This is a genomic window from Microbacterium sp. VKM Ac-2923 (assembly GCF_022815605.1).
Lineage (GTDB): Bacteria > Actinomycetota > Actinomycetes > Actinomycetales > Microbacteriaceae > Microbacterium.
In genome coordinates this window covers 57672-173014 of sequence record NZ_JALGRP010000003.1, presented here as the reverse complement: position 1 = coordinate 173014, position 115343 = coordinate 57672, and the positions used below count along the sequence as shown (strand labels likewise).

General features: G+C 70.3%; 103 protein-coding genes and 2 tRNA genes (2 of these 105 cut by a window edge). 67 read left to right on the top strand and 38 right to left on the bottom strand.

Annotated features, from left to right (window positions below; genetic code table 11):
* The 8 genes from MT347_RS06675 to MT347_RS06640 form a co-directional block, all read left to right on the top strand.
* On the top strand, positions 1-1625 hold the 3' portion of the coding sequence (locus MT347_RS06675; RefSeq protein WP_243499365.1) for a sugar phosphate isomerase/epimerase and 4-hydroxyphenylpyruvate domain-containing protein. It extends 187 nt beyond the left edge of the window; only the last 1625 of its 1812 coding nucleotides appear in the window; the start codon falls outside the window, past its left edge; it ends in the stop codon at positions 1623-1625.
* Positions 1626-1638: 13 nt separating this feature from the next.
* Complete coding sequence (locus MT347_RS06670; RefSeq protein WP_243499363.1) at positions 1639-2097, top strand: type II 3-dehydroquinate dehydratase; 459 nt, start codon at positions 1639-1641, stop codon at positions 2095-2097.
* 104 nt (positions 2098-2201) lie between these two features.
* On the top strand, positions 2202-2762 hold the full coding sequence (efp, locus tag MT347_RS06665; protein ID WP_183419607.1) for an elongation factor P: 561 nt from the start codon (positions 2202-2204) through the stop codon (positions 2760-2762).
* A 2-nt stretch (positions 2763-2764) separates the two neighbouring features.
* On the top strand, positions 2765-3175 hold the full coding sequence (gene nusB, locus MT347_RS06660; RefSeq protein ID WP_243499361.1) for a transcription antitermination factor NusB: 411 nt from the start codon (positions 2765-2767) through the stop codon (positions 3173-3175).
* Positions 3176-3329: 154 nt separating this feature from the next.
* On the top strand, positions 3330-6281 hold the full coding sequence (locus MT347_RS18360; protein ID WP_243499359.1) for a DEAD/DEAH box helicase: 2952 nt from the start codon (positions 3330-3332) through the stop codon (positions 6279-6281).
* Between the two features lie 104 nt (positions 6282-6385).
* Positions 6386-6823: a VOC family protein gene (locus MT347_RS06650; protein ID WP_243499357.1), complete on the top strand. Its 438-nt coding sequence runs from the start codon at positions 6386-6388 to the stop codon at positions 6821-6823.
* 86 nt (positions 6824-6909) lie between these two features.
* Complete coding sequence (locus MT347_RS06645) at positions 6910-8472, top strand: Rieske 2Fe-2S domain-containing protein (RefSeq protein WP_243499355.1); 1563 nt, start codon at positions 6910-6912, stop codon at positions 8470-8472.
* Between the two features lie 3 nt (positions 8473-8475).
* On the top strand, positions 8476-8871 hold the full coding sequence (locus tag MT347_RS06640) for a VOC family protein (protein ID WP_243499353.1): 396 nt from the start codon (positions 8476-8478) through the stop codon (positions 8869-8871).
* A gap of 244 nt (positions 8872-9115) precedes the next feature.
* Here the strand turns inward: MT347_RS06640 and MT347_RS06635 are convergent, their stop codons facing one another.
* Positions 9116-10756, bottom strand: coding sequence for an HNH endonuclease signature motif containing protein (locus MT347_RS06635; protein WP_243499351.1), 1641 nt, complete (start codon positions 10754-10756; stop codon positions 9116-9118).
* A gap of 155 nt (positions 10757-10911) precedes the next feature.
* On the opposite strand from MT347_RS06635, the gene pyrR reads away from it, so the two are divergent.
* From pyrR to MT347_RS06540, 19 genes are all read left to right on the top strand, one after another.
* A complete protein-coding gene (pyrR, locus tag MT347_RS06630) occupies positions 10912-11442 on the top strand; it encodes a bifunctional pyr operon transcriptional regulator/uracil phosphoribosyltransferase PyrR (RefSeq protein ID WP_243499349.1) in 531 nt (176 codons plus the stop codon).
* Positions 11439-12407, top strand: coding sequence for an aspartate carbamoyltransferase catalytic subunit (locus MT347_RS06625; protein ID WP_243499347.1), 969 nt, complete (start codon positions 11439-11441; stop codon positions 12405-12407). The genes pyrR and MT347_RS06625 overlap by 4 nt, the downstream gene beginning before the upstream one ends.
* A complete protein-coding gene (locus tag MT347_RS06620) occupies positions 12404-13726 on the top strand; it encodes a dihydroorotase (protein WP_243499345.1) in 1323 nt (440 codons plus the stop codon). Before MT347_RS06625 ends, MT347_RS06620 begins: the two co-directional genes overlap by 4 nt.
* Positions 13723-14226 (top strand): hypothetical protein, encoded by a 504-nt coding sequence (locus MT347_RS06615; protein ID WP_243499343.1) that lies wholly within the window; start codon positions 13723-13725, stop codon positions 14224-14226. The genes MT347_RS06620 and MT347_RS06615 overlap by 4 nt, the downstream gene beginning before the upstream one ends.
* Entirely contained in the window at positions 14223-15461 is a 1239-nt protein-coding gene (gene carA / locus MT347_RS06610) for a glutamine-hydrolyzing carbamoyl-phosphate synthase small subunit (RefSeq protein WP_243499341.1), read from the top strand. The genes MT347_RS06615 and carA overlap by 4 nt, the downstream gene beginning before the upstream one ends.
* Positions 15454-18741, top strand: coding sequence for a carbamoyl-phosphate synthase large subunit (carB, locus tag MT347_RS06605; protein WP_243499339.1), 3288 nt, complete (start codon positions 15454-15456; stop codon positions 18739-18741). The genes carA and carB overlap by 8 nt, the downstream gene beginning before the upstream one ends.
* Entirely contained in the window at positions 18738-19598 is an 861-nt protein-coding gene (pyrF, locus tag MT347_RS06600; protein ID WP_243499337.1) for an orotidine-5'-phosphate decarboxylase, read from the top strand. The genes carB and pyrF overlap by 4 nt, the downstream gene beginning before the upstream one ends.
* Complete coding sequence (gene gmk, locus MT347_RS06595; protein ID WP_243499335.1) at positions 19591-20496, top strand: guanylate kinase; 906 nt, start codon at positions 19591-19593, stop codon at positions 20494-20496. Before pyrF ends, gmk begins: the two co-directional genes overlap by 8 nt.
* 345 nt (positions 20497-20841) lie before the next feature.
* Positions 20842-21096, top strand: a complete 255-nt coding sequence (gene rpoZ, locus MT347_RS06590) for a DNA-directed RNA polymerase subunit omega (protein WP_055837405.1) — start codon at positions 20842-20844, stop codon at positions 21094-21096.
* Between the two features lie 115 nt (positions 21097-21211).
* Complete coding sequence (gene metK, locus MT347_RS06585; protein ID WP_243499333.1) at positions 21212-22405, top strand: methionine adenosyltransferase; 1194 nt, start codon at positions 21212-21214, stop codon at positions 22403-22405.
* A 481-nt stretch (positions 22406-22886) separates the two neighbouring features.
* Positions 22887-24869, top strand: coding sequence for a primosomal protein N' (locus MT347_RS06580; RefSeq protein WP_243499331.1), 1983 nt, complete (start codon positions 22887-22889; stop codon positions 24867-24869).
* Between the two features lie 91 nt (positions 24870-24960).
* Complete coding sequence (gene fmt / locus MT347_RS06575) at positions 24961-25878, top strand: methionyl-tRNA formyltransferase (protein ID WP_243499329.1); 918 nt, start codon at positions 24961-24963, stop codon at positions 25876-25878.
* Entirely contained in the window at positions 25875-27245 is a 1371-nt protein-coding gene (locus MT347_RS06570; RefSeq protein ID WP_243499328.1) for an RsmB/NOP family class I SAM-dependent RNA methyltransferase, read from the top strand. The genes fmt and MT347_RS06570 overlap by 4 nt, the downstream gene beginning before the upstream one ends.
* A 96-nt stretch (positions 27246-27341) precedes the next feature.
* Positions 27342-28013 (top strand): ribulose-phosphate 3-epimerase, encoded by a 672-nt coding sequence (rpe, locus tag MT347_RS06565; RefSeq protein WP_308194214.1) that lies wholly within the window; start codon positions 27342-27344, stop codon positions 28011-28013.
* Between the two features lie 347 nt (positions 28014-28360).
* Entirely contained in the window at positions 28361-28624 is a 264-nt protein-coding gene (locus tag MT347_RS06560) for a phosphoribosyl-ATP diphosphatase (protein WP_055837422.1), read from the top strand.
* Positions 28625-28670: 46 nt separating this feature from the next.
* Positions 28671-29513, top strand: coding sequence for an ATP phosphoribosyltransferase (hisG, locus tag MT347_RS06555; protein WP_243499326.1), 843 nt, complete (start codon positions 28671-28673; stop codon positions 29511-29513).
* Entirely contained in the window at positions 29513-30277 is a 765-nt protein-coding gene (gene hisF, locus MT347_RS06550; protein ID WP_243499324.1) for an imidazole glycerol phosphate synthase subunit HisF, read from the top strand. The genes hisG and hisF overlap by 1 nt, the downstream gene beginning before the upstream one ends.
* Complete coding sequence (gene hisI, locus MT347_RS06545) at positions 30274-30612, top strand: phosphoribosyl-AMP cyclohydrolase (protein ID WP_243499322.1); 339 nt, start codon at positions 30274-30276, stop codon at positions 30610-30612. Before hisF ends, hisI begins: the two co-directional genes overlap by 4 nt.
* Positions 30612-31202: a Trp biosynthesis-associated membrane protein gene (locus MT347_RS06540; protein ID WP_243499320.1), complete on the top strand. Its 591-nt coding sequence runs from the start codon at positions 30612-30614 to the stop codon at positions 31200-31202. The genes hisI and MT347_RS06540 overlap by 1 nt, the downstream gene beginning before the upstream one ends.
* A 112-nt stretch (positions 31203-31314) precedes the next feature.
* On the opposite strand, the gene MT347_RS06535 is transcribed toward MT347_RS06540, so the two are convergent.
* Positions 31315-31713 (bottom strand): VOC family protein, encoded by a 399-nt coding sequence (locus MT347_RS06535; protein WP_243499318.1) that lies wholly within the window; start codon positions 31711-31713, stop codon positions 31315-31317.
* Between the two features lie 69 nt (positions 31714-31782).
* Here MT347_RS06535 and MT347_RS06530 point away from each other — a divergent pair, with 69 nt between their 5' ends.
* The 11 genes from MT347_RS06530 (at position 31783) to MT347_RS06480 (ending at position 45202) form a co-directional block, all read left to right on the top strand.
* Positions 31783-32352 (top strand): TetR/AcrR family transcriptional regulator, encoded by a 570-nt coding sequence (locus MT347_RS06530; RefSeq protein WP_243499316.1) that lies wholly within the window; start codon positions 31783-31785, stop codon positions 32350-32352.
* Positions 32353-32615: 263 nt separating this feature from the next.
* Complete coding sequence (locus MT347_RS06525; RefSeq protein WP_055954875.1) at positions 32616-32846, top strand: DUF6704 family protein; 231 nt, start codon at positions 32616-32618, stop codon at positions 32844-32846.
* A 2-nt stretch (positions 32847-32848) separates the two neighbouring features.
* The gene (gene trpC, locus MT347_RS06520; RefSeq protein ID WP_243499314.1) at positions 32849-33625 is read left to right on the top strand and encodes an indole-3-glycerol phosphate synthase TrpC; all 777 of its coding nucleotides are present in this window, start codon (positions 32849-32851) and stop codon (positions 33623-33625) included.
* Entirely contained in the window at positions 33622-34971 is a 1350-nt protein-coding gene (gene trpB / locus MT347_RS06515; RefSeq protein ID WP_243499312.1) for a tryptophan synthase subunit beta, read from the top strand. Before trpC ends, trpB begins: the two co-directional genes overlap by 4 nt.
* Positions 34968-35774, top strand: a complete 807-nt coding sequence (gene trpA, locus MT347_RS06510; protein WP_243499310.1) for a tryptophan synthase subunit alpha — start codon at positions 34968-34970, stop codon at positions 35772-35774. The genes trpB and trpA overlap by 4 nt, the downstream gene beginning before the upstream one ends.
* Positions 35771-36775 carry a prolipoprotein diacylglyceryl transferase gene (gene lgt, locus MT347_RS06505; RefSeq protein WP_243499308.1) on the top strand — a complete coding sequence of 335 codons (1005 nt, stop codon included), beginning with the start codon at positions 35771-35773 and terminating at the stop codon, positions 36773-36775. Before trpA ends, lgt begins: the two co-directional genes overlap by 4 nt.
* Positions 36776-36827: 52 nt before the next feature.
* A complete protein-coding gene (gene gltB / locus MT347_RS06500; protein ID WP_243499306.1) occupies positions 36828-41405 on the top strand; it encodes a glutamate synthase large subunit in 4578 nt (1525 codons plus the stop codon).
* Positions 41398-42864 carry a glutamate synthase subunit beta gene (locus MT347_RS06495; RefSeq protein ID WP_243499304.1) on the top strand — a complete coding sequence of 489 codons (1467 nt, stop codon included), beginning with the start codon at positions 41398-41400 and terminating at the stop codon, positions 42862-42864. The genes gltB and MT347_RS06495 overlap by 8 nt, the downstream gene beginning before the upstream one ends.
* A gap of 55 nt (positions 42865-42919) precedes the next feature.
* Entirely contained in the window at positions 42920-44365 is a 1446-nt protein-coding gene (pyk, locus tag MT347_RS06490; protein WP_243499302.1) for a pyruvate kinase, read from the top strand.
* Positions 44366-44441: 76 nt separating this feature from the next.
* A tRNA-Leu gene (locus tag MT347_RS06485) sits at positions 44442-44522 on the top strand.
* 59 nt (positions 44523-44581) lie between these two features.
* A complete protein-coding gene (locus MT347_RS06480) occupies positions 44582-45202 on the top strand; it encodes an ANTAR domain-containing response regulator (RefSeq protein WP_243499300.1) in 621 nt (206 codons plus the stop codon).
* A gap of 194 nt (positions 45203-45396) precedes the next feature.
* Here MT347_RS06480 and MT347_RS06475 read toward each other — a convergent pair whose 3' ends face one another.
* Positions 45397-45828 (bottom strand): hotdog fold thioesterase, encoded by a 432-nt coding sequence (locus tag MT347_RS06475; RefSeq protein WP_243499298.1) that lies wholly within the window; start codon positions 45826-45828, stop codon positions 45397-45399.
* Positions 45829-45887: 59 nt separating this feature from the next.
* Here MT347_RS06475 and polA point away from each other — a divergent pair, with 59 nt between their 5' ends.
* From polA to MT347_RS06440, 7 genes are all read left to right on the top strand, one after another.
* Positions 45888-48524 carry a DNA polymerase I gene (gene polA / locus MT347_RS06470; protein WP_243499296.1) on the top strand — a complete coding sequence of 879 codons (2637 nt, stop codon included), beginning with the start codon at positions 45888-45890 and terminating at the stop codon, positions 48522-48524.
* 61 nt (positions 48525-48585) lie between these two features.
* The gene (locus MT347_RS06465) at positions 48586-50262 is read left to right on the top strand and encodes a DUF885 domain-containing protein (RefSeq protein WP_243499294.1); all 1677 of its coding nucleotides are present in this window, start codon (positions 48586-48588) and stop codon (positions 50260-50262) included.
* A 135-nt stretch (positions 50263-50397) separates the two neighbouring features.
* Entirely contained in the window at positions 50398-51474 is a 1077-nt protein-coding gene (locus MT347_RS06460) for an LLM class flavin-dependent oxidoreductase (protein WP_243499292.1), read from the top strand.
* Positions 51475-51482: 8 nt separating this feature from the next.
* A complete protein-coding gene (locus tag MT347_RS06455) occupies positions 51483-52817 on the top strand; it encodes an MFS transporter (RefSeq protein WP_243499290.1) in 1335 nt (444 codons plus the stop codon).
* Between the two features lie 256 nt (positions 52818-53073).
* The gene (locus tag MT347_RS06450; protein WP_243499288.1) at positions 53074-53838 is read left to right on the top strand and encodes an SGNH/GDSL hydrolase family protein; all 765 of its coding nucleotides are present in this window, start codon (positions 53074-53076) and stop codon (positions 53836-53838) included.
* 59 nt (positions 53839-53897) lie between these two features.
* Positions 53898-54395, top strand: a complete 498-nt coding sequence (locus MT347_RS06445; protein ID WP_243499285.1) for a hypothetical protein — start codon at positions 53898-53900, stop codon at positions 54393-54395.
* Between the two features lie 46 nt (positions 54396-54441).
* On the top strand, positions 54442-55254 hold the full coding sequence (locus MT347_RS06440; RefSeq protein ID WP_243499283.1) for an SDR family NAD(P)-dependent oxidoreductase: 813 nt from the start codon (positions 54442-54444) through the stop codon (positions 55252-55254).
* Positions 55255-55272: 18 nt separating this feature from the next.
* Here MT347_RS06440 and MT347_RS06435 read toward each other — a convergent pair whose 3' ends face one another.
* Complete coding sequence (locus MT347_RS06435) at positions 55273-55443, bottom strand: hypothetical protein (protein WP_243499281.1); 171 nt, start codon at positions 55441-55443, stop codon at positions 55273-55275.
* A gap of 67 nt (positions 55444-55510) precedes the next feature.
* On the opposite strand from MT347_RS06435, the gene MT347_RS06430 reads away from it, so the two are divergent.
* A complete protein-coding gene (locus MT347_RS06430) occupies positions 55511-55993 on the top strand; it encodes a hypothetical protein (RefSeq protein WP_243499279.1) in 483 nt (160 codons plus the stop codon).
* Between the two features lie 79 nt (positions 55994-56072).
* On the opposite strand, the gene MT347_RS06425 is transcribed toward MT347_RS06430, so the two are convergent.
* Positions 56073-56381 (bottom strand): hypothetical protein, encoded by a 309-nt coding sequence (locus MT347_RS06425; RefSeq protein ID WP_243499277.1) that lies wholly within the window; start codon positions 56379-56381, stop codon positions 56073-56075.
* A 252-nt stretch (positions 56382-56633) separates the two neighbouring features.
* Here MT347_RS06425 and MT347_RS06420 point away from each other — a divergent pair, with 252 nt between their 5' ends.
* The 3 genes from MT347_RS06420 to MT347_RS06410 all read left to right on the top strand — a co-directional run bounded on the left by MT347_RS06420 (position 56634) and on the right by MT347_RS06410 (position 58773).
* Positions 56634-57002 carry a hypothetical protein gene (locus MT347_RS06420; RefSeq protein ID WP_243499275.1) on the top strand — a complete coding sequence of 123 codons (369 nt, stop codon included), beginning with the start codon at positions 56634-56636 and terminating at the stop codon, positions 57000-57002.
* 219 nt (positions 57003-57221) lie between these two features.
* Positions 57222-58151, top strand: a complete 930-nt coding sequence (locus MT347_RS06415) for an AEC family transporter (RefSeq protein ID WP_243499273.1) — start codon at positions 57222-57224, stop codon at positions 58149-58151.
* Between the two features lie 70 nt (positions 58152-58221).
* Positions 58222-58773 (top strand): HdeD family acid-resistance protein, encoded by a 552-nt coding sequence (locus tag MT347_RS06410; protein ID WP_243499271.1) that lies wholly within the window; start codon positions 58222-58224, stop codon positions 58771-58773.
* Positions 58774-58819: 46 nt separating this feature from the next.
* On the opposite strand, the gene MT347_RS06405 is transcribed toward MT347_RS06410, so the two are convergent.
* Both MT347_RS06405 and MT347_RS06400 read right to left on the bottom strand, forming a co-directional pair.
* Entirely contained in the window at positions 58820-60787 is a 1968-nt protein-coding gene (locus MT347_RS06405) for a S9 family peptidase (protein WP_243499269.1), read from the bottom strand.
* A 2-nt stretch (positions 60788-60789) separates the two neighbouring features.
* Complete coding sequence (locus MT347_RS06400) at positions 60790-61554, bottom strand: SDR family oxidoreductase (protein WP_243499267.1); 765 nt, start codon at positions 61552-61554, stop codon at positions 60790-60792.
* A gap of 259 nt (positions 61555-61813) precedes the next feature.
* Between MT347_RS06400 and MT347_RS06395 the strand changes: the two genes are divergently transcribed.
* Both MT347_RS06395 and MT347_RS06390 read left to right on the top strand, forming a co-directional pair.
* Positions 61814-62611 carry a glycerophosphodiester phosphodiesterase family protein gene (locus MT347_RS06395; protein WP_243499265.1) on the top strand — a complete coding sequence of 266 codons (798 nt, stop codon included), beginning with the start codon at positions 61814-61816 and terminating at the stop codon, positions 62609-62611.
* 93 nt (positions 62612-62704) lie between these two features.
* Positions 62705-63076 (top strand): RNA polymerase-binding protein RbpA, encoded by a 372-nt coding sequence (locus tag MT347_RS06390; RefSeq protein WP_243499263.1) that lies wholly within the window; start codon positions 62705-62707, stop codon positions 63074-63076.
* Between the two features lie 12 nt (positions 63077-63088).
* On the opposite strand, the gene lnt is transcribed toward MT347_RS06390, so the two are convergent.
* From lnt to MT347_RS06345, 9 genes are all read right to left on the bottom strand, one after another.
* Positions 63089-64678, bottom strand: coding sequence for an apolipoprotein N-acyltransferase (lnt, locus tag MT347_RS06385; RefSeq protein WP_243499261.1), 1590 nt, complete (start codon positions 64676-64678; stop codon positions 63089-63091).
* A complete protein-coding gene (locus MT347_RS06380; protein ID WP_243499259.1) occupies positions 64675-67158 on the bottom strand; it encodes an RNA helicase in 2484 nt (827 codons plus the stop codon). The genes lnt and MT347_RS06380 overlap by 4 nt, the downstream gene beginning before the upstream one ends.
* Complete coding sequence (tatC, locus tag MT347_RS06375) at positions 67155-67916, bottom strand: twin-arginine translocase subunit TatC (RefSeq protein WP_243499257.1); 762 nt, start codon at positions 67914-67916, stop codon at positions 67155-67157. Before tatC ends, MT347_RS06380 begins: the two co-directional genes overlap by 4 nt.
* 63 nt (positions 67917-67979) lie before the next feature.
* Entirely contained in the window at positions 67980-68234 is a 255-nt protein-coding gene (gene tatA / locus MT347_RS06370; protein WP_243499255.1) for a Sec-independent protein translocase subunit TatA, read from the bottom strand.
* Positions 68235-68388: 154 nt separating this feature from the next.
* The gene (locus MT347_RS06365; RefSeq protein WP_243499253.1) at positions 68389-69366 is read right to left on the bottom strand and encodes a YafY family protein; all 978 of its coding nucleotides are present in this window, start codon (positions 69364-69366) and stop codon (positions 68389-68391) included.
* Positions 69363-70355: a YafY family protein gene (locus tag MT347_RS06360; protein ID WP_243499251.1), complete on the bottom strand. Its 993-nt coding sequence runs from the start codon at positions 70353-70355 to the stop codon at positions 69363-69365. Before MT347_RS06360 ends, MT347_RS06365 begins: the two co-directional genes overlap by 4 nt.
* A 66-nt stretch (positions 70356-70421) precedes the next feature.
* Positions 70422-71369, bottom strand: a complete 948-nt coding sequence (locus tag MT347_RS06355; RefSeq protein ID WP_243499249.1) for an FKBP-type peptidyl-prolyl cis-trans isomerase — start codon at positions 71367-71369, stop codon at positions 70422-70424.
* Positions 71370-71378: 9 nt separating this feature from the next.
* Positions 71379-72398 (bottom strand): tRNA (adenine-N1)-methyltransferase, encoded by a 1020-nt coding sequence (locus MT347_RS06350; RefSeq protein WP_243499247.1) that lies wholly within the window; start codon positions 72396-72398, stop codon positions 71379-71381.
* Complete coding sequence (locus tag MT347_RS06345; RefSeq protein WP_243499245.1) at positions 72395-73096, bottom strand: HAD family phosphatase; 702 nt, start codon at positions 73094-73096, stop codon at positions 72395-72397. The genes MT347_RS06350 and MT347_RS06345 overlap by 4 nt, the downstream gene beginning before the upstream one ends.
* A gap of 99 nt (positions 73097-73195) precedes the next feature.
* On the opposite strand from MT347_RS06345, the gene MT347_RS06340 reads away from it, so the two are divergent.
* The gene (locus MT347_RS06340; RefSeq protein ID WP_243499243.1) at positions 73196-74068 is read left to right on the top strand and encodes a PAC2 family protein; all 873 of its coding nucleotides are present in this window, start codon (positions 73196-73198) and stop codon (positions 74066-74068) included.
* Between the two features lie 411 nt (positions 74069-74479).
* On the opposite strand, the gene MT347_RS06335 is transcribed toward MT347_RS06340, so the two are convergent.
* Positions 74480-75328, bottom strand: a complete 849-nt coding sequence (locus MT347_RS06335; protein WP_243499241.1) for an undecaprenyl-diphosphate phosphatase — start codon at positions 75326-75328, stop codon at positions 74480-74482.
* Positions 75329-75336: 8 nt separating this feature from the next.
* Positions 75337-76638 carry a M20/M25/M40 family metallo-hydrolase gene (locus tag MT347_RS06330; RefSeq protein WP_243499239.1) on the bottom strand — a complete coding sequence of 434 codons (1302 nt, stop codon included), beginning with the start codon at positions 76636-76638 and terminating at the stop codon, positions 75337-75339.
* A gap of 203 nt (positions 76639-76841) precedes the next feature.
* Here MT347_RS06330 and MT347_RS06325 point away from each other — a divergent pair.
* A tRNA-Leu gene (locus MT347_RS06325) sits at positions 76842-76927 on the top strand.
* A gap of 277 nt (positions 76928-77204) precedes the next feature.
* Positions 77205-78248 (top strand): isopenicillin N synthase family oxygenase, encoded by a 1044-nt coding sequence (locus MT347_RS06320; RefSeq protein WP_243499237.1) that lies wholly within the window; start codon positions 77205-77207, stop codon positions 78246-78248.
* A gap of 101 nt (positions 78249-78349) precedes the next feature.
* On the opposite strand, the gene MT347_RS06315 is transcribed toward MT347_RS06320, so the two are convergent.
* Positions 78350-79429 (bottom strand): VIT1/CCC1 family protein, encoded by a 1080-nt coding sequence (locus tag MT347_RS06315; RefSeq protein ID WP_243499235.1) that lies wholly within the window; start codon positions 79427-79429, stop codon positions 78350-78352.
* Positions 79430-79767: 338 nt separating this feature from the next.
* A complete protein-coding gene (locus tag MT347_RS06310; protein WP_243499769.1) occupies positions 79768-81510 on the bottom strand; it encodes a DEAD/DEAH box helicase in 1743 nt (580 codons plus the stop codon).
* 748 nt (positions 81511-82258) lie between these two features.
* Between MT347_RS06310 and MT347_RS06305 the strand changes: the two genes are divergently transcribed.
* Positions 82259-83119, top strand: a complete 861-nt coding sequence (locus MT347_RS06305) for an SGNH/GDSL hydrolase family protein (RefSeq protein WP_243499232.1) — start codon at positions 82259-82261, stop codon at positions 83117-83119.
* Between the two features lie 88 nt (positions 83120-83207).
* Here MT347_RS06305 and MT347_RS06300 read toward each other — a convergent pair whose 3' ends face one another.
* A complete protein-coding gene (locus tag MT347_RS06300) occupies positions 83208-84014 on the bottom strand; it encodes an RNA methyltransferase (RefSeq protein ID WP_243499230.1) in 807 nt (268 codons plus the stop codon).
* A gap of 110 nt (positions 84015-84124) precedes the next feature.
* Between MT347_RS06300 and MT347_RS06295 the strand changes: the two genes are divergently transcribed.
* Both MT347_RS06295 and MT347_RS06290 read left to right on the top strand, forming a co-directional pair.
* The gene (locus tag MT347_RS06295; protein WP_243499228.1) at positions 84125-84973 is read left to right on the top strand and encodes a Sir2 family NAD-dependent protein deacetylase; all 849 of its coding nucleotides are present in this window, start codon (positions 84125-84127) and stop codon (positions 84971-84973) included.
* A 251-nt stretch (positions 84974-85224) separates the two neighbouring features.
* On the top strand, positions 85225-85812 hold the full coding sequence (locus MT347_RS06290) for a histidine phosphatase family protein (protein WP_243499226.1): 588 nt from the start codon (positions 85225-85227) through the stop codon (positions 85810-85812).
* Between the two features lie 151 nt (positions 85813-85963).
* Here MT347_RS06290 and MT347_RS06285 read toward each other — a convergent pair whose 3' ends face one another.
* Genes MT347_RS06285 through MT347_RS06265 form a run of 5 tightly spaced genes read right to left on the bottom strand, consistent with a single transcriptional unit; the run spans position 85964 to position 92283 of the window.
* Positions 85964-86770 carry a CoA ester lyase gene (locus MT347_RS06285; RefSeq protein ID WP_243499767.1) on the bottom strand — a complete coding sequence of 269 codons (807 nt, stop codon included), beginning with the start codon at positions 86768-86770 and terminating at the stop codon, positions 85964-85966.
* Complete coding sequence (locus tag MT347_RS06280) at positions 86767-87234, bottom strand: MaoC family dehydratase (RefSeq protein ID WP_243499224.1); 468 nt, start codon at positions 87232-87234, stop codon at positions 86767-86769. Before MT347_RS06280 ends, MT347_RS06285 begins: the two co-directional genes overlap by 4 nt.
* The gene (locus MT347_RS06275; RefSeq protein WP_308194213.1) at positions 87231-88406 is read right to left on the bottom strand and encodes an acyl-CoA dehydrogenase family protein; all 1176 of its coding nucleotides are present in this window, start codon (positions 88404-88406) and stop codon (positions 87231-87233) included. Before MT347_RS06275 ends, MT347_RS06280 begins: the two co-directional genes overlap by 4 nt.
* Positions 88403-90661: a biotin carboxylase N-terminal domain-containing protein gene (locus MT347_RS06270; RefSeq protein ID WP_243499222.1), complete on the bottom strand. Its 2259-nt coding sequence runs from the start codon at positions 90659-90661 to the stop codon at positions 88403-88405. Before MT347_RS06270 ends, MT347_RS06275 begins: the two co-directional genes overlap by 4 nt.
* 14 nt (positions 90662-90675) lie before the next feature.
* A complete protein-coding gene (locus MT347_RS06265; RefSeq protein WP_243499220.1) occupies positions 90676-92283 on the bottom strand; it encodes a carboxyl transferase domain-containing protein in 1608 nt (535 codons plus the stop codon).
* Positions 92284-92377: 94 nt separating this feature from the next.
* Here MT347_RS06265 and MT347_RS06260 point away from each other — a divergent pair, with 94 nt between their 5' ends.
* Positions 92378-93202, top strand: a complete 825-nt coding sequence (locus MT347_RS06260; protein WP_243499218.1) for a TetR/AcrR family transcriptional regulator — start codon at positions 92378-92380, stop codon at positions 93200-93202.
* 372 nt (positions 93203-93574) lie between these two features.
* Here the strand turns inward: MT347_RS06260 and MT347_RS06255 are convergent, their stop codons facing one another.
* The 3 genes from MT347_RS06255 to pdhA are packed head-to-tail and all read right to left on the bottom strand — an operon-like array spanning position 93575 to position 97202.
* Positions 93575-95032 carry a dihydrolipoamide acetyltransferase family protein gene (locus tag MT347_RS06255; protein WP_243499216.1) on the bottom strand — a complete coding sequence of 486 codons (1458 nt, stop codon included), beginning with the start codon at positions 95030-95032 and terminating at the stop codon, positions 93575-93577.
* Positions 95029-96057, bottom strand: a complete 1029-nt coding sequence (locus MT347_RS06250; protein ID WP_243499214.1) for an alpha-ketoacid dehydrogenase subunit beta — start codon at positions 96055-96057, stop codon at positions 95029-95031. Before MT347_RS06250 ends, MT347_RS06255 begins: the two co-directional genes overlap by 4 nt.
* Complete coding sequence (pdhA, locus tag MT347_RS06245) at positions 96054-97202, bottom strand: pyruvate dehydrogenase (acetyl-transferring) E1 component subunit alpha (protein ID WP_243499212.1); 1149 nt, start codon at positions 97200-97202, stop codon at positions 96054-96056. The genes MT347_RS06250 and pdhA overlap by 4 nt, the downstream gene beginning before the upstream one ends.
* Before the next feature lie 176 nt (positions 97203-97378).
* Here pdhA and MT347_RS06240 point away from each other — a divergent pair, with 176 nt between their 5' ends.
* The gene (locus MT347_RS06240; protein ID WP_243499210.1) at positions 97379-97852 is read left to right on the top strand and encodes an Lrp/AsnC family transcriptional regulator; all 474 of its coding nucleotides are present in this window, start codon (positions 97379-97381) and stop codon (positions 97850-97852) included.
* A 271-nt stretch (positions 97853-98123) separates the two neighbouring features.
* Here MT347_RS06240 and MT347_RS06235 read toward each other — a convergent pair whose 3' ends face one another.
* Positions 98124-99116 carry a DMT family transporter gene (locus tag MT347_RS06235; RefSeq protein ID WP_243499208.1) on the bottom strand — a complete coding sequence of 331 codons (993 nt, stop codon included), beginning with the start codon at positions 99114-99116 and terminating at the stop codon, positions 98124-98126.
* Positions 99117-99188: 72 nt separating this feature from the next.
* Between MT347_RS06235 and MT347_RS06230 the strand changes: the two genes are divergently transcribed.
* Positions 99189-99764, top strand: a complete 576-nt coding sequence (locus MT347_RS06230) for a CGNR zinc finger domain-containing protein (protein WP_243499206.1) — start codon at positions 99189-99191, stop codon at positions 99762-99764.
* Between the two features lie 135 nt (positions 99765-99899).
* Here MT347_RS06230 and MT347_RS06225 read toward each other — a convergent pair whose 3' ends face one another.
* The gene (locus MT347_RS06225) at positions 99900-100772 is read right to left on the bottom strand and encodes an alpha/beta fold hydrolase (protein ID WP_243499204.1); all 873 of its coding nucleotides are present in this window, start codon (positions 100770-100772) and stop codon (positions 99900-99902) included.
* 258 nt (positions 100773-101030) lie between these two features.
* On the opposite strand from MT347_RS06225, the gene MT347_RS06220 reads away from it, so the two are divergent.
* The 3 genes from MT347_RS06220 to MT347_RS06210 all read left to right on the top strand — a co-directional run bounded on the left by MT347_RS06220 (position 101031) and on the right by MT347_RS06210 (position 106027).
* Positions 101031-101765 carry an exonuclease domain-containing protein gene (locus tag MT347_RS06220; protein ID WP_243499202.1) on the top strand — a complete coding sequence of 245 codons (735 nt, stop codon included), beginning with the start codon at positions 101031-101033 and terminating at the stop codon, positions 101763-101765.
* 165 nt (positions 101766-101930) lie between these two features.
* Complete coding sequence (locus tag MT347_RS06215; RefSeq protein ID WP_243499200.1) at positions 101931-104330, top strand: M1 family metallopeptidase; 2400 nt, start codon at positions 101931-101933, stop codon at positions 104328-104330.
* A 119-nt stretch (positions 104331-104449) separates the two neighbouring features.
* Positions 104450-106027: an HNH endonuclease signature motif containing protein gene (locus tag MT347_RS06210; RefSeq protein ID WP_243499198.1), complete on the top strand. Its 1578-nt coding sequence runs from the start codon at positions 104450-104452 to the stop codon at positions 106025-106027.
* 181 nt (positions 106028-106208) lie between these two features.
* Here MT347_RS06210 and MT347_RS06205 read toward each other — a convergent pair whose 3' ends face one another.
* Positions 106209-106583, bottom strand: a complete 375-nt coding sequence (locus tag MT347_RS06205; RefSeq protein ID WP_243499196.1) for an MmcQ/YjbR family DNA-binding protein — start codon at positions 106581-106583, stop codon at positions 106209-106211.
* A 343-nt stretch (positions 106584-106926) separates the two neighbouring features.
* Complete coding sequence (locus MT347_RS06200) at positions 106927-107385, bottom strand: GNAT family N-acetyltransferase (protein WP_243499194.1); 459 nt, start codon at positions 107383-107385, stop codon at positions 106927-106929.
* 251 nt (positions 107386-107636) lie between these two features.
* On the opposite strand from MT347_RS06200, the gene MT347_RS06195 reads away from it, so the two are divergent.
* Positions 107637-108461, top strand: coding sequence for a carbon-nitrogen hydrolase family protein (locus tag MT347_RS06195; RefSeq protein ID WP_243499192.1), 825 nt, complete (start codon positions 107637-107639; stop codon positions 108459-108461).
* A gap of 253 nt (positions 108462-108714) precedes the next feature.
* Here MT347_RS06195 and MT347_RS06190 read toward each other — a convergent pair whose 3' ends face one another.
* The 3 genes from MT347_RS06190 to glgA form a co-directional block, all read right to left on the bottom strand.
* On the bottom strand, positions 108715-108966 hold the full coding sequence (locus MT347_RS06190; RefSeq protein WP_055955082.1) for a type B 50S ribosomal protein L31: 252 nt from the start codon (positions 108964-108966) through the stop codon (positions 108715-108717).
* A gap of 219 nt (positions 108967-109185) precedes the next feature.
* Positions 109186-109968, bottom strand: a complete 783-nt coding sequence (locus tag MT347_RS06185) for an ABC transporter ATP-binding protein (protein WP_243499190.1) — start codon at positions 109966-109968, stop codon at positions 109186-109188.
* 216 nt (positions 109969-110184) lie between these two features.
* Positions 110185-111375: a glycogen synthase gene (gene glgA, locus MT347_RS06180; protein ID WP_243499188.1), complete on the bottom strand. Its 1191-nt coding sequence runs from the start codon at positions 111373-111375 to the stop codon at positions 110185-110187.
* Positions 111376-111451: 76 nt separating this feature from the next.
* Here glgA and glgC point away from each other — a divergent pair, with 76 nt between their 5' ends.
* Entirely contained in the window at positions 111452-112696 is a 1245-nt protein-coding gene (gene glgC / locus MT347_RS06175) for a glucose-1-phosphate adenylyltransferase (protein WP_243499186.1), read from the top strand.
* A 338-nt stretch (positions 112697-113034) separates the two neighbouring features.
* On the opposite strand, the gene MT347_RS06170 is transcribed toward glgC, so the two are convergent.
* Complete coding sequence (locus MT347_RS06170; RefSeq protein ID WP_243499184.1) at positions 113035-113508, bottom strand: S-ribosylhomocysteine lyase; 474 nt, start codon at positions 113506-113508, stop codon at positions 113035-113037.
* Positions 113509-113648: 140 nt separating this feature from the next.
* On the opposite strand from MT347_RS06170, the gene serB reads away from it, so the two are divergent.
* Both serB and MT347_RS06160 read left to right on the top strand, forming a co-directional pair.
* On the top strand, positions 113649-114290 hold the full coding sequence (serB, locus tag MT347_RS06165; RefSeq protein WP_243499182.1) for a phosphoserine phosphatase SerB: 642 nt from the start codon (positions 113649-113651) through the stop codon (positions 114288-114290).
* A gap of 88 nt (positions 114291-114378) precedes the next feature.
* On the top strand, positions 114379-115056 hold the full coding sequence (locus MT347_RS06160) for an alpha/beta fold hydrolase (protein ID WP_243499180.1): 678 nt from the start codon (positions 114379-114381) through the stop codon (positions 115054-115056).
* Positions 115057-115285: 229 nt separating this feature from the next.
* Here MT347_RS06160 and fabG read toward each other — a convergent pair whose 3' ends face one another.
* Positions 115286-115343, bottom strand: the end of a protein-coding gene (fabG, locus tag MT347_RS06155) for a 3-oxoacyl-ACP reductase FabG (RefSeq protein ID WP_243499178.1). 653 nt of this gene lie beyond the right edge of the window; the window shows 58 of its 711 coding nt (coding positions 654-711); the start codon falls outside the window, past its right edge; it ends in the stop codon at positions 115286-115288.

Here is a 115343-nt window from a genome sequence, read left to right as displayed (position 1 = left end):
TGCGCGACGTCGAGGGCGTCGACGACGAGGCCCTCGCGGCGGTCCTGCACCGCGCCGAAGCGAAGTTCCGCCTCATGCGGCGCCTCGGCATGGATCTCGTGCTCTGCTGCAGCAACGTCGGCACCGCGACGATCGACGACGACGCTGTGTCCGCCGACCAGCTCCGACGCCTCGGCGACCTCGCGGCGGGGTACGGCATCCGCATCGCCTTCGAAGCCCTCGCGTGGGGGCGCTTCATCGACGACTACCGTCGGGCGTGGCGCATCGTGGAGCGAGCCGACCACCCGGCGGTCGGGGTCTGCCTCGACTCGTTCCACATCCTCTCGCGCGGGCACGACCTCTCCGCGATCAGCGACATCCCGGGGGAGAAGATCTTCTTCGTGCAGCTCGCCGACGCGCCCCGCCTGAGCATGGACGTGCTGTCGTGGAGCCGACACCACCGCCTGTTCCCCGGGGAGGGCGAGTTCGACCTCGCCGACTTCACCGCACGGATCGTGGATGCCGGATACACCGGGCCCTGGTCCCTGGAGGTGTTCAATGACACCTTCCGGCAGACCGACGCCCGGCGCACGGCCCGCCACGCCCGCCGGTCGTTGCGCTGGCTCGAGGACGCCGTCTCGCGTGTGCTGCCCGACGCCCCGACCGACCTGCAGATGCTCCCCGACTCGGCCGCGCCCTCGAGCGTCGATTTCGTCGAGGTGAAGGCCGAGGACACCTCCGCGATCGAGGAACTGCTCGCGCAACTGGGCTTCACCTCCCGTGGACGGCATCGCACCAAGCCGGTCACGCTCTGGACGGCGGGCGAGGCCCGCGTGGTGCTCAACGAGCAGCACGCGCGAGGCTGGGAGCCGCGCCTGGCGGCGATCGGGCTCGAGGTCGACGACGCCGAGGCCGTCGACCTGCGCATGGGCGAACTGCGTGTGCCACGCGCCTATCGCCGCACGTACGCGACCGAGGAGCGACTGGATGGCGCAGTGGCTCCCGATGGAACCGAGGTGTACTGGGCGCAGGCCGCCGACGAGGGCGATCCCGTCTGGGTGAGGGAGTTCGATCACGGCGAGCCGGAGCGCGCGACCGCGATCACGGGCGTGGACCACGTCAGTCTCAGCCAGCCCTGGGACGCCGTCGAAGAAGCCACCCTGTTCTACACGGCGGGCTTCGCCCTGCGCGTCGACAGCGCCACCGAGGTGCCGGGACCCCGCGGCCTCGTGACCAGCCGGGTGCTGGTCGCTCCGGGTGGAGACGTACGCCTCCCGCTCAACGTCGCCCCGCCGATCCTCGCCGCCGAGCGGGCCGGCGTCGCGCTCCCGCAGCACGTCGCCTTCGCCAGCGATGACGTTCGCGCCGTTGCACGGAGCGCTCGCGATCGCGGATTCGCGCCGCTGGAGATGCCCGGCAACTACTACGACGACATCGCCGCCCGCTTCCCTCTCACCGAGGCCCAGGTCGAGGAGTTGCGCGACCTCCACCTCGGATACGACCGGGATGCCGCGGGCGCCTACCTCCACTTCTATACGCGCACGATCGGCGAGGTGTTCTTCGAGTTCGTCGAGCGGGTCGGCGGATACGCCGGCTATGGCGCGGGCACGGCGCCCGTGCGCCTCACCGCGCAGGGTCGTCGCTGATAGCGTGCCCGACATGACGACGCCCCCCCGCCTGCTGCTCGTGAACGGGCCGAACCTGAACCTGCTCGGCACCCGCCAACCCGAGATCTACGGGCGGGACACGCTCGTCGACGTCGAGCGCGTCACCGCCGAGGCCGCCGGGCGCCACGGTCTCGAGGTGCGGGCTCTGCAGAGCAACCACGAGGGCGTCCTCATCGACGCGATCCACGCCGCGCGCCTCGACTGCGCGGGCATCGTCATCAACGCCGGGGGGCTCACGCATACCTCGGTGGCACTGCGCGACGCCTTGGCATCCGTCGCCCTTCCGGTCGCCGAGGTGCACATCTCGAACATCAAGGAACGAGAGGCGTTCCGGCACTTCTCGTACATCGAGGACGTCGCGGTCGTGCACGTCGTCGGCGAAGGCGTGCCCGGCTACGCGCGCGCGGTCGACCTGCTCGTCGACGTGATCTCGGGTCGCGCCGACGGCTGACCCGCCCGACCGAACCCATCCGCCACAAGGCATCGCGTAGACTCGGTCGCTGGGTGTGCGCCGGAGCGCCGCCTCTCCTCACACGAAACGGAACACTGGCACTCATGGCATCCACTGCGGACATCAAGAACGGCGTCGTCCTGAACATCGACGGTCAGCTCTGGAGCGTCGTGGAGTTCCAGCACGTCAAGCCCGGCAAGGGCGGGGCCTTCGTGCGCACCAAGCTCAAGAACGTCATGAGCGGCAAGGTCGTCGACAAGACGTTCAACGCGGGCGCGAAGATCGAGACCGAGAACGTCGACCGCCGCGACTTCACCTACCTCTACAACGACGGCGACGGCTTCGTCTTCATGGACGTCGCCGACTACGACCAGATCACCGTCGGTTCCGCCACCGTCGGCGACGCGGCCAACTTCCTGCTCGAGAACCAGCAGGTGCAGATCGCGCTCAACAACGGCAATCCGCTCTACGTCGAGATGCCCCCGTCGGTCGTGCTCGAGGTCACCTACACCGAGCCGGGCCTGCAGGGCGACCGCTCGTCGGCCGGCACCAAGCCCGCCACCGTCGAGACCGGCTACGAGATGCAGGTTCCGCTGTTCCTCGAGACCGGCACGAAGATCAAGGTCGACACTCGCACCGGCGAGTACCTCGGCCGCATCAGCTGACCTTGAGCGCTCGTACCAAGGCGCGCAAGCGCGCCCTCGACATTCTTTTCCAAGCCGACGTGCGCGGCGAAGAGCTCGCGATCATGCTGGCCACCGAAGCCAAGCGCGCCTCATCCGAGCCCGACCGTCAGGTGTCGTGGCTGTATGCCCGTGACATCGTCGACGGCATCATCGACAACCGCGACGAGATCGACGAGCAGATCACGACGTTCGCCAAGGACTGGTCGCTGCAGCGCATGCCCGCGGTCGACCGCGCGCTGCTGCGCATCGGCGCGTGGGAGATCCTCTACAACGACGAGGTCCCCACGGCCGTCGCCATCGACGAAGCCGTGGAGCTCGCAAAGGAGTTCTCCACCGACGACTCCGGCTCGTTCGTTCACGGCGTGCTCGCGCGCATCGCGCGTTCGTCCTGATCGCCCGCACCCTGCTTCCTCGCGAAGTACTCCGACGCGGCCCCGACACCCCGTCGGCGGTCGCGTCGCGGCGTTTCCGGGCGGATGCGGGATGCCACCGGGCGGGCCGAAGGGCGCGACAGCTGATGTCGGAGGCCTCCGGCAGGATGCTCGCGTGACCACCTGGCGCGCCCTCCTCCCCGGCAGCGAGCCGACCGCGTTCGACCCGCTCGCCCTCGGCATCGAGTTGCGCCAGCGCGAGGCGTACGACCCCGCCCGATGGGACGCTCGCGCGGTCCTCTCGGTCACCCCGCGGATGCTCTCGCAGCGGCAGGACGATCTGCAGCTCGTCGCGCGGCCCCTCGTGCGCGGAGCGCGCGACACGTGGATCCGAGCGGATGCCACATGGGATGCCGTGCGCCGTTCCTCCGGCCGCTTCGACCCGGCGCAGGTGCGGTGGTTCGCCGAACTCCACGCCCTCGCCCAGGCGCTGCGCACGACGGGTCCGTTCGCTCCGTCCGGCGACACCGTCGCCCTCGACGCGGTCGAGTCGCCCCTGCTCTGGCCGCACCTGCGCGCGGCCGACGCTCTCGGCATCCCGATCGTGTCCCTGCACGCGCAGCAGAGCGTGCGCCTCGCGGTGGTGGCGACAGCGCGGGTGGCACTCGACGCCGTGGGCGGGGGAGCGCTGCGGGTATCGGCCGAGCTCGAGATCGACGGGCGACCCGTCGACGCCGCGCACTCGCGAGCAATCGGCACCTCGGGTGTGTTCGCGTACGAACTCGACCGGGACCCCGTGCCGCTCGTCCTCGCGGCCGTGGAGCTACCGGCGCCGCTTCCGACATTGCTCGGCGGCGCGCCGGTCGAGGTGCCGGCGGCGGACGCGGAGGAGTTCGTCGCCGAGGTCTACCCGCGGCTGGCGCGCCGCGCCCCGCTCTCGGTGGGCGCGGGCGTGCCGGCGCCGCCCCCGGCGCGACCGACGCTCACGGTCGAGGTGTCCTATCTCGACGACGACGCGCTCGAGTACCGGCTCGACTGGGCGTACCCCGGCGGGTTCCGCGTCGCGTGGGACGACGACGACGACCACGCCGACCGCGATGTCCGCGCCGAGGCGCAGATCGGGGAGCGGTTCGAGACGGCGTGGATGACGGCATCCGACCTGCCCCTCGCAGCGCGCACCATCCTGCGCGACGCGGACGCTGCGGCCTTCAGCGCGCACGTTCTGCCCGCGATCGACGTGGTCGACGAGGTGCGGGTGCGCACACGAGGGACGCGGCCGATGTTCCGCGAGTTGCGGGGAGACCCGTCGCTGCGGATCACGACGGTGGAGTCCCTCGACCGAGACTGGCTCGACCTCGGGATCGCCGTGACGATCGACGGCCGGCTGATCCCGTTCGGCGTGCTGTTCACCGCTCTGTCGCGCGGGCGGACGCGCATCAAGCTGTCCGACGGGGCATGGTTCTCGCTCGCACACCCGGCCCTGCAACGACTGCGGGAGCTGCTCGAGGAAGCCGCCTCGCTCGACGAATGGGAGACCGGGCCTCGCGTCCCGCGCACGCACCTGGCCCTGTGGGCGGAGTTCGAAGACCTGGCCGACCAGTCCGAGGCGGCGGGGGAGTGGCGACAGCTCGCCCGGGCCCTGCGCGACGTCGCCGAGGTGCCGCGGGTGGCGACCCCGCCCGGGTTCCTCGCCGACCTGCGTCCCTACCAGCGCGAGGGTCTGTCGTGGCTCGCCCTCCTGCATCGGCACCGGCTCGGCGGCATCCTGGCCGACGACATGGGGCTCGGAAAGACCCTGCAGTTGCTCGCGCTGATCGCCCACACCCGGTCGCAGGGCGACACCCGGCCCTGGCTCGTCGTCGCCCCGACCTCGGTGCTGCCGACCTGGCACGCCGAGGCCGCCCGTTTCGCTCCTGACCTGCGGGTCGCCCTCGTCGAGGCCACGTCCGTGCGGCGGGACCGGAGCGTCTCCGAGATCTCCGCCGAAGCGGATGTCGTCGTCGCGTCCTACGGCGTCGTGCGAGCGGATGCCGAGGAGTTCGCCGTGCCGCACTTCTCCGGCGTGGTGCTCGACGAGGCGCAGTTCGTGAAGAACCCCGCGACCCGCGTCCACCGCGCCATCGCGGCGTTGCAGACCGACGCGGTGTTCGCCGCCACGGGTACGCCGATCGAGAACGGGCTCGACGACCTCTGGGCGCTCCTGGCGCTGACGGCCCCGGGCCTTTTCCCGTCCCTCCGGCAGTTCCGCGAGGACTACACGCGGGCGATCGAGCAGCTGCCTTCGGATGCCCCCACCGAGCTTTCCGCCGCGGCGGCCGGTGCCCACCGCGAGAAGACGCTCGACAAGCTGCGCCGGCGCGTGCGGCCGTTCCTGCTCCGCCGAACGAAGGACGTCGTGGCATCCGATCTCCCCCCGAAGCAGGAGCAAGAGATCGCCGTGCCCCTCGGCCCCGCGCACCAGGCCGTGTACGACCGGGTGCTGCAGCGCGAGCGGCAGAAAGTGCTGGGCCTGCTCGACGACCTCGATCGGCAGCGCTTCATCGTCTTCCGATCGCTGACCCTGCTGCGCATGCTCGCTCTGGCGCCGGGGCTCGTCGACGACCGCGAGGCGCACCTCGGCTCCGCCAAGCTCGATGTCCTGCTCGACCGCCTCGTCGAGATCGCCGCCGAGGGCCACCGTGCCCTCGTGTTCAGTCAGTTCACCTCGTTCCTCGACCTGGCCGCGCAGAGACTGGATGCCGCGGGCCTCCCCTTCGCGCACCTCGACGGCAGCACCACCCGACGCGGTGACGTCGTCGCCGGCTTCCGCGAGGGGGACGCGCCCGTGTTCCTCATCAGTCTCAAGGCCGGGGGCTTCGGGCTGACCCTCACCGAGGCGGATTACGTCTTCGTGCTCGACCCGTGGTGGAACCCGGCCGCCGAGGCCCAGGCGATCGATCGCGCCCATCGCATCGGTCAGGACAAGAGCGTGTTCGTCTATCGCTTGATCGCCGCGGGCACGATCGAGGAGAAGGTGCTCGCGCTCCAGCGACGCAAGGCCGCCCTGTTCGACGCGGTGATCGACGACGACGAAGCGTTCGCGGCCGCACTGGATGCCGACGACATCCGGGGGCTGCTCGGGCCGTGAGGCGCGGTGCATTCGCCCCTCGGCGGCGCATCCCGGGCGGGCGAGCGGGGCTCTCTCCGACGAGCCCCTACAGGGCGCGGCATCCCGCGGCTAGCATGCGTCGCATGGCCATCACCCTGGAGAACGTCGGCATCGCGGTCCGTGACATCGACGCGGCGATCGCGTTCTTCGTCGACCTCGGACTGGCCGTCATCGGCCGCGACACGATCAGCGGCACGTGGGCCGACACCGCCGTGGGTCTGGATGGGAACCACGCGAAGATCGCGATGCTGCAGACGCCGGACGGGAACGGCCGGCTGGAACTCTTCGAGTACCTGCATCCCGACGCCATCGAGACGGAACCGACTCGCCCCCACGAGATCGGCATGCACCGCGTCGCCTTCTCCGTCGACGACGTTGACGCCGCGCTCGAGATCGCCGCACGCCACGGATGCCATCCCCTCCGCGGCGTCGCGAACTACCAGGACGTCTACAAGCTCACCTACGTGCGCGGCCCGAGCGGCATCATTGTGATGCTCGCCGAAGACCTTAGGAATGCCTGACCGCATGATCTCGCGGCGCTGCTCACCGACCGCTCAGGAGACCCCCGCGTAGACTCGTCAGGTTCCGTCCACGACACAGGAGCGACATGAGAGTCACCGGCCTCGGCCACGCAGGCATGTTCATCGAGACGGCGGGCGGCAGCATCCTCTGCGACCCCGTCATCGGTCCGAGCTTCTTCGGCTCGTGGTTCCCATTCCCCGACAACCGCGCTCTCGACTGGGAGCGGTTCGGCAAGGCGGACTTCCTGTACATCTCGCACCGTCACCGCGATCATTTCGATCCGGCGATGCTCGAGCGCTATGTGTCGAAAGACATCAAAGTGCTTCTGCCCGAGTACCCCACGGACGACCTCGAACAGGATCTCCTCGCGCTCGGCTACACGAACCTCGTGCGCACCGAGGCCGGCGTGCCCCTGCAGTTCGGTGACCTGAAGCTCATGGTGACGCCGCTTCGCGCACCGTCCGACGGACCCATCGGAGACTCGTCGCTCTCGGTCGACGACGGCACGGCATCCGTCCTGAACCAGAACGACTCGCACCCCCTCGATCTGGAGACGCTGTTCGACTTCGGCAAGCCCGATGCGTACTTCACCCAGGTCTCGGGCGCGATCTGGTGGCCGATGGTCTACGACCTGCCCCAGGATGCCAAGCAGAACTTCGCCAAGCTCAAGCGCGACGCGCAGAACAAGCGGGCGATGTACTACATCGAGAAGGTCGACGCCGAGCACGTCTTCCCGATGGCGGGCCCCCCGATGTTCCTGCGCGAGGAACTGTTCCGTTACAACGGCACGGGCCTCGACAATGACTCGATCTTCACCGACCAGCGCGAGTTCCTCGCGCACATGAAGGAGCAGCGCCCCGACCAGAAGGGCTACCTGTTCCTTCCGGGCACCGAGGTCGAGGTACAGGGCTCGGACGTCACTGTCACTCAGACGCTGTACACGGATGCCGAGATCGAGCGGGTCTTCGGCGACAAGTGGAACTACCTCGCCGAGCAGCGCGACGCGCGCCAGAGTGAGGTCGCCGCCGAAGTGGCATCCCGAGCCGAGATCCTGCCGCCGGCCGAGATGATCTCGGCGATCAAGGAGTGGTGGGAGCCGCTGCTGCGTCGTGCCCGCACCATTCGCAACGGCGTCGGGGGAGCGGTGCGGTTCCGCATCGGCGAGCTCGACATGGTCGTCGACTTCCCCAAGGCGAAGGTGCGCGAGTACGCCGGGGAGGACTGCATCTACTGGTACACGATCCCCGCCGACCTCGTGTCGACGAACATCCGCGACCACGAGATCGACTGGTCGAACTCGATCTTCCTGTCCATGCAGTTCGAGGTGGGCCGTTCGGGCAAGTTCAACGAGTTCCTCACGACGTTCCTGAAGTGCCTGTCACGCGACCGGATCGAGTACGTCGAGAACTGGTACGCCGAGCAGTCGGATCAGACCGAGGATGCCGAGATCGACGGCTGGACCGTTCAGCGTCGCTGCCCGCACCTGCGAGCGGACCTGACGAAGACCGGCAAGATCGAGGACGGCGTGCTCACCTGTTCGCTGCACGACTGGAAGTGGGATCTGGCCTCGGGTCGGTGCCTGACGACGACCGGTCACCCGATCCGCTCGACGCGCGCCGCCAAGCCGGCCGAGGTCGCCGCGAGCTGACCTGTGCCGGGCGTTCACCATATTGAGGTCTGGGTCGCCGACCTGTCCGTTGCGCAAGCCGAGTGGGGATGGCTGCTCAGAGCCGTCGGTTTCGAGCAGACCAGCCAGTGGGCTGACGGCGAGACATGGCGCGCGGATGACGGCCCGTACCTGACCTTGACGACGTCGCCGAACCTGTCACGGCGCGATCACGACCGTCGCGCGCCCGGGGTGAACCATCTCGCCTTCCTCGGTGGTTCGCGTGATGATGTGGATGCCGTGATGGCTGCGGCACCCGAGCAACGGTGGCGGCCGCTGTATCAGGAGAGGTATCCGTTCGCCGGTGGGCCCTCGCACTATGCCGGCTGGCTCGAGAATTCCGCGGGGTTCAAGGCGGAGATCGTCGCGGACGAGGAGTGACCCGACCGCCCGTGTTCGCCTGACGGCACGTGTGAGAGCGGTGGATGCCGCGAGGCTCGGCGGACGGCACATCGGCGAGCGCGGCGGGCGCCGCCGTAGCGGCGAGAGCGCCGGACACCGCCGTAGCGGCGGAGACTGTGGGCGCGGCAAACACGGCGAGCGCATCAGACTGCGCCACACTCCGCCCCACCTACCCAGCCCCACACCGAGCTGTTTTCATCGAACGACCCTCAGCGAGCGGTCCTCAGCAAACCATCCTCTGCCAGCGATCCTCAGCCATCCATCCTGAGCGATCGATCCTCAGCAAGCGATCCTCTGCCAGCGACCCTCTGCTAGCACCCCTCGGGGAGCCACGCTCAGCCAGCGATCCTCCCTGACGTGCGTCCGACCACACCGCGTCGAAGCGACGCGGGGATCTCGACCGCAGGAGTGCCGGCGGTCGCACCTCTCCCGTGCGCGGATCGGGCGGGGCGTGCAGCCAATACGTATCCCGCCCAGTCACGGGATCTCGTTCTCGCACGATCCTCTCGCCCCGATTGTGGAGTCCCAGGTGGTGGTTCCGGCAGAGCGGAACGCCGTCGTCGACATCCGTCCTACCGTGATCGGCGGACCACTGATCGATGTGATGCATCTCGCACTGCGAGATGGGGGCGCGGCATCCGATACCGATGCAGCCACCGTCTCGCACCGCGATCGCGATCCGCTGGGCACGGGTGAACAGACGCTGGTGTCGACCCACGTCGAGCGGCCGACCCGCGTCACCCACAGAGACTGGCACTCCGCCCGTATCGCATAAATATGTTCCGATGACCCCGCCGGGGAGTGTCTCCCCACCGTCTTCGAGGTGTCCCACTCCGCGCACGGCAACGCCGACGTCCGGCGCCTCGGCGCCATCCGTTGCGGGCTTTGCCAGCGCCGACGCCTCGAGCACGATCCGTACCCCGGGTTGTCGATCGCCAAACGCCTGCGCGGGATCAGCCGCGGCCCCGGTGCGCATAACGGCAACCAGAGTGTCGTAGGCGATCTGCTCACCCGACCGCTCGTCTGTGGCTTCGGGCACCGTCGCGTCCGAGTCCACGAACCGCGGACCCCGCCGCGGACGAAGAGCGGCCTGAAGGATCGCATCGACCCACGCTGCCGCGTCGTCGTCGAAGACGAACCGCCCGTGCCGCTGCCCGTGCTCGTCGACCCACGAGCGGAACGACCGCGCCGCGAAGCGTTCCTCGAACCGCAACGTCACCCCGACGGGGTCGAGGCGATCCCGTGCGATCCGTGCCGCCGCGCGGAGCTCCTCGACCGGAAAGTGTGGCGCCTCGTCGATCAGCTTCTCGACGGCCGTCACCCAGGCGCGGGGGAGGAAGTCCGGGTCGAGCTCGGGGTACCTCTTGACGGGCGGCTTGCCCAGCCCCACGCGGATTGCCTGGAACTGCGCGTGGCTGAGCGACCCGTCACGCAGCGCACCGCCCGCGCGGTCGAGCCATGCCTCCCCTATACCACCCCCTGCCGGCCGCGCATCTGACGTCGGACCGCCAGACCTGTCATCCTGCACGACAGGTGCCACATCAAGAAGATCGCTCCCGGTCTTCACCGACCGCGTGACTTCTCTCCGACTTCGCCCCGTCAGCGACTGCAACAACTCGGTCGCGTTGCGGTGCCCCTGCCTCTGCGCCAAGCCCGCACCGCCCAGTTCCCGCGCCGACCTCGCGTCGATGACACGCGCAGCGCACGCCGCCAGCACGTCGAGGGCGTTCCGCGCCGCGGTGATCTCTGCCATGACACCCACGACCTCGCGATCGCTGAGGACCTCGATATCGCTCCCCGCAATCAGCGTGACGACGCGCTCGCTCGCCACCCGAAGGCGGTCGATCGGCGCGTGCACATCCATAGAACAAATGTACGAATGAGCCGCGCCTCCCACCAGCAACAAAGCTTGACACCACCCGACCTCGCTCAGATTTCACCCCACCCCACCCGCTACACTGGACGAAGAACCACAGCAACCTTTAACCCCGTCCCGTGAGGCGGAGAAGGGAGCGGCGGATGAATACCCGCACCGTCATGCACGATGCCGATATCGCCCGCGCTTTGACGCGCATCTCGCACGAGATCCTGGAGTCCAACAAAGGACCGGAAGGGCTCGTCCTCCTCGGCATCCCGACCCGCGGCGTCACGCTCGCGAACCGGATCGGCCCGCTCGTCAGCGACTTCGGGGGAGCACCGGTCCCGGTCGGCTCGCTCGACGTGACGATGTACCGCGACGATCTGCACCGCAACCCCACGCGGGCCCCGCGGAAGACCGAGATCCCCGCCGGCGGCGTCGACGGCAAGACCGTCGTGCTGGTCGACGACGTACTGTTCTCGGGCCGCAGCATCCGAGCTGCTCTCGACGCTCTGCAGGACATCGGGCGCCCCGCGGCCGTGCGCCTGGCGACCCTCATCGACCGCGGCCACCGCGAGCTGCCGATCCGCCCCGACTTCGTGGGCAAGAACCTGCCCAGCGCCCGCGACGAGCGGGTCAACGTGCGCCTCGCCGAAGTCGACGGCGTCGAGGAGGTGACGATCGAGTCATGAGGCACCTCCTCGACACCCAGCACCTCTCGCGCGCCGATGCCCTCGAGATCCTCGACGTCGCCGAAGACATGGCCGACACCCAGCGCCGCGAGGTCAAGAAGCTGCCGACGCTGCGCGGCAAGACCGTGGTCAACCTCTTCTTCGAAGACTCCACGCGCACCCGCATCTCGTTCGAGGCCGCCGCCAAGCGCCTCAGCGCCGACGTGATCAACTTCTCGGCGAAGGGCTCGAGCGTCAGCAAGGGCGAATCGTTGCAGGACACCGCGCAGACCCTTCAGGCGATGGGAGCGGATGCCGTGGTCATCCGCCACGGCGCGTCCGGTGCTCCGCGCACCCTCGCCACCAGCGGATGGATCAGCGCGGGGGTGGTCAACGCCGGAGACGGCACGCACGAGCACCCCACGCAGGCACTGCTCGACGCGTTCACAATCCGTAAGCGCCTCTTCGGTGACGACAGCCGCGGGCGCGACCTCGACGGCATCCGGGTCACGATCGTGGGCGACGTGCTGCACTCGCGCGTCGCGCGCTCGAACGTCTGGCTGCTGTACACCCTCGGTGCGCGCGTCACGCTGGTCGCCCCGCCGACCCTGGTGCCGCAGGATGTCAGCGGGTGGCCGGTCGAGATCGACTACGACCTCGACCACGCCATCGCCGCGGGTCCCGATGCGCTGATGATGCTGCGCATCCAACTCGAGCGGATGTCGGCCGCATATTTCCCGACTGAACGGGAGTATTCGCGACGCTACGGCCTCGACGCACGGCGTTTGGACGCCCTGCCGACCGATAGCATTGTCCTGCACCCCGGACCCATGAACCGGGGTCTGGAGATTTCCGCCGAAGCCGCCGATTCGCCTCGTTCGACGGTGCTCGAACAGGTCACGAACGGCGTCTCCGTGCGGATGGCCGTGCTGTACCTGCTGCTGGCGGGCGAGCGGGCCGACACCGAGAAAGAGGACCTCCGATGAGCCACGCCACCCCCCAGACGCTTCTGGTCCGCGGCGCACGCGTCGAGGGACAGGATGCCACCGACCTCCTCGTCCGCGACGGCGTCATCGCCGAGACCGGCTCCGGTCTCTCCCACGTCGGTGCGACGATCGTCGACGCCGACGGGCTGATCGCCCTGCCCGGCCTAGTCGACTTGCACGTGCACCTGCGCGAGCCCGGCTTCGAGGCATCCGAGACCGTCCTCACCGGGTCGCGCGCCGCGGCGGCGGGCGGGTTCACGACCGTCTTCGCGATGCCGAACACCTCGCCCACCGCCGACACCGCCGGCGTCGTCGAGCAGGAGCTCGCGCTCGGCGAAGCCGCCGGCTACGTGCACGTCCAGCCGATCGGCGCCGTGACCGTCGGACAGAAGGGCGAGCGCCTCGCCGAGCTCGGCGCCATGGCCGACTCCCGCGCGCGCGTTCGGGTGTTCAGCGACGACGGATTCTGCGTCTTCGACCCGCTCATCATGCGTCGCGCGCTCGAGTACGTGAAGGCCTTCGACGGTGTCGTCGCCCAACACGCGCAGGATCCGCGTCTCACCGAGGGCGCGCAGATGAACGAGGGCGCCGTCTCGGCCGAACTGGGCCTGACCGGCTGGCCCGCCGTCGCCGAGGAGTCGATCATCGCTCGCGACGTGCTGCTCGCCGAGCACGTCGGTTCGCGCCTGCACGTCTGCCACCTCTCCACCGCCGGCTCCGTCGACATCATCCGCTGGGCCAAGAAGCGCGGCGTGAACGTCACCGCCGAGGTGACCCCGCACCACCTGCTGCTGACCGACGAGCTCGTCCGCGACTACGACGCGCGCTTCAAGGTCAACCCGCCGCTGCGCCGAGAAGAAGACGTGATGGCCGTGCGCGAAGGTCTCGCCGACGGCACGATCGACATCGTCGCCACCGACCACGCCCCGCACCCCGCCGAGGCGAAGGCCTGCGAGTGGGCCGCCGCCGCGAACGGCATGGTCGGGCTCGAGAGCGCGCTGCGCGTCGTGCACCAGGCCATGGTCGACACCGGCCTGCTCGATTGGGCCGACGTCGCCCGGGTGCTGTCGAAGACCCCGGCGCGCATCGGCCGCCTCGACGGTCACGGCACTCCGATCGCCGCGGGACAGCCGGCGAGCTTCACGCTGTACGACCCGCGTCCCTCGCGCACCTTCGAGGTGGCCGATCTGCGCGGACGCAGCAAGAACTCTCCGTACCTGGGTCGGCAGTTGCCCGGCGAGGTGCGCTGGACCGTACGCAACGGCATCCCCACCGTCGCCGAAGGCGCACTGCTCGACGCGCCGGGAGCGCTCGCGTGACGCGTGAGGGCGCCCTGCTCGTCATGGTCGCGGTGGCCGTGACCGTGCTCGCCCTCCTCGCCTGGGCCTGGGTGCGACGAACGCGGCGCGATGCGCGCTACTCCGTCCCGGTGGGGGAGCTGCCCGACGGCGCCGTCGAGACCGCGGTGTTCGCGGGTCTCTACGTCGCCACGACCCGCCACGACGAGCCCCTCGAGCGCCTCGCCATCAAGGGCCTCGGCTTCCGCTCGCGCGTCGACGTCACCGTCACCACGGCCGGCGTCGCCCTCGACCTCCCGGGCCAGCCGCGCATCGCGCTGACCCGTGACCGCCTCGTGGATGCCGCGCAGGCGACCGTCGCCATCGACCGGGTGGTCGAGCGCGACGGTCTGACGCGGATCAGCTGGCGCATCGACGGCGACACCGTCGTCGACACCTATCTCCGACCCCAGGATGCCTCGGCGAAAGCCCTCGCCGACGCCATCCGTCCCCTCATCACCCCGACAGGAAGCGACGCATGACCGCCCTGATCCCTTCCTCGCTCACCACGCGAGACCCCGCCGTCCTCGTGCTCGAAGACGGCACCCGCTACACCGGCCGCGCCTACGGCGCACGGGGCGAGACCCTCGGCGAGGTCGTCTTCGCCACCGGCATGACCGGTTACCAGGAGACGATCACCGACCCCTCGTACGCGGGCCAGATCGTGCTGCAGACGGCCCCCCACATCGGCAACACCGGTGTGAACGACGAAGACCCCGAATCGCGCCGGATCTGGGTCGCCGGATACGTCGTGCGCGACCCCTCGCGCACGGTGTCCAACTGGCGCGCGAACCGGTCGCTCGACGACGCCCTCGTCGACGACGGAATCGTCGGCATCGCGGGGATCGACACCCGCGCCGTCACCCGTCGCATCCGCTCCTCCGGCAGCATGCGCGGCGGTGTCTTCTCGGGCGAGGCAGCCCACCTGGATGCCGACGAGCAGCTGCGCCGCGTCCTCGAGGCTCCGGGCATGGCAGGCCGCAACCTCTCCGCTGAGGTCTCCGTGACCTCGGTCGAAATCGCTCCCGCGACCGCCGAGCGCATCGGCAACCTCGCCGTGCTCGACCTGGGCGTGAAGAAGTCCACGATCGACAACCTCGCCGCGCGGGGCTTCGACGTGCACGTCTTCCCGCAGTCGGCCACGATCGACGAGATCCGCGCGATCGAGCCGGTCGCGGCGTTCTACTCCAACGGCCCGGGCGACCCCGCCGCCTCCGACCAGCACGTCGAGCTTCTGCGCGCGGTTCTGGGCGACGGCCTGCCCTTCTTCGGCATCTGCTTCGGCAATCAGCTGCTGGGCCGCGCCCTCGGCTTCGGCACCTACAAGCTGCCGTTCGGCCACCGCGGCATCAACCAGCCGGTGCTCGACAAGACCACCGGACGCGTCGAGATCACCTCGCAGAACCACGGCTTCGCGGTCGACGCGCCGCTCGACGCCGTCATCGACAGCCCGGCAGGCTTCGGCCGCGTCGAGGTCAGCCACATCGGTCTGAACGACAACGTCGTCGAGGGTCTTCGCGCCCTCGACATCCCCGCGTTCAGCGTGCAGTACCACCCCGAAGCCGCCTCCGGACCCCACGACGCCAACTACCTGTTCGACCGCTTCCGCGAGATGGTGCTCGCGACGACGGCCCTTCGACAGGCTCAGGGACCGGCCTCCGCGGCTCAGGCCCCGAAAGACGCTCAGGATTCGACCCAGGAAGACAACAATGCCTAAGCGCGACGACATCCACTCCGTCCTCGTCATCGGCTCCGGCCCGATCGTCATCGGTCAGGCGTGCGAGTTCGATTACTCCGGCACCCAGGCGTGCCGCGTCCTCCGCGAAGAGGGGGTGCGCGTCATCCTCGTCAACTCCAACCCGGCGACGATCATGACCGACCCCGACTTCGCCGACGCGACCTATATCGAGCCGATCACCCCCGAGGTGATCGAGACGATCATCGCCAAAGAGAAGCCGGATGCCATCCTCCCGACCCTCGGCGGGCAGACGGCCCTGAACGCGGCGATCGCGCTGCACAAGCGCGGCATCCTCGAGAAGTACGACGTCGAGCTCATCGGCGCCGACTTCGAGGCGATCAACAAGGGCGAGGACCGTCAGATCTTCAAGGAGCTCGTCCTCGAGGCGGGCGCCGACGTTGCGGCATCCGTCATCTGCCACTCGATGGACGAGCTCCTCGCCGGCGCCGAGAAGCTCGGGTACCCGCTCGTGGTGCGTCCGAGCTTCACCATGGGCGGCCTCGGCTCGGGCTTCGCGTACGACGAGAACGACCTCCGCCGCATCGGCGGTGCGGGTCTGCACGACTCGCCCACCACCGAGGTGCTGCTCGAGGAATCGATCCTCGGGTGGAAGGAGTACGAGCTCGAGCTCATGCGCGACACCGCCGACAACACGGTCGTCGTCTGCTCGATCGAGAACGTCGACCCCGTGGGCGTGCACACCGGCGACTCGATCACCGTCGCCCCGGCGTTGACCCTCACCGACCGTGAGTACCAGAAGCTCCGCGACATCGGCATCGACATCATCCGCGCGGTGGGCGTCGACACCGGTGGTTGCAACATCCAGTTCGCCGTCGACCCCGCCACCGGACGCATCATCGTCATCGAGATGAACCCGCGCGTGTCTCGGTCGTCGGCGCTGGCATCGAAGGCCACCGGCTTCCCCATCGCGAAGATCGCCGCGAAGCTCGCGATCGGCTACCGCCTCGACGAGATCCCGAACGACATCACCAAGGTGACCCCGGCGAGCTTCGAGCCCACGCTCGACTACGTCGTGGTCAAGGTGCCGCGGTTCAACTTCGAGAAGTTCCCCGCCGCCGACGCCACCCTCACCACCACCATGAAGTCGGTCGGCGAGGCCATGGCCATCGGCCGCAACTACACGACGGCCCTGCAGAAGGCCCTGCGCTCGCTCGAGAAGCGCGGCTCGAGCTTCCACTGGGGCGAGGAGACCCGCTCGGCCGAGGAGCTGCTCGAGATCGCCAAGACCCCCACCGACGGTCGCATCGTCGTGCTGCAGCAGGCTCTGCGCTTCGGCGCGACGGCGGAGCAGGCGTTCGAGGCGACCAAGATCGACCCGTGGTTCATCGACCAGATGGTGCTCATCAACGAGGTCGCGGCCTTCATCGGGGAGGCGGAGAGCCTGGATGCCGACACCCTTCGCACGGCGAAGGAGCATGGCTTCAGCGACGCTCAGATCGCCCAGCTCCGCGGCCTCGACGAGGCCGAGGTGCGCGAGCTCCGTTATGCGCTCGACGTGCGCCCGGTCTACAAGACCGTCGACACGTGCGCGGGGGAGTTCCCGGCGCTCACGCCCTACCACTACTCCAGCTACGACGCCGAGACGGAGGTCACCCCCTCCGACCGCACGAAGGTCGTCATCATCGGCTCGGGCCCCAACCGCATCGGCCAGGGCGTCGAGTTCGACTACTCGTGCGTGCACGCCTCGTTCGCCCTCTCGGATGCCGGGTACGAGACCGTCATGGTCAACTGCAACCCCGAGACCGTCTCCACCGACTACGACACCAGCGACCGGCTGTATTTCGAGCCGCTGACGCTCGAGGACGTGCTCGAGGTGCTGCACGCCGAGGCGCAGTCGGGGACGATCCTCGGCGTCGTCTGCCAGCTCGGCGGTCAGACGCCCCTGGGCCTGGCGAAGGGCATCGAGGCCGCCGGGTACACGATCCTGGGTACGAGCCCCGAGGCGATCGATCTCGCCGAGGAGCGGGAGCTGTTCTCGCGTCTGCTCGACGAGGCCGGACTCGTGGCTCCCCGTAGCGGCACCGCGATCGACGTCGACGGCGCCGTCGCTATCGCCGAGGAGATCGGCTACCCCGTGCTCGTGCGCCCGAGCTTCGTGCTCGGCGGCCGCGGCATGGAGATCATCTACTCCACCGAGGCGGTCCGCGACTACTTCGTGCGCATCGCCGACCAGGCCATCATCGGCCCCGGCCTGCCGCTGCTGGTCGACCGCTTCCTCGACGACGCGATCGAGCTCGACGTCGACGCGCTGTACGACGGCACCGACCTCTACATCGGCGGCGTCATGGAGCACCTCGAGGAGGCCGGCATCCACTCCGGCGACTCCTCCTGCACTCTGCCCCCGGTCTCGCTCGGACGTACCGAAGTCGACCGTGTGCGCGAAGCGACTCTGGCGATCGCGAAGGGCGTCGGCGTCCGTGGCTTGCTGAACGTGCAGTTCGCGATCTCGGCCGGGGTCCTCTACGTCATCGAGGCGAACCCCCGCGCGAGCCGCACGGTGCCCTTCGTCTCGAAGGCGCTGGGCATTCCGCTCGCCAAGGCCGCCAGCCGCATCATGGCCGGCAACTCGATCGCCGAGCTCATCGCCGAGGGACTGCTGCCCGAGCAGGACGGCTCGCGCGTCCCGCTCGACGCACCCGTCGCCGTGAAGGAGGCCGTGCTGCCGTTCAAGCGCTTCCGCACCGCCGACGGCCACACCGTCGACTCCGTGCTCGGACCCGAGATGCGTTCCACCGGAGAGGTCATGGGCATCGACCGCGACTTCCCGACCGCGTTCGCGAAGTCGCAGGAAGCCGCGTACGGCGGGATGCCGACCTCGGGCACCGTGTTCATCTCGGTCGCCGATGCCGACAAGCGCGCCGTCATCCTGCCGGCCCATCGCCTGCAGGAGCTGGGCTTCGAACTCATGGCCACCGAGGGCACGGCGGAGATCCTGGCGCGCAACGGCATCCGGGTGCAGGTCGTGGAGAAGTACTCCGAGACGCAGGGCTCCGGCCAGCGAAACGTCGTCGACCTCATCAACGCGGGGGAGATCGACATGATCGTCAACACCCCTTCGGGTGGGACCGCGCGTGCCGACGGCTACGAGATCCGCGCCGCGGCCGTGGCCGCCGACAAGGCGCTGTTCACCACGATGGCCGTGCTCGGTGCCGCCGTGAGCGCCCTCGGCGCCATGAAGGACGGCTTCGAGGTGCGCAGCCTCCAGGAATACGCCGTGGATCGCGCGGGTCGTCTGTGAACGAGTCTTTCGGTCAGCGGCTGAGCGCCGCCCTCGACGCCCACGGCGCGCTGTGCGTCGGCATCGACCCCCACACAGCGCTGCTGTCGGCGTGGGGCCTGGATGCCACCGCCGACGGCGCGCGCGACTTCGGTCTCCGCGTGGTCGAGGCGGCGGTCGGCCGCGTCGGCGTCGTGAAACCGCAGGTGGCGTTCTACGAGCGTTACGGGTCGAAGGGCTTCGCTGCTCTCGAAGACGTGATGGCCGCGGCCCGCGCCGCGGGACTCCTGGTCATCGCCGACGCGAAGCGCGGCGACATCGGCACGACGATGGAGGGTTACGCACAAGCGTGGCTCGCGCCCGGTTCCCCCCTCGAGGCGGATGCCGTGACCCTGACGCCCTACCTCGGCGCCGACTCTCTGCGCGACACGCTCTCGCTCGCCGTGCGGCATCGCAAGGGCGCCTTCGTGCTGACCGCGACGAGCAACCCCGAGGCCCGGGCCCTGCAGAGCGCAATCGTCGACGATGCCCTCGCCGTGGGCGACCGCGAGCACGTGGCATCCCGCGTCGCCCACGACGTGAACGAGGCCAATATCGGTGCGCCCGGCGCGCTCGGTTCGATCGGCGTCGTCGTCGGCGCCACCGTCGACCGCGCGGCGTTCGGTCTCGGTGACGTCGCTCTGGCGGGGATGCCGATCCTCGCCCCCGGCTTCGGGGCCCAGGGCGCCGAACCCGGCGACCTCGGCCGCCTGTTCGGGTACGTCGCGTCGGCGGTCATCGCCAACGAGAGCCGCAGCATCCTCGCCGTCGGACCTGATCGTCTCGCGGCGCGCATCAAGGAACGAGCGGCTCTGTACCGGGAGACCCTGAATGGTTGACACCCGTCGCCCGCCCGAGGTCGACCGCGCCGCCGCCTCGCGCCGAGCGGTCGAGGCGCGGCGGGAGCGCGCCGCGCTGAAGCGCGACGTATCGAGCCGCGTGATCTCGCCGCAAGAGCTGCTGCGCCGGGGACTTCGCGACCCGCTGTCGCCCGCGGGGGCCATGCGTGTGACCGAGTTCCTCACGGCGATCCCCGCCATCGGCGAGAGCAAGCGCGACCGCATCCTGACAGCCCTCGGCATCTCCCCGGTCAAGCGACTGGGTGGTCTCGGTACGCGCCAGCGCGATGCATTGCGCGCCTTCCTCGACACGCGGTGGCCCGAACCGGGTCCGCGCGACGGCCGCAGCCGGCTCATCGTGCTGGCCGGCCCCACGGCGGTCGGCAAGGGCACCGTGGCCGCCCACATCAAGCAGAACTACCCGCAGATCCACCTGTCGGTCTCGGCGACCACCCGCAGTCCCCGACCGGGCGAGGTCGAGGGCCAGCACTACTACTTCGTCGACGACGCCGAGTTCGACCGGATGGTCGCTGCGGGGGAGCTCCTGGAGTGGGCTGTCGTGCACAACCAGAACCGCTACGGCACGCCGCGCGCTCCCATCGAGCGCGTCCTCGCCGAGGGGGGCACCGCTCTGCTCGAGATCGACCTGCAGGGGGCGCGTCAGGTGCGCGCCGCAGACCCCTCGGCGACGCTGGTCTTCCTGCTGCCGCCGAGCTGGGACGAACTCGTCCAGCGCCTGGTCGGACGGGGGACCGAGGATGCCGAGGAACGGGCCCGCCGCCTGCGCACGGCCCGGGTAGAGCTCGCCGCGCAGAACGAGTTCGACTACCGCGTGGTCAACGAGGACGTCGCCTCGGCAGCCGCCGACGTGGTCGCGTTGGCCGCCGCTCAGCGCTGACGCGCCCGCCCGGGTCGGCGGGGCGCCGCCCAGCCGGGACAGCACCCGTTCGGGGCGCGAAATGTGCACCGCGGCGGCAGGGCGGCACCCCGGCCGGGCCGGCACCCGTTCGGGGCGCGGAATGTGCACCGGGGCGGACGTCGCACGCCCCCGTGCACAAGCGACGCCCCGATGTCGCACGGACCGACGCCCCATCCTTCGCCACGTCACTCACGCCCCGTCACCGCCCACACGACCCGCCCGGCGCCCTCGGCACAGCTCGTGTCGGCGTCGGCTAGAATAGGAGGATGCTTCGGCGCTTCCGGCGCCGCATCCACCCCATCCCGCCGAACCAGGAGGTTCCCCATGGCCGGACGTGACAAGGGCATCATCGACCCGCCCATCGACGCTCTGCTCGACAAGGTCGACTCGAAGTACCAGCTCGTCATCTACGCGTCCAAGCGCGCGCGTCAGATCAACGACTACTACTCCGACCTGCACGAGGGAAACCTCTTCGACAACGTCGGCCCGCTGGTCGACTCCACCGTCGAGGACAAGCCCCTCACCATCGCGCTGCACGAGATCCACGAAGACAAGCTACGCCTGCGCGCTGCGGAGTAATCCACAGCCCTCCGTTCACGTCTTCTGTGCACAGATGTGACGATGCCCCGGGCGGCTCTCCGCCGTCCGGGGCATACTTGTGCCCGTTCCCGTTCGCTAGCCTCCCGGAGTCGTCTTGACCGACCTGCGCCTGTTCACGTCCGAGTCCGTCACCGAAGGACACCCCGACAAGATCTGCGACCAGATCTCCGACAGCATCCTGGATGCCATCCTCACCGAAGACCCGACGGGGCGCGTCGCCGTCGAGACCCTCGTCACCACCGGCCTCGTGCACGTGGCCGGCGAGGTGTCCACCCGCGCCTACGTCGAGATCCCCGCGATCGTGCGCGACGTGGTGAACCGCATCGGGTACACCTCCAGCGACACCGGCTTCGACGGCGAGTCGTGCGGCGTGTCCGTCTCGATCGGCGCCCAGTCCTCCGACATCGCCGCGGGTGTCAACAAGGCATTCGAGCAGCGCGAGCGCGGCTCCGTCGATCCGCGTGACCTGCAGGGTGCCGGCGATCAGGGCATCATGTTCGGCTTCGCCACGAACGAGACCCCGCAGCTCATGCCGATGGCCATCTGGACGGCGCACCGCATCGCCGAGCGCCTGGCATCCGTCCGCAAGAGCGGCGCGCTGCCGTTCCTGCGCCCCGACGGCAAGACCCAGGTGACCCTGGGCTACGACGGCCTCGTCCCGCGCACCGTCGATTCCGTCGTCCTGTCGACGCAGCACCACCCCGACATCTCGCAAGAGGACCTGCGCGCGCAGGTGCAGGCCGAGGTCATCGATCCGGTCCTCGCCGAGACGGGGCTCGAGCTGCCCGACGTGAAGTACTACATCAACCCGGCCGGACCCTTCGTCATCGGCGGTCCCAAGGGCGACGCCGGGCTCACCGGTCGCAAGATCATCATCGACACCTACGGCGGCGCCTCCCGTCACGGCGGCGGCGCGTTCAGCGGCAAAGACCCGTCCAAGGTCGACCGCTCCGCCGCCTACGCGATGCGCTGGGTGGCCAAGAACGCCGTCGCGGCGGGTCTCGCCGACCGCCTCGAGGTGCAGATCGCCTACGCGATCGGCAAGGCGAACCCCGTGGGCCTGTATGTGGAATCGTTCGGCACGGCGCACGTGGACGACGACGCGATCGTGCGGGCCATCCGCGACGTCTTCGACCTGCGCCCGGCGGCGATCGTCGAGCAGCTCGACCTGCTGCGCCCGATCTACGCGCAGACGGCGACCTACGGTCACTTCGGCCGCGAGCTGCCCGATTTCACGTGGGAGCGCACCGACCGCGTCGACGAGCTGCGCGCCGCCGCCGGACTCTGACGGTGGGGGCGGGCCTCGCACGGCGCGGCCGGGCGCTCGCCCACGTCGCGATGGGCGTCACCGGCGGGCGCGTCCGGGGGCGCACCATCACCGCCACGGGCGCGACCGGCGGGCGCGGACGGGGGCGCTCCGTCACCCAGACGGGCGCAAGCTGCGGGCGCGGACGGGGGCGCTCCGTCACCCAGACGGGCGCAAGCTGCGGGCGCGGCCGGGGGCGCTCCGTCACCCAGACGGGCGCAAGCTGCGGGCGCGGCAGGGGGCGCACCATCACCCAGACGGGCGCAAGCTGCGGGCGCGGCCGGGGGCGCACCATCACCCAGACGGGCGCAAGCTGCGGGCGCGGCCGGGGGCGCTCCGTTACCCAGACGGGCGCGACCGGCGGGGTAGCTGCAGAGCACATCCGCGACGCCGGCGCGCGCGCCCGGCCAGCGCGGGCGCGCGTGCCGATCGTGCGGGGGGCATCCCTCGACGGAGGACTCCCGTGAGCGGGCGTCGCGTCGCGCGCGTTCAGCTCGAGTCGCCCGTGCCGCAGCTGGACCGTCTCTTCGACTACGCCATCCCGCATCCGCTCGTCGCCGACATCGCACCCGGCGTCCGGGTCAAGGTCCCGCTGCGCTCAGCGGGACGCATGATGGATGCCTTCGTGGTCGACGTCGTCGCCGACGACGGAACGGAGCGACCGCTGTCGTCGGTCGAGGCCGTCGTGTCGCCGATGCCCGTGCTGCCCGAGCGCCTGTACACGCTCGCCCGACGCGTCGCCGACCGCGCCGCCGGCTCGGTCAGCGACGTGCTGCGGCTGGCCGTTCCCAAGCGCATGGTCCGTGCCGAGAAGGCGTGGGCAGCGGCTCCGTCGCCCGAGACGCCAGACGTGGTACCCGCCGCCCGCGAACGGTCCGACGCCCTGCTGGCCTCGTACCCGGGTCTGAGCGAGGCGCTCGACGCCGGCGAACGCCTCGCGCTCGACGCCCCTCCGTACCCGCACGCCGAGCTGCCTCGCGGCGCCTGGGCGGACCTTCTCGCCGCCGCCGCCGTGCACACGCTGGCGCGGGGGAGGAGCGCCGTCCTCGTCGTGCCCGACTACCGCGACCAAGCGCAGGTCCTAGCGGCGCTCGGCGAGCTCGTCGGCCCGGATGCCATCGTCCGCGACGACGCGGACCAGTCCGGGCCCGCCCGCTACGCGCAGTACCTGCGCGCCCTGGCATCCGTGCCGTGCATCGTGGTCGGTCGCCGCTCGGGGGTGTACGCGCCCTCGCACGACACCGGTCTCGTGGCGATCTGGGACGACGGCGACTCCCTGTTGTCGGAGCCGCTGGCGCCGGGCGTCCACGCGCGCGATGCCGCCCTCGTGCGCCAGGAGCTCGAGGGCTCGGCTCTGGTGTTCGCCGGCCACACGCGCACGAGCGACGTGCAGCGTCTCGTCGACGTCGGGTACGTGCGGGAGATCATGCAGGCCCGGCGCCCGAGCCCGCGGGTCGTGCTGAGCGCCACGCGCGAGGGGGAGCAGCGGCAGTCGCGCGTCCCGTCCTCGGCTTTCGCCGCGGCCCGTGAGGCCCTGCAGCGCGGACCCGTGCTCGTGCAGGTAGCCCGACCGGGGTACGCCCCTTCGCTCATCTGCGCCGACTGCCGCCGGCCCGCCCGCTGCCCGCATTGCGCGGGGCCGTTGCGCGCGGCTCGACCCGGCGCGACCCCGGTGTGCGCCTGGTGCGGTCGCAGTGCCCATGCGTGGACGTGCGGGCACTGCGGCTCCGCGAAACTGCGCATGGCGTCGTCGGGCAGTGAGCGCACGGCGGACGAGCTCGGACGCGCCTTCCCGAACACCCGCGTGATCCTCGCCGACGGGGCGCACCCCGTGGCCGAGGTCGACGGCCACCCCGCCCTCGTCATCGCCACGCGCGGCGCGGAGCCGATCGCCCGCGGCGGCTACCGGGCCGTGATCCTGCTCGACGGCGACCGGATGCTGCAGAGCGAAGCGCTCCGGATCGGGGAGAGCTGCCTGCGCTGGTGGTCGAACGCCGCGGCCCTGGCAGCCCCCGGTGCGCCGGTGCATCTGGTGGGTGTCGCCGGTCCCGTCGCGCGTGCGCTCGCGACGTGGACACAGCCGGCCTACGCGCGCTCCGAACTGTTCGATCGTGCCCCCCTGCGGATGCCGCCCGCCGTGCGCGTCGCCAGCGTCGACGGGCAGGCACGCAGCGTCGACACGCTGCTCACCTCGCTTCGAGAAACGGTGACCGACCTCGACTCCCTCGCGATCCTCGGGCCGGTCGACACCTCCGAAACTCCCGATGCGTCGACCTCCCGCGCCCTCGTCCGCTTCGATTACGCGCACGGCAAGGCTGTCGCCGAGGCCCTGCGCGCCGGGGTCGTCGCCGACGCGCTGCGCGCCCGGAAGTCGCGGAAAGATCGCGGGCCGAAACAGCGCACTACGCTCAGAGTTCGTCTCGACATCCCCGAACCCGATCTGTGAGCGTCGCCCGCATCCGGACGACTACGACCGCCGAGGTCGCCACACGGGCACCCACCCGGACCATCCCGCCCCGAATCGCCTGAGGAGAACCGTGCGCCTCGTTTTCGCCGGCACCCCCGCCGTCGCCGTCCCCTCCCTGCGTGCTCTGGCGGCCGGCCCGCACGACATCGTCGCGGTCGTCACGCGCGGTGACGCGCCGCTCGGGCGCAAGCGCGTGCTCACCCCGTCGCCGGTCGCGCAGGCGGCCGATGAGCTCGGCATCCCGATCATCAAGGCGGACCGCCTCGATGACGACGCCACCGCGCAGATCGCGGCTCTGCGGCCCGAACTGGGCGTGATCGTCGCCTATGGCGGCCTCGTGCGCGAGCCTCTGCTGTCGACTCCCGCCCACGGGTGGATCAACCTGCACTTCTCGCTCCTGCCGCGGTGGCGCGGCGCCGCCCCCGTGCAGCGCGCGCTGATCGCGGGCGACGCCGTCACCGGGGCGAGCGTCTTCCAGCTCGTGGCCGCGCTCGATGCGGGCGACGTCTTCGCCGAGGAGCGCTACGACGTGCCCACCAACGCGACATCCGCCGAGGTCCTCGACGACCTCGCCGCGATCGGTGCTCCGCTGCTCGCTCGCGTCGTCGACGGCATCGCCGACGGCACCGCGGTCTCCGCGGCGCAAGAGGGCGAGCCCACGCTCGCCCCGAAACTCACCCTCGAGGACGGCGCCCTCGACTTCTCCCAGGATGCCGAGACCCTCCTGCACCGCATCGCCGGGGTGACCCCCGAGCCGGGTGCCCACACCACCCTCGACGGCGCGCGCTTCAAGCTCCTGCGCGCCATGCCCGCCGACGCGCCGCCTCTCCCGCCCGGACGGGTCGCCGTTTCCGGCAGGGACGTCGTCGTCGGAACCGGCACCACGCCGCTGCGGCTCGAGACCGTCCAGCCGGCGGGTAAGGGGGCGATGGCCGCGGGCGACTGGTTCCGCGGCCTGCGCACGAGCGAACCGGTCCTCGGCGCATGAGCGTGCAGGGAGCGCGCGCCGTCGCGTACGACGTCCTCCGCGCCGTGTCGGACGATGAGGCCTACGCCAACCTGCTGCTGCCGCACGCGATCGTGCGGGCGAAGTTGGATGCCAAGGACGCCGGGTTGGCCACAGAGCTGACCTACGGCACTCTGCGCCGCCGTGGAACGTACGACGCGATCATCGCCGCCGCCGCCGACCGCACGGTCGACCGCATCGATCCGGCCGTGCTCGACGCGCTGCGCCTGGGCGTGCACCAGCTGCTGTCGACGCGCGTCGCCTCGCACGCGGCGGTCAACGAGTCCGTCGAACTCGCTCGCCGCAACGGCGGCGGCAAAGGGGCCGCCGGCTTCGCCAACGCCGTCCTCCGGCGTGTGTCGCGCGACACTCCGGGTCAGTGGATCGAGCGCATCGCCGCCGCGGCCCGCAGCGACGATGAGCGCATCGGCCTCACCACCTCGCACCCCGTGTGGATCGTTCGGGCCCTGCGCCGCGCGCTCACCGCGGAGGGCCGGGCCGACGAGCTCGACGCCCTGCTCGAGGCCGACAACATCGCCCCGCGTGTGGCGATGATCGCTCTGCCGGGCCTGGCCGAGGTGCCCGACGACGCCACGACGGCGGGCTACGCCCCCACCGCGTTCACCACGCGGGGCGGCGACCCGGAGGAGCTCATCCGCGCCTCGAACGGTCGCATCCGGGTTCAGGACGAGGGGTCGCAGCTCGCCGCCCTCGCCCTGACCCGCGCACTGCCGATCCGCGCGGGCGAACGATGGCTCGACCTGTGCGCCGGTCCCGGCGGAAAGACCGCCCTGCTCGCCGCCGAAGCGCTCACCCACGGCGCGATCCTGGATGCCAACGAGATCGCGCCGGCGCGCGCGGGACTCGTGCGCCAGGCGGTGGCATCCGTCCCCCTCGAGGTGGAGGTCAGCGAAGAGGACGGGCGCGAGCGCGCCGCTCGGATGCCACGGGAGTACGACCGCATCCTCGTCGATGCACCGTGCACCGGCATCGGGGCGCTGCGTCGCCGGCCCGAAGCGCGGTGGCGCAAGAGCCCGTCGGACGTGCCCGGCCTCACTGACCTTCAGCAGGACCTGGTGCTCGCCGCGTTCGAGGCGCTGAAGCCCGGCGGGGTGGTGGCGTACGTGACCTGCTCGCCGCATCTCGCCGAAACCTCGGGGGTGCTGGCCGAGGTCATGCGCGAGCTCGGCGACGCGGTCGAGGAGCTCGACGCCCGCGCGGTCGTGCGCTCCGTGGCGGTGAGCGAGATCGACCTGCCCGACCAGGCCGACGGCTCCCTCCGCGCGCAACTCTGGCCGCACCGCCACGGCACCGACGCGATGTCCATCGTGCTGCTGCGCAAGCGCTGACCCGCCCGTACTCGCGCGCGGGTCGCCGGATCGGCTCGCTTCGTCGCCGCCAGCCTCGGCAGGTCAGGCGGGGACGGAACCGCCCATAATGGTCGGGTGCCTACCGACGCCCCCCGCATCAACCCGAGCATCCTCGCCGCCGACTTCGTGAACATGGAGGCGGAGCTCGCCCGTATCGCGGGCGCCGACTTCGTGCACGTCGACGTGATGGACAACCACTTCGTCCCGAATCTGACCTTCGGACCGCAGATGGTGGGGCGCATCCAGGAGACGAGCCCGGTGCCGCTCGACGTGCACCTGATGATCGACGACCCGGATCGCTGGGCGCCGGCGTACGCCGAGCTGGGCGCGGCCTCGGTCACCTTCCACCTCGAGGCCGCGGCATCCCCGATCGCTCTGGCGCGACAGCTGCGGTCCATCGGCGCGCGAGCGGGCGTCGCCGTGAAGCCCGGCACGCCGGTGGAGAACCTCCTCGACTCGCTCAACGAGTTCGACCAGATCCTGATCATGACCGTCGAACCCGGCTTCGGGGGACAGTCCTTCATGCCCGAGACCATGCCCAAGCTCCGCGCCCTGGCCGACGAGGCCAAGCGCCGTGGATCGAGCGTGTGGCTGCAGGTCGACGGCGGGATCGGCGAGTCCACGATCGCCCAGGCTGCCGAGGCCGGGGCCGACACGTTCGTCGCCGGTTCCGCGGTGTTCGGCGCCGACGACCCCGATCGCGCGATCCAGTCGCTCCGCTCCACGGCGTCCCGCCACCGCCACTGAGGCGCCCGCGCCGCGCCCACCCCGTGTCCCGCGCCGCACGCCTGCGCCCCCGCGCTCTTCTGCCTCCCGCGGCCCCGCGCCCGCGCCCGAGACCCGTTCCTGACCGACCACCCCGCGCATAAACGGCATCCGCGCGTATGAACACGTCGTCAACGCGTCTCCGCGCACGGAAAGCGTTCATGCGCGCCCATCCCAGCCCGGTACCGCGCGCCCGCCGCGCACCGACCGCACCACCGCCGCACCCGCGCCCCGTCCCGCGCCGTCCCGCACCCCCGCGCCGCCGCCCGCCCACCCCACCCCGCGCCCCGCGGACAGCCCCACCCCCGCCGACCCGATACCCTGGAACCGTGAAGACCTTCGACGACCTGTTCGCGGAACTCAGCGCCAAGGCCGTCGAGCGACCCGAGGGATCCGGCACCGTCGCTCAGCTGGATGCCGGTGTGCACGCGATCGGCAAGAAGATCGTCGAAGAGGCCGCCGAGGTGTGGATGGCCGCCGAGTACGAGTCCGACGCCGCCGCGGCCGAGGAGATCTCGCAGCTGCTCTACCACCTGCAGACGCTCATGCTCGCGAAGGGCCTGTCGCTCGAAGACGTCTACCGACATCTCTGAGCCGCGCTCTTCCTTCCCACCCCCACGAACCACGAAAGCCCCCGTCATGCTGCGAATCGCCGTGCCGAACAAGGGGTCGCTCGCCGAGACCGCCGCCGAGATGCTCTCGGAGGCCGGATACACCGGAAGACGCGACTCGAAAGACCTCTACACCGTCGACCCCGCCAACGGGGTCGAGTTCTTCTACCTCCGTCCGCGTGACATCGCGACCTACGTCGGATCGGGCGCCCTCGACGTCGGCATCACCGGCCGCGACCTGCTGCTCGACGCCCGCATGCCCGGCGCCCGCGAGGTCGAGTCGCTGGGCTTCGCCGGCTCGACGTTCCGCTTCGCCGGTCGCCCTGGCCGTTTCACGGATGTGGGCGATCTGCAGGGTCTGCGCGTCGCCACGGCCTACCCGGGCCTCGTCGACGCCTTCCTCGACGAGCGCGGCATCGCCGTCGACATCGTGCCGCTCGACGGCGCGGTGGAATCCGCCGTCCAGCTCGGGGTGGCGGATGCCGTGGCCGACGTCGTCTCCACCGGTACGACGCTGCGACAGGCGGGGCTCGAGATCTTCGGGCCCGTCCTGCTCGAGAGCGACGCCGTCCTGATCGCCGGCCCGCAGGAGGCCGAGGGCACCGAGACGCTTCTGCGGCGTCTGCGCGGTGTGCTCGCCGCCCGCAAGTACGTGCTGATCGACTACGACCTGCCCGCTGCGCTGATCGAGCAGGCCGTGGCCGTGGCCCCGGGGCTGGAGTCGCCGACGATCTCACCGTTGCGTGATCCCGAGTGGGTGGCCGTGCGGGTGATGAGCCCGCGCCGTGACGTGAACCAGGTCATGGACGCGCTGTACGCCATCGGTGCCCGCGCGATCCTCGTCACCGAGATCCTCGCCGCGAGGCTCTGATGACCCTCGCGCGCCGCGTCATCCCGTGCCTCGACGTCGCGGGCGGCCGCGTCGTGAAGGGCGTCAACTTCCTCGACCTTCGCGACATGGGCGACCCCGTCGAGCTCGCGAAGCTGTACTTCGACCAGGGCGCCGACGAGGTCACCTTCCTCGATGTCACCGCCACCGTCGACGAGCGCTCCACGACCTACGACGTCGTGCGCCGCACGGCCGAGCAGGTCTTCATTCCGCTGACGGTCGGTGGGGGAGTGCGCTCCGCCGACGACGTGGCGCGCCTGCTGGCGGTGGGCGCCGACAAGATCGGCGTCAACTCCGCCGCCATCGCCCGACCGGCCCTGATCGACGAGATCGCCGACCGCTTCGGCGCACAGGTCATCGTGCTCTCGCTCGACGTCAAGCGGGCGGCATCCACCCCCTCCGGTTTCGTCGTGACCACCCACGGTGGGCGCACCGAGACGACCCTCGACGCCCTGGAGTGGGCGCGCGAGGCCGTCGAACGCGGCGCCGGCGAGCTGCTGGTCAACTCCATCGACGCCGACGGCACGAAGCAGGGCTTCGACCTCGAGCTGGTCCGCCTGATGCGGCAGGTCGCCGCGGTCCCGGTCATCGCCTCGGGAGGCGCCGGAGCGCTCGAGCACTTCGCCCCGGCCGTGCAAGCCGGCGCCGACGCGGTGCTTGCGGCATCCGTCTTCCACTCCGGCCAGCTCACCGTCGGACAGGTCAAAGACGCGATGGCGTCCGAGGGCATCGAGGTGCGCCGATGAGCGTCGACCGCGTGAAGTACGACGCCGACGGACTGGTGGCCGCGGTGATCCAGCAGTTCGACTCTCGCGAGGTGCTCATGGTCGGCTGGATGGATGCCGAAGCCCTGAAGCGCACGCTCACCACCGGCCGCGTGACCTTCTGGTCGCGTTCGCGCCAGGAGTACTGGCGCAAGGGCGACACGTCCGGCCACATCCAGTTGGTGAAGGGTGCGCGTCTGGACTGCGACGGCGACACGCTGCTCATCCAGGTGGAACAGATCGGCGCGGCCTGTCACACGGGCGACCACACCTGCTTCGACGCCGACGACCTGCACCCGCTCGTGGGGGAGCGCTGATGCGCCGCGCGCGCTCCATGGCAGTGCTCGGCATGCTGCTGGCGGGCGCGATCGGCGTGATCGCCTCGACGCAGACCTGGATCGACGTCACCCTCGACGACGGCGCCCAGCAGACCCTCGCCGTTCCCGGCGCCGAGGCGCTGCCCGTCCTCACCCCGCTGAGCCTCGCGGCCCTCGCGCTGGGTGCCGCCCTGTCGATCGTCGGTCCGGTGCTGCGGTACGTCTTCGGAGTGCTCGGGGCTCTCATCGCGGCGCTCGTGGGCGTCGGCACCGCGCAGCTCGTGATCGGCCGTCCCGTGGGTGCGGCGGCCTCGACGGTCACCGACGCCACCGGGATCTCGGGAACGGATGCCGTGGCCGCCCTCGTCACGGGATTCTCGCTGACGCCGTGGCCGGCGCTCACGCTGCTCGCGCAGGCGGTGCTGTTCGCCGCGGCGGTCTTCACCGTCATCACCGCGCGGCACTGGCCGTCGGGCGCGACCCGCAAGTACCGTACGGCGACGGAGGCGGGCAGCGAGACCGGGCGCCCGCACGACGCGATCGACTCGTGGGACGATCTGTCCCGCGGCGACGACCCCACCGCGACCTGAGCGTCACCGAGGCGGCGAACGGCCGCTGGTCGCTCACTGACGGACGACAGAGGGACGAGGGCGCTCGACGTCATGGCCTGTCGACCCCGGCCGATCAGGTGCGTCTTCCGCGTCAGTCGCCGACGAAGGCGGCGGCGAAAGACGCCGAGGGCGGGATCTCCTCGATCACATCCACGAGGATGCCTCCGGGCACTTCGACGATGAAGTGGCGCTGTCCGAAGGCCTCGTCGCGAAGCGGGAGGCGAACGGGCAGCCGAGCGTCCCGCAACCGGTCGTACTCGGCGCGCGCGTCGTCGACCTCGATGTTCAGCAAGACGCCGCGGCATCCCTGCCGGAATCCGTCGGGAATCGTCTCGTGGCCGGAGTCGAGGAATGCGACCTCGTGCCGACCGTTGCGCAGGCTCACGTACCAGTCCGCCGCGAATGTCTCTTCGAATCCGAAGTGGTCGACGAAGGCTTGCGCTGCGGCGGTGGGCTGGTCGACCTGGAGGACGGGGTAGAAGCTGTTCACGGCGATCCCTTCTTACGTACACTGTGAATGTCACCAGGTTACATACACTCTGTACGTAAAGGAAGATCCGTGCCTCGAGCCTCCGCAGCCGATGCGGCACTGACGTTCGACGCCATCCTCCGGGCCGGGACCGATGCCTTCACCCGATCGGGATTCGCCGAGACCGCCGTCGCGGACGTCGCCTCGGCCGCAGGAGTGACGCGGGGGGCCGTGTACCACCACTTCGGCGACAAACTCGGCCTACTCCGAGCCGTCGTGCAGGCAGGACATCAGCGCGTCGCCTCATTCGTCGTCGCCCGCGCCGATGCGCAGTCGGCCGATGCGCGTGCGTCGCTTCGCGCCGGGTGCCACGCGTTCGTCGATGGCATCACCGATGACTCCGCGGCGCGCGTCCTTCTGGTGGAGGGGCCTGCCGCGCTCGGATGGTCGCAGTGGCGCGCCCTCGACGCGTCGGCATCCATGAGAGAACTGCGCGACGCCGTGGAGGCGGTGACCGGGGCAGGGGATGCCGCCGCCCTGACGCACCTCCTCTCCGGCGCCATGAACGAGGGCGTACTGTGGCTGGTCGAGACCTCGGGGGACTCCGATGCCCGAGCGGCGGTGCATCGAGCCCTCGACCGACTCATCGACGCGATCTGACTCGATGACCTCGGCCCCGGCATGCACGCGTGCCGCTCACCCCGCACCTCCCTCATAACAGGAGCCGTCGTTCGCATCGACCGTGATCGGCGGCGCCTCGACGCCGATCCTCGGGACACGCCTCGGCGTCTGCGCGCCGGATTTTCGCGCTCAGGGTGGCACGATCGCACGGCGTCGAGACGTCAGCGCCGGGACCCGCCCCGCGCTTCGATACACTGACACGACGCTTTCCCCCGCGCCCGCGCGCGACTGTAAGGAGCCCCATGAGCAACCCCATCGGCGATCCCGGCCACGGACACTCGCCCGCCGCGTGGACGGCCGTGATCATCATGCTCGTCGCTTTCACGCTCGGCACGCTGTTCTTCTGGCTCGACATCCCCGCGCTCGTGTGGGCGTCGGTGGGTCTGCTCGTCGTCGGTGCGATCGTCGGCCTGGCGATGAAGAAGGCCGGCTACGGCGCGGACGGCGCGAAGTCCAACCCGAAGGCGCACTGACCGTGCTGGCCGATCTCACGGCCGGAGCGGTTCACGATGCCGAGCAGCGCGCCGAGACGCGCTCGCTCTCCGACGTCGAACGCGACGCACTCGCGCAAACGCCCTCGCGCGACGCGCTGGCCATGCTCGCCCCGGCCGATCGGGTGAAGATCATCGCCGAGGTCAAGCGCGCGAGCCCGTCGCGCGGTGACCTCGCCGACATCCCCGACCCCGCACGCCAGGCGCGCCTGTACGAAGAGGGAGGGGCATCGGCGATCTCGGTGCTCACCGAGGGACGCAAGTTCAAGGGCAGCCTCGCCGACCTGGAGGCCGTCCGCGCCGCCGTCGGCGTCCCCGTCCTCCGCAAGGACTTCCTCGCCACGCCCTACCAGGTGCTCGAGGCGCGGGCGGCCGGCGCCGACCTGGTGCTGTTGATCGTCGCCGCGCTCGATCAGACGACCCTGACGGAGCTGTTCGCGCTGACGAACGACCTCGGCATGACCGCCCTCGTCGAGACGCACTCGGCCGACGAGCTCGAGCGCGCCAAGGACCTCGGCGCGAAGCTCATCGGCGTCAACGCCCGCAACCTGTCGACGTTCGAGCTCGACCGCGACCTTTTCGGATCCCTCGCCGAGCGCTTCCCGGCCGACGCCGTCAAGATCGCCGAGTCCGCCGTGCTCGTTCCCGCCGACGTCGCCCACTACCGCGCCGCGGGCGCCGACGTGGTGCTCGTGGGCGAGGCCCTCGTCACGGGCGACCCCGTCGCCACTCTCCGCGCGTTCCTCCAGGAGACGTCATGACCACCGTCAGCCACCCGACCGAGAGCCTGCGGGACCAGAAGGGGCCGTTCTTCGGCGACTTCGGCGGCCGCTACATGCCCGAGTCGCTCATCGCGGCGATCGATGAGCTCACGGCGGTGTACGAGTCGGCAATGGCCGACCCCTCCTTCCACGCCGAGCTCACCGCGCTGTTGCGCGACTACGCGGGTCGCCCGTCTGCGCTCACCGAGGTGCCCCGCTTCGCCGAGCACGCGGGCGGCGCTCGCGTGTTCCTCAAACGCGAAGACCTGAACCACACCGGCTCGCACAAGATCAACAACGTCCTGGGTCAGGCGCTGCTCACCAAGCGCCTCGGCAAGACGAGGGTGATCGCCGAGACCGGAGCCGGGCAGCACGGCGTGGCCACGGCCACGGCGGCCGCGCTCTTCGGTCTCGACTGCGTCGTCTACATGGGCGAGGTCGACACCGAACGCCAGGCGCTGAACGTCGCCCGCATGCGCTTGCTGGGCGCCGAGGTCGTTCCCGTCACCACGGGCTCGCGCACGCTGAAGGACGCCATCAACGAGGCGTACCGCGACTGGGTCGCCTCGGTCGAGACGACCAATTACATCTTCGGTACCGCCGCAGGTCCGCATCCGTTCCCCGCCATGGTCCGCGACTTCCAGAAGATCATCGGCGAAGAGACGCGCGCCGAGTTCCTGGAACGCATCGGTCGCCTCCCGGATGCCGTCTTCGCGTGCGTCGGCGGCGGATCCAACGCCATCGGCATGTTCGACGCCTTCCTCGATGATGAGGGCGTGGCGCTCTACGGCGTCGAGGCCGCCGGCGACGGCGTCGACACCCCCAAGCACGCGGCATCCATCGGTCGAGGGCGTCCGGGCGTCCTGCACGGCGCGCGCACCTACGTGCTGCAGGACGAAGACGGCCAGACGACGGAGTCGCACTCGATCTCGGCCGGCTTGGACTACCCGGGCGTCGGGCCCGAGCACGCATGGCTCGCCGACATCGGTCGCGCCCAGTACATCCCCGCGACCGACGACGAGGCGATGCAGGCGCTGCGACTCCTCTCGCGCACCGAGGGGATCATCCCCGCGATCGAGTCGGCCCACGCCTTGGCCGGCGCCCTGCGCATCGGGCGTGAGCTGGGACCGGATGCCGTCATCGCGATCAACCTGTCCGGACGCGGCGATAAAGACATGGACACCGCGGCACGCTACTTCGACCTCTACGACGCCGAGCACGCTCCCGAAGAGCCGGAAGCTCCCGCCCAGACGCGCGCTGCCGACGCCGTGGCGTCGGCCCCCGGATCGCCGGTCGACCTGTCGCCCGCCCCCGACGCGGCCAGCGGTGCGGGAGTGGAGCTGTGACCTCCCGCGTGTCGGCGGCGATCGACGCCGCCCATGCCGAGGGACGGGGCGCCTTCGTCGGCTACCTGCCCGCCGGGTTCCCCGACGTCGCCACGAGCATCGAGGCGGCCGTCGCCCTCGCAGAGGCAGGCGCCGACATCATCGAGCTCGGTCCCCCCTACAGCGATCCCGTCATGGACGGTCTGGTCATCCAGGAGGCCACGCAGACGGCGCTGGCGAACGGGTTCCGCATGCGCGACCTGTTCACCATCATCCGCGAGGTCACCGCGCGCACCGATGTGCCGGTCCTGGTGATGACCTACTGGAACCTCGTCGAGCAGTACGGCGTCGACCGTTACGCGGACGAGCTCCTCGCCGCGGGCGGCGCAGGTCTCATCACCCCCGACATCACGCCCGACGCCGGGGCCGCGTGGATCGCCGCGAGTGAGCGTACGGGCCTCGATCGCGTGTTCCTCGCCGCCCCCACCTCCTCGGACGAGCGACTGCGCATGATCGTCGAGAACTCGACGGGCTTCGTCTACACCGTGTCGACCATGGGGATCACGGGGGAGCGGGCGCAGTTGGACGCCGCCGCCCGCGGTCTCGTCGAGCGCCTGCGCTCGGTCGGCGCTCAGCACGCGTGCGTGGGCATCGGCATCTCCAACGCCGAGCAGGTCGCGGGAGTGGTCGACTACGCCGACGGCGCGATCGTGGGCACGGCGCTGGTCAAAGCGCTGCGTGACGGCGGTGTCGACGGTCTGTCTGAACTGGCGCAAGGGCTGTCCGCGGGCACGACGCGGCGCGCCTTAGACTCGTTCGCATGACGTTCGCCCTCTCGAGCGCCGCCTCCGGCGTGCTCGCCAGCATCCCGAGCCCGACGATCTCCTACGTCGATCTCGGTCCGCTCCGCATCCACTTCTACGCGCTCTGCATCATCGCGGGCATCATCGTGGCGGTCTTCCTCACGAACGCGCGTCTGACGCGTCGGGGGGCCGAGAAGTGGGTCGTCATCGACATCTGCCTGCTGGCGGTGCCGCTCGCCATCGTCGTGGCGCGCATCTACCACGTCGTCACGCACCTCGGCTTCTACTTCGGTCCGGGGTCGAACCCGTGGAACATCACGCAGCCGGGCTCGGTGTGGGCCATCTGGGAGGGCGGCATCGCCATCTACGGTGCGCTCATCGGTGGCGCCATCGGCGCGATCCTCGGCTGCAAGTGGACCGGCATCCGGTTCTGGACCTTCGCCGACGCCGTGGCCCCGGGCCTCATCATCGCGCAGGCCATGGGCCGCTTCGGAAACTGGTTCAACCAGGAGCTCTTCGGCCAGCCCACAGACCTGCCCTGGGGTCTCGAGATCGCCGCCGGCAACCCGGCCATCCCCGTCGGACTGCCATCCGGCACGCTTTTCCAGCCGACCTTCCTGTACGAGGTCATCTGGAACCTGCTCGGTGCCGCCGTCATCCTCTGGGTCGGGAAGCGCTTCGGACTGCAGTGGGGCAAGCAGTTCGCGGTCTATCTCGTCTGGTACTCCGCGGGCCGAATCGTGTGGGAATCCATCCGAATCGACCCCAGCGACATCATCCTGGGCCTTCGCACGAACGTCTGGGCGGCCATCTTCGGCGTCGTCCTCGGCATCGTGATCTTCGTCGTGCAGTCGCGCCGCCACCTCGGTCTGGAGCCGTCGCCGTACGTCCCCGGTCGCGAGAGCAAGGCTCCCGGGGCTGTAGACTCAGGCGACCCCTCTGACTTCGTCGACGTGAGCGAGCCGCCCATGACGAGCGACACCGTCGGCACCAGCGCCACAAGCAGCCCCGCCACGAACTAACTCTCCGGGCCGACGTCGTCCCATCCGAAGCATCAACGTGAGGACGGTTGATATGGCTTCCAGCCTGCGTTCCGACACCGTCGGAGGCTCATTCCCGGCCCGACAGGGAATGTACGACCCGTCGTTCGAGAAAGACGCCTGTGGCCTCGCCATGGTCGCCACCCTCCGCGGCGAAGCCGGTCACGACATCATCGATCTGGCGCTGACGGCGCTGCGCAACCTCGAGCACCGCGGAGCCATCGGCTCCGACGCGGGCACGGGAGACGGCGCCGGCATCCTGACCCAGATGCCGGACGCCTTCCTGCGCGCCGTCGTCGACTTCGACCTGCCGCCGGTGGGCGAGTACGCCGCGGGCATGGTGTTCCTGCCGCTCGGCCACGACGAGCGCATCGCCATGAAGTCCGGCATCGAAGAGCTCGCGCGGCACGAGAACCTCGAGGTGCTCGGCTGGCGCGAGGTGCCCGTCGAGCCCGAGAACCTGGGCAAGCTCGCCTACGACGCCCGTCCCGCCTTCGAGCAGCTGTTCGTTTCGCGTCCCGCCGTCGGCGACGAACCGGCGCTGTCGGGCATCGCTCTCGACCGTCGCGTCTACCGGCTGCGCAAGCGCGCCCGTCACGAGATCGAGGCGTACTTCGTGTCGCTGTCGAGCCGCACTCTGGGCTACAAGGGCATGGTCACCACGCTCCAGCTCGAGCCGTTCTACCCCGACCTCCAGGACGAGCGCTTCGCATCCGAGCTCGCCGTCGTGCACTCGCGGTACTCGACCAACACCTTCCCGTCGTGGCCGCTCGCACAGCCGCTGCGCATGCTCGCGCACAACGGCGAGATCAACACGGTCAAGGGCAACCGAAACTGGATGCGGGCGCGCCAGTCGCAGCTGGAATCCCAGCTGATCGGCGACGTGCGTCCGCTGCTGCCCATCTGCACCGAGGGCGCCAGCGACTCGGCATCCTTCGACGAGGTGCTGGAGCTTCTGACCCTCACCGGACGCAGCCTTCCGCACGCCGTGCTGATGATGGTGCCCGAGGCGTACGAGAAGCAGGCCACGATCGATCCTGATCTGCGCGCCTTCTACGACTACCACTCCATGCAGATGGAGCCGTGGGACGGCCCGGCCGCGCTCATCTTCACCGACGGCACGCTCGTGGGCGCGACCCTCGACCGCAACGGCCTGCGCCCCGGGCGCTGGACCGAGACCACCGACGGCCTCGTCGTCATCGGTTCCGAGACCGGCGTGCTCGACTTCGCGCCTGAGCGCATCAAGCGCCGCGGTCGGCTCCAGCCCGGCCGCATGTTCCTCGTCGACACGGCCCAGCGCCGCATCGTCGACGACGAGGAGATCAAGTCCGACCTGGCGGCTCTCCAGCCGTGGGGGGAGTGGGTCGACAAGGGCCGAGTCAAGCTCAGCGAGCTGCCCGAGCGCGAGCACATCGTGCACCCCATCGCCTCGATCACCCGTCGTCAGCGCACCTTCGGCTACACCGAAGAAGAGGTGCGCATTCTCCTCACGCCCATGGGGCAGGGCGGCGCAGAACCTCTCGGTGCGATGGGAAGCGACGCGCCCGTCGCCGTCTTGAGCGACCGTCCGCGACTGCTGTTCGACTACTTCTCGCAGCAGTTCGCTCAGGTGACCAACCCGCCGCTGGACTCGATCCGCGAAGAGGTCGTCACGTCGCTGTCGCTGGGTCTCGGACCCGAGCGCAACCTGCTCTCGTGGGGACCGGAGCACACCCGCACGGTGACGCTCGACTTCCCCGTGATCGACAACGACGAACTCGCCAAGATCCAGCACATCGACACCGCCCTTCCGGGCCGGTCGTCGGTGACGGTGCGCGGGCTCTACCGCGTCGAAGCCGGCCACAAAGGTCTGCAGAAGCGTCTCGTGCAGATGTGCTCCGAGGTCGACGCGGCCATCGAGGACGGCGCCGAGTTCATCGTGCTGAGCGACCGCGACTCCAACAAGGACCTCGCGCCGATCCCGTCCCTGCTCATGATCGCGGCCGTGCACCACCACCTCATCCGCAAAGAGACCCGCATGAAGGTGGGCCTCGTGGTCGAGGCCGGCGACGTGCGCGAAGTGCACCACGTGGCCACTCTGATCGGTTACGGCGCCTCGGCGGTCAACCCCTACCTGGCGATGGAGACCGTCGAGTACCTCGTGCGGGCCGGTTTCATCACCAAGATCACCCCGGAGAAGGCCGTCAAGAACCTGATCTACGCGCTCGGCAAGGGCGTGCTGAAGATCATGTCGAAGATGGGCATCTCGACGGTGTCGTCGTACGCCGGCGCGCAGGTGTTCGAGGCCGTCGGACTGTCGCGCGACTTCGTCGAGGCGTACTTCACCGGGACCGAGTCCAAGCTCGGCGGTGTCGGACTCGACATCATCGCGGCCGAGAACGCCGCACGTCACGAGTACGCCTACCCCCAGGATGCCGCGGCGCGCGCGCACGAGCGCCTGTGGACGGGTGGCGAGTACCAGTGGCGTCGCGACGGCGCCCCGCACCTGTTCAACCCCGACACGGTGTTCCGCCTGCAGCACGCCACGCGCGAGCGTCGGTACGACATCTTCCGCGAGTACACGCAGTTGATCGACGACCAGGCTCACGAGCTGAAGACCCTCCGTGGTCTGTTCGGTCTGCGCACGGGCCTGCGCCCCGCCGTGCCGATCGACGAGGTCGAGTCCGTCTCGGCGATCGTCAAGCGGTTCTCGACCGGTGCGATGAGCTACGGCTCGATCTCGAAAGAGGCGCACGAGGTGCTCGCCGTGGCGATGAACCAGATCGGCGGCAAGAGCAACACGGGTGAGGGCGGCGAAGACGTCGATCGTCTGCTCGACCCCACGCGCCGCAGCGCCATCAAGCAGGTGGCATCCGGTCGGTTCGGTGTGACGAGCCTGTACCTGACCGAGGCCGACGACATCCAGATCAAGCTCGCGCAGGGCGCCAAGCCCGGCGAGGGCGGTCAGCTGCCGCCGACCAAGGTCTACCCCTGGGTGGCGCGGACGCGCCACGCCACCGCGGGTGTCGGTCTGATCTCGCCGCCGCCGCACCACGACATCTACTCCATCGAAGACCTGAAACAACTCATCTTCGATCTCAAGCGCGCCAACCCCCGCGCACGCATCCACACCAAGCTGGTGAGCCAGTCAGGGATCGGTGCGGTCGCCGCCGGCGTCGCCAAGGCGCTTAGCGACGTCATCCTGGTCTCCGGTCAGGACGGCGGCACGGGTGCCAGCCCGATGAATTCGCTGAAGCACGCGGGGACGCCGTGGGAGCTCGGTCTCGCCGAGACGCAGCAGACGCTCATGCTGAACGGTATGCGCGACCGCGTCGTCGTGCAGGTCGACGGCCAGATGAAGACCGGTCGCGACGTCATCATCGGCGCCCTGCTCGGCGCCGAGGAGTTCGGTTTCGCCACCGCACCGCTGGTGGTCTCGGGCTGCATCATGATGCGCGTCTGCCACCTCGACACCTGCCCGGTGGGTGTCGCGACGCAGAACCCCGTGCTGCGCCAGCGCTTCACGGGCAAGGCCGAGTACGTCGTCAACTTCATGGAGTTCATCGCTCAAGAGGTGCGCGAATACCTCGCCGCCCTCGGCTACCGCTCGATCGACGAGATCGTCGGCCGCGCCGAGCTGCTCGACGCCAACGAGGCGATCCAGCACTGGAAGGCGCGCGGCCTCAACCTCGCACCGATCCTCGAAGGACCGCGCTTCGCCGACGACGAGCCCCGCCGCCACGGCCGCAACCAGAACCACGAGCTCGAGGACCATTTCGACGTGCAGCTCATCGAGCGCGCCCAGGACGTCATCGCCCACGGCGGTCAGCTCACGGTCGACCTGCCCATCCGCAACACCGCGCGCGCGGTGGGGACCATGCTCGGCCACCACGTCACCAAGGCGCGGGGAGAGCACGGCCTGCCCGAGAACTCCATCGACATCCGCCTGACCGGCTCCGCCGGCCAGTCGTTCGGCGCCTTCATGCCCGCCGGCATCACCCTGCGCCTCGAAGGCGACTCGAACGACTACGTCGGCAAGGGACTGTCCGGCGGCACGATCGTGGTGCGCCCGCCGCGCGGGTCGTCGTTCGCGGCATCCGAGAACGTCATCGCCGGCAACGTCATCGGTTACGGCGCCACGCAGGGGCAGATGTTCCTCAACGGTGTCGTGGGCGAGCGCTTCCTGGTGCGCAACTCCGGTGCGACGGCGGTCGTCGAGGGCGTGGGAGACCACGCGCTCGAGTACATGACCGGTGGCCTCGCCGTCATCCTCGGCGCCACGGGCCGCAACCTCGGCGCCGGGATGTCGGGCGGTCAGGCCTACGTGTACGACCTCGACCGCGATCTTGTGAACCGCGAAGCCATGGCATCCGGTGAACTCGAGCTCGGCCCCCTCGGATCCGGGGATGCCGAGATCCTGCGCGACCTGCTCGCAAAGCACGTCGCAGAAACCGATTCCACCCTCGCCCGTCGTCTGCTCGACGACTTCGAGACCGAGGTGGACAACTTCGTCCGGGTGCTGCCGCGCGATTACGCCGCCGTGCTGCAGACCCGTCAGGACGCGATCGCCGAGGGGCTCGACCCCGACGGCGACGTCGTCTGGACACGCATCCTGGAGGTGACGGGTGGCTGACCCGAAGGGCTTTCTCAAGACCACGGAGCGCGAGCTCCCGAAGCGTCGACCGGTGCCCGTGCGCATCATGGACTGGAAAGAGGTGTACGAGCCGGGGGATTCGGCCGTCATCCGTCGCCAGGCCGGACGCTGCATGGACTGCGGCATCCCGTTCTGCCACAAGGGATGCCCGCTCGGCAACCTCATCCCGGAGTGGAACGACCTGACCTGGCGCGGCGAGGGCCGCGCCGCGATCGAACGGCTGCACGCGACCAACAACTTCCCCGAGTTCACCGGTCGGCTCTGCCCCGCGCCGTGCGAGAGCTCGTGCGTGCTCGGCATCAATCAGCCGGCCGTCACGATCAAGCAGGTCGAGGTCTCGATCATCGACGAGGCGTTCGCCAACGGCTGGGTCGAGCCCGAGCCGCCGGAGCGCCTGACCGGCAAGACCGTCGCCGTCGTGGGATCCGGACCCGCCGGCCTCGCCGCGGCCCAGCAGCTCACGCGCGCCGGTCACACCGTTGCCGTGTTCGAGCGCGACGACCGCATCGGTGGACTGATGCGGTACGGCATCCCGGACTTCAAGATGGAGAAGCGCCACCTCGAGCTGCGACTGCGACAGATGCAGGCCGAGGGCACCCGCTTCCGCGCGGGAGTCGAGATCGGCACGGACATCTCGTGGAGCGACCTGCGTGCGCGCTACGACGCGGTGGTCGTCGCCACCGGCGCCACGGTGCCGCGAGACCTGGCCATCCCGGGCCGTGACCTCGACGGCGTGCACTACGCCATGGAGTACCTCATCGAGGGGAACAAGGCCGTTGCGGGCGATCAGGTCCCGCAGCAGATCTCGGCCCAGGGCAAGCACGTGGTCGTCATCGGCGGTGGCGACACCGGCGCCGACTGCATCGGCACCGCGCACCGCCAGGGTGCCCTCAGCGTGACGAACCTCGCGATCGGCAAGCAGCCGCCGTCGGAGCGTCCGATCGAGCAGCCGTGGCCGATGATGCCGAACCTGTTCGAAATGGCATCGGCGCACGAAGAAGGCGGGGAGCGCTCGTTCCTCGCCTCCACCGTGGAGTTCCTCGCGAATGCCGCGGGCGAGGTCCGCGCCCTGCGTGTCGCGGAGACCGAGTACGTCGACGGCCGCCGCGTGCCCAAGAGCGGCACCGAGCGCGAGATCCCGGCCGACCTGGTGCTCATCGCCATGGGCTTCACCGGTCCCGAGCGCGAGCACCTCGAAGACCAGCTCGGCACGCAGTTCACCGGCCGCGGCAACGTCGAGCGCGACGCCACCTACGCCACGACCACTCCGGGCGTGTTCGTCGCCGGCGACGCCGGTCGCGGACAGTCCCTCATCGTGTGGGCCATCGCCGAAGGCCGCGCGGCCGCCGCCGAGGTCGACACATTCCTCATGGGCGAGACGGTGCTCCCCGCACCGGTGCGCCCCACCGATGTCGCCATCGGCCTCCTGCCCGCCTAAGCTGGCAAGGGCCGATCGGCCACTTCCCGAAAATCCTCACGGAGCTTGAAAACGGATGAGACGCGCCAAGATCGTCGCAACACTCGGGCCCGCCACGTCGTCGTATGAGATGGTTCGCGCCATCATCGACGCCGGGGTGGACGTCGCCCGCCTCAACCTGAGCCACGGAGATTACTCCGTGCACGACGCCAACTTCGCCAACGTGCGCAAGGCCGCAGAAGACGCCGGCCGCCCGGTCGCCGCCCTGGTCGACCTGCAGGGTCCCAAGATCCGCCTCGGCAAGTTCGAGAACGGTCCCCACGACCTGCTGCCCGGCGACATCTTCAAGATCACCGTCGAGGACATCCTCGGCACCAAGGAGATCGTCGGCACGACGTTCAAGGGCCTGCCCCAGGACGTCCGCCCCGGCGACTTCCTGCTCATCGACGACGGCAAGGTGCGCGTGCGCGTCGTCGAGACCGACGGCACCGTCGTGACCACCGAGGTCATCGTCGGCGGCCCGGTGTCGAACAACAAGGGCATCAACCTTCCCGGTGTCGCGGTCAACGTCCCGGCGCTGAGCGAGAAGGACGAAGCCGACCTGCGGTGGGGCCTCCGAGCCGGAGCCGACCTCATCGCGCTGTCCTTCGTGCGCGACGCCTCCGACATCGTGCGCGTGCACGAGATCATGGCCGAAGAGGGACGCTACGTCCCCGTCATCGCCAAGATCGAGAAGCCCCAGGCGGTCGACAACCTCGAAGAGATCATCGACGCCTTCGACGCCATCATGGTCGCCCGCGGCGACCTGGGCGTCGAGCTGCCGCTCGAGGCCGTGCCGATCGTGCAGAAGCGCGCGGTCGAACTCGCCCGCCGCATGGCCAAGCCGGTCATCGTCGCGACGCAGATGCTCGAGTCGATGATCAGCAACCCGGTGCCCACCCGCGCCGAGACCTCCGACGTCGCCAACGCCGTGCTCGATGGCGCGGACGCGGTCATGCTCTCGGGCGAGACCAGCGTCGGCGACTACCCGGTCGTCGTCGTCGAGACGATGGCCCGCATCGTGGAGTCGACCGAGGAGCACGGTCTCGAGCGCATCGCGCCGCTGACCAACAAGCCCCGTACGCAGGGTGGCGCGATCACGCTCGCCGCCGTCGAGGTCGCCGACTTCGTCGAGGCGAAATACCTCTGCGTCTTCACCGAGTCGGGCGACTCGGCCCGCCGCATGTCGCGCCTGCGCTCGACCATCCCGATGATCGCGTTCACGCCCGAGCCCGGCATCCGTCGTCGGCTGGCGCTGACGTGGGGGGTGCGCTCGACTCTGGTGGAGCACGTGTCGCACACCGACAAGATGTTCCTGCAGGTCGATGACTACCTGCTCTCGCACGACCTGGCCAAGGTCGGCGACAAGGTCGTGGTCATCTCGGGTTCCCCTCCCGGAATCGCCGGCTCGACGAACGACCTGCGCGTGCACCGCGTGGGCGACGCCGTACACGGAGCAGCTCCCGGCTACCAAGAAGTGTGAGCACCGACGACGCGCGCCGGCCGATCCGGCGCGCGTCGTCGTGCTCCCGGCCCGGTAGGTTGGGAGCGCAACACCTGCCGGTGTGGCGGAATGGCAGACGCGGGGCACTCAAAATGCTCTGTCGAAAGACGTGTGGGTTCGAGTCCCACCACCGGTACCCGTACAGCAAGCCGTGCGATCAAGGGCGTCCTGCCCTTTCAGACTTAGGATGGTTCCGTGACTGATCAAGAAGCCGTTCCCGCGAGCGCACCTGCGGCTCCCCGTCGCGTCGTCGTTGCGGAAGACGAGTCGCTCATCCGCCTCGACATCGTCGAGATCCTCCGCGACAACGGCTACGACGTCGTGGGCGAAGCCGGTGACGGCGAAACCGCCGTGCAACTGGCCACGGAGTTGCGCCCCGACCTCGTCATCATGGACGTGAAGATGCCGCAGCTCGATGGCATCAGCGCCGCCGAGAAGCTCAGCAAGAACCACATTGCCCCCGTCGTGCTGCTGACGGCCTTCAGCCAGAAGGAGCTCGTCGAGCGTGCGAGCGAGGCCGGCGCCCTGGCCTACGTCGTGAAGCCCTTCACGCCCAACGACCTGCTTCCGGCGATCGAGATCGCCCTGGCCCGCTATGAGCAGATCATCACGCTCGAGGCCGAAGTCGCCGACATGGTCGAGCGTTTCGAGACCCGCAAGCTCGTCGACCGCGCGAAGGGTCTGCTCAACGAGAAGATGGGTCTCTCCGAGCCCGAGGCATTCCGCTGGATTCAGAAGGCGTCGATGGACCGCCGTCTCACGATGCAGGACGTCGCCAAGGCGATCATCGAGCAGTTGGCCCCCAAGAAGGGCTGACTCGACCCCGAACGCGAAATGGATGCCACCTCGGTGGCATCCATTTTCTGTTGGTGCCCGGACCCTTCGACGAGCTCAGGGTCCTCCCCGGCGAGGTGGCTCAGCCCGTCGAAGCCACCCGACCCATCGACGCACTCCGGGGCCTCCCCGGCGAGGCGATTGAGCCTGTCGAAGCCACCGGCCACCCTGGGGTGTCAGCTCGTCGGGGCGTCCTTGATCATGTTCGTGATGCGGATCGTCGAGCATCGCCGGCCCTGCTCGTCGGAGACCGCGATCTCGTGGACGGTCAGAGAGCGCCCGAGGTGGACGGGGGTGCAGACGCCCGTCACGGTCCCCGACGTCGCCGAACGCGTGTGCGTGGCGTTGATGTCGATGCCGACCGCGAGGCGACCGGGGCCGGCCCAGAGGTTGGCGGACATCGACCCCAGCGATTCGCCGAGCACCACGTAGGCGCCGCCGTGGAGGAGGCCGACCGGCTGAGTGTTGCCCTCGACGGGCATGGTGGCGACGCTGCGCTCGACCGAGAACTCCACCCACTCGATGCCCATCTTCTCGGCGAGGGCGCCCATTCCGCGCAGATGCGCCCAGTCGAGACCGGAGGTGTCATCGGAGGTCGTGGAGGTCATCATCGCCTTCGGGGGTCCGGGGCCGGGGGAGTGTCCGTGGTTCTCGTTACGCTGGAGAGGTGACGGATGCCGAAAAGCCTACTCTCCTCGTCGTTGACGGCCACTCGCTGGCCTACCGAGCGTTCTACGCCCTGCCGGTCGACAACTTCTCGACGAAGGACGGGCAGCACACCAACGGCATCTACGGCTTCCTGTCGATGTTCGTGAACCTCGTCAAGGCCGAGAAGCCGACTCACCTGGCCGTCGCCTTCGACACCTCCCGGCAGTCGTTCCGCACCCGCGAGTACACCGAGTACAAAGCGAACCGCAGCGAGTCGCCCGCGGAGTTCAAAGGGCAGATCCCGCTGCTGCAAGAGTGCCTCGAAGCCATGGGCGTGCCCGTGCTGAAGAAGGAAGACTTCGAGGCCGACGACATCCTGGCCACCCTCGCCACGCAGGGCGAGGAGCAGGGCTTCACCGTGCTTGTCTGTTCGGGCGACCGCGACACCATCCAGCTCGTCACCGACGACATCACGCTGCTGTACCCGAACGTGCAGGGCGTATCGCAGCTGAAGCGGTACGACACCGACGCCGTCGTCGAGAAGTACGGGCTGCCGCCGGCGCAGTATCCCGAGATCGCCGCCCTCGTGGGCGAGACCAGCGACAACCTCCCGGGTGTCCCCAAGGTCGGCGAGAAGACGGCGGTGAAGTGGCTCACGCAGTGGGGGTCGCTCGAGGCGCTGCTCGAGAACGCCGACAAGATCACCGGCGTCGTGGGCAGTAACCTCCGCGAACACCTCGACGGGGTCAGGCGCAATCGGGCGCTGAACCGCCTGCTGCGCGACGTCGAGCTGCCGGTCGGCCCGCAGGACCTCGCGGTGAAGCCCCTCGACGCGCAGGCGGTGCGCGACATCTTCGCGCGACTGGAGTTCCGAACACTCCTTCCGCGCGTGTTCGACGCCCTCGGGGGTGATGCGGGCGAGGTCGAAGAGGCACGGCCCACGGCCACTGCTCCGAGCCCGTCGCGCCTCGACGCCGCCGCCCTCGCCGCCTGGGTCTCGTCCGCCGAGGGCGCCATCGGCGTGACCCTGACCCTGGCGGGCGCAGCCCCGGTGCAGATCGGCCTGGCCTCCGCCGACGCCGCGGTCGAGGCCGACTGGACTCCGACCGTCCGCGACGCGCTCACCGAGTGGCTGGCATCCGATGCGCCGAAGGTGTTCGCCGACGCGAAGCCGCAGGTCAAGGCCCTCGCCCGCGACGGCGTGGCGGTCGGAGGGGTGGCATTCGACGTCATCCTGGCCGGCTGGCTCACGCGTCCGAGCTTTCCCGATAAGACGCTCGCCGATCTCGTCGAGCGCACCCTCGACGAGAAGCTGCCCGTCGCCGATCCGACGCAACTCGTCCCCGAGACCGAGGGCGCCACTCCCGGTCAGCTGTCGTGGTTCACGCGGCGCGTCGCCGAGGCGCAGAGGGCCGAGATGCCCGAGCGGGTGGCCGCGGTGCTCGACGACATCGAGATGCCCACGCTCAGCGCGCTGGCCGACATGGAGCTCGCCGGCGTCGCCGTCTCGCACGACAAGCTCTCGGGGTTCTCGTCCGAGCTCGGCGCGCGCGCTGATGCGCTCGCGCGCGACGCCTATGCGGCGATCGGCCACGAGGTGAACCTCGGCTCTCCCAAGCAGCTTCAAGAGGTGCTGTTCGACGAGTTGCAGCTGCCCAAGACGCGCAAGACCAAGAGCGGCTACACCACGGATGCCGCGGCCCTCGCCGACCTGCAAGAGAGCGCCGACCACCCCTTCCTCGACCTGCTGTTGCGCCACCGCGAGGCGACGAAGCTCAAGCAGATCATCGACGCCCTCGACACCGCCACGGGTGCCGACGGGCGCATCCACACCACGTACGTGCAGACCGGAAGCCAGACGGGCCGCCTGTCGAGCACCGACCCCAACCTGCAGAACATCCCGATCCGCACCGAGGAGAGCCGTCGCATCCGCGCCGCGTTCGAGGTCGGCGAGGGCTACGAGACGCTGCTGACCGCCGACTACTCGCAGATCGAGATGCGCATCATGGCGCACCTGTCAGGCGACCCGGGGCTCATCGAGGCGTTCAACTCGGGCGAGGACCTGCACCGGTTCGTCGGCGCGCGCGTCTTCGGTGTGGAGCCGGCCGACGTGACCCCCGCGATGCGCACGAAGGTCAAGGCGATGTCGTACGGCCTCGTCTACGGTCTGTCGGCGTTCGGGCTGTCGAAGCAGTTGCGCATCGAGCAGTCCGAGGCCAAAAAGCTCATGCTCGAGTACTTCGCCCGCTTCGGCGCGGTGCGCGATTACCTGCGCGGGTCGGTCGAGCAGGCCCGTCAGGACGGGTACACGGAGACGATCTTCGGCCGCCGCCGCCCGTTCCCCGATCTGACGAGTATGAACCGCGTGCTGCGCGAGAACGCCGAGCGCGCGGCACTCAACGCCCCCATCCAGGGCAGCGCCGCCGACATCATGAAGGTCGCGCTCTTCCGCATCCGGGGCGAACTGGCCGCGACGGGACTGCGCTCGCGCGTCCTTCTGCAGATCCACGACGAACTCGTCGTCGAGGTGGCCGTGGGGGAGTGGGATGCCGTGGAGCAGATCGTGCGCGCGCGCATGGCCGACGCCGCCGAGCTCACCGTGCCGCTCGACGTGCAGATCGGCCGCGGCGGCGACTGGGACGAGGCGGGGCACTAGGCGGGAGGGCCGTACGGGTGGGGGGTGTGCGCCGCCGCCGCGAGATGCCTAGGCTCGGAAGATGACTGACGCTAACCGCACCCCCACGCCGGTCGACACGATCGCGGACGCGTGGGTGGACACCCTGGCCGAGCGCGAGCCGACGCTCGCGACGTACATCGGTCGCTTCGAGCACAACGGCCGCTTCGGCGACTACAGCCCGGAGGGAGCCGAGGCTCTCATCACCGACGCCCGGTCGACCCGGGCCGCCCTCGAGGCCGCCCAGCCCGTCGACCCCATCGACACCGTCACCAAGATGGATCTGGGCCGAGAACTCGACCTGATGATCGAGAAGCACGAGGCGAAGACGCACCTGCGCGATCTCAACGTCATCGCATCGCCCGCCCAGGACATCCGCGCCACCTTCGACCTCATGCCCACCGCGACCGTCGAGGACTGGGCGACGATCTCGGAGCGTCTCAAGGCCCTGCCGGCGGCCATCGAGGGGTACGTCGCCACCCTCCGCCGCGGGATCGCCGAGGGGGTCGTCCCTGCCCGTCGCCAGGTGACCGAGGTGGTCACGCAGATCGCGCGCTACACCTCCGACACCGGTTTCTTCGCCGAGTTCGTCGGCGACGCCGCCCCCGATCAGGGGCAGCTTCCCGCATCCCTCGCCCGCGACCTGTCGACGAACTCCAACGCCGCGCGTCTGGCCTACGACGCTCTCGCGAGCTTCCTGGCATCCGAGGCGGCACCGGCCGCCGGCGACACGGATGCCGTCGGGCGCGACCTCTACGCCCTGCACTCCCGTCACTTCCTCGGCGCGGAGATCGACCTCGACGAGACGTACGACTGGGGTGTCGAAGAACTCTCCCGCATGGTCGCCGAGCAGGAGGCGATCGCCCACGAGATCCTGCCCGGCGCGAGTGTGGAGGAAGCCGTCGCGTTCCTCGAGAAGGACGAGTCGCGCAAGCTCCGCGGAACGAAGGCCCTGCAGGAGTGGATGCAGCGCACGAGCGACAAGGCCGTCGAGGAGCTCGGCCGCACGCACTTCGACATCGCGGAGCCCATCCGCAGCCTCGAATGCATGATCGCCCCGACCAACGAGGGCGGGATCTACTACACCGGTCCCACCGACGACTTCTCGCGGCCGGGCCGCATGTGGTGGTCGGTGCCCGAGGGCGTCGACACCTTCGACACCTGGCGCGAGCTCACCACCGTGTACCACGAGGGCGTGCCGGGGCACCACCTGCAGATCGCGCAGGCGGTGTTCAACCGCGCCGAGCTGAACTCATGGCGGCGCCTGCTGGCCGGCACGAGCGGCCACGCCGAGGGCTGGGCGCTGTACGCGGAGCGCCTGATGGAGCAGCTCGGCTACCTCGACGACCCCGCCGACCGCCTCGGCATGCTCGACGGTCAGCGCATGCGCGCAGCGCGCGTGGTGCTCGACATCGGTGTGCACCTGCAGAAGCCGCGCCTCGACGGCACCGGGACCTGGGATCACGACTACGCCCTGGCCTTCATGCTGAAGAACGTGAACATGAGCGAGGAGTTCGTGCGCTTCGAGGTGAACCGCTACCTCGGCTGGCCGGGACAGGCGCCCTCGTACAAGGTGGGTCAGCGCATCTGGGAGCAGGTGCGCGACGAGGAGCAGGAGCGTCGCGGCGCCGATTTCTCGATGAAGCAGTTCCACACGCGGGCCCTCGACATCGGCGGCGTCGGTCTCGACACGCTGCGTGCCGCCCTGGCATCCGGCTGATTCCGGGAGGGGCGTCGGTGGCGCGGCGCCCCTCGCCCGTCGTTCGGTGCGCAGCGCGCGGCCGGGCACCGGCGCGATGCGCGGGAATGAATCGGCATCCCGTAAAGTTCATGCATCTGAATGCAAGGAGACCCCATGGACGACCGTCCCCTCGAGCTCGGACTCGACACCTTCGGAGACATCTCGCGTGCCGCCGACGGGTCGCTGCAGTCGGATGCGCAGACCATCCGCAACGTCGTCGAGCAGGCGGTGTTCGCGGATCAGGTGGGCCTGTCGTTCTTCGGGGTGGGGGAGCACCACCGCAAGGACTTCGCCGTCACGAGCCCCGAGATCGTGCTCGCCGCCGCGGCGGCCCGCACAACGAACATCCACCTCGGCACCGCCGTGACGGTGCTGTCGAGCGATGACCCCGTGCGGGTGTTCGAGCGCTTCGCCACGCTGGACGCCGTCTCGAACGGTCGCGCGGAGGTCATCCTCGGCCGCGGGTCGTTCATCGAGTCGTTCCCGCTGTTCGGCTACGACCTCGCGGACTACGAGCAGCTGTTCGAGGAGAAGCTCGAACTCTTCTCGCTCCTGCTCGACGAGAAGCCCGTCACCTGGTCGGGACGGACGCGCGCAGGGCTCCAGGACGCCGACGTCTACCCGAAGACCGAGAAGGGCCTGACGGCGTGGGTCGGCGTGGGCGGTTCCCCGGAGTCGGTCGTTCGCGCCGCGCGCTACGGATACGGACTGGTTCTCGCCATCATCGGCGGCTCCTCCGCGCGATTCCGCCCTTACGCCGATCTGTACCGCCGGTCGTTGCAGGAACTCGGCAAGGAGCAGCTGCCCATCTCGGTGCACTCCCCGGGCCACATCGCCGAGACCGACCAGCAGGCGTGGGAAGAGGCCTACGAGGGCGTGGCGGAGCTCAACACGACCATCGGTCGCGAACGCGGCTGGCCGGCGTACAACCGCCTGCGTTTCCAGCAGGACGTCGGCCCGGACGGGGCCATGTACATCGGTTCCCCCGAGACCGTCGCGCGCAAGATCGTCGCGACCGTGCAGGCTCTGGGCAACACCCGCTTCCAGCTGAAGTTCGCCAGCGGCTCCATCGCGCACGACCGACTCATGACGAGCATCGAGCTGTACGGCACACGGGTGCTGCCGCTCGTCCACGAGATGCTCGCCGACAGCGGCTCTCGCGTCGCCGGCGACCTCTCCGGCATCCGGTGACGTCGCCGGTGAGTGCGACGACCGACACGCTCCGGGTGTCCGACCGCCTCGACGCGCTCCCGTTCACGCGGCGGCACGGGCGGATCCTCGGCGGATCGGGTCTGGGGTGGGCCCTGGATGCCATGGACGTCGGGCTCATCTCGTTCGTCATCGCGGCGCTCAGCGTGCAGTGGCAGCTGGCCCCGACCGAGGCGTCGTGGATCGCATCAGCTGGTTTCGCCGGAATGGCGATCGGCGCCAGCGTCGGAGGACTCCTCGCCGATCGTTTCGGCCGACGTCACGTCTTCGCCTTGACCCTGCTCGTCTACGGTCTCGCGACGGGGGCCAGTGCGCTCGCGGGAGGTCTCGCCGCCCTGCTCGTGCTGCGCTTCATCGTGGGACTCGGCCTGGGCGCGGAGCTCCCCGTCGCCTCGACCTACGTCAGCGAGTTCGCGCCGGCGCGTATGCGGGGCCGGGTCATCGTGTTCCTCGAGGCGTTCTGGGCAGTGGGGTGGACCGCCGCCGCGGTGATCGGGTACCTCGTGGTGCCGGCCTCGGCCGACGGCTGGCGCTGGGCGTTCGCGCTCGGCGCGATCCCCGCGGTCTACGCCCTGATCGTGCGGTGGGGCCTTCCCGAGTCCCCGCGCTGGCTCGCATCGCGGGGTCGGAATGCCGAGGCGATCGTCATCGTGCGCAACCTCGAGGCGGCCGCGGGTCGCATCACCCTGGAAGCCTCGACGGAGGGCGTCGCGGCATCCGTTCCCGCCGCTCGCCCGCGCGTCCGCGCGCTGTGGGCTCCGGCTCTCCGCGCCCGCACCGCGAGCCTGTGGGTGCTGTGGTTCTGCGTGAACTTCTCGTACTACGGCGCGTTCATCTGGATCCCGACGATCCTCGTCGCCCAGGGGTACGACCTCGTGCGTTCCTTCGGCTTCACTCTCATCATCACGCTCGCGCAGCTGCCCGGATACGCCCTGGCGGCGTGGCTCATCGAGGCGTGGGGGCGGCGAGCGACGCTCGCGACCTTCCTCGCGGGGTCCGCGGTGGCGGCGGTGCTGTTCGGGACCGCGTCGGGAGAGGTGGCGGTGATCGCGACCGGCATGATGCTGTCGTTCTTCAACCTCGGCGCGTGGGGCGCCCTGTACGCGGTGACACCGGAGACCTATCCCACAGCCCTGCGGGCGACGGGCGCCGGTTGGGCCGCCGGGGTGGGTCGCATCGCGTCGATCCTCGCTCCTCTCGCCGTGCCCCCGCTGCTCGGCGTCGGTGGGGCGCCGCTGCTGTTCGTCGTGTTCGCGGCGTTCTTCGCCGTCGCGGTGGTCGCGGCGCTCTTCGTGCGCGAGCAGCGCGGGCGGTCGCTCGCGTAGCCGACGTCAGTTGCCGACGTTCGGGGCGCGTTCCACCGGTCGGGGCGTGAGAATTCCGCCCCGCAATCACCGATCCGCCTCGAACCCGATCCGCGGAAGCGGGGCGCCCCGGCCCCCGTACACGCGAGCGTTTCTGGTTCGGGGCGACTTCGGCCGTTCGGGGCGGGCGAATCCCGCCTCGAAGCGCGATAGACGCCCCAAACCCCGAAATCCGGCCCTGACAGGGCGGCGGCGGCGGCCCACGTAGGCTCGGGGCATGGCATCCGTCCGCTACGTCGCGATCGGCGACTCGTTCACCGAAGGAGTCGGCGACGAACTGCCCGACGGCACCGTCCGGGGGTGGGCCGACCTGGCGGCCCAGGGATGGGCGGATGCCGCCGGCGAGCCGATCCAGTACGCCAACCTCGCGATCCGCGGCAAGTTGATCGAGCCGATCGTCGACCAGCAGCTCGAGCCCGCGCTGGCGCTACGACCGACGCACCTGTCGTTCAATGGCGGGGGCAACGACATGCTGCGCCCGCGCGCGGACCTGGAGCGCATCGTCGGGATCTTCGCGCACGTGCTTCGGCGGTGCGACGAAGAAGGCGTGCAGCTGATCGTGCTGTCGGGTGCGAATCCCTCGGCGGGGCTCCCGCTCGGTCGCGTGCTGCAGGTGCGGGGCGATCGACTGTCGAGCGCGGTCGAAGAGCGGCTCGCATCGCGGACCGACGTCATCACCGCCTACAACTGGTTCGACCGCGAGTTGGCGGGCGGCGATTACTGGTCGGTCGACCGGCTGCACATGAACGCCCGCGGACACCACCGCGTTGCTGCGCGTGTCATCGAGGCGGTCGGGTTCACCCCTCCGGGGGAGTGGTGGCGCCTGCGCGAGATCCCGGAGATCGACCGTCTGAAGGGCTCGGCGTATTATCGCGAGCACGTGGGCCCCTGGGTGCGTCGGCGCCTCGCGGGCACCTCCTCGGGCGATGGTCGTGCGGCGAAGTTCGGCGGGCAGTGGGTGGAGCTGACACCGGGCGAGTAGTCCTCGCACGCCCGCGCGCGGGTCTGGCCAGGACACGTACGGGTGCCTAGGATCGGCGGATGCCGACATCGACCGCGCGTCTCTTCGCCACCGCGACCGTCGTGGTCGCGGGGCTCGCCCTGGCCGGGTGCACCGGGGGAGAGGACGATGTGGCTCCTCCCACAACCCCGGCACCCACGTCCGCGCCGACGACGTCCACCCCGGATGCCTGGGCGGGGACGTTCGACGACGTGGTCTCCGCCGCGGAGGTCGGCGAGTACGTCTGGCAATCGTGGGGCACGTTCGGCGATCCCGGAGGTGTGGCGCCGTTCCGCAACGAGAACCGCACGGTCGAGCCCGGCGTCTACGACGTGACCCTCCGCTGCGCGGGTCCGCAGACGGTGACCGCCTCTCTCTGGACGGCCACCGGCACCGCGATCGGCGACCCCGTCCCGTTCTCGTGCGGTGCGGTGACGGCCCTGCCCGTCGAGGTGGCGGACCGCGGTCTGCGCATCGATCTCGACAGCGACCGCGAGCCGGGGGCCTTTCTCATCCAGGTGAAGCGGGTGGGGGACTAGCGAAGATGCACAGCCCACGCAGATCGGTCTGCGACACGATGTCCACATGACCCTCGCGATCGTCACCGGCACCTCCAGCGGCATCGGCCTCCACACGGCCGTCGGACTCGCACAGTCGGGGATCGAGGTGGTCGCCACCGTGCGCGATGCCTCGCGCGCCGACGCCCTGCGCGCCGCGGCATCCGACGCCGGTGTCGAGCTCGACATCCGCTCGTTGGACGTCACGGATGCCGCGGCCGCGCGGGCGCTCGTCGACGCGGTGGATCGCGTCGACATCCTCATCAACAACGCCGGCCGCGGCGCCGTCGGAACGCTCGAACAGCTGACCGACGCCGACCTGCAGGAGCAACTCGAGACGAACTACCTCTCGGTCGCGCGGCTCACTCGACTGGTGCTCCCCGGAATGCGCGAGCGCAGGAACGGCCGCATCGTCACGGTGACGAGCGTCGGGGGAGCGGTGGGGCAGCCGTTCGCCGACGCGTACTGCGGAGCGAAGTTCGCCGTCGAGGGCCTCATGCAGTCGCTCGCCCCGGTGGTCGCCCCCTTCGGCGTCGAGGTGTCGATCGTCGAGCCGGCCGCCGTCGCCTCGTCGTTCACGGAGTCGGCCCACCGCGCGCCCGCCGGTCCCTACGCCAGCCAGCAGCAGGCCTACCTCGACCGCGCGGCCCGGTCCTTCGCGTCCGCGCAGTCGGCGGAGGATGCCGCGAAGACGGTGGTGGAAGCGGCGACCACGTCCGCGCCGCGATTCCGCTGGCAGACGTCCGAGGCGGCGGCGCGCTTCGCCAGCCTGTCGCTGGCGGATCTCGACGGCGCCCGGGTGTTGGGCGTCACTTCGGGGTGGGTGCGCTCGGGGGAGTGACCGGCGACCGCGCGCAGGTCACCCGCGTCCGGTCATCCGCGCGAGCCAGAGCTTCAGCCGGCGTGTCTGCCGGTCGGTGTAGTCGTTCGAGAGTCGCAGGGCCTCGTCGGGGATGTCGGCGCCGGCCTGCATGTTGGCGATCGCGCGGAGAGCGCGCTCCTCCTGCGTCTCGGAATCATCGTCGGGCATGCGACCAGCGTAGTGACGGCGTCCTCGGAGGATGACGGCGCCGTGCGCGGAGCGCTAGCATCCGATCATGGGCGACTGGAACGAGTTCAACGTCGCGCTCGTCGGTGCCACCGCGGCGCTCGCGGGTCTGGTGATCGTCGCGGCGAGCGTCAACATCGGCGAGATCGTCAAGGCGCCGGCGCTCACCGCTCGTCTCGGCACGGCCATTTCGGGCCTGGTGCTCGCCCTCGTCATCTGCGCACTCGGATTGGCGCCGGGGCTACCCGCGGGCGTCCACGGCGTCGCTGCATCCGTCGGAGCCCTGATCGCCGCGGCGTTCGCGGTCGACGCGACCCGCCGGATCCTCGCCGATCGCGACCCGCTGAACCGCCTGCGCAGCCTGAAGAGCGGGTTGGGATTCCTCGTTCCGGCCACGTATGCCATCGGCGGCGTCCTGCTGCTGACGGGGTTGCCGGATGCGGGACTCGTCGCCCTCGCCATCGGCGCCCTGACATCGATCGCGGTGGCCCTGATGATCTCGTGGATCGTCCTGGTCGAGGTGCTGCGTTGACCGTCCGGCCGGCGCGACGGGGGAGTCGAACGCCGCCTCACCACTCGCAAAAAGGGCGGCGGACACCTCCCGGCCGCCGTCAGATGACGTCGAAGGGGACGTCGCCGTCGTCGTAGTCTCCGACGACTTCGGGGTGGTAGGTCGGTCGATCTCCGTCCGCGGTGTTCGCGTGCAGTCGAACGGTGTCCACGGCGATGACGATCGAGGTCGCCGCCGTCACGAAGAAACTCAAACGCTGCCCGCCGTCGACGGTGACGTTCAGGAATCCGCCCGCCGCGCGAGCGGCACGCAGAACCTGACTTCGAAGATCGTCGAGGCTCTCGAGCGGACCGAGAGCGTACGTGATGCTGTCAACGGTGAGGTGCACTCGCTCGATGCTGTTCACCATGCACGCACCAGGAGGTGCACGCGCGCACCGTCTTCGTACTCGACACTCTCTGTCGAGTGGTGGGGGAGAATTCCCATCAGGACCTCCGACGCAGTGCTCCAGGCACGATCGTCGTTGCAGGGTTCGTCACGTCGAGGGACGACGTGTGACCATCGTGTCACCCGCATCCCCTCCCAGCCGCCCCCCTTGCCAACTCACCCGGACGAAGACAAGGATCGGGGAGTTCGGCGACGTGGATGCGATAATCCGAGCATGCACCCGTTGGAAGACTCGCCGCCCCGCCGCTCCCGTGAGCAGCTCGAGGAGTGGGTGAAGGAGTTCGAACGGGAAGAGCACTGCATTGCGGGCTCGATCACGGTCGCCCCGCAGGAAGACACGCACACCGAGGACACCGGGCTCGTCATCCTGCGTCTGCGCAACGCCTCCGCCTCGATCTTCATGAAGCCGCGGAGCTACGACGACCCGATGTGGGAGCTGACTCTCACCGAGCATCCCGCCGACCTCGGAATGTCGGTGCACGATCTCGCCAGCCTCGCCGCCGAGTACGTCGTCGCCAGCAACCTCTGCACCTTCCTGCAATGGAAGTCGCTCGACAGGGATCGACGAAGCGGTCGGCGCTAGCGGTTCGTCGCGGGGGCGGACGAGGAGGGGCGCATCGTCGGTCACGCATCCGCGCGTTCAAACTGACATAATGTGCATTATCGGCTTACCCGGTTCAGGCCGCAGCGACCCCGAGGAGCCAGGGACGACGAGCCATCGGCATCCGTCCAACGAACGGACTCCCGGTACGCTCGAACCGATGCCCGACTCACCCACCCGTCGCGAACGGCGCCACCGCGCATGACGGGCGTGCTCACCGGCTTCGCGGTCGTCGGCCTGGCCGTCGTCGTCGGTTACGTCATCGCGCGCATCGATCTGCTGGGGCCCCACGCGCGGCACGTGCTGAGCCGGCTGACCTTCTACGTGTTGTCGCCGTTCCTGCTGTTCACGGTGCTCGCGAAGGCCGACGTGGCGACGCTGTTCTCGGCCCTCCTGCCGGTGTCGATGATCACCGCGGCGGTCATCATCGCCCTGTACGCGCTGATCTCGGCTCTGATCCTGCGACGCCGAGTCGGTGAGACGGTCATCGGCGCTTTGTCGGCGGGGCAGGTGAACAGCAACAACATCGGCATCCCGATCTCGCTGTACATGCTCGGAAACGCCGCGTACTCGGCTCCCGTCATCCTCTTCCAGCTGCTCGTGCTCATGCCGATCGCGCTGTCGATCCTGGATGCCGCGACCTCCGGCTCGCGCAACATCGCGCGCATCCTGCTGCAGACGGCGAAGAACCCGATGCTCATCGCTTCCGCCCTGGGCGTGGTGGTGGCGCTGATCGACGTCGACCTGCCGCCCATCGTCTTCGACCCCCTGCATCTCATCGCCGGCGCGTGCGTGCCTGTTCTGCTGATGTCGTACGGCATGTCGCTCTACGGACAACGGGTGCTCACCGAGCCGGGTCGCCGGGTCGACGTCGTCATCGCGTCGGTGCTCAAACTCCTCGCCATGCCGGCATTGGCCTGGGGTGTTGCGACCCTGTTCGGCCTGCCCGACGACCAGATCTTCATCGTGGTCGTGCTGGCGGCACTGCCGACGGCGCAGAACGTGTTCAACTTCGCGCAGCGGTACGGCGTGGGCGAGATTCTCTCCCGCGACGTCGTCTTCATCTCGACCCTCGGATGCCTGCCCGTCCTCTTCACGGTCGCCCTCCTGCTGCAGCACTCCCCCACGTGACGGCTCGCGCGCGTAAACCCTCAGGTCTAAGGTGAGACCTGTTCTCAGGTTTCATTCAGAAAGGCTCGCCATGTCTTCCGCCACCACGTCCAACCCCGCTATCGGAGCCGTGCGCACGGCGCTCGGCGTCAGCGGAGTCCTCTCGCTCGTCATCGGCGTCTTGATCCTCGTCTGGCCCGGCCGCACCGCGGAGGTGGCGGTCGGGATCCTCTCGGTCTACGTCATCATCGCGGGCCTCGTGAACATCGCCGTCGGGCTGTTCTGGCGCTCCGGTTGGTCCCGCATCGGTTACCTCGTGCTCGGCGTCCTGTTCATCGTCGCCGGCATCTTCTCGTTCGCGAACCTCTCGGCCACGACCGCGTGGTTCGGCGTCTTCATCGGCACCCTCGTCGGCATCCTGTGGATCATCGAGGGCGTCGTCTCGCTCACCACAGTCGGGCACGGGTCGAAGGCGCGGGCGTGGACGATCTTCTTCGCGATCATCAGCATCCTCGCGGGCATCGTGCTGCTGTTCTCGCCGCTCCTCGGCGCTGTCACGCTGTTCCTGCTGATCGGAATCTCGCTCGTGATCCTCGGCGTCTTCCAGATCGTGCGCGCGATCCAGTTCGGCAAGGCCGTCTGACCCCGAACGAGAAGGGCCCGGATGCCGTGGCATCCGGGCCCTTCTCTCACCCCTCGACGGGGAGGTGTCGACTCCACCACTCGAGGACCGCGTCGAAGCGCTGCACCCGGTGCTGGGGACGGCCGGCGCGGGTGAGTTCGTGATCCTCGCCGGGGAAGATCAGCATCTCGGCCTCGGTGCCCTGAGCCTTCAGCGCCGCGTAGTACCGCGTGGCCTGCTCGAGCGGGCAGCGGAAGTCGAGCTCGGAATGGAGCACCAGTGTCGGCGTCGTGACCTGATCGACCACCGCCATCGGTCTCTGCGCCGCCACACGCTCGGGGTCGGTGCCGACGTACTCCAGCCCGAAGAACGAGCCGATGTCGCTCGAGCCCGGGAAGGCGGTCGGGTCGAGGAAGCCGCGCTCGACGATGGCCCCCGCGAAGCGGTGGTCGTGCGCGATGACCCAGGCGGTCATGTACCCGCCGTACGATCCGCCCATCACGCCCGCCCGGTCGCCGTCGAGGCGCGGGTCGGCCGCGACCACGCCGTCGAAGAAGTCCATGACGTCGAAATAGTCGAGCGTGCCCATCTGACGGCGGATCGAGCGACCGTGTTCGCGACCGTACCCGGCGCTGCCGCGGGGGTTGCTGTAGACGACCGCGTAGCCCGCGTCGACGAGCACCTGCGTCTCGTCGAAGACGTGCACGCCGTACGAGGCGTACGGCCCTCCGTGGATCTGGAGGATCACGGGGAACGGTCCGTCGCCCTCGGGCACGGCCACCCAGCCGTGAACCGGGTAGCCGTCGCGGCCGGGGATCTCGTGCTCGACGGGCTGGACGATACCCCGCTCGCGCACCGCAGCGCCGAAGTCGGTGAGCGTGAGCGCCGCGCCCCCTTCGACGACGACGAGCTCGCCGAACGACTGCGATGATGCGACGGATGCCACGACCCGCCCGCGCGCGGCGGCATGGCCGTTCACCTCGAGGTCGCCGCCGAGCACCTCGGTCACCGCTCCCCCGCGCGTGACGCGCAGCAGGCGCAGGCGTCCCCGGGTGCGGTCCTGCACGAGGATGTCGTCGCCGTCGAAGGAGATGTGGCTGCCGACCTCGCCCAGGTCGATCGTCTCGGGGTCGGTGAGCCGCCGCGGCCCCTCGGGATCGACCGCGAACAGGGCGACGCCGGGAGCGACGAAATCGACGCCCTCGGAGCCGACGTCGTTCGCGAGGACGAACACGGCCCCGTCGGGAGCGACAGCGACCTCCGAGATCGACAAGTCGGGGCTCAGCACCTCGCGCTGCGCTCCCCCGTCGATCGTCACGGCCACCAGTCGGTCGCGCAGGTCGCGACGGTCGTCCTCGATCGCATCGGGGACGCTGAGCAGCTCGGAGCCGTCGGCCGTCCAGACGACGCCGCTCCACCCCGTGTCGCCCCCGGTGAGCCGGGTGGCCTCGGCGGCGACCACGCGCTTCTCGGGGCCGTCGAGGGCGGGTGCCGGCGGATAGAAGGGCTCCGCGTCGGCGGGCGGCGCATCGACGACGAACAGATGCGTCGGACGATCGAGATATCCCAGACCGTTCGCGTGCCAGCGGATGCCGGTGATACGGCGCGGCGGTTCGGCCGCGGCATCCCGCCCCTCCACGGTGCCGTAACGACCCGGCTCGGGAACCCGTGCGGCGAACGCGAGACGCGTGCCGTCGGGCGACCAGGAGACCTCGGTCACTCCCCCGGGCTGGTCCGTCACCTGAACGGGCTCACCGCCGCCGGAGGGGACGACGAACACCTGGGCCCGGCTCTTCGCATCGGCGCGGAGGAAGGCGACCGTCTCGTCGTCGGGAGAGAGCACCGGTGAGCGGTCGGCCACCCCCCGGGTGAGCCGTCGCGCGGCGCCGTCGGGCAGATCGATCCTCCAGAGCTGGCCCACCGCCCGGTCGGCGGCGAGATCGGGCCGAGAGGTCGAGAAGACGGCGAAGGACGCGTCGGAGGCGATCGTCGGCCGACCGACCCCGATCAACGTCTCGATGTCGGACGGCCGCATGCTCACTCGCCTCCGAACGAGTCCGTGTCTCCGACGAGGCGGGTGTTCTCGGACGGCACGGGGTCGACGGCCGCGCGCGCGACCTCGGCGGCGAACTCCGACACGTTGTAGAGCTTGCCGGCGTCGTCGCGACGGGCGGCGATCGCGCCCGGGTTGGCGCGCTCGAGCAGCGTCGCGGTGATCGTGCCCTCGATCATGTCGCCCGAGACGACGGTGAAACCGATGCCGCGTTCTTCGAGGGCCGGGATCTTCTCGCGCAGGGCGTCTTCGCCGGCGCGCTTGGAGAGGGCGACCGGCTCGTACTCGGGCATGGTCGGGGTGGTGCGGATGAAATGCGCCTGGTGGCTGGTGACGAACACCACGCGTGCGTCGGCGTTGAGGATGGGGAGAGCCGTCTCGAGCACGCTGACCTGGGCGTCGCGATTGAGCAGCAATGCGTAGTCCTCGGCCATGCCCGACTCCATCCCTCCCGAGGCGTTCAGCACCAGGATGTCGAGCCCGCCGAACGTGCGCTGCACCTCGTCGACCAACGCCTGCACCGACGAGGGGTCGGTGAGGTCGGCACCCACGACGAGAGCCTCGACACCGAGCTCGCGCAGCTGCGTCGCGAGCTTCTCGGCGCGGGGGGCCTTGTTGCGGAAGTTGATGACGACGTTCGCGCCGGCCTCGGCGAAGTAGCGCACGGTGTCGGCGCCGATACCACGCGAGGAACCGGTGACGAGGGCGGTCTTGCCGCTCAGGGAGCCGGACGGGAGGGTCTGGGACACGGGAAATCTCCTGACGATTCGGGATCAGCTCCCAGCCTACCGATCGGGATGCCACGGTCCCGGCGTCGATCCTGCCCGCGCCGACGTCGGTGACCGGCCCGGGTGTCGGTGCCCGGTGGTACGTTCGGGCTCGGAGGCACGATATGGACGTTCTCTCCCCCCGCGACACGTGGGCCCGGGACGGCTGGATGGAGACGCAGATGCGGGACGACCGCGACCGCCGCGCCGTCATGGTCGCGGCCGAGGGACCGACGGTCCCATGACTCGGCATCCGTACCTCTCCCCCGCCGCCCCGCGCGTGCTGGCGCACCGCGGGCTGGTGACCCCGGATGCCGCGCTCCACGGCGTGACCGAGAACTCCTTCGCTGCGGTCGCGGAGGCTCACGCCGCGGGAGTGGCGTACGTGGAGTCGGACTGCCACGTCACCGCCGACGGGACCGTCGTGCTCTTCCACGACGACGACCTTCGACGCGTGGCCGACGACCCGCGGAAGATCGCCGACGTACGCCTGCACGAGCTCGAGGAGATCATGTCGGACCGGGGCGGGCTCATCACCCTCGCGCAGGCGCTCGACGCGTTCCCCGACGTGCGGTTCAACCTCGACGTGAAGGCGGCCGCGGCGGCCGAGGGCGTGGGCCGGCTCGTCGCCCCGCACGCCGCGCGGGTGCTCGTGACGAGTTTCTCCGACGCGCGCCGCCTCGAAGCGCTGACGGCCGCGATGGCGGCCGGTGCTCCGCGGCGACCGGCGACCTCCCCCGGCTTGGAGACCGTGAAACGCCTCCTCGTCGCGCGGGCGCTGGGGCGGGGGTCCCGCGTCCGCTCCCTGCTCGCCGAGGTCGACGCGCTTCAACTGCCCGAGCGCCAGGGGCCGATTCCCGTCGTCACCCGCGGCCTCGTGCGCGACGCGCACGCCGCCGGCGTCGAAGTGCACGTGTGGACCGTCAACGGCGAGGACGACATGCAACGCCTGCTCGACCTCGGCGTCGACGGGCTCGTCACCGACCGCGCCGACGTCGCTCTCGGTGTGGTGAACGCGCGGAGAACCGGAACTGTCTGAGCATCCTCTGTGAAAGCCGCCCGCACGCCCGAGGTTCGAATAAAGCGCACAGGTGCAGACGTTATACATGGGGACCGACGAGAGGACCACACAATGGCAGACCGCAGTCTCCGCGGCATCCGACTCGGCGCCCAAAGCCTTCAAAGCGAAGATGGCGTCGTGTTTCACGACCGTGCTCAGCACACCTACAACTGCAGCACCTGTGGACGTGACACCGTCCTGACCTTCGCGGCTGACGCCGAGGTACCCGAGGCATGGGAGTGCCGCACGTGCGGAGCCGAGGCGCTGCTGCGCATCGGCGAAGGCATCGCGACCGTCGACCACTCGGGCGACAAGGCCGCCCGCACGCACTGGGACATGCTGCTCGAGCGGCGCACACTCCCCGAGCTCGAAGAGCTCCTCGAAGAGCGTCTCGCGTTCGTGCGCGCCCGTCGTGGCGCAGGCGGCGAGAAGCTCAGCGCCTGACCAGCGGAAGATTCAGACGCCGGTCCCCTCGGGGGCCGGCGTCTTCTTCTGTGCGCGCGCCCGGATGAGCACGGCCACGCCGACAGCGACGAGTCCCGCGATGCTCCCCCAGCCGAGCACGATCTTCACCGCAGGGCCGATGATGACCGCGGGGGTCAGTCCCGTGCGCAGCGGCACATCGGCGAGCATGTGCCCGGCGGTGTCGATGGGCAGCTCGTCGACCGTCGAGCCGTCGGGCGCGATCACCTGACTCGTCCCCACGGTCGACAAGTTCACCACCGCTCGGCCCGTCTCGATCGCGCGCATACGCGCAAAGGCGAGCTGCTGCAGGTTCTCGTCCGTCCCTCGGAAGTCGGCGTTGTTCGTCTGGAACATGTAGATCTGGGCCCCCGCATCGGCGCCGTCCCAGACGACGTCGTCGTAGATGACGTCGAAGCAGATCGCCAGGCCCACACTGATCCCGTCGACGTCGATCACGGGCGACGCGGTGCCGGGGGTGTACTCCCGGCCGATCAGTCCGATGAGGTCGGGGGCGAACGGTTCCCAGAACGCGCGGTCGGGCACGTACTCGCCGAAGGGGACCGGGTTGCGCTTGTCGTATGTCGACCCGGTCTGCCCGTCGGGCGTCCACAGCAGCGAGGAATTGAACAGCTCCGAGCCCCGTTCCGTCACTGCCGAGATCAGCAGCGGTGCGTCGACCCGTCGTGAGAGGTCTCGCAGCACCGCGGCGGTCGCAGAGTTCGAGGTGGGGTCGGAATCGACCCCGCCCTCCGGCCACAGCAGAACGTCCATGTCCTCCCCGAGCAGGGGCGCGGATGCCGCGAGCTGCGAATCCAGCACGGCGCCGCGCGCCCGCTGGTCGAAATAGCCCGCGGGCCCGTTTCCCTGCACCGCGCCCACGCGCATCGACCCCGCCGCCGTCGTCGGGAATGCGGGGAGCGCCACCAGGACCACGAGGACGACGGTCACGGGCACCGCGCGGACGAGTCGACGCAGCCCCCCGACACGGACGAGCTCGACGCCCATCGCGCACATCAGCACGACGAGGAACGACAGCCCCGACATGCCGACCCACGAGGCGACCTCGGCGAACGGACCGTTCACCTGCGAGACCCCGATGCGGCCCCACGGGAACCCGCCGTACGGCCAGGAACCGACGATCTGCTCCCGCAGCGTCCACAGCCCCGCCACGAGCGCTGGAAGGAGCACGAGACGCCCGACCGTGCCCGGGGCGATCTTCGGCATCCATCGATAGGCGAGCGCGATCGGCACGGCGAATACCGCCGTCAACAGCGACTCGAGCGCCGACAGGGCGATCCACGGCACAGGGCCGAGGTAGCGGGCCGTGAAGAGCAGGTTGACCGAGAAGAACGCGGCGCCGAAGAGCAACCCGACCAGCACAGCGGACCAGAATCGACGGCCGATGAGCGTGATGAGCGTCAGGACCACCGCGGGCACCGCCATCGGCCACCACGCCAGCGCGGGATAGGCCGTCACCAGCAGCAGCCCTGCCACCACCGACAGCGGAGCGGCGTACGCCAGCCGCAGCAGGGGCGCGGCGCGGTCGGCCCGGTCCGTGGGCGTCAGGGGGACGGCGCTCATGCCGACGTGTAGGCCACGATGCCGCGGCGCACGGCGTCCAGCGACGAGCGCGCAGTCTTCGCGAGCGGCGGGTCGGCGACGAGCGAGATCTGATCCAACAGGTCGATCGTCTGCTTCGCCCACCGCACGAAGTCGCCCGCCGCCATGTCGGCGACAGTCAGCACGCTGTCCAGCGGGAGGCCCTTCGCCCACGCGTGCATGGCCGGGGCCAGTCCGGACGCCGGCGACTCCGACCCGGGCAGACGGTGGTCGCGTTCGAGGTCGTCGAGCTCTTGCCACAGCGTCTGCGTGGCATCCAGAGCTCCGCGGAACGCGCCACGCGGCAGGCCTCGCTCCCCCGGACCGGCCTCGTCGCGTCGCGGTTCGTACACGAGGCAACAGGCGAGAGCGGCGAGAGAAGGAGCGTCCAGCCCGTCCCACAGACCCTGGCGCAGCGACTCGGCGACCAGCAGGTCGCGCTCGCCGTAGATGCGGCGCATCGTGCGCCCGGCGGGGGTCAGGGCGGTGCCGCCATCGTCCTCGACGCGCACGTACTCGAGCGCCGCGAGCACCTCGACGACACGATCGAACACGCGCGCGACCGTGCCGGTGCGCTGGTCGATCTGCTGCCGGGTCTTGTCGGTGGAGCGCTTGAGCTTCCAGTACCGCTCCGCCCAACGCGCGTGCGCCTCGCGGTCGGGACACGACTGACAGGGATGGCGCTGCATCCGACGCCGCAGCGACTGGATCTGGTTCTGACGCTCGTCGCGGAGCCGGCGGGGCGCCGTCGCGTCACGGCGATTGATCTTCTCTAGATCGCTCAGCTCACGACGGATGGTGGAGTACTCGCGGAAGTCTCCGCGGTCGCAGGTCATCGCCTGCTCGTAGCCGCCGAGCGATTCCTCCGCCTCCTTCACCTGGCGGGCGAGGCCCACGACCGAGCGATCCGCCTGGAACTGCGCGAACGAGGACTCGAGGATCTCCCTCGCGCGGGCGCGACCGAACTGGTCGATCAGGTTCACGGCCATGTTGTAGGTGGGCCGGAAGCTCGAGTTGAGCGGATAGGTGCGGCGGGAAGCGAGGGCTGCGACCGACTGGGGATCGAGTCCCTCGGTGAACTGCACGACGGCATGACCCTCGACGTCGATTCCGCGGCGACCGGCGCGGCCGGTGAGCTGGGTGTATTCCCCGGACGTGATCGCGACCCGCGCCTCGCCGTTGAACTTCTCGAGCTTCTCGAGCACGACCGTCCGCGCGGGCATGTTGATGCCGAGGGCGAGCGTCTCCGTGGCGAAGACGACCTTGACGAGCTTGCGGCGGAACAGCTCCTCCACGACCTCTTTGAAGGCGGGGAGCAGACCGGCGTGGTGAGACGCCATCCCCCGCTCGAGGTTGTCGCGCCACTCCCAGAAGTGCAGCACCGCGAGGTCTTCGTCCTTCAGGGTGAAGGTCAGCTCGTCGACGATCTGACGGATCTCGACCCGCTCCTCGGCGGAGGTGAGCCGCACGTTGGCGCGACGCAACTGCTGCACGGCGGCATCGCACCCGGCGCGGCTGAAGATGAAGAAGATGGCCGGCAGCAGGTGATTTCGCTGCAGCAGCTCGACCACCTCGGGGCGGTCGAGGCGCTCGATGCGCGGGCCCTGCGAGGCCCGCACCGGCTTGTGTCCCGCTCGCCGCTGCTGCGCGTGGCGCGGGCCGCCCGCGTGGCGCTGGGAGCGGTACTCCTGCGCCCGACGGTTGTTCTCGTATCCCCCGGCGTTGCCGCCGCGGATACGCAGGAGCTCCTGGTTCACCTGGGCGGTCGCCACCCCCGCCCTGTCGTCGAACAGCGGCAGAAGGTCACCGCGCACGAGCACGTGCTGCTCGAGGGGCACCGGCCGCGTCTCCGACACGATGACCTCGGAGTCGCCGCGGACGGTGTCGAGCCAGTCTCCGAACTCCTCGGCGTTGGACACGGTCGCCGACAGCGACACGAGCTTCACCGACGGCGGGAGGTGGATGATCACTTCCTCCCACACCGCGCCACGGAAGCGGTCGGCGAGGTAGTGCACCTCGTCCATCACGACGAAACGCAGACCCCGCAGCGCCGGCGAGTCGGCGTAGAGCATGTTGCGCAGGACCTCGGTGGTCATCACGACGATGCGCGCCGAGGCGTTGATGTTGGTGTCGCCGGTGAGCAGACCGACCTCGTCGTCGCCGTACACCTCTTGCAGCTCGTGGAACTTCTGGTTCGACAGCGCCTTGATGGGCGTCGTGTAGAACGCCTTGTCACCGGGCTCGAGCATGGCGAGGTGGATCGCGAACTCGCCGACGATGGTCTTGCCCGCGCCTGTGGGGGCGGCCACCAGCACGCTCCGCCCGTCTTCGAGGGCGTGGCATCCGGCGATCTGAAAGTCGTCGAGCTCGAATCGCTGCATCTCGGCGAAGTCCGCCGTGTGCGGGTGCGTCGAGCGGGCGCTGGCTCGAGCGAAACGCTCGGCCGGGCTGGGCGTACTCACGCGATGGGCCCCGACGCCATCTCCGATGCGGCGACTCGACGCGCCTTGCGCCGGTCGAACAGCATCGACAGTCCCGCGGCGGCGAAGAACAGCACGATCAGGATGCCGGCGAGCATCAGCATGCTCACCACGTCGGCCGCGGGCGTGGCCAGGGCCGAGAACACCGTGGCGATGATGATGGCGACGCGCCACCCCTTGAGGATGGCCTTGCCGCTCATGACTCCGGCGACGTTGAGCGCGACGAGGAACACCGGAAGCACGAACGAGACGCCCACCACGATCAGCAGCTTGAAGACGAAGTCGTAGTAGTCGACGGCGTTGTAGAAGTTGACGCCTCCGTCGGGTGTGAAGCCCCACATCAGCTCGATCACGTGCGGCACGATCAGCAGACCGACCCAGCACCCCACGAAGAACAGCGGGACAGCGGATGCCACAAACCCGACCGTGTAGCGGATCTCTTTGCGCGTGAGACCGGGCATGATGAACGCCCAGATCTGCCACAGCCACACCGGCGCCGACAGAAAGATGCCGATCGAGAAGGCGATGCGCATGCGCAGGTCGAACGCCGAGGTGACCGAGGTGAAGTTCAGCGCCGAGAAATCGTCACCACGCCGCTCCGCGATGACGCGGATGGGCTCAGTGATGAGGTGGATGATCGGGTCGGTGATGATGAACGCCACGACCATGCCCACGATGAGTGCCGCGGCAGCCCACATCAGGCGCTTGCGCAGTTCGACGAGGTGCGCGCCGATCGACATGCGCTTATCTCGCCGCGGCCCCTCGGGCACGTCGATCCGCGGCGGTCCTGCCGTCGCCACCGGTTAGACGGTGGGGTCGTTCGACCTGCGCGACTCCGGGGCGACGGTCGGCGCGGTGCCGGCGTCGGTCGGACGCGGGGCCTCGGAGGGCTGCGCGGAGACCTCGTCGTCGCGCTTCATCTCCTTCATCTCGCTCTTGAAGACACGAGCGGACTGACCCATGCTCTTCGCGAGAGCCGGGAGCTTGGCCGCACCGAAGAGAAGAAGAATGACCGCGAGGACGACCAGAAGGTGCCATCCGGTGAGATTGCCGAGCATGGTGACTCCTCGTCGTTGTCGGGCGTGGGCTCCAGTCTAACCCGCGCACCTCTCCGCGGGCCGAGAGGCGGAACGGCCCGCCGGAACGCGCGCGAAACGGATGTGCGCTGCGTGCGGGGGCTGACGGGATGCGTCACGCCGCGGAAGAACCGCCTCAGGACGGCGGTGATTCGTACTGCGCGAGTCCGGCCGCGGCCCATTCCGCGGCGGCTCGGCGAGCCCCCGCAGGCTCGAGCAGTTCGACCTCGCCGCCGCGCCGGGCAGCGAGACGCTTGAGACTCTGCTCGTCGGCGAGGCGCAGGGATGCCACGGAGAGGTCGTCGTCGGCATCCTCGATCTCGGCGCGCTCGAGGTAATCGGCGAGGAGAGGCGCGACAGCGCGCGGGAAGCGCAATCGCGCCACCACCTCGTCGTCCGACGGCGCGAACAGCTCGGGCACCTCGTCACGGCCGTGTGCGGCAGGGATGTCGGTGACGGCGGCATCGCCGACCCGGTCGAGATGGAAGGTGCGCACGGCCCGGCGCAGGTGATCCCAGCCCTGGAGATACCACTGGCCGTTCGCGATGTGCACCTTGATCGGGTCGACCGTCCGGCTGATGGGTTCGGCGCCCGGGGCGCGATAGGTGAAGGTGACCGCGACGCGTTGGCGGAGCGCGCGATCGACGACGTCGCGCACCCCGTCGACGGGGCCGGGGGCGACGATGACGGCCGGTGGCGCGGCAGCGGCACCGCGGGCGAGCTTCGACAGCAGACCGGCGACGAGCTCGCTGTCGCCGAATCCGGGCAGGCTCCGCGCCAGCTGCAGACCGGCCAGCAGCGCGGCGGCCTCACGAGCGGTGAATCGCGGGGAGCGCTCGAGACCCACCGTGTTCGTGATGACGATGACGTCGTCGCGGTCGAGCAGATCCCAGTCGATGTCGAACAGGTCGTGCGGCAACTGCCAGTACCCGCTTTCGCCGGGCAAACCGATGACCGTGAGGCGCTGCACCATCGCGCGCATCTCGTCGGGAGTCACGTCGAAGTCCGCCGCCGCCTCGGCGACCGGCACCTCTCCTTTACCCAGCAGGTACGGCACGAGCTGCAGCAGGAGCGCTGCCCGGTCGAGGGCGGCGACGGGGCGCTCCGGGTTCACCCGGCACCCCCGTGCAGGCGCATCGTCGCTTCGAGACGGCGGACGACCTCGGCGCGCAGATCGTCCGGGGCGACCACGCGCACCTCCGGGCCGTAGGACGCGAGCTCGTCGGCGAAGACGTGCAGGTCGACGAAGGGGACCACGATGCCCTGCGGCGCGGTATCGGCCCGCCGCGCGAGCCGCAGGGCGGCTTCGGTGCCGGGATGCACCTCGAGCAGGGCCCGCTGACCGTCGGCGACGGCCCGGAGCCCGGCCAGAGCCCGGTCCCCCGCTCCCTCGCGCAGCCCGGACGGGAAGGTGGCACGGGTGACGGTGACATCGCCGATGATCCGCGAAAGGAGGAACGTGCGGTCGGCATCCATGTTCAGATCGAACCCGAACACGTGCCAGCGCGCCTCGTACTCGAGCAGGGCCAGGGGACGGATGCGACGTTCACGCGGACGCTCGTCGCCGGGACGCAGGTAGGTGAAGGTGACGACGCGGCACTGCTCGATCGCTCGCTGCAGCGCGGGGAACGACGCGTCGCGCACCCGGATCCGCGGGGCGTAGCCGATGATGGGTTCGTCCACCGCGATGCCCAGTGCCCGGATCTTGCGCAGCCCACTGCGGGCGTCGGCGGAGAGCGATTCGCTCCCCCAGACGCTGCCGGCGATGTTGAGCAGAGCCACCTCCGCCGGGCTGAACGAGATGTCCTCGGGCAGGGAGTACTCCGCGGTCGGGACGCGATAGCGCGCCTCGCGGAGGTCGTCGGGGTCGGTGCGGTTGCCGATCGTCTCGATGGGGATGCCGAGACCGCGGAGACTTTCTTTGTCGCGCTCGAACATCTTCTCGAGCGCGTCCTTCGAGGCCCCCGCGTCGAGTTGCTCGCGGTAGCCCGCCACGGAAGAAAGGATCGTGTCCTTCGTGAGCCCCTGCTCGGTCGCCATCAAGGCGACGACGAGGTTCACCAAGCGCTCCTCGGGAGCACTGCGGGAGACGGTGGCGGACACCCGCCCATCCTAGGCGCCGGGCGGAACGTCAGCCGGTCGGGCGTCCGCCCCGCGGACCCTCGGAGATCAGCCGGCGACGCCGAGGATGTCGACGACGTAGACCAGGGCGGTGCCCTCGGGCGCCTGCAGGATCTGCGTGTCCTGCGCGGTCTGGTCGGCGGGGACGACGATCAATACCTGTGATCCCACCGTCTGCCCCTCGAGGGCGCCGGCCATCGCCGGCGGCAGCACCGACACCGTCGCCTGACCGGGCGCACCGTTCTTCCACGTCGAGGCGAAGGTCATGTCGGCGCCCCACGCGACGCCCTGCACGTGGATGACCACGGACGAGTCGGCGGTCAGCGTCTCGCCGTCGCCCTTCTTGATGGTCTGTGACCGCGCCTCGGTCGGGGCGTCGCCCGCCGGGATGACGATGCCCGGCTGACCGTCGGGGGCGCGCACGACGGACGGCATGCCCGAGTCGGCGTTGTACTGGTCGGCGCCGTCGGCCGCGGAGAGGAAGACCTTGCGCACGTCGAAGACGAACACCGCGCCGTCGCCCTCGGCCACGCCGAGCGCCTGCGCACCCTGGGCGCCGAGATCGGAGCCGGGGATGGCCACGGCGACACGCGACCCCTCGGCGACGCAGCGCAGCAGCGGCGCGAGCGAGGGCACCGCCTGCGTGAGCCGCGGGAGTGGCGTCGCCGTGGCGACGTCGTCGTTATAGGGCGTCGCGACCAGCTGCTCACCGGATGCGGCGTCGAGCACGGTGACGTCCACCAGGGCGAGCTGGGAGTCGGTGGTGATGCGCGGCCCGTCCCCCTCGATGAGGGTGGCGGTGCCCGCCTCGGTCGGCAGGAAGGGCGACCGCACCGAGACGGTGGGCACCGAGCCGACCTCTCCCGGGGCATCGACCACTGACGCGATCGCGCTGTCGGTGGGCGTCGGGCACGACGAAGCGGCGGATGCCGAACAGCCGACGAGGCCGAATCCGGCCAGGGCGGTCACGGCCACGAGAGCGGGGAGTCTGCGCACCGGAACAGTTTAGGCGGTCGGGCCGGACTCCTCCGACGCGGCACCCGCGACGGACTGCCGCACGCCCTCGGCGGACTTCTGCGCCTCCCGCACGCGCTTGCGCAGGTTCTTGTCGGTGATCTCGCGATCGCCCACGGCACCCGGCGTCCACAGCTCCACGTCTTCGTCGCCGTAGCTCGACTTCGACGCGCGACGCTTGACCTCGGGCGGGATCGCCCCCGGGGCGAGACGGCGCGCGGTGATGAGGAAGCCCGTATGCGCGACCATGCGGTGGTCGGGCCGCACAGCGAGTCCCTCGACGTGCCAGCCGCGCACCATGGTCTCGCTGGCATCCGGGTCGGTGAAGAGCCCCGTGGCGCGGATGTACTCGGCCACGCGGCTGAGCTGCGTGGCGGTGGCGATGTAGCAGAGCACGACGCCGCCCGGGGTGAGGGCGTCGGCGGCGGCGTCGATGCACTCCCAGGGCGCGAGCATGTCGAGCACGATGCGGTCGACGGATGCCGGAGCCACGGCATCCGGAAGGCTCTCGACGAGGTCGCCCACGATGACCTCCCAGGTCGCGGGGTGCTCGCCGTGGAAGGTCTCCACGTTGGCGCGGGCGACCTCGGCGAACTCTTCACGGCGCTCGAACGACAGCAGCCGGCCGGCGGGGCCGATCGCCCGCAGCAGCCACAGCGAGAGAGCGCCGGAGCCGACACCGGCCTCCACGACCGTGGCGCCGGGGAAGATATCGGCCTGCGCGAGGATCTGCGCAGCGTCCTTCGGGTAGACGATGGCGGCGCCGCGGGGCATCGACATGACGAAATCGCGCAACAGGGGGCGGACGGCCAAGTAGTCGTGACCGGAGCTGTTGGTGACGACGCTGCCGTCGGGCTGGTCGACGAGCAGCTCGTGCTTGAGCACGCCGTTGTGGGTGTGCAGCTCGCCCTGCTCGCGCAGGGTGATCGTGTGCATGCGGGCCTTGGGGCCGGTCAGCTGCACTCGGTCGCCGATACGGAAGGGGCCGCTCAGGTGGGGGGTCTCGCTCATCGGATCGCTCGCGTCTCGTCGGGTCGGGAAGAAGAGGCGTGCGCGGCATGCAGCGCACGGAGGTCGGAGGTGGTCCGCCCCTCGAGACTCGGCCACAGAGCGTGTGCACCGACCCCGTCGAGCGGCACCATCAGAGGAACGCCCAGAGAGACCGCCCCGCTCGCGATGGCGGAGCGCAGGCCGTTGGGGCTGTCCTCGATGGCGACGGTGTCGCGGATGTCGACGCCGAGCAGCGTCGACGCCTGCAGGTAAGGATCGGGGTACGGCTTCGGACGCTCCACGTCGTCTCCGGCGACCACGACGTCGAAGGCCGGGAAATCGATGAGGTCGACGACCGAGAGCGCCATGCGGCGCATCGACATCGTCACGAGCGCCGTCTTGACACCGGCGGCTTTCAGGTCGGCGAGCAACTCACGCGCCCCCGGGCGGAAGGGCACACCGGTGGTGGAGAGCTGGCGGAGCACCTCGTCGGTGAGGTACGCGATGATCTCGTCCGTGCTCCAGGGGACGCCGGCGTTCTGCAGCAGCCGGGCGGAGTCCTCGAGCGCGAGACCCACCATTCCCAGCGCCTGCTCGTGCGTCCAGGTGCCCCCGAAGCGCTCGACGAGGGGGATCTCGGCGGCCATCCAGTACGGCTCGGTGTCGACGAGCGTGCCGTCCATGTCCCAGAGGACCGCGGTGGGAGCCGGAGAAGTCATCGTTCCATCGTATCGACGGCGGACCCCGTCACCGTCCGGCCGCCCGTGCGTGCGTGCGCCTATCCTGGAATCCAGCCCCGACGGGGCAGAGGAGGTTGCGTGGACGCACTGGGTCGCCGGATCATCGTCGCCGCTTTCGACGGCTGGAACGATGCCGGAGAAGCCGCGTCGGCGGCAGCGTCGATGCTGCGAGCCGATGTGGAGTTCGAAGTCGTGCACTCCGTCGACCCCGAGCTCTACTTCGACTACCAGTACACCCGCCCGCAGATCGGCCTGGATGCCGAGGGGCGCCGCACCCTCACCTGGCCCGAGGCGACACTGCTCCGCCCGGTCGAACGCACCGACGGTGCCGAGATCTGGCTCCTCGTGGGCGTCGAACCTGCCCGCGCGTGGCAGGCGTTCGCCGCCGAGTTCATCGACGTCGCGCTGCGCGAGGACGTCACGGGTTTCGTCGCGCTCGGATCGATGATGTCGGACGTCCCGCACACGCGTCCGATCTCCGTCTTCGCCGGCAGCGACAACGAGGCTGTGCGGCAGTCGCTCGGCCTGGAGCGGAGCCTGTACGAGGGGCCCGTCGGCATCCTGAGCGCCATCGGCCACGCGTCGGAGCAGGTCGGCATCCCGACCGCGAGCCTGTGGGCGAGCGTGCCGCACTACGTCGCGGGCCACACGCCCTCGCCGAAGGCGACGCTCGCGCTGCTCGAGCGGCTCGAGGCCATCACGGGCATCACGGTGCCCCGCGGCCAGCTCGAAGCCGAGTCGCGTCAGTGGGAGGCCTCGATCGACGCGGCGGCCGCCGACGACGACGAGATGAGCGACTACATCCGTCAGCTCGAGCAGACCCGCGACACGTGGGACTCCCCCGAGGCGTCGGGCGACGCCATCGCACAGGAGTTCGAGCGGTACCTGCGCCGTGGTGGCGGAAGCGACGGCCCGGCCAAGCCCGGTCGCGACGACCCGCCGCGGCGCTGACGACCGACTCCGGACGCGCGGTCGAGCCCCATCGCGACGCGGGCGCGCACCGCGACACGAACGGAGGTGCCGGTGACCCGCCGCCACTGACATCGCGAGCGCGCCGGGACGCGGCGGGCCCTCGTGTGAGGCGTTCTTCGCGTGCGCAGCATGCTCAGGGGCGCGCGACGCTGGCACAAACGCACGAAACTCGCGCGTTTCTGGGGAGAATCTGCGAGCTTCGTACTTCTGCAAGCGCGCAACGGCACCCGCGGACGGGCATCGGGCGTCCAGCGTCCGTCGCTTCTTCCCCGCGCGGCAGAGCGCCCACGTGCTCGGCGGACGCATCGCCGAGGTGCTCGGATGCACGGCGACGCCGCGCACCACGGAGGCGCCGCCCCGGATGGGACGGCGCCTCCGTGGCATCCGGGACTAGCCGGCCATGATGGCGGACTCGGCCGGAACGACCCCGAGCACGAGCAGCACGATGATCAGAATGCCGAGGGCGACGCGGTAGATCACGAACGGCAGGAAGCTGCCGCGCTTGAGGTACTGCATGAGGAACGCGATCACCACGTAGCCGACGACGAACGCGATAACCGTGGCGATGGCCGTTTCACCGAGGTTGTAGGGCCCGGTGCCCTCGTCGAAGCTCTTGTAGAGCTCGTACAGACCACTGGCGAAGACAGCCGGGACCGCGAGCAGGAAGGAGTACTCGGCGGCGGCGGTGCGCTTGTAGCCGAGCGCGCGTCCGAGCGTGGTGGTCGCACCGGAGCGGGACACGCCGGGTACGAGCGCGAGCGCCTGCGCGAAGCCGTAGGCGACGCCGTGCGGGTACGTCAGGTCGTCGAGCTCGCGACGCCGCTTGCCGTAGTGGTCGGCGAGACCGAGCAGGATGCCGAAGACGATGAGCACGACCGCGGTGATCCAGAGGCTGCGGAAGTTGTCGCGGATCAGGCTCTGCAGCAGCACGCCGAGGAGGGCGATCGGGATGGTGCCGATGATGACGAGCCACCCCATGCGCGCGTCGGGGTCGTTGCGCGGCACCTTCCCCCGCAGCGACAGGAACCACCGCGAGATGACGCGGCCGATCTTGTGGCGGAAGTAGATCAGCACGGCGAGCTCGGTGCCGATCTGCGTGATCGCGGTGAAGGTGGCACCGGGGTCGGTCTGCGACGGGAGGAACTCCCCCACGATGCGCAGGTGCGCGCTGGAGGAGATGGGGAGGAACTCGGTGAGGCCCTGAACGAGCCCGAGGATGATGACCTCGAAGATATGCATGCGGTCCTTCAGTACGTCCGGAGGAGGTCGGCGAGAACACGTCGACCGAACTCGAGCGCGTCGACGGGGACGCGCTCATCGACACCGTGGAACATTCCGGTGAAGTCGAGATCGGCGGGAAGTCGCAACGGCGCGAATCCGTAACCGGAGATTCCGAGGGTGGAGAGGGCCTTGTTGTCGGTGCCGCCTCCCATGAGATACGGCACGACGGGGACACCCGGGTCGTGGCGATCCAGCTGGGCGATCATCGCGTCGACCAGATCACCGGAGAACGGCACCTCGAGACCGATGTCCTGGTGGACGATCTCGATCTCGATCCCGTCGCCGACGATGGCGCGGATGTCGGCGAGGGCCGCGGCCTCGGTGCCGGGCAGCACCCGCACGTCGATCAGCGCCTCAGCACGGTCGGGGATGACGTTGTGCTTGTACCCCGCGGCGAGCCCCGTCGGATTCGTCGTCGTGCGCAGAGTCGAGCGGATGAAGCTGGATGCCGCTCCGGTGCGCAGCGCGAGTGCGTCGGGATCGCCCGCGTCGTCACCCGTGATCCGGGCCAGCCCCGCCAGCAGCTCGGAGGTGGTGTCGGTCAGTCGGATCGGCCACTCGGTGCGCCCGAGGGCGGCCACGGCCTCGGCGAGACGGGTCACGGCGTTGTCGGGATGCAGTCCGCTCCCGTGACCGGCGCGACCACGGGCGACGAGCTTGATCCAGATCAGGGCCTTCTCGCCCACCTGCAGCAGATAGGCGCGTCGGTCCCCGACGGCGATGGAGTAGCCGCCGACCTCGCTGATCGCCTCGGTCGCGCCGGCGAACCACTCCGGTCGGTCCTGCACCACGCGGGCGGATCCCTCGACGCCACCGTTCTCCTCGTCGGCGAAGAAAGCGACGATCACGTCGCGTTCCGGCTGCTCCCCCGCTCGCAGCAGGTCGGCGACGGAGGTGAGGATCATGGCATCCATGTCCTTCATGTCGACCGCGCCGCGTCCCCACAGGATGCCGTCGCGGATCTCGCCCGCGAACGGGTCGACGCTCCAGTCGTCGGCGACGGCGGGCACGACGTCGAGGTGACCGTGCAGGATCAGCGCGGGCTTGTCGGGATTGCGGCCGGGAACGCGGGCGCGGACGTTGGTGCGGCGCGCGACGGGCTCGTAGTAGTCGGTGTCGAGGCCGAGTCCTTCGAGGTAAGCGCCGACGTAATCGGCGGCCTCGCGCTCGCCGTTGGAGCGGCCGCCGCCGTAGTTCGAGGTGTCGAACCGGATGAGGTCGGACGCGATGCGGGCGACCTCGGGGATCACGGTTTCGGGCGCGGACATGCGCACTACCGTACCGGGGTGCAGCGACCTCTCCCGTCGCACTCCCCCTGGGGAGGACGGGTGGCGGCGGATGACACCGCTGCGCACGCGGTCGATGGTCTCGACGGGCGGTCTCGGACGCGCCCGGGGCGCTGCACTGGTTCGAGTCGGGTGCCGCGACATGGTAATGTCGTTCCTCGTTGCGCAAGCGACAAACACCCAATGCGCGGGTGGCGGAATAGGTAGACGCGCTAGCTTGAGGTGCTAGTGCCCTTTAACGGGCGTGGGGGTTCAAGTCCCCCCTCGCGCACAGAATGACGAAGGCCCCCGGGTTCATCCCGGGGGCCTTCGTCATTGTCTGCGGGAGTGGGAGGATTTCGAACCCCTGCGGGGTTGGACCCACGCCGCCGGAGGCTCCGCGTGCCGCGCAGCGGCGCGTGAAGGGGCGGTGGGGAAAGTCCCCCTCGCGCATAGAACGCGGGAGCGAGAGCAGTGCGGACCTGTTCCGGGTTGAGCGCCCGCCACCGCCCCGCCTTCCGTGACCCCCAGGAAACATCGACGTGACACGCCGCGCTTAGCGTCGAGGCATGCCTGACTTCCGCGTGCCCACGATCGACATCTCCGCGTGGGTCGGCCCCGGCTCTCCCGATGCGCGTGCCGCGGTGGTCGCCGCCGTCGATCACGCGTGTCGCACCGTCGGCTTCATGCAGATCGTGGGGCACGGCATCCCGAACGTCGTCATCGACGACCTCACCGGCGCTCTCGACGGATTCTTCTCGCTGCCGCTCGAGACCAAGAAGAAATACGTGCGGCCGGCCTCGGAGAACCGCGGCTACAGCCCGCCGAAAAGCGAGTCGCTGAGCTACAGCCTCGGCGTCGATCCGGTCACGCGCATGAACGACTTCTTCGAGGCGTTCAACGTGGGGACGTCCTGGCGGGAGTACCCGGGCACCACGGCCTCGGCCACCGACTACGCCGAGAACACCTGGCCCGATGCGACGACCGGATTCGAGCGGGCGGTGAGCGAGTACTACGACGAGGCGCGGCGCGTGGCACAGACGCTGACGCGGGTCTTCGCTGCGGCCCTGCGCGTGCCCGATGACTTCTTCGACGACATCACGGGGCATTCGATCGACGTGCTGCGCATGAACAACTACGCGCTCCCCCCGGGATTCATCGAGCTGGGCGCCGAGCTGACCGGGATGGGCGAGCACACCGACTTCGGCCTGGTGACCGTGCTGTGGGGAGACCGTGTCGCGGGCCTGCAGGTGCTCGGGCAGGACGGCTCATGGAACGACGTGTCTCCGGCGGAAGGAGCCCTGCTCGTCAACCTTGGCGACGTCGCGGCCCGACTGACGAACGACAAGTGGCTGTCGACACTTCACCGCGTGAAGCCCCCGGTGATCGATGGGACGATCGAACGGCGACGCTCGGCCGCGTTCTTCCACGACGGCGACGCCGACGCGGTGATCGCGCCGCTGCCGCACTTCGTTTCGGACCACGCGCCGGCACTGTACGACCCGGTGACGGTGCGCGAGCACATCACCGCCAAGCTCGCCGGTTCCCGCGCGGGCCGCAAGAACGTGGGGGCGACGCGCGAGGCGGCGCGGGTGGCGGCGGGCCGCGGCTGATGGTGCGAGGGCGGGGGCTCAGGCCGCGCCGAACCGCACGAGGTCGGCCCGCGCGTGGGCCGCGACGCCGACACCCCGCACAAGATCGGCCCACGCGCGGGTCACGCCGCCGACACCCCGAACAGCAGGCCGAGGACGTAGGTGATCGCGGCGGCGCCGAAGCCGATCGCGAGCTGGCGCAGGCCGCGCTTGAGGGGTGAGGCGCCCGAGAGCAGGCCCACCATCGCGCCGGTGGCCATCAGGGCGATGCCCACCAGGACCAGCGCGAGCACGACCGCGCCGATGCCGGTCATCCCGAAGATCCACGGCAGCACCGGGATGACCGCGCCCGACGCGAAGAACAGGAAGCTCGAGAGGGACGCGCCCCACGCGCTGCCGACGACGTCGTGCGAGGACTCCCCCGGGGCTGCCGCAACAGGGGCCACTCCCGCCTGTGCGGCAGTGACGACCTCGCGCGCCTTGGCGAGCGCGGCATCCTGGTCCATCCCGCGCGTGCGGTAGACGAGGGCGAGCTCGTTGGCATCCAGGTCCAGGTGCGGGAGCGCGGAGTCGGCGAACGAGCTCTCCTCGGTGGCCTCGAGGAGTTCGCGCTGCGATCGCACCGAGACGAACTCGCCGGCTCCCATCGACAGGGCCCCGGCGAGGAGACCCGCGACGCCGCTGAAGAGCACGAAGCTCGGGGCGACGCCGGTGGCGCCCACCCCCATGACGAGGGCGAGGTTGGACACGAGGCCGTCGTTCGCCCCGAACACGGCGGCGCGGAAGGTGCCCGACAGCCGGCGGCGTCCGCGAGCGGCGAGACCGCGGACGACCTCGTGGTGCACGCGCTCGTCGGCGGCCATCGCGGGGGTGGCGTACGGCTCGTCGGCGTACGGCGAACGGGCCTCGGCGTTCTGCGCCAGCGCGAGCACGAAGATCGATCCGAAGCGACGGGCCATCCAGGCGAGCATCCGCGTGCGCAGGCCGGGGTGGGGCAGGCGCGGCGGCTGCTCACCCAGCAGGTCGATCCAGTGCTGCTCGTGGCGGCCCTCGGCCTCGGCGAGTTCGAGCAGGATGTCGCGCTCCTCGCCGGAGCGGCGGGACGCGAGCTCGCGGTACACGCGGGCTTCGGCGCGCTCGTCGACGAGGTATCGCGCCCAGCGGCGACGGTCACGGGCGTTGGGGGTGGCGAGGGTCGTCACTCGGGCTCCTTGGGGTCGTCCCCCACCGTAATGAGGCGGTTCCACGCCCCCGGGCGCGTCGGTCGATACTGACAGCATTTCGGGCTTCCGAAGCCCGGGAAGACGCGGATGCCGCGGGGTGGATGCCAGCATTTCGGGATCGCGAGACGACGGCGGCGCGTGGGTGCGAGGGGGTGGATGCGAGGGGATGCCGCACCTGCGCGGCGCGGCACCGCGGCGCGGCGCGGCACCCGCGTGCGAGGGGGTGGATGCGAGGGGATGCCGCACCTGCGCGGCGTGGCATCTCGGCGCGGTGCGACGCCTGCGCTCGGGGCGGCGCCACGGACTGGCGCGGCGCCTCAGGAGTGCACGCGGCGGCGCAGCACGTCGATGCGCGCTTGCAGCTGCGCGACCGTGGCGTGCGAGACGGCGGGACCGCCGCAGATGCGCCGCAGCTCGGCGTGCACGAGACCGTGCGCCTCGCCGCTCTGGCGTGCGTAGAGGCCGACCATGGTGTTGAGGAGCTGCCGCTGCTCCTTGAGGGTGCGGTGCAGCGGGGCGGGGAGGCCGCCTTCGTCGACCCGGGCCGGCTCGACGCCGCTCTCCTTCTCGGTCGCTTCGCGTGTGGAGCGATGACGCGATTGCCGGGTCGCACGCGACATGAGCACCTCGTGCACCTGATCGGGTTCGAGGAGGCCCGGGATGCCGAGGAACTCCTCCTCCTCGATGGTTCCGGGTACCGCGAGCTGCCCGAATTCCTGCCCGTCGAACAGCACCCGGTCGAAGTGGGCGAGGGAGCCGAGCGCCTGGTACTCGAACTCCTGCTCGAGCGCGTCGGATGCCTTGTCCTCGCGCTCGGCGGCATCCATCATGTCTTCTTCGGCGTTCCACTGGTCTTCCGCGTCGCTGTCGCGGTCGAGGGCGTGGTCGCGCTGCGCCTCCATCTCACCGGCCAGGGCGAGTAACTGCGGAACGTTCGGCAGGAACACGCTCGCCGTCTCTCCACGGCGGCGGGCGCGCACGAAACGTCCGATGGCCTGCGCGAAGAAGAGGGGCGTCGAGGCACTGGTCGCATACACGCCGACGGCGAGGCGCGGCACGTCGACGCCCTCCGACACCATGCGGACGGCCACCATCCACCGGGTGGTGGACTTTGCGAACGTCTCGATGCGCCCCGAGGCCTCGGCCTCGTCGGAGAGGACGATCGTCACCTCCTCGCCGCTGATGTCCTCGAGGATGGCGGCGTAGGCGCGCGCGGCGGTCTGATCGGTCGCGATGACGAGCCCGCCGGCATCCGGGACCGTCTCGCGCACCTCGGTGAGGCGTCGATCGGCGGAGCGAAGGACGGCGGGGATCCAGTCGCCGTTCGGGTCGAGCGCGGTGCGCCACGCCTGGGACGTGATGTCTTTCGTGTTGTCCTGGCCGAGCTGGGCCTCCATCTCTTCGCCGGCCTTGGTGCGCCAGCGCATCTGCCCGGCGTAGACGAGGAAGAACACCGGGCGCACCACGCCGTCGTCGAGGGCCCGGCGGTAGCCGTAGGCGTAGTCGGTGCGCGAGAGGCGGATGCCCTTGGCGTTCGGGTGGTACTCCACGAACGGGATGGGCGCGGTGTCGCTGCGGAACGGCGTCCCCGACAGCAGAAGGCGGCGGGCGGCGCGGTTGTAGGCCTCGCGCAGGGCGTCGCCCCAGCTGAGGGCGTCGCCGCCGTGGTGCACCTCGTCGAGGATGACCAGGGTTCTGGCATCCATCGTCAGGCGTTGGTGCACCTCGGCCTTGACCGCGACCTGGGCGTAGGTGACGACCACGCCGCGGTAATGCCGCGCCGGGGCGTAGTGGCGGTTGGAGAAAGCCGGGTCCAGGCGGATGCCGACGCGCGCGGCCGCCTCGGCCCACTGGGTCTTGAGGTGCTCGGTGGGGGCGACGACGACGATGCGGTCGACGACGTTCCGGCGCACGAGTTCGGATGCCAGGCGGAGGGCGAACGTGGTCTTTCCGGCCCCGGGGGTGGCGGCGGCGAGGAAGTCACGGGGGCCCTTGCCCTCGCCATCGGGACCGTCGAGACCGAAGTAGAGATCGAGGGCCTCGGCCTGCCAGGCGCGCAGGCGTTGCGCGGTTCCCCACGGTGCGCGCTGCGGGAAGGACGGGGAGAGGTGCTCGGCGGCGAACGAACCGAAGTGGGGCTCGACGGCGTCGGCGGGAACGGGGTCCTCCCCCGGGACGCGGTGGTCGGCGACGGGGGCGGCGGCGTGGGACGGGTCGAGGGGGGCGGATGCCGCGGGGGCGGAGGGTGCATCGGCCGGCTCGGAGCCGCCGGGGGTGGAGGCCGGAGCGATCGGGGCGGAGGGTGCGTCGCCGCGGCGGGGGTCGGCGGGGGTGGGGCCGGGTTGTACGACCGGGCCGGGGCTCGCGACCGGGCCGGCGGTGGGGTCGGGGCTCGCGACCGGGCCGGGGCTCGCGACGGGGCCAGGACTGGCGATGCGGGCGGGACTCGCGACCGGGCCGGCGGTGGGGTCGGGGCTCGCGACCGGGCCGGGGCTTGCGATGCGCGGCCTCTCCGCGGGGGCGGAGCTCTCGGTGTTCGGGAGATTCGGGGTGCGGGCTTCTGCTTCCAGCATCGAACCTCCTTCCCACGCGAGCGCGAACATCCACGATAGGCGGTTCTCACACCGCGCGGCGTCGCCCTGTGGAGGTTCCCCGCTCCCATCGGCGATAAACGCGGTTCGTGCGCAGAAACACGGCGAGGGAGTGTTTATGCGGATGGATCGTGTTTATCGCCGGTGGGCGTTGGCCCGGGAACGGGTCGCTCGGGCGTTGTCCGAGGCCGGGGTTAGCCTGGAGGCGGAGGTTTCGATGACACTCGATCCGCACTCGTCCCGCACCTCGTCCTCGCCCGACAATCCCGGCCCGCACCCCTGGCGCCGCTGGGTCGCCCTGGGCGACTCGTTCACCGAGGGGATTGGCGACCCCCTGCCGGACGACGGGCATCGCGGGTGGGCCGATCGAGTGGCCGAAGTGCTCGCGGCGCAAGTCGACGATTTCGCCTACGCCAATCTCGCCGTGCGCGGCAAACTCATCGCGCAGATCGTGGCCGATCAGATCGAGCCCGCGCTCGCGCTCAAGCCCGACCTCATCACGTTCTCGGCCGGGGGCAACGACGTCATCCGACCGGGGAGCGACCCCGACGCCGTCGCGCGGCAGTTCGAGGACGCCGTCGTGAGACTCCGACGCGACGACGCCACCGTCGTCGTGTTCACGGCCATCGACACCGAGTTCACGCCCGTGTTCCGTGGCATCCGGGGCAAGGTGGCGATCTACAACGAGAACGTCCGCGCGATCGCCGATGCCCGTGACTGCATCGTCGCCGACCAGTGGGGCCTGAAGGAGGTGCAGGACATGCGCTTCTTCGACGATGACCGCCTCCACTACAACGCCCTCGGGCACCACGAGGTGGCGCGCATGGTCCTTCGCGCCCTGAACGTCCCGAACGACCTGCAACCGCGGCAGCCCGAAGCGCTCACGGCGACCACCTGGCGAGCCGCGCGCGAGAAGGACCTGGTGTGGGCGCGGTCGTACCTCGTGCCCTGGGTGCTGCGTCGCCTGCGTCACCAGTCGTCGGGCGACCACGTGCGGGCGAAACGCCCCGAGCCGTTGCCCGTGACGAACCTGGCCCCGGGTCCGGATGCCGCAGGCTCACGCGAGACGCAGGTGTAGCCGCAGAACTCCCCTCCCCCGTCGTCGCCCCGCTCGATGGGGCGAGCGTCCGGTCGCCGCGCGACGGATGGTCAGCGCCGTCCGAGGGTCAGCGTCGCCCGCGCCTCAGCTCCCACAGCGCGACGGCGCTCGCCGCGGCGACGTTGAGCGAGTCCACGTCCCCGGCCATCGGGATCGTCACGACCGTGTCGGCCGCGGCGAGCGCACCGCGGCTGAGGCCGTCGCCCTCCGCTCCGAGCAGCAGCGCCACGCGCTCGTGCCCGGCGGCCGAGAAGGCATCGAGGCTGACCGCGTCGTCGGAGAGGGCGAGAGCGGCGAGGTGGAGGCCCGCGTCGACCAGTTGGGGCTTCGCGTCCGACCATTCGGGGAGTCGCGTCCACGGCACCTGGAACACCGTGCCCATGCTCACTCGGACGCTGCGTCGGTACAGCGGGTCGGCGCAGCGGGGCGTGACGAGCACGGCATCCGCTCCGAGGGCGGCCGCCGACCGGAACGCGGCACCGATGTTGGTGTGGTCGACGATGTCTTCGAGCACCACGACCAGTCGCGCTCCGGCGACGACCTCGGCGACCGATGCCAGGGCGGGGCGATGCATGGATGCCAACAGCCCCCGGTGCACGGTGTACCCCGTGACCTGCTCGGCAATCTCGGCGGGGACGACGTAGACCTCGGCATCCTCGCCCACCAGGGACAGCGCGTCGGCGAGGAACTTCTCCTGCACGAGCACCGATCGCGGGCGGTGGCCCGCGCGCAGCGCCCGGTCGAGCACCTTCGAGGACTCCGCGATGTAGAGGCCGCCCGCGGGCTCCGACACCCGGCGCAGCGACACGTCGGTCAGGTCGCGGTAATCGGAGAGGCGCGGGTCGTCGGCGGAGTCGAGCGGGATGACGGGCATCGTCCCATGGTGCCAGCCGGGCGAGCGCCGCCGGGTACGAGGCCCTGCGGGGACTGCCGCGCGAGCCGGCGTCGGCGGCCCGCCGTAGACTCGTCGAGACGGAGGTGTGCATGACCGACACGACGAAGGATGCCGGGTTCTCGGCATCCATCGATCGGGCTGTCGAGGTGCTCTCCGGCCGCCGGATCGCGGTGCTGACCGGTGCGGGCGTGTCGACCGACTCGGGGATCCCCGACTATCGCGGCAAGGGCGCGCCGACGCGGACGCCCATGACGGCGCAGCAGTTCCTCGCCAGCGCCGATGCGCGGCGCAGATACTGGGTGGGCAGCCACCTGGGCTGGAAGGTGTTCGCCGCCGCCGAGCCGAACGGCGGGCATCGGGCCCTGGCCGATCTCGAGGCCGCGGGTGTCGCGAACGGCGTCGTCACGCAGAACGTCGACGGTCTGCACGTGCGCGCCGGCAGCGGACGCGTCGTCGAGCTGCACGGCACGATGCGCCGCGTCGGCTGCCTGCACTGCGGCCAGGTGTTCGACCGCCGTGACCTGGCCGAGCGCGTCGAGGCCGACAACCCGTGGATCTCGCTCCCCGAGAGCGTCGAGCTCGGTCCCGACGGAGACGTCACCCCCGCCTCGGCCGACGGTTTCGTCGTGCCCGTGTGCTCCGTGTGCGGCGGCACGCTCAAACCCGACGTGGTGTTCTTCGGCGAGTACATCCCGGTCGAGAAATTCCGCGAGGCCGAGCAGCTCGTCCATACGAGTGAGGCGCTCGTGATCGCCGGCTCGTCGCTGGTGGTCAACTCCGGCATTCGGCTCGTCGAGCGGGCGCGGCGCAAGCGCCTGCCCGTCGTCATCATCAACCGCGGCGAAACCCGCGCCGACCAGCGTGCGGCCGTCAAGATCGATGGCGGGACGACCGATGCGCTGCGGGCCCTCGCGGACCGGCTGCCCGGGCTTCTCTGAGAGTTCTCGACGGACGACCGAGCGTGCCGTACGCGGGGACGCGCGGCGCGAGGCGCGGAGAGCGCGGCGCGCAGCGCGCAGCGCCGTGGAGCGTGACGAGCGGAGGACGTGGGGTGAGCGGAGGACCACAACCCTTCCCGGCATCCTCCCCTCGCTGCATCTCCTCCGCTCCGCACCACCGGTGCGAACCCGCGAGGGAGGCCAGCCGCGGGGCCGGACCGACGAATGCCGCGCTCGGTTAGGCTCGGACGGTGACGATCCTGACCCTTGTACGACACGGTGAGACCGACTGGAACTCCGGGGGCCGCATCCAGGGCTCGACGGACATCCCCCTCAACGACACCGGCCGCGGCCAGGCGCGCGAGGTGGCCGATCGCCTCGCAAGCGAGTACGCGGGCCGCGAGGTCGTCATCGTCTCGAGCGATCTGTCGCGCGCGGCCGAGACCGCCGACCTGATCGCCGCGGCTCTGGGAACGACGGTCAGCCACCGGATGCCGGGACTGCAGGAGCGGTCGTATGGCGACGCCGAAGGCATGGACGTCCTGACTTTCGCCGAGGCCTACGGACCCTGGCACGTCGCCGAGGTCCCGAACGCCGAGTCGTGGCCGAGGGTGCGCGAGCGGGCGCTCGCCGCGCTCGCCGAGGCCGTGGCATCCGCCCCCGAGGGCGTCGACGTGATCGCGGTCGCGCACGGTGCCCTGATCCGCGAAGTCATCATGTACGCCACCGACGGGGCGTTCCCCCGCGAGGGCGAGCGTCTGCCGAACTGCTCGGCGACCACGTTCCGTCTCGACGGCGACGCGTGGGAGATGCTCGCGTACGCGGGCGTCGCGAGCTAGGCCCGAGGGCTACACCCCCGCCCCGGGCGTCGCGAGCTAAGCCCGACAGCTACACCCCCGCCCCGGGCGGACTCAGCCCTCACGACGCTTTGTCCCCGGCCGGCACCGCCCTCGCGACGCTCCCTCCCCGGACCCGCACCGCCCCGCGACGCTACTCCCCCGCCCGCGCCACCACCGACCGCGCGTGACGGAGGATCGGCTCGTCGATCATGCGTCCCTCGTAACGGAACACCCCGCGCTCGCCCTCCGCGGCCGCGAGCACGCCCCGTGCCCACGCGACATCGGCGGGCACCGGTGCGTACGCCGCACGGATCGTCTCCACCTGCCCCGGGTGGATGCACGCGGTGGCGGCGAAGCCGGAAGCCGCGGCATCCCGTGCCTCCGCCGCGAGCCCGTCGAGGTCGGCGATGTCGACGTGCACGGCGTCGATCGCCCGCTTTCCGAACGCACCCGCGGCCAGCAGCACGCGGGCGCGAGCCAGCCGGGCGACGTCCCGGTATCCGCCGTCGGGGAAGCGGCTCGACGTGCCGCCGAGGCTGGCGACCAGGTCTTCCGCGCCCCACATCAGCGCCTCCACCTGCGGCAGCTCGGCGAGGACTTTCGCGAAGAGCACTCCCCGCGCGGTCTCGCACAGGGCGATCACCGCGTACTCCGACAGGTCGGCGAGGGATGCCGGATCCTCCGCCTTGGCGACCATCACCGTGCGTACGCGGGTCTGCGCCAGGGCGGCGAGGTCCCGCGCGAAGTCGGGCGTGGTGGGAGCGTTCACGCGGACGATGACGCGGGCCGGGTCGGGATCGGCGGCGACCAGGGCGTCCCGCGCGGCCGATTTGGCATCCGGAGAGACGGCATCCTCGAGATCGAGGATCGCGGCGTCCGCCCGCTCGAGAGCCTTCGACAGCCGCTCCGGCCGGTCACCGGGGACGAACAACAGGGCGGGGCCGAGCGTGAAGGTCACCGCGAACCGTCCGTCGCCCACACCAGCACCGTGCGGGTGGCGGTGACGACCATCTCGTCGTTCTGCGAGCAGCCCGTGTGCGCGAGCACGACGACCCCCTGCCCCGGACGGGATGCCGACGGCCGCACCGAGATCACCTCCGTCTGGGCCGTGAGGGTGTCGCCGACGAAGAGCGGCGCGGGGAAACTCACATCGGTCAAGCCGAGCTGCGCGACGAGCGTTCCCTGCGTGAGCTGCGTGACCGAGAGCCCGATGAGCGTCGACAGCGTCCACATCGAGTTCACCAGCGGTCGGCCGAACGGCTGGCCCGCCGAGAAGGCGGCATCCAGGTGGAGTGCCTGGGTGTTCATCGTGAGGGTGGTGAACAGCACGTTGTCGGCGTCGGTGACGGTGCGACCTGGCCGGTGCGCGTACCTCTCTCCGACGACGAACTCCTCCAGATACAGGCCCCGCTGCTCGATCATGCGGCAACGGTACCGGTGAGCCCGAGCGCGCGCGAGATCACCATGAGCTGCACCTCGGTCGTGCCCTCGCCGATCTCGAGGATCTTCGAGTCGCGGTAGTGCCGGGCGACGGGGTATTCGTTGATAAAGCCGTTGCCCCCGAACACCTGTGTCGCGTCGCGTGCGTTGGCCATTGCGGCGTCGCTCGCCGTCATCTTGGCGACGGCGGCATCCACCGTGAACGGCTTCCCCGCGTCGCACAGGCGCGCGGCGTGCACCCACGCGAGGCGGGCGGTGTGGACGCGGGCGTGCATGCGCGCGAGCAGGAACTGCATGCTCTGCCGCGTCGACAGGCGCTCGCCGAAGACCGTGCGGCTGCGTGCGTATTCGACGGCCGCCTCGAGGCATCCCTCCGCGGCTCCCGTCGCGAGGGCCGCGATCGCGACGCGCCCCTCGTCGAGGGTGCGCAGGAAGTTCTGGAAGCCACGACCGCGTTCGCCGAGCAGGTTCGCCGCGGGCACCCGCACGCCGTCGAAGGTGAGCGGGTGGGTGTCGGAGGCGTTCCAGCCGACCTTGTCGTAGGCGGGTCCCACGGTGAAGCCCGGGGTGCCGTTCGGCACGATGATCGTCGAGATCTCGGGGCGGTCGCCGGTACGACCGGTGACGGCCGTGACCGTGACGAAACGGGTGATGTCGGTGCCCGAGTTGGTGATGAACTGCTTCGACCCGTCGATCACCCATTCCTCGCCCTCGAGCCGCGCGGTCGTGCGGGTGGCGCCGGCGTCACTGCCCGCCTCGGCTTCGGTCAAGCCGAACCCGGCGAGCGCGCGACCGGCGACGAGATCGGGGAGGTATTCGGCCTTCTGCGCCTCGGTGCCGTAGCGGTAGACGGGCATGGCGCCGAGGCCCACACCGGCCTCGAGGGTGATGGCGAGCGACTGGTCGACGCGGGCGATGCCCTCGATCGCGACGCAGAGGCTGGCGTAGTCGCCGCCCTGCCCGCCGACCTCCTCCGGGAAGGGCAGGCCGAACAGCCCCAGCTCGCCCATCTGCGCGACGATGTCCAGCGGCAGCTCGTGCGCGCGGTCGGCCTCGTAGGAGCGGGGCGCGATCACCTCGTCGGCGAACTCGCGCACCATCGCGCCGAGCTCGCGCTCGTCATCGGTGAAGGACTGCTGGCTGTCGATGCTCACGGGAGTGTCTCCTTGTGGGATGGGATGGATGCCGGGACACCGGCGGGATCGCCCGGCTCGGCGAGGGTGGGGGTTCCGGTCCCTTCGACACGCTCAGGGACCTCGGACTCCGGCACAGGGACCTCGGACTCCGGCACAGGGACCTCGGACTCCGGCACAGGGACCTCGGACTCCGGCTCACGGACGTCGGACTCCGGCTGAGAGACCTCGGACTCCGGTTCAGAGCCATCGGACTCCGGCTCAGGCAGCTGGGCGTCTCGCTCCGGGATTCCGGCCTGTCGGTCGGCGGGCCGGGGAGTCACCGTCGCGACCACCGCATCGCGCGCGACCTGGGCGCCCGCGGCGACCCGTAGCCGCACCGTCCCCGCGTGGGGAGCGATCACGGTGTGCTCCATCTTCATGGCCTCGATCGTGACGAGCCGGGCTCCCGCCTCGACCACCTCGCCCTCGACCGCGTGCACGGCGACGACGGTGCCGGGGAGCGGCGCGACCAGGTCGGGGTCGACGGCTCCCGGAACGCGTCCGGCGCTCGCGCGACGGCGAGCTGCGGCCTCCCGCCGCGACAGCAGACGCAGGCGGTGCGCCAGCCCATCGGCGTGCACCCAGTACTCACCGGGCTCGCCGTCCGCGACGACGACGCGCGGCGGCTCATCGCCCTCGGGCAGCGGCACCGTGTGCCCGCGGCCCGCGTCATCCTCGAGGTGCACGGTGCGCGCGGGTACCGCTCCCCCGGCACGCCACGCGCCCACCCGGCCCCAGACCGAGCCGCCGGTCGGGGTTTCGGCATCCGCGATCCTCCCCGCACGCGCTGCGACCGCCGCGAGCGCCGTTGCGCTCGGCTCCGGCACCTCGGGCGTGCCGCGCCGGTCGAGCAGCCCCGTGTCGAGGTCGCCCGCGCGCACGGCGGGGTCGGCGAGCAGGGCGCGCAGGTCGGCGATGTTCGTGTCGACGCCGAGCACGACGGTGTCGGCGAGGGCGGCGTCGAGCCGGGCCAGTGCCGTCTCCCGATCGGGCCCGTGCGCGATGACCTTCGCGATCAGGGGGTCGTAGTGCGCGGTGATCACGCCGCCGGTTTCGACCGCACTGTCGACGCGGGCGGCTCCCGGATGCCAGTGGGTCACCGTCCCGATCGCGGGCAGGTATCCGCGCGAGGGGGTCTCGGCGTACACCCGCGCCTCGATCGCGTGTCCGTCGAGGTGGATCTCGGGCAGGTCGAGCGCGAGTCCGGCGGCTGTGCGCAGTTGCTGCTCGACGAGGTCGACGCCCGTGACGAGCTCGGTCACCGGGTGCTCGACCTGCAGGCGCGTGTTCATCTCGATGAAGAAGGGCTCGTCGAGGCGGTCTCCGGCGACGAGGAACTCCACGGTCCCGGCTCCGAGGTAGCCGACGCTGCGGGCGGCGGCGACGGCGGCCGCACCGAGGCGTGCGCGGGTTTCGGCTTCCACCACCGACGAGGGGGCCTCCTCGATCACCTTCTGGTGCCGCCGTTGCAGGGTGCACTCGCGCTCCCCGAGAGACAGGGTCGTGCCGTGTGCGTCGGCGAGCACCTGCACCTCGATGTGCCGGGGCCGCTCGAGCAGGCGTTCCAGCAGCAGGGTGTCGTCACCGAACGCAGCGACGGCCACGCGGCGGGCGGTCGCGAGCGCATCGACGAGGTCGTCGGGGCCGGTGGCGATCGTCATCCCCTTGCCTCCGCCTCCCGCGGACGGCTTCACCAGCAGCGGGTATCCGGTCTGCCCCGCCCGCGCGGCGATCTCGGCGTCGGACAGCCCGACGGCCGAGAACCCCGGCACCGTCGGCACCCCGTGGGCGGCGACGTGCTGCTTCGCACGGATCTTGTCGCCCATCACCTCGAGCGCCTCGACCCCCGGGCCGACGAAGACGATCCCGGCGGCGGCGCACGCGCGGGCGAACCCGGCGTTCTCGCTGAGGAACCCGTAGCCCGGGTGCACGGCATCCGCTCCCGAGGACACCGCCGCAGCGACCACGGCGTCGACGTCGAGGTACGAGGGCACCCGCACGGCACGGTCGGCCTCGCGGGCGTGGACCGCTCCGGCGTCGGCATCGGTGTACACGGCGACCGAGCGGATGCCGAGCCGCCGGAGCGTGCGGAACACCCGGCGCGCGATCTCGCCGCGGTTGGCCACGAGCACGGCGTCGAAAGGGCGCCGGCCGCGACGAGGCGCCGAGGCGGGCTTGAGCACCGCCGCGGGCACGGGCACAGGTACTGCCGCGGGGGCGGGAGCACCGGACATCGCGTTCACGCCGATCACATCCGGAAGAGGCCGAAGCCCCGGTCGGCGAGCGGCACACGGCTCACGACGTCGAGGGCGAGCCCGAGCATCGTCCGGGTGTCGGCGGGGTCGATCACGCCGTCGTCCCAGAGTCGGGCGGTGGCGTAGTACGGACTGCCCTGCTCCTCGTACCGCTCGCGGATGGGCTTCTGGAACGCCCGGTCGTCGGCATCCGTCCATTCCTGCCCTCTCGCGGCGCGCTGATCGCGCGTGACGGTGGAGAGCACGGATGCCGCCTGGGCGCCGCCCATGACCGAGATGCGACTCGCGGGCCAGGTCCACAGGAACCGCGGGTCGTAGGCGCGCCCGCACATGGCGTAGTTGCCCGCACCGTAGGAGCCGCCGACGAGGACGGTGAGCTTGGGGACGCGGGTGGTGGCGACGGCGGTGACCATCTTGGCGCCGTCCTTGGCGATGCCGCCGGCCTCGGCATCCCGACCCACCATGAAGCCGGTGATGTTCTGCAGGAACAGCAGGGGGATGCCGCGCTGGTCGGCCAGCTCGATGAAGTGCGCGGCCTTCAGGGCGGACTCGCTGAAGAGCACGCCTTCGTTGGCGATGACGGCGACGGGGTGGCCGTGCAGGCGCGCGAAGGTCGTGATGACGGTCTCGCCGTAGAGGGCCTTGAATTCATGCAGCGACCCCGCGTCGACGAGGGTGTCGATGATCGCGCGCATGTCGACGGGCTGCGAGACGTCGGTGGGGACGATGTCGTAGAGATCCTCGGGCGCGCGGACCGGAGGCGTCTCCTCGACCACGTCCCACACCGGCGCGGGCGTCGGCGGAAGGGTGGCGACGATGTCTCGCACGATCTCGAGGGCGTGCTCGTCGTCGTCGGCGAGGTGGTCGACCACGCCCGAGCGGCGGGCGTGCAGGTCTCCCCCGCCGAGTTGTTCGGCGGTGACGTCTTCGCCGATCGCGGCCTTCACCAGGGGTGGCCCGCCCAGGAACACCGTGCCCTGGTTCCGAACGATCACGCTCTCGTCGCTCATGGCCGGAACGTAGGCGCCGCCGGCGGTGCACGACCCCATCACGGCGGCGATCTGCGCAACGCCGGCGGCCGAGAGCTGCGCCTGGTTGCGGAAGATGCGGCCGAAGTGGTCGCGGTCGGGGAAGACCTCGTCCTGCAGCGGCAGGAACGCCCCGCCCGAGTCGACGAGGTACACGCACGGCAGGCGGTTCTCCAGCGCGATCTCCTGCGCACGCAGGTGCTTCTTGACCGTGAGGGGGAAGTACGCGCCGCCCTTCACGGTGGCGTCGTTGGCGACGGCCATGACGTGTCGCCCGTGCACGAGCCCGATCCCGGCGACGACGCCCGCGGCGGGGGCTCCGCCGTCGTACAGGCCGTGGGCGGCGAGCGGAGCGACCTCGAGGAAGGGGCTCCCCTCGTCGAGGAGCCGGTCGATGCGTTCGCGCGCGAGGAGCTTTCCGCGGGCCGCGTGGCGTTCACGGGCAGCGTCCGAGCCGCCGCGGGCGGTGCGGGCGAGGAGGTCGCGCAGATCCTCCGCGAGGTTCCGCTGGGTCGCGGCGGGTCCTCGCTGGTCGGTGGCCGGGGGTGTTCCGATGACCGGTGCTGTGCTCATGGCGGCTCCGTCTCGGGCCCGCATCGTCGACGAGCCCGCAAGGTTCAGTTAATGTAGACTAACTGAGAACCCAGGCTAACTCGACAGGATGCCGATGACAAGAGCGCGCGACGAGCCCCCGGCCGCGACCATCCGACGCACCGGCGCGGGCACCGAGGAGTCACGTGCGGCCGCGACGCATGCCGCGCCATCCGCTCCGGCGGCGGCGACCGGCACCTCTCGCGATCGTGCGAAGGCCGAGCGTCGCACCGCCCTTCTCGCGGCCGCCGCACGCCTGTTCGCCGAGCGCGGCTTCGACGGAGTCACCCTCGAAGACATCGGTGCCGCCGTCGGGGTGAGTGGCCCCGCGGTCTACCGGCACGTCGCCGGAAAGCAGGCCCTGCTCGGCGCGATCCTCGTCGACGTCAGCGAGCGCCTGCTCGCCGGCGGCCGCGCGGCCACCGACGTCGCCCGGGGCGCCGGAACAACAGCGGATGCCGACCCCTCCACCCCCGACGCGAGCACAACCGCGGATGCCGGCGCCGACACGCCGTCCCGGCAACCCGCCGACCGGCGTGTCGACGAGTCCCCCCGCCGTCCTGCACACCCCGCAGCCGCTCCCCTCCGCGCCCTCGTCGAGTTCCACGTCGCTTTCGCGCTCGCCGAAGCCTCCGTCATCCGGGTTCAGGACCGCGACCTCGACCGCCTCTCCCCCGACGACCGCCGCACCGTGCGCGACCTGCAGAACGCCTACGTCGAGGTGTGGACCGAGGCGCTCGCGCGGGAGTTCCCGGATGCCGAGACCCCGGCCGAGCGACGGGTGCGGGCGCTCGCGTGCTTCGGGCTCATCAACTCCACACCTCACAGCGTCCGCGGTGTCCCCGCCGCCCGCGTGCGCCCCACGCTGACGCGCATGGCCCTCGCTGCGTTGACGGCCTGACCCCCGCGCCGGCCCAGCCCTACGCGCCACACGGGATCACCCCGAGTGCGTCCGGATCCCCGACCCGCGGGCCGGCCCGGCCCTACGCGCCGCGCGAAATCACCCCGCGTGCGTCCGGAGTCCCGATCCGCGAACCGGTCCGGCCCTATCCGCCACACGGGCCCACCCCGCGTGCATCGGAACGCCGGGAGCCCGGCTCCACCCCGGCGTCCGCCCGGGTTCGGCGAGCGCACCCACACGCCCGCCCGAGAACCCGGGCGCACCCCCACGTGCGTCCGGGCTCCCGGAGCATCCGGCATTTCGCGGTATTCGGGGCGCCCGGGCGACGACTCCCCCGGCACCCGGTCGCTCTCGCGCGCGGCGCGAGGTCGGTCAGCGCAGCAGCATGGCCCTCCCGGGTTCGCGCAGCACCCCGGCCACGTCGGTGAGGAAGCGCGCCGCCTCCGCCCCGTCGACCAACCGGTGGTCGAACGAGAGGCTGAGAGTGACGACGTCGCGGAGGGCGATCTCGCCGTGGTGCTCCCACGGCGTGCGGCGTACCGCGCCGACGGCGAGGATCCCCGCCTCGCCCGGGTTCAGGATGGGGGTTCCGGCATCCACTCCGAAGACCCCGACGTTGGTGATCGAGAACGTTCCTCCGGTCATCGCGGCGGGTGGGGTGCGGCCGGCGCGGGCGGTGGCGGCGAGCTCGGCGATCGCGTCGGCGAGCTCGACGAGCGGGAGTCGGTCGGCATCCGGGATAAGGGGCACGACGAGACCGCGGTCGGTCGCGGCGGCGATGCCCAAGGTCACGTAGTGGTGCTCGACGATCTCGCCGGCGGCCTCGTCCCAGCGGGCGTTCAACGCGGGCGTGCGACCGAGGGCGAGGCACACCGCCTTCGCGACGATCGCCAGCACACCGATGCGGTGCCCGTCGAGGGCCCGATCGTGCTTCAGGGATGCCAGCAGCTCGGTCGTCGCGGTCACGTCGAGCGTGAGGAACGTCGTCGCGTGCGGCGCGGTGAAGGCGCTGCGCACCATCGCGGCCGCCGTGTGCTTGCGCACGCCGCGGATGGGCGTGCGGGTGACGCGGTGTTCGGCCGGGGGGACCGTCGACACGGGTTCGTTCGCGAGGAGCTCGTCGGGCGACGGCATCGTCGTCACGGGGACAGGTGCCGCAGGCCCGCGCTCCGCGTACTCCTCCACGTGCGCGCGCGTCACCGCCTCACCCGGGTGAGCCGCGGCGACGAGCACGAGGTCGATGCCGTGATCCTTCGCGTACTTGCGCACCGGCGGCGTGGAGCGCGGACGCTCCAGCGGGAGGTCGATCGGGCCGGTCCGCAGCACGTCGTGGGGAGCCGCCTCGCGCACCGCGTGGTCGCTGTCGATGGTCGGGGTCGCCGAGCCGCGCGCGCGCCGGCGCGGGCGGTTTCCCGACGAGGGCGCCGCCCCGTACCCGACGAGGTTCGGCGTCGCGCGGGTGGCGATGCCGTCGGCGGCGGTGTCCCCCGGCTCCTCGAAGACGGCTTCGACCGCGCGTCCCTGTGCGGCGGCGGCGCCGAGCTGCGCCGCATCGAGGTGAGAGGCGGGCACCGGGCTGTCGGCATCCGCCCCCTCCACCGCGAACGACACCAGGGGTGAGCCGACCGCGACGACGTCACCGGCCGCCGCGTGCAGTCCCTGCACGGTGCCGGCGTAGGGCGAGGGGATCTCGACGATCGCCTTCGCCGTCTCGACCTCGGCGATGGTCTGGTTGAGGGTGACCTCGTCGCCCTCCGATACGAGCCAGTGCACGATCTCGGCCTCGGGTAGCCCCTCGCCGAGGTCAGGGAGCAGGAACTCGGCGATCATCGGACGCCTCCCTCGATCGTCGCGGCAGCCGGTGCCGCGGTGCCCCGCTCGAGCACCCGGTCCACCGCGTGCAGGATCCGATCCAGATCCGGCACGTGGTGTTTCTCGAGCTTCGACGGCGGATAGGGGATGTCGTGCCCGGTCACCCGGGCCGGCGGCGCCTCCAGGTACTCGAAGCACTGCTCGGTGATGCTCGCGACCAGCTCCGCCCCCAGGCCCGCTTCGCGAGCGGCTTCGTGGGTGACGACGACCCGTCCGGTCTTGCGGACGGACGCCGCGACGGTGTTCATGTCGAGGGGCGAGAGCGATCGCAGGTCGATGACTTCGAGCGAGAGACCCTCGTCTTCCGCGGCGAGCGCGGCATCCAGGGCCGTCCGCACCTGGGCGCCGTAGGTGACGATCGTCGCGTCGGTGCCCTCGCGGGCGACGCGCGCGAGGTGCATCGGCGGAGCATCGGCGAGGTCGATGTCCACATCGACCTCCGCCTTCGAGTGGTAGAGCCGCTTCGGCTCGAAGAAGATGACCGGATCGTCGGATGCCACGGCCTGCCGCAGCATCACGTAGGCGTCCTGCGGATTGCTGGCCGCGACGACCCGCAAACCGGCTGTGTGCACGAAGTACGCCTCGGGCGACTCGGAGTGGTGCTCGGCGGCACCGACGCCTCCCGCCCACGGAATGCGGATGACGAGCGGCATCCGGATGCGACCGCTGCTGCGGTAGTGCAGCTTCGCCACCTGGCACACGATCTGGTCGAACGCGGGGTAGACGAAGCCGTCGAACTGGATCTCGACGACGGGCCGGTAGCCGCGGAGCGCGAGTCCCACGGCCGTGCCGACGATGCCCGCTTCGGCGAGGGGGGTGTCGATGACGCGCTCGGCACCGAAGCGCCGCTGCAGACCGTCGGTGACGCGGAAGACGCCGCCGAGCTTGCCGATGTCCTCGCCCATCAGCAGCACGCGATCGTCGTCCTGCATCGCCCGGGCGAGCCCGGCGCCGATCGCTCCGCCCAGAGTCAGAGAGGTCATCGCGCGTCCTCCTGATCGAATCCGGCGAGGTAGGCGGCGTACTCCGCCTTCTGCCTCTCCAGCGGGCCGTGCGGCTCCGCGTAGACGTGGTCGAACAGGGTCTCCGGCGCACGTGTGGTGGCGCCGATGCAGGCCGCGCGCACCTCGATGGCGAGAGCGTCGGCGGCCCGGGCGACCTCGTCGAGACCGCCGTCGTCGAGCACGCCCTCGGCGCGCAGGTACGCCTCGAGCCGTGCGATGGGGTCGCGGCGCGTCCACGCCTCGACCTCGTCGGCGTCGCGGTAGCGGGTGGGGTCGTCACTGGTGGTGTGCGGACCCATGCGGTAGGTCACCGCCTCGATGAACGAGGGTCCCTCACCGCGCCGGGCGCGGTCGAGCGCCCAGCGCATCGCGGCGACGCACGCGAGGGCGTCGTTGCCGTCGACGCGCATGCTCGGGATGCCGAAACCCGGCGCCCGACCCGCGAGGGGGAAGGTCGACTGCACGGTGACGGGCTCCGAGATCGCCCACTGGTTGTTGGTGCACACGAACACGACGGGGGCGCCGAAGGACGACGCGAACACCATCGCCTCGTTCACGTCACCCTGGCTGGTGGCGCCGTCTCCGAAGTACGCGACGGCGACATCGGTCGACCCGTCGCGCTGCGCGCCCATCGCCCAACCGGTCGCGTGCAGAGATTGGGCTCCGATGATGATCTGGGGTGGCGCGGCGTTGATGGTCGTGTGGTCGTAGGCCGAGTGCTCCTCGCCGCGCCAGGCGAGCACGTAGTCGGCGGGCTGCGCCCCGCGACCGAGAAGGACACCGTGCTCGCGGTAGCTGGGGAAGACGAAGTCGCCGGGGGCGAGCGCGTGGGCCGTCCCGACCTGCGTGGCCTCCTGACCGCGGCACGGCGCCCAGAGCGCGAGCTGACCCTGGCGCTGCAGGGCGACGCCCTCGGCATCCAGGCGGCGGGTGAGGACCATGTCGCGGTGGAGGGCGCGCAGCTCGTGCGGGGAGAGGTCGGCGATCCAGGGGTCGAGCGCGGCGTCGGCAACGCGCGTGCCGTCGGGCTCGAGAACGCGCGCGACGTCGTCCACGTCGCTGGCGTGCTCGGGGTCTCCGCGGTCGGCGGCTCCGTGATCCGGCGTGGTCTGGGTGTACGTCATCGTGTTCCCTCCAGGTGCGACCGGGGCTCCTCGTGAGAGCCGCGGCGGTCCGGGTGCCGGCAGCGGTGCCGACGAGCGCGACGGTACGCGCGGAATGCAGCCCGCTCAAGACCTCGTCGTCATATTGAGCACAGTGCCCATTGCGCTCGGCCTCGACACTGCTAATGTTTCGCAGCATGAGCAAGCTCGACGCGGTCGACCTCGACCTCCTCCGCGCCCTGTCCGCTGATCCGCGCGCCACCGTCGTCGCGCTCGCCGAGAAGCTCGGACTCTCGCGCAACACCGTCCAGGCGCGCATGAGCCGCCTCGAGCGCGGCGGCGTCTTCCTGTCGTTCGAGCGCACGTTGTCGGCCGAGGCGCTCGGGTTCCCCATCGAGGCGTTTCTGCAGGTGACGGTGCGCCAGGCCGAGCTGCCGACGATCCGCGAACACCTCGCGAAGGTGCCCGAGGTGCTGCAGGCGCACGGCCTGAGCGGTCAGGTCGACCTGCTCGTGCGTGTCGCCTGTCGCGACACGCAGCACCTGTTCGACACCGACGCGCGGATCCTGGCGATCGAGGGCGTCGAACGCACCGAGACGTCGCTGGTGATGGGCGAGGTGATCGGCTACCGCGTCGGTCCGTTGATGGCGCTCGCCCGCGACGACGTCTAGCGAGCACCCGTCGTGCCCGTACCCGTCGTGCCCGCACCCGCTCCGGGGCCTCGGGGACCGTACCCCGACCCCGGGGCGCACCGCGGCCTCGAGCCCGCGCCGAGGTCCCTGGTCCTGCCCTGAGCTCCCCGAGCCCGCACCGAGTTCCCTGAGCCTGCCCTGAGCTCCCCGAGCCCGCACCGAGGTCCCTGAGCCTGCCCTGAGCTCCCCGAGCCCGCACCGAGGTCCCTGAGCCTGTCGAAGGGACCGGGCCCCGCAGCCCTCTCCCGCGCTACGGAGCCGGCACCACCGCGATACTCGAGGTCTCGGTCTTCTGCTCCGCCGGGCTCGCGGCATCCATCTTCACCAGCACGACTCCGACGAGGACCAACGCCCCGCCCACGAACTGGATCGGCGCGGGAGCTTCCCCGAGCAGCAGCCAGGCGAAGCCCAGGGCGAAGAGCACCTCGCTGAGCCCCACGAACGACGCCAGACGCGAGCCGATGAGCGGAACGGCGATCACCCCGAGCGCGTAGCCGAGGGTGGTCGCCACCGCGCCCACCCACAGCAGGGGCAGGATGCCGGGAACCTCGAACCCCGCAAGCGACACCGTGATCGAGGGGGCGGCGAAGGGCAGGATGCCGCTGCCCACCAGCAGCGCCATGACCAGCGTTCCGGTGAGCAGGCCACCGGCGGCGAGGGCGAGCGGCGGAAGGTCGTCGCCGGCGCGTCCGGCGATGACGAAGTAGGCGGCCGCGCACACCGCGGCGCAGAGGGCGAAGACGGTGCCCAGTAGGTCGAAGCGTGCACCGCTGATGTCGACGACGAGCACCAGCCCCGCCATCGCCACGACCGAGCCGATCAGCACGGCTTTCGAGGGGGCGCGACGCGTGCGCACCCACACGGCGAGCACGAGCAGCACCGGCGCGATGTTCTGGATCAGCAGGGCCACGGCCACCGGCATCCGCTGCATGGCCGCGAAGTAGAACAGCTGGCATCCGGCCACGGCGGTCAGTCCGAACGCGAGGATCAGCAGGCCGTGGCGGCGCAGGAATCCCGGCTGCCGGCGGATGGCCAGGACCAGCGCGGGCGAGAGCAGCAGAGCGGCGACGCCCATGCGCACGAGCAGGACGGTGCCGAGCGACCAGCCGCCGTCGAGCAGCGGCTTGACGAACGGCCCGCTGGACGAGAACGCCAGCGCCGAGGAGACGGCGATGAGCAGTCCGGTGACGGCTCCGGATCCGTGGCGGGTGGCGTGAGGGAGGGTGAGGGACGACGTGGTCATGCGAAGCCTGCTGTCAGGAGTGAAGAGCGTTTACACTCGTGACAGTACGGCCCCCACCTGTCAGGAGTCAACATGGTCTTCATTCGTGACACCGAACTGGTGCTGCGCGCCGCCGTCGAATTGGTGAACACGCTGCCGCAGACCGACGTGAGCGGGGTCGACACGCTGGCCGAGGTCGCCGATCTCGAGGCGTTCACCGACCGGCACGGCTACACCGGCTCGCGCACCCGCGACGCGCGCGAGCTCGCCGCCGTACGCGGCATCCGCCCCCGTCTGCTGGAGCTGTGGAGCGCCGATCGCGACGGAGCCGTGCCGCTGGTCAACGCCATGCTCGCCGACGGGCGAGCGCTTCCGCAGCTCGTGCGCCACGACGGTCTCGACTGGCACATCCACGCGAGCGATCCCGCTGATCCACTGGCGACACGCATCCTGGTGGAGTCCGCGCTGGCGTTCGTCGACGTCATCCGCGCCGACGAGTACGCGCGGGTGCGCGTCTGCGACGCCGACGACTGCCACGGCGTCTACGTCGACTTCTCGAAGAACGGCTCGAAGCGGTACTGCGACGCCGGCAACTGCGGCAACCGCATGAACGTCAACGCGTACCGGAAGCGCAAGGCGGGGGCGCCGGCCGAAGAAGCGTCGGACTGAGAGGCGCCGACCCGGCCGCGCGAAGGGGATCTGCGTCAGCGCGCACCGACAGCGAGCGTGCCCGAGTCAGCGCGGCCGGTGTGCCCGGGTCCCGCGCGATTTCCGAACCTTCCGTGCACTCGGGGGCGTCCCACCTCAACCCACGAACCCCCGGATCGCGGAAGCCGCGGCCTCCGGCGTCTCATAGTGGATCAGATGCCCCACCGCGGGGATCTCGACCAGTTCGGCGTCGGCGAACAGGGTGGCCAGGTGACGCTCCGCCTCGATGGGGGTGATGTCGTCTTTCTCGGCGGCGATGAGGAGCGTCGGCTGCGTGATGCGCGGCGCGAACTCCCGCACGTCGTGCGACACGCTCGTCACGAACGCCTCGTGCAGCACGTCGCGGTCGGCGAAGCGGGAAAAATACTCGTCGTGCTGTTCGTGAACGAACCGCCGCAGATCCGGGTCGCGGGTCTTGGCCATGGCATTGCTCATGACGCGGACGATGAGCGCGTTCCGCAGCAGAGCGTCGCCGAGCGGCCGCGGCAGCTTCGCCCCGGCCAGGTAGTAGAACACCGCGAGTCGGGTCAGGATGCCGCGCGGCCCCTCGAGAGCCGGCGCGCCGATGGGGTTGACCAGGATGAGCTTCGGGGTGGACAACCCGTCGGCCACCGCCGCGGCCGACACGATCGATCCGAACGAGTGGCCGAGCACGACGGCACCCGGGCTCACCGCCTCCACGAAGGAGCGCAGCCATTCGGCGTACGTGTCGAGGTCGTGCGCCCGACCCGTGAGGGGCGGAGTCTCACCGAAGCCCGGCAGATCGGGCGAGATGACCCGGATGCCACGGAGATGTGCGACGACAGGGTCGAGCCCATGGTGCTCGCCGCGGAATCCGTGCACCGCGACGATCGTCGTCTCACTGTCGTCGTCGCCGTACACCCAGTAGGCGGTGGTCCCCCCGAGCACCGGGATCTCGCGACGCTCGACGGGGATCGCAGCGAGCAGGTCGGCGTAGGGGTTCGGCATGGGGTCGAGTCTAGGAGGGGCCTCCGACATCGGCCTATGACGACGAGTCCGCGCCCCGGGGGCACCTCGGCATCCCCTCGCAGCCCTGCGGTGCTCGCGGGCCGCCCGCGCCTCGGCGCGCGTCCTACGCAGCGTTTCCGCCCTCCGACCGCGCCGCGAGGCATCCACCCCTCCTCCCCCGTGCACCGCCCTCCCGGCATCCGTCCGCGGTCTGCGCGCCTCGACGGCGATGTCGGACCCTCGATCTACGGTGACCCCATGACCACGTGGCAGGCCGAGCCGCTCTCCCTCTTCCAGACGCCCGAGTGGGCGCGCCTGATCGGCGTGTTCGATCTCGAGACCACCGGGATCGACGTCGGGAACGACCGGATCGTCACCGCGCACGTCGGCGTCCTCGATGCCGACGGCAACGTCGTCGACGCGCGCGACTGGCTGGCCGACCCCGGCGTCGTGATCCCCGACGGGGCTGCCGCGATCCACGGCATCACGACCGAGCGGGCGCGGGCCGAGGGCGCCCCCGCGCCGCGCGTGGTCGCCGAGGTCGTCGACGCCCTCGAAGCCCTGTTCGCCGCCGGCATCCCGGTCGTGGCCTACAACGCACCGTTCGACTTCTCTCTGCTGAAGAACGAGGCCGTGCGTCACGGCGTCGCCCCGATCGCCGCGCCCTCCCCGGTCATCGACCCTCTGGTCGTCGACAAGACGTTCGACCGCTACCGTCGGGGCAAGCGAACGCTCTCCGTCGTCGCCGAGCATTACGCCGTTCCCCTCGAGTCGGCTCATGAGGCCTGCGCCGACGCCGTCGCGGCGGGCCGTCTCGCCCTGGCACTCGCCGAGCGATTCGGCCCCTGGCTGCCTCCCACTCTCGACGAACTCCACACCCGTCAGATCGCCTGGGCGCGCGCGCAGGCGGCGAGCCTCACCGAGTACTTCGTCAAGATCGGTCGGCTCGATGCCGCAGCTCCGGCGATCGATGGGGCATGGCCGATCCGTTGAGGTCGCCCCGAAGGATGCCCCGGAGCGTCGGCATCCTCCTCTCGGCATCTTCGGTGACAGATCCCGTCCTCGTCCGACACCCTCACGAAACGTGAGGCCCCTACGGTGGCGGTGACCGCCTCGGCGCCGACCTCACGAGCGACGGTGCCGAATCTCCCCGAACGGATGACAGAACACATGCGCCACGAACCGACAGCGACGCTCCCGCGCCGTCTCGCATTCCGCCGCTTTCTCCTCGCCGTCGGCGCGGCCGTGCTCGCGGCGGGACTCGTCTCCTCCGCGGTGGCGCCCGCGCAAGCGGACGACGCCGTCGACGGCGCGCGCACGGCGGGAGACGCGATGTTCCCGAACGTCGGCAACGGCGGCTACGACGCCCTCGACTACGACATCGACATCGCGTGGACCCCGGATGCCGTGCAGACGGGCCAGGTCGTGGCGGGCAGCCTCGTCGCGACCTCGACGATGACGGCCCGTGCCGCAGCTCCCCTGCGCACCTTCTCGCTCGACTTCGAGGGGCTCGCGGTCGACGCCGTCACCGTGAACGGAACCCCCGCGGCGTGGCAGCGCGACATCGACGCGGGAGACATCGAATACAAGCTGATCGTCACGCCGGCCACTCCCGTCAGCGGGGAGTTCTCCGTGTCGGTCGCCTACCACGGCGTCCCGGAGGCGCACGTCGACGCGGACGGGTCGTACGAGGGGTGGAACGCCACCACCGACGGTGCGACGATGCTCGGTCAACCCATCGGCAACATGACCGGCTTCCCGCACAACAACACCCCCGGCGACAAAGCGACTTACTCGATCTCGGTCGACGTGCCCACGACCCTTACGGATTCGACAGGAGCGGGAGCGGCCCCGGCCGCCGCGGTGAGCAACGGCGAACTGATCTCGAAGACCCCGTCGAGCGACGGCACCCGCACGAGGTGGCAGTGGCAGCAGACGAAGCAGATGGCATCCGAATTGGTGATCATCTCGATCGGACGCTACGACGTCATCGAGTCGACGGTCGCACTGCGTGATGGCAGCACGATCCCCGCCTGGTCGTTCGTCGACTCCACCCTCCCCGCCGGCGACAAGGCGACCGTGACCACCGCGGTCGACGAGCTCGGGCCGATCATCCGCAACCTGGAGTCGATCTACGGCCCCTATCCCGGCCGGAGCGCCGGCGTCGTCGTCGACCAGGTCCCGAGCGGCATCAACTACGCCCTGGAGACCCAGGACCGGTCGTTCTTCCCGTCCCGGATCGGTTTCAGCACCCTCGTCCACGAGCTCGCGCACCAGTGGTACGGCAACAACGTCTCCCCCACGACGTGGACCGACATCTGGGTCGCCGAGGGCATGGCCACCTGGTCCGAGAGCTTCTACGCCGGCAGCGACGGGTTCGGTGCAGGCACCTCGTCGCGCGACGCGCAATTCGGCGCCTGGAACAGCACCCCCGCCGGTGACGGCAGCTGGAGCATCGCCCCGGGCGCTCAGACCGACTCCGCGACGCTTTACGGATACCAGACGTACGACCGCTCGGCACAGTTCTGGGCCGCCCTCCGCGTCGCGATCGGCGACGATGCGTTCTTCACGCTCGTGGCGCAGTGGCAGGGCACCTTCGGGGGCACGAGTAGGACCGGCGCCGACCTGCGCGCCCTCGCCGAGGACGTCTCGGGTCGCGACCTGACCGCGTTCTATCAGGACTGGATCCTGGATGCCGACAAGCCGGCGTGGCCCGACCAGTTCGACCTGTCCCTCACCACGGGCGCGACGGCACCCCTCGAGCGCGGAACCTCCGCGAGCTACACCCTCCGCGCGGAGAACACCGGACTTGTGCCGCTCGCCTCCTCGACCGCAACGCTCGGCCTCTCCGGCATCCTGAATCGCGCCTCAATCGACGTGGCCACCCTTCCCGCCGGCCTGAGCGTGACCGGTGACAAGCTGGTCTGGACCATCCCCGCCACCGATCCCGGCGTGACCGCCGCGGTGACCTTCGAGGTCTCGGTCGACGACGACGCGTCGGGTGGCGCCCTCTCCACCGAAGCCGTGACGAGCCTGGGCGGGACGTGCGCGGTCTGCGCGAGCACTCTCGCGGTGCAGGAGTACCCGGTGGACGCGCAGGCTCCCGTGATCACCGGCAGCACCGCGGTCGGCTCGACACTCACGGCGACGACTCCCGGGTGGACCGCCGACACCACCTTCACCTACTCCTGGGCGATCGACGGAACGTCTGTCCCGGATGCCACCGCCTCGAGGTTCACGATCCCGCCCGGCACCGAGGGACGTTCGGTGACGGTGACCGTCACCGGATCGCTCACCGGGTACCTCGACCAGACGCGCACGAGTGCGGCGTTCGGTCCCGTCATCGCGGCGACCGTCCTCCCCGGTGCTCCTTCGCCGTCCCCGTCGGCGACGACCCCGGTTCCCGCCCGCGGGCAGCTCGGCATGACCGGAACGGAGGCGCCGGTCGCGGCGCTCCTGTGGGCGACCGGCGCACTGATTGCGGGTGCCGCCCTGTCGGTGGCGACCGCGCGACGACGCCGGGTCGCGCGGATCCGACACGCTCTGATTCGCAGGTGACGAAACGCCCTCGCCTCCTCGATTCCCGGGGCGGGGGCGGTTCGTCGTGGAGAGGGTGCGTAGTGGCGAGACGCCCCGCCTTCCGACCCGATGTCGGAGGTCCCCGATACCGTTCAGCCATGACCCGAACCGCACGTCCCGCAGATCGGCCGACGCCGGTGTTCCGGGCGTGCGATGGAGCGCCGTGGCCGACCCATGACGAGCTCGATCCGGATGCCGAGTGGGCAGCACGTCGCGAGAGCGGCGACGTCGAGTGGTGGACCGCCGACGAGCCAGAGCCCGCCGATGGTGAGCCCCTGTCCGAGGTGGAGCCTCTGCCCGACTCTCGTGACGGCTCGGGGTACGCGGCATCCGACCTCGACGCGCGACTCGGGCATCTCGAGTCCGTCGTCAGCGAGCGCCAGCGGGCCACGGCCGAGGAGTACCGGCTGATCCTCTCGGTCCTCGACGACGCCGCATTCGATCCCGCACCCTGGATGGGACCTGACCCCACTCTCGACCGCGCGTGGCATGACGCCCGCGGCCGCACGCCCCGAGCCGTCCAGCGCGACCGCGTCGAGCTGGCGGAACGTGCCGCCGTTGCGGAGATCGCCGTGCGGCTGCATCTGTCGGAGCAGACCGTGCGAACGCGCGCCGCGCATGCACGCACACTTGTCGGCGGCTGCCCGCAGCTCTGGGCAGCGTTCGGCGACGGTCGCATCTCCGAGAAGCATGCCGTCGACGCCGCGCGCCTGGCAGCGACCCTCCCCGCGGGCGACACGGCCGCCTTCCACCGCTTCGACGACGAAGCGTGCACCCGGGCGCAGGTCCTTCCGCCCGCGAAGTTCGCCGTCGCCGCGCGGGCGGTGCGCGAGCGCGTTCACGCCGAGTCGCTAGAGTCGCGGCACCGTCGCGCCGCGGGCGACCGTGGAGTGTGGCTGACGCCGGAACTCGACGGTATGGCCACGATTCACGCGCTCCTGCCTGCCGATCGCGCGAAAGCGGTCATGTCCCGTCTCGATCGGGCGGCGCGTCACCTCCGGGCGTGCGCCGATGAGGATCGCACGCTGATGCAGCTGCGGGCGGACGCCTTCGCCGACCTCGTCACGATGACGAGCGACGACGGGCCGGTTTCGGCCGAGGGTCGCAGCAAGGCCGACGAAGCGCTGGCCGCCGACGACGCGCCGGCGGCTGACATGCCGACCCCGAATGCAATCTCGACTCCGCGTACCTTCCGCGGGGGTCCACCGGCGACGGTCGTCGTCACTGTTCCCGCGCTCACGCTTCTCGGGCGCGACACCGAGCCGGCGACTCTCGAGGGCTACGGCCCGATCGACCTCGACACCGCACGGCGACTGGCGGGCACGGCGACGTCATGGATCCGGCTCCTCACGCATCCCGTCACCGGTGCCCCGCTCGTGCTCAATCGCTCGACCTACCGTGTGCCCGTCGCCCTGCGGCGCTGGCTCGGCGTCACCTCGCCCGCCTGCGTCTTCCCCGGGTGCGGCCGCGCCGCTCGAGATTGCGACATCGATCACCGAACCGCGTGGGCCGACGGCGGCCCCACCGACGACGACAACCTCGACCCGAAGTGCCGACATCATCACCGCCTGCGTCACGAAACGCGATGGACCCCCACTCGCGATCCTGGCTCAGGCGCCCTGAGCTGGACCTCGCCGCTGGGTGGCCGGTACGACACCGATGCGCCCCCGTTCTGACACCGCTCGCCCGCGTCGGGCTTCGTCGTACGTTCTCCTCATGTCCGACGTCTCACGCGCCGGACTCTCGCCCCGCATGTGTGGCGCGCCGGAATGCTCCGGCCGTGGCTCGGCCGCGTCCGCCGTTCCGTACGACCCCCGTTTCCGCCTTCCTCCCGCGGTGCTCTTCCCCCGCTTCCGTTCACCCTTCGTCGAGTGACCGCACCAAGCGGGCCGGAGCCGTCACGCGATACGAGGCGTCGATCAACTCGGCCGCCTCGTCAGGGTCGACCGCGTCGAGCTCGACGCCGATCCACCCCTTCGGGCCGAGATAGGCGGGGACGAAGTACCGCGGGTCCTCGCGGTACGCGGGAGCGTCATTCGGGTCGGGCTTGACCAGCACGGCATGATCGTGCGCCACCCACGACCCGTCGATGCGCTCGCTTCCGCCGAAGAAGCAGAAGGAACGTCGGACGAAGAAGTTCGGCCGACCGTGACTGATCCGTTCAGAAGCCTCGGGGTAGGCAAGACACACCGCACGGACCCAGATCAGGGCCTCATCGTGTTCGTCGAACATGCGCGGGTGCTCCACTCAGTCATGCTGTCACGGGCAGCGACATCGAACCAGACCCGTCGGCGAGAGCGCGCTCGCGCGCTCGTCCGCTCAAGCATTCCGTCGCCCCAGTCCAACGACCGCTCGCGCACTCGGGCGCTTCAGCTCTCGGCCACTCGTGCCCCCCTGCGAGCCTCCGTTGGCGGGGTACGGACGTTCGGCAGACCACGAGCCCGCTTCCCAACGCAGCGCGCCACCGCCGCTCACCGGTTCATCCCGGCTCACCCACCGCTCCGACGTTCTACGCCATGCTTCGCGACGTCGCCCTCCATTGGCCGCACGCGAACTCGATTGATGCCTGAGCGGATCAGATCGCCGTGAGAGCGCGCGACCACGCGAACTCACGCTCCAGCTGCCCTGTCTGCTGGAAAAGCCGCACCTGATGGGTGTCTGCCAGCGCCTCGGTGAGCTGGTCGTTAGCGACGGACTCGAAACCCAGTTTCCGCCAGAACGGGCCAGATCGGCGACTGAACAGCCACGCCCTGTTCGCGCCCTCTTCCACAGCCCGATCGAGCGCGAATCTCGCTAGGCCACCGCCGCGCCCGCGACTACGCTGCATCGGGCTGACGGCAACGCTCCGGATGAGTGCGTGGTGACCATCGCCGCTGATCTCATACCCGGTGCTGCCGACGATCACCCCCGCCTCGTCCCGGTCGAGCCACAACCGCACGCTCGGCGCATCCAGGCCGCTCAGCGTGAGATCTGCGTCTCTGAGGAACGCTGTCAGCGCCTCGACATCCGCAGGCTTGTATCGCTCTAGATCCACCCGTCGAGTCAACCATTCACGGCCGTCCGGACTCGACGAGAGACATCGGCCATACCCATCTCGCGCGCACCCCTATCTACCCATCCTGGCTCGATCACGCAGATTGACTCGCCTGCCCCGCGCCGCTCACCGGGCGCCGCCCTCCCCGCGCTCGAACCCGCGGTGTCGCCAGCGCACCGGTTCACCCCCTCCAGGCGACCACGGGTCCCCGGTACACGACGTTACGATCCACACCCTGACAAGCTGTCCCCGTGACCGTCCGCATCGCCAGCGTCCAGGCCGAGGCCGTCCCCGGTGCCGTAGAGCACAACGTTGCCCGCGCCGCGCGCTTCGTCGCGGACAGCTCGGCCGCCGCCGCCGATGTCGTCCTCTTCCCCGAGGCTTTCCTCACCGGGTACGACAAGACCGTGTTCGCGGGCGTGCTCCCGCACCTCGAGCACCGCACCTGGCTGCAGCCGCTGCAAACCGCCGTGGACGAGACCGGCGTGACCGCAGTCGTGAACACCGCCCTCCAGGCCGGCGAACACCGCACCCTCACCGACCTCCTGATCGTCCCCGGCCGACGCCCGCACCCTGCCTACGCCAAGCAGCACCTCCATGCGCCCGAACGGGAGATCTTCACCCCAGGGACGCGCGGCTACTCTTTCGGGGTCGGCGACCTCCGCTTCGCGCTGTCGGTCTGCTACGACGCGAACTTCCCCGAGCACGCCGCCGCTGCGGCCGCCGCAGGCGCGACCGTCTATCTCAACAGTGGGGCCTACTTTCCTGGTGGAGAACGCCGTCGCGACCTGCACCTGGCCGCGCGCGCCCTCGACAACGGCATGTACGTCGTCTACAGCGGCCTCGTCGGCGCCCCGAGCGACTTCATCGGTGGCTCGGCGGTCTTCGACCCCCTGGGCCGCCGCATTGCCGACGTCACCGAGCGGGAGGGACTGGCGATCGCCGAGATCGACCCCGCCCTCGTGGACGAAGCTCGCCGCGACCAGCGCATGTGGAGCGACCGGCGAACAGACCTCGGAGCCTACGAACGCTCAGCCTCTCTCTCGCGGCGTCACTCCCCCACAGCCTCCGCCTGACGTAGCGTCACCGACGTGGGGCCCCTCGACGCAACATGCTTCTGCTGCAGTTCCCTCCGACGCAGTTCCCCCCGCGGCAGATCCCACGACGCAACGTCCCTACACAGGGATCCCAACCGCAGCGCCTCCTGCCGCGGAATTCCCTACGGCGCCATCCCTGACGAGGCGTTGCCCACCGCCGTCTCTCCCGACCACCAACGAAAAGCCCCCCGTCCCGAGGGACGAGGGGCTCTCGCAGCGGAACCGCTGAGGATCAACGACCGCCGAAGTTCTTGAAGCGCTGGTTGAACTTCTCGACACGACCGGCCGAGTCCATGATGCGCTGCTTGCCCGTGTAGAACGGGTGCGAAGCCGACGAGATCTCCACGTCGATGACGGGGTACTCCACGCCGTCGAGCTCGATCGTCTTGTCGCTGGAGACGGTCGAACGGGTGAGGAACGTGTCGCCCGAGCCGAGGTCGCGGAACACGACGGCCTTGTACGTGGGGTGGGTGTCAGTCTTCATGGGAGGTCCTTTGAGAAGTGGTGTCCTGGATTCTGCCAGGACGTCAAAGTCTGCGGCGCCGGAGGCACCAACAGGGGAGTCTACCAGGCCGGGGTTCGAACGGCGGCCAGGGCTGTCCACCGCCCCACGGGGGCGCATCTCCGACGACGGCATCACCACGCTGTCATGCCGCTCCCTCAGCGCCCCCGGTGGGACCGCCGCGCGTCACACCATCGAGCGTCACACCGCCCGCGCGGCGTACCGACCACCCTCGTGGGTGAGCGTGATCTCGAGACCGAAGGTCGCCGTGAGATTCTCTGCCGTCAGCGCCACCTCGAGAGGACCGGATGCGACGACATCCCCGTCGCGCAGCAGCAGCACGTGCGTGAACCCGATGGGGATCTCTTCGACGTGGTGCGTGACCATGACCATCGCGGGCGTCGTCGGCGCCTGCGCATAGCCGGACAGCAGGCCCAGAAGCTCTTCGCGTGCACCGAGATCGAGGCTGGCCGTGGGTTCGTCGAGCAACAACAGCTCGGGGTCGGTCATGACGGCGCGAGCGATCTGCACGCGCTTCTGCTCCCCGTCGCTCAGCGTCCCGAAGGTGCGGTCGGCGAGGTGGTCGAGCTTCCACTCGGCCAGCACACGCAGCGCACGACGCTCGTCGATGTCGTCGTAATCCTCACGCCACCGACCGACCACCGAGAACGCCGCCGTCAGCACGATGTCGAGCACGGTCTCTTCCGCCGGCACGCGCCGAGCCATCGCCGACGAGGCGAAGCCGATGCGAGGACGCAACTCGAACACGTCGGTACGACCGAGCCGTTCGCCGAGGATCGTCACGGCACCCGACGTGGGGTGCAGCAGGGTGTCCGCGAGCTGCAGAACGGTGGTCTTGCCGGCACCGTTCGGACCGAGCACCACCCAGCGCTCGTCATCCGAGACCGTCCAATCGAGGTGGGACACGATGTCCCGACCGTTGCGGCGGACGACGACATCGGAGAACTCGAGCACCTGCGGCATAGAGCTAGCCTAGCCGCGCGACACCGCCACCCATGCGAGACGCGGTCGCTCTGGGGAGAGCCCCAGCGCATCTCACTCCGAGGGCCTCCGGTCGCAGCCGTGCACACGCGGAGCGGCTCGGCGAACCACACCCGAACACGACGACGCGCATCGCCCGCCACGAACGGCTCAGCGGATCAGACCCGGCCGCAGCAACGCAGACCCGCCCGCCGGCACCTACTTCCCCGAGACCTCCGCGTACAACGCCGCTGTGGTCTCGGCGATCGCTGCCCAGCTGAAGTCGTCGATGGCCCGCTGACGCCCGGCCTGGCCATAGGCGCGGGCGGTGTCGGCATCCGTCACCACCTCGGTGAGCACGCGGGCGAGGTCCGCCACGAACCGTTCCGGATCGACCGGCGTCCCCGTGCCGTCCTGCACCTGTTCGATGGGCACGAGACGCCCCGTGACACCGTCGACGACGACCTCGGGAATCCCGCCCGTGGCGGTCCCGACGACGGCCGCACCGCACGCCATCGCCTCGAGGTTGACGATGCCGAGGGGCTCGTACACCGACGGGCACACGAACGTCGTCGCCGCGGTCAGGATGGCGCACAGCTCGTTGCGCGGGAGCAGCCGGTCGATCCAGACGACGCCGTCGCGCGTCGCCTGGAGCCCGCGCACGAGCTCCTGCACTTCGTCCATGATCTGCGGGGTGTCGGGGGCACCCGCGCACAGGATGAGCTGCACGTCCTTCGGCAGACGCTCGGCGGCGCGCAGCAGGTACGGCAGCCCCTTCTGTCGGGTGATCCGCCCGACGAAGACGACGGAAGGACGTGACGGATCGATTCCGACCGACGCGAGGAAGTCGTCGTCCGACACCGGATGCCACGACTCCGTGTCGATGCCGTTGTAGATGACGCGCACCTTGGCGGGATCGAGTGCCGGGTAGCTGCGCAGGATGTCATCGCGCATTCCCGAGCTCACCGCGACCACGGCAGCCGCACCCTCGTACGCCGTCTTCTCGATGTAGCTCGACACCGCATACCCGCCACCGAGCTGTTCGGCCTTCCAGGGGCGCAGCGGCTCGAGGCTGTGGGCGGTCACCACGTGCGGGATGCCGTGGAGAAGGGATGCCAGGTGCCCGGCGAAGTTCGCGTACCACGTGTGCGAGTGAACGACGTCGGCACCGGCGACGTCGGACACGATCTCGAGGTCGGTGCCGAGAGTCTGGATCGCACCGTTCGCGGAGGCCAGTTCGGCGGGCACGCCGTAAGCGGTCGTGTCCGCTTCATCGCGTGCCGCACCGAACGCGCGCACCTGCACGTCGGTGCCGTCTGCCCGCAGTGCCTTGACCAGTTCGGTGGCGTGGACCCCGGCTCCCCCGTAGATCTCCGGCGGGTACTCCTTGGTCACGATGTCGACGCGCATGAGACGAACCGTAGTACAGGGGACGGCGCGCCGTGCACGTATTCCCGCATCCCCCGTGGACCCCTAGTGTGGTGCCATGCCTGCAGCGCCGAAGGTCTTCGGAATCATCCTCGCCGGCGGCGAGGGAAAGCGACTCATGCCCCTGACGGCTGACCGCGCAAAACCCGCCGTCCCGTTCGGCGGCCAGTACCGCCTGATCGACTTCGCGATCTCGAACCTCATCAACTCCGGACTGAGACAGCTCGTCGTTCTGACGCAGTACAAGTCGCACAGCCTCGACCGGCACATCTCGCAGACCTGGCGCATGTCGCCCATGCTGGGCGCCTACGTCGCGTCGGTCCCCGCGCAGCAGCGTCTCGGCAAGCGGTGGTTCTCGGGTTCGGCCGACGCCATCCTGCAGTCGATGAACCTCATCCGCGACGAGAAGCCCGACATCGTGGCCGTCATCGGTGCCGATCACGTGTACCGCATGGACTTCAATCAGATGCTGGATGCCCACATCGCATCCGACGCCCGCGCCACCGTCGCCGGCATCCGTCAGCCGATCGGCCTGGCGAACCAGTTCGGCGTGATCGACACCGACCCGACCGACCCGACGAAGATCCGCGCATTCCTCGAGAAGCCGCAGAACCCGACGGGCCTGGCAGACGCCCCGCACGAGGTTCTCGCCTCGATGGGCAACTACATCTTCGACGCCGATGCCCTCGTCGAGGCCGTCACGCACGACGGCGAGCTGCCGACCTCCGCACACGACATGGGCGGCGACATCGTGCCCTACTTCGTCGATCGCGGAGAAGCGGCGGTGTACGACTTCCAGCGCAACGACGTGCCCGGCTCGACACCGCGCGACCGTTCGTACTGGCGCGACGTGGGCACGATCGAGTCGTTCTACGACGCGCACATGGACCTCATCTCCACGCTGCCGATCTTCAACCTCTACAACACGGACTGGCCGATCTACTCGCAGACGTTCAACGCCCCGCCGGCGAAGTTCGTGCGCGACTCGGTCGGGCGCATCGGCAACGCGATCGACTCGATCGTCTCGCTCGGCTCCGTTCTGTCCGGAACCCACCTCGAGCGCAGCGTCGTCGGCCCGTGGGCCCTCGCGGGTGGCGGCTCGACGATCACCGATTCGGTGCTCTTCGACAGTGTGCAGGTGGGAGCGGGAGCTCGTATCCACCGCGCGATCCTCGACAAGAACGTCGTCCTCGAGCCGGGAGCGACCATCGGCGTCGACCGCGACCGCGACCTCGCCCGTGGTTTCACCGTCACCGAGACGGGCATCACCGTCGTCGGCAAGGACGTGCACGTCCGCGCGTGACTCCGATCCGGACCCCGGATGCCGGGGACCTCGGATATCAGAGGGGCGGTGACCGCGATGGTCACCGCCCCTCTGGCGTTCCAAGCGGCGGAGAGTCAGACGCCCATCCGCGCGACCGCGCCGAGCCGGATCACCGCGCGCCGACACACGTCGAACCAGACGTGAATCCGCGGGAACGCGTCGTGGCTGATCGCCGACTCGCGGAGGCGCGTCGGCTCAGACACCGACCCCCGCGAACGCGACATGGCTGGTCGCCGACTCGCGAACGAACGTCGAATCACACAACGAACCCCGCGCACGCGTCGTGGCTGATCGCCGACTCGCGGACGCACGTCGAATCAGACGCCGACCCGGGCGAACGCGTCGTGGCTGATGCCCTTCTCGAGCACCACCTTCGACCACTCGCGGGCGCTGTGGAGGCTGTGGTCGCGGAAGTTCCCGCAGCTGTAGGCGTCGGTGCCCGGCACGTCCTCCCACTGCACGTCTTCCGCGATCGCGCGCAGCGAGTCGGAGATCGCGTCGACGAGCGCGCCGACCTCGGGCTCGCCCCACATGATGACGTGGAAGCCGGTGCGGCATCCGAAGGGCGAGATGTCGATCAGGCCGTCGATGCGGTCGCGCACGAGGCTCGCGAGCAAGTGCTCGATGGTGTGGAGGCCGGCGGTGGGGATCTCGCCCTCGTTCGGCTGCACGAGGCGCAGGTCGAAATTCGAGATGACGTCGCCACGCGGCCCCGACTCCGAGCCGATCAGACGAACGTAGGGCGCCAGCACGGCGGTGTGATCCAGGGTGAAGCTCTCGACATCGGCCATGGGGGAATCCCTTCTCGGAGGTCTGGGGTACCGCACGAGCCTACGCGCGCCCACCGACATCGTCGTCGGCGCGTGACGCCGTGTGGCGACTCGCGTCCGTCGATCAGTCCCGGACGCTTCGACCCGCTAGGGTCGAGCGCGTGCCTGCGCCCGCCCGCTTCCTCGTCGTGCTCGACGCCGACTCCACGCTGATCCGCAACGAGGTCATCGAGCTCCTCGCCGACGAGGCCGGTCGCGGCGCCGAGGTCGCGGCGGCGACAGAAGCGGCGATGCGCGGCGAGGTCGACTTCGCCACGAGCCTGCGCTCGCGCGTGAAGGCTCTCGCCGGGATCTCCACTGATGCCTTCGCCCGAGCGATCGCGCGCATCGAGCCCACCCCGGGCGTGCGGGAACTCATCACTGCCGTCCACGAACGGGGCGGCGTGGTCGGCGTGGTCTCGGGCGGGTTCCACGAGGTGCTCGACACCGTCGCCCCCGACCTGGGCGTCGACCTGTGGCGGGCCAACCGGCTCGCCGCCACCGACGGCGAGCTCACCGGCGACGTCGCCGGGGAGATCGTGGATGCCACGGCCAAGGCCGAGACGCTGCGGGCGTGGGCCACCGATCACGGCGTACCGCTCGCGTCGACCTTCGCCATCGGCGACGGTGCGAACGACCTCGAGATGATGGCCGTCGCGGGCCTCGGCCTGGCTTTCAACGCGAAACCCGCGGTGCGCGAGCGCGCCGACCTCGTGATCGGCGCGGTCGATCTCGCCGAGGTCATCCCCCTGCTCCCCCGCTGACCCCGGGATCCGAGATCCCCGCTGCCGCCGCGGACGTCGGCGAGAAGCCCCTCTTCCCGATGTCGGAGGTCCGTCCTACGCTCCCCGCATGGACATCATCCTCGTTCCCGGACTCTGGCTCACCGCGTCGTCATGGGACGACGTCATCCCCACCCTCGAGGCCGCGGGGCACCGAGCGTACCCGCTGAGCATGCCCGGTCCCGCCGTCGGCGACCTCGTGGTCGACGACTGGGTCGACGCCGTCGTCACCGAGATCGATCGTTTCGCCGAGCCGGTCGTGCTCGTCGGGCATTCCGGTGGAGGAAACGTGGTGTGGGGCGCGACCGATCGGCGTCCCGATCGGGTGGCCCGCGTCATCCTCGTCGACACGATCGTCCCCCACCCCGGGGCGATGATCTCCGAGTTCCCCGTCGACGACGGGGTCGTGCACTTCCCCGGGTGGGACTTCTTCGACCACGACGACGTCGCCGACATCGACGACGAGACACGCCGCCGCGAGGCCGAGCAGGTCGTCGACGTCCCCGGCCGGGTGCCGACCTCATCGCTCACCCTCGGCGACGCCCGCCGGTTCTCCGTGCCCGTGACGATCCTGTCGGGTCAACTCGATGCGCAATCCCTGCCTCGTGTCCTGGCCGACTGGAGCGCGTACGCCGATGAGTTCGGACAGCTCCGCGATGTCGACGTCGTGCGCCTCGGTTCAGGCCACTGGCCGCAGTTCTCGCAGCCCGTGGAGTTCGCGGCGAAGCTGGCGGCCGCCGTTCGGTGAGCGCTTCCGCCCGGGAGCCGGGGGTCGGCTTCGACGACGAGAGGTCAGTCCCTCATCCCGAGACGTGAGCGACCCCGGCCGTGGGCCGGAGGTGGTCACCTCTGGGGAGACGCGAGCGACCCCGGGCCGTGGGCCGGACGAGGTCACCCCCGAAGATAGTCCGGTGACTCATCCCGAGACGTGGGCGCCCCCCGGCCGCAGGCCGGACGAGGTCACCTCTGGGGAGACGTCAGTGCCCCATCCCGAGGCCGCCGTCCACGGGTATGACCGCACCGGAGATGTAGGCC

Bases quoted from the DNA above. Each gene is read 5' to 3' on its own strand.
- MT347_RS06670 (WP_243499363.1), top strand. From the start codon at position 1,639: ATGACGACGCCCCCCCGCCTGCTGCTCGTGAACGGGCCGAACCTGAAC.
- efp (WP_183419607.1), top strand. From the start codon at position 2,202: ATGGCATCCACTGCGGACATCAAGAACGGCGTCGTCCTGAACATCGAC.
- MT347_RS06650 (WP_243499357.1), top strand. From the start codon at position 6,386: ATGGCCATCACCCTGGAGAACGTCGGCATCGCGGTCCGTGACATCGAC.
- MT347_RS06645 (WP_243499355.1), top strand. From the start codon at position 6,910: ATGAGAGTCACCGGCCTCGGCCACGCAGGCATGTTCATCGAGACGGCG.
- MT347_RS06635 (WP_243499351.1), bottom strand. From the start codon at position 10,756: ATGGATGTGCACGCGCCGATCGACCGCCTTCGGGTGGCGAGCGAGCGC.
- pyrR (WP_243499349.1), top strand. From the start codon at position 10,912: ATGAATACCCGCACCGTCATGCACGATGCCGATATCGCCCGCGCTTTG.
- MT347_RS06625 (WP_243499347.1), top strand. From the start codon at position 11,439: ATGAGGCACCTCCTCGACACCCAGCACCTCTCGCGCGCCGATGCCCTC.
- MT347_RS06620 (WP_243499345.1), top strand. From the start codon at position 12,404: ATGAGCCACGCCACCCCCCAGACGCTTCTGGTCCGCGGCGCACGCGTC.
- carA (WP_243499341.1), top strand. From the start codon at position 14,223: ATGACCGCCCTGATCCCTTCCTCGCTCACCACGCGAGACCCCGCCGTC.
- carB (WP_243499339.1), top strand. From the start codon at position 15,454: ATGCCTAAGCGCGACGACATCCACTCCGTCCTCGTCATCGGCTCCGGC.
- gmk (WP_243499335.1), top strand. From the start codon at position 19,591: ATGGTTGACACCCGTCGCCCGCCCGAGGTCGACCGCGCCGCCGCCTCG.
- rpoZ (WP_055837405.1), top strand. From the start codon at position 20,842: ATGGCCGGACGTGACAAGGGCATCATCGACCCGCCCATCGACGCTCTG.
- MT347_RS06570 (WP_243499328.1), top strand. From the start codon at position 25,875: ATGAGCGTGCAGGGAGCGCGCGCCGTCGCGTACGACGTCCTCCGCGCC.
- hisG (WP_243499326.1), top strand. From the start codon at position 28,671: ATGCTGCGAATCGCCGTGCCGAACAAGGGGTCGCTCGCCGAGACCGCC.
- hisF (WP_243499324.1), top strand. From the start codon at position 29,513: ATGACCCTCGCGCGCCGCGTCATCCCGTGCCTCGACGTCGCGGGCGGC.
- hisI (WP_243499322.1), top strand. From the start codon at position 30,274: ATGAGCGTCGACCGCGTGAAGTACGACGCCGACGGACTGGTGGCCGCG.
- MT347_RS06540 (WP_243499320.1), top strand. From the start codon at position 30,612: ATGCGCCGCGCGCGCTCCATGGCAGTGCTCGGCATGCTGCTGGCGGGC.
- MT347_RS06525 (WP_055954875.1), top strand. From the start codon at position 32,616: ATGAGCAACCCCATCGGCGATCCCGGCCACGGACACTCGCCCGCCGCG.
- trpB (WP_243499312.1), top strand. From the start codon at position 33,622: ATGACCACCGTCAGCCACCCGACCGAGAGCCTGCGGGACCAGAAGGGG.
- lgt (WP_243499308.1), top strand. From the start codon at position 35,771: ATGACGTTCGCCCTCTCGAGCGCCGCCTCCGGCGTGCTCGCCAGCATC.
- gltB (WP_243499306.1), top strand. From the start codon at position 36,828: ATGGCTTCCAGCCTGCGTTCCGACACCGTCGGAGGCTCATTCCCGGCC.
- pyk (WP_243499302.1), top strand. From the start codon at position 42,920: ATGAGACGCGCCAAGATCGTCGCAACACTCGGGCCCGCCACGTCGTCG.
- MT347_RS06475 (WP_243499298.1), bottom strand. From the start codon at position 45,828: ATGACCTCCACGACCTCCGATGACACCTCCGGTCTCGACTGGGCGCAT.
- MT347_RS06465 (WP_243499294.1), top strand. From the start codon at position 48,586: ATGACTGACGCTAACCGCACCCCCACGCCGGTCGACACGATCGCGGAC.
- MT347_RS06460 (WP_243499292.1), top strand. From the start codon at position 50,398: ATGGACGACCGTCCCCTCGAGCTCGGACTCGACACCTTCGGAGACATC.
- MT347_RS06450 (WP_243499288.1), top strand. From the start codon at position 53,074: ATGGCATCCGTCCGCTACGTCGCGATCGGCGACTCGTTCACCGAAGGA.
- MT347_RS06445 (WP_243499285.1), top strand. From the start codon at position 53,898: ATGCCGACATCGACCGCGCGTCTCTTCGCCACCGCGACCGTCGTGGTC.
- MT347_RS06440 (WP_243499283.1), top strand. From the start codon at position 54,442: ATGACCCTCGCGATCGTCACCGGCACCTCCAGCGGCATCGGCCTCCAC.
- MT347_RS06435 (WP_243499281.1), bottom strand. From the start codon at position 55,443: ATGCCCGACGATGATTCCGAGACGCAGGAGGAGCGCGCTCTCCGCGCG.
- MT347_RS06430 (WP_243499279.1), top strand. From the start codon at position 55,511: ATGGGCGACTGGAACGAGTTCAACGTCGCGCTCGTCGGTGCCACCGCG.
- MT347_RS06425 (WP_243499277.1), bottom strand. From the start codon at position 56,381: ATGGTGAACAGCATCGAGCGAGTGCACCTCACCGTTGACAGCATCACG.
- MT347_RS06420 (WP_243499275.1), top strand. From the start codon at position 56,634: ATGCACCCGTTGGAAGACTCGCCGCCCCGCCGCTCCCGTGAGCAGCTC.
- MT347_RS06415 (WP_243499273.1), top strand. From the start codon at position 57,222: ATGACGGGCGTGCTCACCGGCTTCGCGGTCGTCGGCCTGGCCGTCGTC.
- MT347_RS06410 (WP_243499271.1), top strand. From the start codon at position 58,222: ATGTCTTCCGCCACCACGTCCAACCCCGCTATCGGAGCCGTGCGCACG.
- MT347_RS06405 (WP_243499269.1), bottom strand. From the start codon at position 60,787: ATGCGGCCGTCCGACATCGAGACGTTGATCGGGGTCGGTCGGCCGACG.
- MT347_RS06395 (WP_243499265.1), top strand. From the start codon at position 61,814: ATGACTCGGCATCCGTACCTCTCCCCCGCCGCCCCGCGCGTGCTGGCG.
- MT347_RS06390 (WP_243499263.1), top strand. From the start codon at position 62,705: ATGGCAGACCGCAGTCTCCGCGGCATCCGACTCGGCGCCCAAAGCCTT.
- lnt (WP_243499261.1), bottom strand. From the start codon at position 64,678: ATGAGCGCCGTCCCCCTGACGCCCACGGACCGGGCCGACCGCGCCGCG.
- tatC (WP_243499257.1), bottom strand. From the start codon at position 67,916: ATGTCGATCGGCGCGCACCTCGTCGAACTGCGCAAGCGCCTGATGTGG.
- tatA (WP_243499255.1), bottom strand. From the start codon at position 68,234: ATGCTCGGCAATCTCACCGGATGGCACCTTCTGGTCGTCCTCGCGGTC.
- MT347_RS06350 (WP_243499247.1), bottom strand. From the start codon at position 72,398: ATGAGCGAGACCCCCCACCTGAGCGGCCCCTTCCGTATCGGCGACCGA.
- MT347_RS06345 (WP_243499245.1), bottom strand. From the start codon at position 73,096: ATGACTTCTCCGGCTCCCACCGCGGTCCTCTGGGACATGGACGGCACG.
- MT347_RS06335 (WP_243499241.1), bottom strand. From the start codon at position 75,328: ATGCATATCTTCGAGGTCATCATCCTCGGGCTCGTTCAGGGCCTCACC.
- MT347_RS06330 (WP_243499239.1), bottom strand. From the start codon at position 76,638: ATGTCCGCGCCCGAAACCGTGATCCCCGAGGTCGCCCGCATCGCGTCC.
- MT347_RS06320 (WP_243499237.1), top strand. From the start codon at position 77,205: ATGCCTGACTTCCGCGTGCCCACGATCGACATCTCCGCGTGGGTCGGC.
- MT347_RS06305 (WP_243499232.1), top strand. From the start codon at position 82,259: ATGACACTCGATCCGCACTCGTCCCGCACCTCGTCCTCGCCCGACAAT.
- MT347_RS06300 (WP_243499230.1), bottom strand. From the start codon at position 84,014: ATGCCCGTCATCCCGCTCGACTCCGCCGACGACCCGCGCCTCTCCGAT.
- MT347_RS06295 (WP_243499228.1), top strand. From the start codon at position 84,125: ATGACCGACACGACGAAGGATGCCGGGTTCTCGGCATCCATCGATCGG.
- MT347_RS06280 (WP_243499224.1), bottom strand. From the start codon at position 87,234: ATGATCGAGCAGCGGGGCCTGTATCTGGAGGAGTTCGTCGTCGGAGAG.
- MT347_RS06270 (WP_243499222.1), bottom strand. From the start codon at position 90,661: ATGTCCGGTGCTCCCGCCCCCGCGGCAGTACCTGTGCCCGTGCCCGCG.
- MT347_RS06265 (WP_243499220.1), bottom strand. From the start codon at position 92,283: ATGAGCACAGCACCGGTCATCGGAACACCCCCGGCCACCGACCAGCGA.
- MT347_RS06260 (WP_243499218.1), top strand. From the start codon at position 92,378: ATGACAAGAGCGCGCGACGAGCCCCCGGCCGCGACCATCCGACGCACC.
- MT347_RS06255 (WP_243499216.1), bottom strand. From the start codon at position 95,032: ATGATCGCCGAGTTCCTGCTCCCTGACCTCGGCGAGGGGCTACCCGAG.
- MT347_RS06250 (WP_243499214.1), bottom strand. From the start codon at position 96,057: ATGACCTCTCTGACTCTGGGCGGAGCGATCGGCGCCGGGCTCGCCCGG.
- pdhA (WP_243499212.1), bottom strand. From the start codon at position 97,202: ATGACGTACACCCAGACCACGCCGGATCACGGAGCCGCCGACCGCGGA.
- MT347_RS06240 (WP_243499210.1), top strand. From the start codon at position 97,379: ATGAGCAAGCTCGACGCGGTCGACCTCGACCTCCTCCGCGCCCTGTCC.
- MT347_RS06235 (WP_243499208.1), bottom strand. From the start codon at position 99,116: ATGACCACGTCGTCCCTCACCCTCCCTCACGCCACCCGCCACGGATCC.
- MT347_RS06230 (WP_243499206.1), top strand. From the start codon at position 99,189: ATGGTCTTCATTCGTGACACCGAACTGGTGCTGCGCGCCGCCGTCGAA.
- MT347_RS06225 (WP_243499204.1), bottom strand. From the start codon at position 100,772: ATGCCGAACCCCTACGCCGACCTGCTCGCTGCGATCCCCGTCGAGCGT.
- MT347_RS06220 (WP_243499202.1), top strand. From the start codon at position 101,031: ATGACCACGTGGCAGGCCGAGCCGCTCTCCCTCTTCCAGACGCCCGAG.
- MT347_RS06215 (WP_243499200.1), top strand. From the start codon at position 101,931: ATGACAGAACACATGCGCCACGAACCGACAGCGACGCTCCCGCGCCGT.
- MT347_RS06210 (WP_243499198.1), top strand. From the start codon at position 104,450: ATGACCCGAACCGCACGTCCCGCAGATCGGCCGACGCCGGTGTTCCGG.
- MT347_RS06205 (WP_243499196.1), bottom strand. From the start codon at position 106,583: ATGTTCGACGAACACGATGAGGCCCTGATCTGGGTCCGTGCGGTGTGT.
- MT347_RS06190 (WP_055955082.1), bottom strand. From the start codon at position 108,966: ATGAAGACTGACACCCACCCCACGTACAAGGCCGTCGTGTTCCGCGAC.
- MT347_RS06185 (WP_243499190.1), bottom strand. From the start codon at position 109,968: ATGCCGCAGGTGCTCGAGTTCTCCGATGTCGTCGTCCGCCGCAACGGT.
- glgA (WP_243499188.1), bottom strand. From the start codon at position 111,375: ATGCGCGTCGACATCGTGACCAAGGAGTACCCGCCGGAGATCTACGGG.
- glgC (WP_243499186.1), top strand. From the start codon at position 111,452: ATGCCTGCAGCGCCGAAGGTCTTCGGAATCATCCTCGCCGGCGGCGAG.
- MT347_RS06170 (WP_243499184.1), bottom strand. From the start codon at position 113,508: ATGGCCGATGTCGAGAGCTTCACCCTGGATCACACCGCCGTGCTGGCG.
- MT347_RS06160 (WP_243499180.1), top strand. From the start codon at position 114,379: ATGGACATCATCCTCGTTCCCGGACTCTGGCTCACCGCGTCGTCATGG.